Below are 113,311 nucleotides of genomic sequence, written 5' to 3'. Positions count from 1 at the left end.
CTGCGTGCGCAGAACATCTCGTTTATCGCCTTGGACACGTCGGTGGAAACCATCGAACTGACCCGCAGCTTCGGCGGCATGCCGGTGTTCTACGGCGACCCGCAACGCCCCGAGATACTGCACGCGGCCAAAGTCGACCAGGCGGAGTTCTTCGTGATCGCCATGGACGACCCGGAGATCAACATCAAGACCGCCGAGCTGGTGCGCAACCTCTACCCGCACATGAAAATCATCGCCCGCGCACGTAACCGCCAGCACGTGCACCGCCTGGTGGACCTGGACGCCTCGCCGATTCGCGAGACGTTCTATTCCAGCCTGGAAATGAGCCGCCGCACCCTGGTGGGCCTGGGTTTGAGCCAGGCCCAGGCCGATGCACGCATCACTCGTTTCAAGAACCACGACCTGCAAGTGCTGGCTGCGCAGCACGCGGTATACGACGACGCGGCGAAGGTGATGCAAACCGCCCAGGAAGCGCGGGCAGAACTGGCGCGGCTGTTTGAGATGGATCGACTTGAGGAAGAGTCCGACAAGGTGTGAGGCTGCAGGTGAACGATTTTGCGAAATTTCTGACAGAATACGCCGCAATTTCGTTCATCCCTGGAGCGCTTCATGGCCACTTTCACCAAGACCGCCGTCCTGCTGGCCCTCGCGCTGACCGCCGGCAGTGTATTCGCCGCATCCAAGCCGTCCACGCAAACCATCTCCACCTTGGGCGGCAAGTTCACCTTCAACCTGCCCAAGGCCTATACCGCCGACACCCTGCCAGCCGGCAAGGCCGAAGATGGCACTGCCGATACCCAAGGCACGATGTACGCCAACCAGACCACGAAAAGTGTGGTGATCGTCGCCGAAACCGTGCGCAACGATGGGTTAACCATCGGCGATAACGACGCGACATTCCTCGATGGCGCCGTGGCCGGCTTCGTCAAGGACCAGAGCGCAGCGCTGCCTGACTTCAAGAAACAGGGCGAGAAGAAACTGACCTTCAAGGGCTTGGGCCTGCGCCAGGTGGACAGCACCGCCACCCAAGGCGGCGGCAAGACGCTGAACTCCACGTTCCTGGGCGGTTCGGGCAACCACCTGCTGGTGATCCAGGCGATCTCGCGGGCGGATGATGCGAAGGGGCACGCGGCGTTGGTGAAGCAGATTACCGGCGGGAAATAACCTGATCTCCCAAGCAACTCAACTCTAATGTGGGAGCTGGCTTGCCTGCGATAGCGGTGCATCAGTCAATAGGGTTGTCGACTGATCAATCGCTATCGCAGGCTAGCCAGCTCCCACCTATTTTGACCGCGTTCAGTTCAGGCTTTTTTCCAGCCAGGCTTTCAGGTCCTGCACTTCTGTTTCGCTGATGGTGTGGTTCATCCCCGGATACCCGTGAAACTCCGGCTTCAACCCCAACCCCGTCAACACCTCATTCGCCCGCGTCCCCGACACATAGGGCAGTGCCTGGTCCAAGGTGCCATGGCCAATAAAAATCGCCAATTTGCCCAATGACGCATCCGGCTTCAGTTCAGCCTTGAGCACCGGCAACACGCTGCCACTCAACGCCGCAATCCCACGCAGCAACTCGGGCCGGCGCAAGCCCACCTCATAGGACATGATCGCGCCCTGGCTGAACCCCACCAGGAACACTCGGTCAGGTTGAGTGTGGTACTTGGCGGTGGCTTTGCCGATGAAGTCTTCGATCAGCTTGGCACTGCGTTGCAGGTCGGCGGTCTCGCCATCGTAGTCGCCGTCACCGGGGGTCTTGGTAAACCAACGATAGCCGTGCGGGTCCACCGGCATCGGCGCACGGGCCGACAGGTACGTCCACGTCGACGGCAGCGCATCCTTGATGCCGAACAGGTCTTCTTCATTGCTGCCAAACCCGTGCAGGAAAATCACCAGCGGCTGGTTGCGCGCGTCGCCCTGGGTTTGTTCCAGGTACGACAGCGGTAAATCGGTGTGCAGCGTATCGTCGGCATGGGCGACGCCGGCCACCAGGGTCAGCGCCAGGGCAAACATTTTGAGCATGGGACGTTACCTCAGGGTTTGCGAAGCAGATAAGTGTCCATGATCCAGCCATTCTCCAGGCGCGCCGCCTTGCGCACCTGCTCGATTTGTTCAGCCACCTCACTCACTTTGCCGCTGATAAGGATCTCGTCCGGGGTGCCCAAGTAGGCGCCCCAGTAGATATCCAGGCCCTGATCCGCCACGGTGCGGTAGGAGTCTTCGGCGTCCAGCATCACCACCAGGGTGTCGGCATCGCTGGCCTGCCCTGCCGCCAGGCGGCGCCCGGTGGTGATCTCGACCGACTTGCCGATGCGGTTCAGCGGCACTTTGTGCTGGGCAGCCAGGGCCTGCACGCTGGTGATTCCGGGGATCACCTCAAACTCAAAGGAGCAGCGGCCACTGGCCAGGATCGCCTGCAAGATACGAATGGTGCTGTCGTACAGCGCAGGGTCGCCCCATGCCAGGAAAGCGCCCACTTCACCGTCAGCCATTTCCTCGTTGATCATGCGCTCGAAGGTCAGTTGCTTGTCGCGGTTCAGGTCCTGTACGGCAGTGGTGTAATCGATGTCGCCACGCACCCGCTCGGGGCACTCGGCCTCGACGAAGCGGTAGCCAGGCTCGGTGATGTAGGTCTCGCAGATCTCGCGGCGCAGGTCGATCAACTTGTCTTTGCTCTGGCCCTTGTCCATCAGGAAAAACACGTCGGTGCGGTTGAGCGCCTTCACGGCCTGCATCGTGATGTAGTCAGGGTTGCCGGCGCCAATGCCGATGATCAGGATGCGTTTCATGGATTGCTCTCATTGCGGGGCGTGGATTTTGCCATGTTCATGGGGCTAGGCGTGAGTTTCCAGGCGCAAGCGCCAGAGGTTGTTGAAACGCAACTCAGTGGCGGACAGCGGTTCGACATCGATCCGGTAGAACATCGACAGCGGGAAGTGCATGGCGTGCCACATCGCGGCGCGGATCACAAACGGATGGGTAATAGCCACGACATGGCCGGGCTGTGATTCGAGGGTTTTCATCCACTCCCCCACCCGCAGGCAGATCTGCTCCACCGACTCGCCACCATGGGGCGCGCAAGTAAAGTCAGTGAGCCAAGTGTTCAACTCGTCACTCTCCAACTGGCCGATGTCCTGGCCCTTCCACTGCCCGAAATCACCATCGCGCAACGCGATCTCGATCACCCCGTCATCGCCGAACAGGCCTGCCGTCTGCCGTGCCCTGGCCTCAGGCCCACACACGAGTCGCCGGGTTTTCTTGTACCGATCAGCCAGCGACAACGCCTTGCCTTGCCAGTCCATCACCACGGCCTCGTCATCGGGAAAACGCCCCTGTTTTTGCAGGGGCGTGACGGCGTGGCAGATGAGCGTCAAACGAGTGGTGTGCATCGCAGAGTGCTTGAGACCAAAAAGAAAGAGCTTCAAGACTGGCGCAGTTAGCGCAGGGACGCAACGCCCTGTGCCAGATAGAGCACGTGATAGCCGTTACCTTGGCGCTCTGTATCCAGTGCCTTGGCCGACACAGTAATACGCACCAGCCGCCACGCTTGCACATCCAGCGCCAGCAACACTGCAAAAGTGTCGCCGCGGTCGGCCAGTTGTTGATTGCGCTGTTTCTCCTCGGCCAACACCGCCGCCCTGTCTGCCTCCGGCGCCAGCGGCCACTCCTCGCGATACAAACTCAACGCGCCTTGCGCCGGGCCACGTTGCACATCCAGCGGCAACCAGCTCTCGATATGCGGCCGTCCAAAGCTGTCGAGCACCTTCTGAAAACGTTCGCCAAGTAAAAAGTCAGCGGCCTGCAACGGATCGGCCCACAGGTACACCGACGCATACACATTGCCCCCGCTCTCCCGGGCGATAAACGCCTTGAACAGCAACCCTTCGGTGTCGTCCCAGAGCGGCCCCAATTGCGCGGCGCGCCGGCGGATCACGCCCATGTCGTAGTCAGCAGGCAAGCGGTGAGAATATTGTTTGGCAAACATACGAGAACTCCTGTGCAAGATGAGGGTTCAGCTTGCGTAGCGGCGATGATTTCAACAAGATATCAGCGGATATAGGTGCGATAAGGATTCAATATGGCTGACGTGCTCAAACCGCTGGATATCGACACTGTCCAGGCTTTCGTACTGGTGGCCGATTTCGCCAGTTTCACCCGCGCTGCCGAAGCCCTCGACACCTCGCAGGCGGCGATCAGCCTCAAGCTCAAACGCCTGGAAGAACGCGTCGGCTATCGCCTGCTTGAACGCACGCCCCGGCATGTGCGGCTCTCGCCCCAGGGCGAACAATTCATTGTCGCCGCCCGCGCCCTGCTCAATGCCCATGAACGCGCCTTGGCCGATATGGGCAGCCACGCATTGCGACGCTTGGTGATCGGCATCAGTGACCACGTGGCCGGCCCCGACCTGCCGACCTGGCTCAGCCGCCTGGCCGCCTATGACCCTTTAGTGATCCTCGAAGTGCGCATCGCTTCCTCCCGCGACCTGGTCGCCGCCTTTGATCGCAATGAGCTGGACGCGATCATCGTGCGCAACGAAGGCGACCGCCGAGACGGTGAAGTCCTGGCGGTGGAACGCTTCGGCTGGTTCGCCGCCCCCACCTGGCAACACACCCCCGGCACGCCGCTGCGCATGGCCACCATGGCCGCGCCCTGCGGCGTTCGCCACTTGGCCACACGCGCACTGGATGAGGCACGCATCGACTGGACCGAAATGTTCGTTGGCGGCGGTGTCATGGCCGTGGGCGCCGCCGTCAGCGCCGGATTGGGCGTCGCCGCCCTCGCCCATCGCGTTGCGCCGGCAGGTGCGGTGGAAGTGAGTGAGCAATACGGGTTGCCCGCCTTGCCCGTGAGCGAAGTCGTCCTCCACAGCCGCATCACCGATGGTCGCTCCAAGGAAACACTACGCGCACTGAGCGCCACCTTCCGCGGCGCGCTACGCAACCCCGTGTAGCCACCGGCCTGTCGGCGATGGGCGCCCGACAGTTTTTTCGCCGGCAAGCCGGCTCCACGGAGAACAAAAAGCGTATCTACGATGCGAAGCGAGTCGCTCTTGATCTTGATCTGAGGCGGCCCCCCAAATACCTGTCGGATTACGGGCACACCGAGCCTAAGCGAGGTGCCGAGTGTTGGGGCAAGAGCCTTTTGGTTACTTTTGGGCTCTTTTCAAAATTGACCCGCTGTAAGAGCGGAACCATTGGCGGCCAGCCCCCAAACAACGGATATGTACCCAATCAACCATCACTCAAACCACTCCCGCCTCCCCTCAAACGCCCCCACAATCAACTCCACAACCCCCCGCACCGCCTCACCCTCCCCCACCCGCGCATTCACCGCCAACCACACCTGCCGCTGCATACACTCATCCAACAACCCCGGCAACGCCACCAGCCCCCGGTCAAAACTGCTCATGTAATGCGGCAGCAACCCAATGCACGCTCCACAACGAATCATCTCCAGCATCAGCGAATAAGCATGCACCTGCACCACCGCCGCCAAGCGTTGCTGCACCACCTGGTTCCACGCCTGCAAAGCCGCCACCTGCGCATCAGGCTGCCACTGCACCAACATGTAGTCGTCAAGGTCCTCCACACTGTCCGGCCGTGTCGTCAACCGCGAATACCGCTTGGCGATATGCGGCAAATACTGCAAACGCGCCAAGGCCCTCGGCGGCTCAGTGGCAAAGCTCGGACCAGGCACAGGCCCTTCCGCGTCCGACAGCCACAGCACCACGTCCACATCCACCGCCTGCAATGACAGCTGGCTGTCGATCGAGATGATCTCCAGACGCACACTGGCATTGCGGCGCAGCAAGGCGATCAGGTCGCGCCCAAGAATGTCATGCAAGATCGGCTCAGCCACCGCCAGCCGAATCAACGGCTGCTCCGTCACCGGCAAGCGTCGCTCCTGGGCCAGGGCAATCAGCTGCGCCTGCAACTGCTGGCCATCGCGACTGAGCACCAGCCCATTGCCTTGATAGCTGAACAGCGAATGACGCACGTGTTCTTCAAGCTGCGCCAAACGCTTGCGCAACAGCGTCGCCTTGATATTCAAACTGCGCGCCGCCTGCATGAAACAACCGCAGCGCGCACTCACCAGAAAGTAGCGCGCCACCTCCGGGTCGATCTCATGGGCCAGGGCCAGCCAACTGCTACGGCCCTCGGCGGGTGCGCGATAAGCGGAGGGGCCCTGGGGGGCAGACGGTTCTAGAAATGCCATGGGAGACTCCCTGTCTTGTCAGTCTGTGCATCCAATGCGGTTGACCTGTGTTACTCCAGCACCTTGTTCAGCTCGGCGCCGTCGATGCTCAGGGTGGCAGTGTTGAGCATGCCTTCGAGGTAGGCTTTGGCGATCTGCTCCTGACGCTGGGCACGCAGGGCCTGGGTCAGGCGCTCACGCAGTTCGTCGAGGGTCGCAGTACGCGCCGGTTGCTGGCCGGTGAGCTTGAGCACATGGAACCCCGCCGCGCTTTGCACCACGTCCGACACGGCGCCGACCTTGAGACGTGACACCGCGCCGCGCACTTCCGGCACCAGTTGCTGCAACGGCTGCATGCCCGAGTCGCCGCCGCGCGTGGCGGAGTCGGCGTCCTGGGAATACTGGGTGGCCAGGGCGGCGAAATCACCCGGTGCGGCCTGGGCACGGCGGCTCAGTTCCTGGGCCTGGCGGCGCACGTTATCGACGGTTTGCGGGTCATTGGTCGCCAGGAAAATCTGGCTCACGCGATACAACGGCGGCGTTACCCACTGGGCCTTGCCGCTGTCGTAGGCCTGCTGCAACTCCGCCGCGCTGGGGTAATCGGCCGGCACCTGGCTGACCGAGAGCATGTAGTCGCGAAACACGATCTGCTCAGTGGCCGCACGGGTCTGCTGCTCCACGTCGGGGCGCTGGCGCCAGCCCTGGGCATCGGCTTGTTCAAGCACAGCCTTTTGCGCCAGGCGTGAGCGAATCCAGGTTTCCAGCGCGCCACGGTTGCCGCGCAATTGCTCACGGGATTCGGCAGGCAGGCTGGCCAGCACGGTTTTCAGCTCCGTCAGGTCGATCTGCTGATTGCCCAGGCGGGCCACCGCCGGCCCAGCCGATACAGGGCTGATCACCGGTGCCGGTTGCTGCGCCGCCACCGGGTCGCTGCCCGGTTGCAGGCTCAAGCCCACCGCCACCACCAGTAAAGCCAGCGCACCCGCGCCGACCATCAGGGTTGGTTTCTTCACAATACCGGTGCCTCGGTTTCAGCCTGCAACTGCGCGGCCTGCTGGCTGTACTCACGCAGGTAGACGATAAATTCCTGCAACAGGCGGTCCCACAACTCCAGCTGGCTACGCAGGTGCGTAGCGCCCACGCCCGCTACCACCACGTCCATTTCCATCAACAGGAATTCGCCCTGCACCGACAACCGCGCAAAACGTCGCGATGCGTTCCACACCTGGGCCAGACCTTCGGGCAATTCACCCTGGACCCGCAGCGCGCAACTGTAAGTGAAATCCACATAGTTGCCCTGCTCCGCTGCCGGGTTGCCGAAGCGCACGGCAAAGCCGATGCCCTGGCTGGCGCTGAGCAATTGCACGATGCCATTTTGTTCAGTCTGGTTGACCCGGTAGCCGGCTTCCTGCAGCAGCTCGGTAAGGCTCTGGGTGGTGACGCTGGTGATCAATTCGCTCATGGTGATTTCTTCCCTGTCTATCAATGATTGGCGGTTGCCTGGGGCGCATCGAAACGGCTCTTGTACAAATCGTCGCCAAAACCCTGGGCGAGTTCCTCGAACTTCACCCGTGCGCTGCTGGCGAACGGCTGGCGAATGCTCATCACCTCGGCCACGTCGATTTTTTCGTAGGCCGCGAGCAACTGCTGGGCCACGCCGTACATCTGTTGATTCTTGACTGAACATTGCTGCACTTGTGTGTCACGTTCGCTCAAGGACGCCTGCAAGCGGGCGCGCTCGGCCTCTTTGCCCTTGGCCAGCACCAGCAATTCGTCATAGGCCTTCTTGAACTTGCCGATCTGCTCGTTGCTGGCCGCCACCTGGGCTTGTGCCTGGCTGTGCAGGCTCTGTTGCTGGCCAGCCATTTGTTCGGCCACGCCACGCGCCTGGGCGAGTTCGGCCGTCAACTGCTTGATTTGCGCCTGGGCCTGCTTGGCCTGGTTTTCGGCGGCAATGCGCGCCGCGCTGGCCTGGGCCTGCTCGCTTTGCAGCGCCTGCAATTGCAGGGTGGTGCTGCGCAATTGCGTACGCAGGCGCTCTTCCATGCCCTCGGCCGACGCGCCGGTGGTGATCAGCAGCAGTAACAGCCCGCAGATTCGCGTGTTCATGTGGCATCTCCCTGCGCATCAAAAGCGCGTGTTGAGTTCCAGTTGCATCACATCGACTTCGAACGGCGCGCCATACACTTCGGAGGCGCTCAACCAGCGCGCACTGGCGTAGATGTTCTTTTCGATGCCGTAGTTGGCGCCAATGAAGTAACCCTTGGCGTTGGTCCCGCCCAAGTGGAACGAAGAATCGTTGAAGCCGTCGGGCAAGGCGTCGGGCTGGATGTACTTGTAGCCAGCCAGCACGTTCCAGTCGCCGCGCTTGCGCATCTCCAGCGCAGTGCCGAGGGTGAACGAGACCATCAGCGCATTGCCGCCACTTTCAAACTGGCCCTTGCTGTTGATGTTGTTGACGATCTCGCCCTCGCTGCGCTTGAGCATCTCGCCCTTGTCGTAGGCCAGGTTGTGGATGAAGTTGCCTTGGGTGCGCAGCTTGAAGTCGCTGGGCAACTCGGCATCCCAGGCCAGGTTCAGGTCGAGCACATCGAACTTGGACGCCAGGCCCACGAACTGGGGCTGTGGGGTCAGGCCAGGCGTGGCCGGGTTGGGGGTGATGTCACGCAGCAGGAACACGCTGTTGCCCTTTTGCATGAAGGCCAGGCGCGAACCGTCGCTGTCGCAGGCGGGCTGCCCGGCCCAGGGTTCACAGGCACCGGAGCGCTTACCTTCGATGTCGTCAAAGTGGTAGTACGCCACCGCGCCCTTGAGGCTGTTTTCGCGGTTGATCTTCCAGTTGGCGCCGATCTGCCCGCCAAACAGCCACTTGGTTTCGCTGTCTTCCTTGTCGAAGCCGTTGCTGCTGGCCGAGTCGGAGGTGTACTCCACCGGGAACGCGCCGAGGGTGCCGAACAGGCCCCACTCGCTGTTCAGGGCATGGTTGAAATTGGCGGCGATACCGTCGAAGTTCAGGTCGCCCGAATACATCATGTCGGTGGAATAAAACGGGTTGGCGAAGCGCCCGGCGGTGAGGGTCACGTCCGGGGTGGCCTTCCAGCTCAGGTAGCCCTGGTCGAGCCAGATGTCCTTCTTGCCAAACCCGCCGCCCAGGGTCTGGGTGGTGGACACCGGGTTGTTGTCGGAGCCGGTGCCGACGCGAATACCGGCGGTCCATTCCGGCGACAGCACCGCTTTCATGCCCAGGCGCGCACGCAGGCGGAACAGGTTTTCGCGGTCCTTGGTGGTATTGAGCAGCGGCGGCAGCTTGGTGTTGGTGTCTTTGTTGGTGTCGTACGGGCCGCTTTCATTGAGCTTGGCGTAGTCGACGATCTCGTTGCTGTTGTTGCCCGAAAAGTAGCGTGATTCATCCCGCAGGCGGATATCACCATCAAAGGTGATGCGCGAGACCCAGTCTGGGAAAGTATTGGGCTGGGCCCAGTTTTCCTGCTTGGCGGTGGCCATGACCTCGGCCTTAACCTGGTCGCGAATCTGATCCTTTACCGCCTGCGGCACGTACTGCACGCGCACATCGCCGGGCGCGGCGGTCGGGCCGGCGGCAACCACTGGCGCCGCATTCGCCTGGCGTGCCTGCTGGGCTTCCTTTTCCGCCTGGGCGATCAGCCCATTGGCGGTGTCCTGGGTCAGCACGCCTTGCTGCACCAACAGGCGGATCAGGTTGATCGTGACGTTTTCCGAGGGCGCGACCGGCGCTGCAGCCGCCTGGCCGACCAGGGTCGCGATGACCATGCCAACCGCCAGGGTCAGTCGATTCACGGGGGAAATCATGTGTACGCAACTCCTGTAAAAAACCGTAGATAAGAGGTTTCGATCAATCCGGGCGCCGGCCCTTGAGGGACAGGCGCATGGGCAGCGTCAACGACGCCGGCGGCTTCTGGGTGGCACGCGGTGCCTGTATCAAGGCGAGCATCTGCGCATCGGTCTCGGCATCGCCGCTGGACTTGGCCACCAGCGCTTTGGTGACTTGGCCATCGGCGCCCAGCCACAGGTCTATCTGTATCGAGAACGCCTTCTTGCGCAGCTCAGGGTCTTCGCGCATCAGCCGTTGATAAGTGCCGGCCAGGTACTGCTTGTAAGTGCCCGTTCCCAGCCCGCCGCCACCACTGCCGGCCATGCCGCCGCCTTTACCGGCGCCGATGTTGAAACCGTCAGTGCCAGACTGGGCGTCGCCGTCGATCTGCATCGGGTTGGCCAGGTCCTCGTTAGGCGACGGTGGCGCTTCCTCGGCCGGCTTGACCTCTTCGGGTTCCGGGCTGGGCACCGGCTCCGGGATTTTTTCTTCGATTTGGGGCTCGGGCTCCTTGGGCTTTTCCGGCGGCGGCGGTGGCGGTGGTGGCAGCGGGATAATCGTCGGCACCTTCGGCGCTTCGCGGCGCACGCCACTCATGTCATTGGCCCATTGCCACAAGAACCAGGCCGCCACGGCGCCCAGCAACAGGCCGGCGCCCCACTTCAAAGGGCGCAAGGCCGGGGTCTTTTTCACTGGCAAGGGTGCGATCGGGATCTGTGCGGTCATGGCTCAGCCCTGGCTCGGTTTGCCGGTGACCAGCCCGACCTGGGACAGCTCCAGCCGGCGCAGCAGGTCAAGCACTTCGATCACCTTCTGGTACTGCACCATCGCGTCGCCGCGCACGATCACCGGGAAGTCCGGGTTCAGCGCTTTCTCGATGCGCAGGCGCTCTTCCAGGTCGCCGAGGGTCACCGGGTAGGCATCGAGGAACACCTGGCCGCCGTCATTCACCGAGATGGCCTTGGTCTTGGCCTCCGACAACGACACCGAAGCACTGGCCTTGGGCAGGTGAATCTGGATGCCCGACACCTGGGCGGTGGCGGTGAGGATAAACATCACCAGCACCACCATGAGCACGTCCACCAGGGGCGTGATGTTGATGCTGTCGACGGCCGCGTCATCGTCATCGTCGTGGGAGGCATTTACGGAAGCCATGGCGATTCTCCTCAGGCCGGAACAGCCGCGTGATGGTCACGACGGTGCGCCGCTTCACTGGATTGGCTCTCGCCGTGCATCTCCGCCAGGCGGGTGATGAACTCGTCGACAAACACGCGCATGTCCGCGCTGACTTCCTTGTTGCGCGTGATCAACCGGTTGTAGCCAAACAGCGCCGGGATTGCGACAAACAGGCCCATGGCGGTCGCCAGCAACGCCGCCGCCATACCGGGGGCGATGGCGTTGATGTTTACGTCACCGGCCATCGCCGTGCCGAGGAACACCACCATGATCCCCAGCACCGTACCGAGCAGGCCGATGTACGGGCCGCCGGCAATGGCGTTGGACAAGGTCGAGAGCTTGGCGCTGAGCGCCTGGTTTTCGCGGGTGCGCACACCGTCCATGGAACAGCGGATGGCTTCGATGGTGGCGGCCGAGACCGACGAGGTGTCGGCACCCTGGGCACGCCGGGTACGGATCTCCTTGACCGCCACCAGGTACAGGCGCCACAGCGAAGAATGGGCCAGGCGTTCGCCGAGCTGGGCGTCGTCGGCGTACATCTCCAGGCGCGTGCCGATCTGCGCGAAGTGCTCGCGGAAGATCTCGTTGGCACCGCTCACCCGGCTGACCTGGCGGTTCTTGCGCAGCATGATGACCCACGACTGGAACATCATCGCCACCAGCACCAGGATGATCACCCAGGCGTCCACCGGCACGGCGTTGAGCAGGAAGCCCAGGCTGCCGAAACCAAAGCCGGACTGTTCTTCGTCCACCCCGTAGGCCACCAGTTTCGACTCGGCGCCCTGGGCGCTGGCATCGGCCAGTAACAGAGCAGCCGGGCGCGCCACCTTGGACAGGCGCAGCTCATCAATGGCCCCTGCGAATGGCTGGCGCGTGCTGCCGGCTTCCGGCAAGTCGGCGCCGAGGGCCAGCTGGGAATTGAACGCCGGCAAGGCGACCGCCAGGGTCGCGGTTTCACGGCCATTCACATACAGCGTGACCTTGTCACCCTCGGCAGTGAACGCCAGGTGCTGCCATTGGCCGGGGTTCAGCGGTTGGGTCGACACCGCGCGCTGACCGTCGATCTCTACAAACGGCATGCCCTGGTTCAAGCCCAGCAGCAGGCTATGGGGGCCATCCCGGCGCGCCAGGACGACTTGCTCGCCACTGGCCTGGTCCAGGCGCAACCAGGCGCTGAAGGTGAACGCAGCGCCTGCCGCGTGTTGCAGCGAGGGGCTGGCCGGCAACATCAGCGGTTGGCCACTGAACTGCAAGGCACGGCCGATCACGCCATCGATGGCTGCGCCGGTGGCGTTCAACGCCGTGTTGGCATAGGCCGTGGTGTCCCGGGCCGGCGTGCCATTGGCGCCGTCAAAATGGTAGAGCGCGGTGTAGTTCGGGTCGAACGTCAGCTGGCCGTTGGCGGTGGCCGGGGCCTTCTGGTTGCCGTAGTACATCCACAGGTCCTGGCGCTGGCCGCCTTCAACCTTGGGCACATCGACCCAGATCAGCGCCATGCCCATCAGCGGGTCGAAGCTTTCGATCTGGTGGTTGAACACGGTCTTGTCGTCGGCACTCACAAAGCGCAGGTCGGCGCCGTCCTCCTTGACCCCGTCAAAAGTGAAGTTGCCGGTGTGCAGGCGCACCAGCAGCGCGGTGCGGCCCAGGGCCTGGTTGATCGCGGCGCCTTGGGCGGTGGTGTCCACCGAAATCTGTTTGCGGTAGTGCCAGTCGTCCTGCCACCAGGCATGGGCAGTGGCCGGGAGCGCGAAGCCCAGGCAGATCAACAGGCTCAGGAATAGGCGTTGCATGGGTGAAGTCTCCGGAAGAAAAAGTCAGAAAGTCGCCTGCACACTGAAGTGCAGCCGCGAGTCCTGTTTCTGGGTGTTCGGTCCATCGAGCAGCGGGTAGCCCCAATCCAGGCTGCCGGACAACCATTTGCTCAAACTGGCGCGGGTGCCCAGGCCAACACTGGCCAGGCTGTATTCGTCTTCTTGCTCGGGCAGCGGATCGTGCAGGCGCATGCGCGCACCTTCGGCGAACGCATAGAAACGCCACTCCTGCACATAGCTGCCAAGGAACTTGGCCAGGGACGGTGTGCGCAATTCCTGGGAGAGCAAATACCCCTCGTCCCCGGTGCGCTCGGCTGCCAGGTAACCGCGCACCGACGTGGCGCCACCGGCGGAATACTGCTCGTTGGAAACCAGGGGGCCAGAGGCGAGCTGGAAACCGCCCTTGGTCGCCGACTGCCAATCGTTGGCGAAGGTATAGGTGTAATTCAGGTCGCCCTTGAGCACGGCAAAACTGGCGCTGGCCTTGTAGCGCTTGTACTCGAATTCCTCGGCGTCACTGCCGTAGCCGAAGAACGCGCGGGTGCCCACCACCAGGTTCAGGCCCAGGCCCAATTGCGACTGTTCGGTGTAGCGAAAGCCGTTGTAGCCCAAGGTGAACGGCGCGTATTTGAGCGGCACCTGGTCGCTGCTGGCGCCGAATTTCATCTGCTCGTCGAAGTCCTTGAAGTCGACGCCGAACGAGAATGAGTTGGCCCAGTTGCCCGCCGCCGGCAGGTTGTAGATGGCCGACACCCCGTAGGAATGGCCCTTGCCCAACACATTGCTGCCGCCGATGGTGGCGATGTTGCTGTCGGACTGGTAACCCGAGAACTGCAAGGTCCAACGCTCGTTCAGCGGCGCCGTGTAGGAACCGGACCAGACCTTGGCATTCTCGGTGTCCTGGGGCGCAGTGAAAAAGGTCAGGGAAATGCTGTGGCCCAGTTGCCAGAGGTTGTCATAGCCCAGGGTCGCCACCGAGCGCAGTTTTTCGGTGTCGGCGCTGTAGTCGTTGTTCAGGCCAAGGCTGGCGTGCCAGGGGTTCTGGTCTTCCACCTGCAGGTCCACATCCATGGTGCCCGGGCGCTGGCCCTCGCGAACCAGCGGCGTGACCTGGCGCCCTGCCCCCCGGTTGAGACCGGCCAATTGGGTCTGCACCGTGGCAAAGTCCGGCACCGCGCCCTCCTCCAGGGCCGGCACCTGCTCGCGGATTTCCACTGGCGAATAGTGCTTGGCACCGACCACGCGCACGCGGCCGACCTTGGTTTCGCTGACCTGCAGGTAGACGATACCGTCATCGACCTTCTGCTCCGGCAGCTCGACAAACACCGACTGGTAGCCACGCGACTGGTAGATCTTCTGCAGCGCATCGCGGGCGCCTTCGATATCGCCCAGGGTCTTTTGCGGCCCCAGGAACGGATACACCGCTTCCTCGATCGTCGCCGCATCGAGCACGGTGTTGCCGCGCACGAAGTACTCATTGACATCGACCTTGCGCGCCGCCGCGTCTTCCTCGGCCAACACCGGTTGCGCCAGGCTCCCCAGCGTCACGCAACACAGCGCCAGCGTTAATTTGAACAGATGCTCCACACCGCCCCCTGACTGTCTGATTTTTTGCGCCGCCGCCGATTGCCCGGCGTGCGGCTGGCTCAATTGCTGGTGATCGACGTGCTGCCGTGGCGTGCCAGCCAGGTGTGCAACAGGGCGAAGTTCAGCGAGAACTCCGGCATGTGCAGCAAGGCGCCACAAAACACGTCACCGATGATTTTCTGGATGAGTTGCACCGCACGCGGGTTGTTGAGCAGCGTGGCGATGTCGCGGGTCAATGCATGGATGCTCCAGACCTTCTGGTTGAGGTCCAGGCCGACGAACCAGCGGAACAGCAGGTTGTAGTTGAGCTGTTCATGCAGTTGCTGCTCGCTGGGTACCGAATACAGGAGTTGCAGCAGCAGGATCTGCAGCACGGTCTGTGGGGCGATCGACATCGCGGGTTCGGCGGTGAGCCAGTCACGGTGCTGGTCGAGGACTTCGTCGATCTGCGGGCGCAGCAATACCAGGGAATGGCTGGCCGGGATGTAGCTGGAGACTTCCTTGCGGGTGCCCTGCCAGTCGTCCTGGGAGACGATCCAGACCCAGGGTGCGCCGTAGCGATAGACCGACACCGGCTTCTTGCGCGCGGCTTCGACGATCTTCGACAGGCGCTGGTCGAGCTCCTGCATGCCGACTTTCGAGTAACGTTCCATAGTTCCCATCGCCCCACTCCTGGCATCCTGCTTGCGGCTGAAAAGCCCACCTTTCTGGTGGGCTCAAGCGCGTTACACAGGAGAGACGGGAATGGCCAAGGGCTACCGAACTTTTGTCATGAAAGCTTCATTTTGGATTGGGTGGGGGGCAATTTCTGGTGGGGTGTGTAGCCGTTATTCGGGTGATGGCTGCTATGGCTTCCGCCCTTACCAGCCGTTACCGCAGCAACGGATAGAGCGCCAATCGTCACGAATAAACCGGCCAAACCTCAACAACCTTACCCCCCCGTACCCCCAGCAAATCCCCAAACTGCAACAACACAAACTCACTCTGCGTCGGCCGTAAAAACACCTGGTCATCCACGTTCAACCCCACAGCCGGCGACCCATTGACCATCTCCTGATTAGAACTACGCCCATACAACTCATTGCTCTTTAACCCACCCGGCGACTCGAACTCCGCCAACCAATTCCCTCCATAAATAAAGTAAGTCCCCCGCTGGTTCGGATCCCACCACGAAAACACCCGCGACTTGCCATCCAACGCCGGAATATCCACCGCCCCCGTGCTTTTCAACACCGGCGTGGCGATAAACACCGCTGGCACATGCTCGCTCAAGGAAGGCAAATCATAATGGGTGGGCTTGAGCAACGCGGTCCCCACCGACACCTCCGTGCTCAGCCGCTCCTGCTCGTGAATCCGATAACTCGGGCTCCCCGCCGTATTCAACGTAAGCCCCTCCCCCCACCCCCCTGCAACGTGCTGCCGAGTAAAATCCACATAGCCGGTGTAGCGCCGCATCACCTGCTCGAACAATGTTTGGGGCGAACCCAGAATGCCCGGCACGCCCATCCCCACGAACGGGTCATAGCCCATGAACCCCGCAAACACCAAATGCCGAGGGTTGGCGCTGATCAGCGTGAGCATCTGCCCAAGCACCGCGTTATCACTGACACCGCCTCGATGCAGCCCCACATCCAGCTCGATGTTGACGCGCAACCGCACGCCCAAGCCTTGGGCCAACGCCAGGTAGTGCTGCAAGCGCTCGGGCGTGTCCAACAACCACTGCAATTGCCGCGACGGGTCGAACGGCCCCTTGTGGGTCTGATAAAACAGCTCGGCCGAACGCACCGGCAGCGGCTTGCCCATCAAAATATCCGCCTCGGGGAACACCTGGGCATCATGGTTCAGGAACGGCTGGTGAAACGACATCAGCCGCTGCGTGCCCGCACGCTTGGCGATGTAGGCCAGCAGCCCTGGCGATGGCAGGGATTTCTCCACCAGGCGCAGGTGTTTGCCGCCACGCTTGACCGACTGCATGACCACATCAATGTTGTGATCCAGCCGATCCAGGTCGATCAGCATCACCGGGCGCATCGGCCCATGGGCCTTGAGTTCGGCGTTGAGGGTGCGGAAGTAATCGTTGTAGGGGCTGCCCCGGTCACTCGGGCGCAGCCACCAGGCGCCGGCGGCCAGCAAGGCGCCTGTGCCGAGTACAAAATGTCGACGGTTCATCGGGCCACTCCCAGGATGGATGACAGGTGCGCGTTGAGGAATTTGCCACTCGGGTCCAACTCACGGCGCACGCGGGTGAACTCGTCCCAACGCGGGTACAGCGGCTGCAGGGTGCGCGCGTTGAGGGTGTGCAATTTGCCCCAGTGCGGGCGGCCGGCGTATTTCCAGAAGATCGGCTCCACGGCGGCGAAAAAGTTGTGATGGTCCATGGCGTAGTGCTGGTGCACGGAGATCGAGCAACTGTCGCGGCCTTCGAACATGCTCAGGGGAATGTCATCGGCCTTGACGTAGCGGTACTCGATGGGAAACCAGGTGCGCAGGTCCTTGTCGTTGATCAGCTTGAGGATCTCGCGCAGGCACGCCGGCCCATGCTCGGCAGGCACCGAATATTCCATCTCGTTGAAACGCACATTGCGCACGTTGGCGTACACCTCGAAGGACTCGGCCACGCGGTCCTCGAAGCTGGCAAAAAAGCGCAGGCTGTTGAGCAAGGTGCGACGTGTGCCGGGGAAGTCGCTGGCGTATTTGTCGAGCTTCTCGATGATCGTCACGAACGCATTGCCGCCCGCCTCCGCCGGGTCGATGGGGGGTGTTGCTGGATCGTTGGTTTCATTGAGGGCAATCGACATCGCGTAGTCGGAATGGGTGACCACCAGCATTTCCCAGTGCTGGTTGTCCCGCGTGTTTTTATCCACGTCTTCCAGCAGCTCTTCGGTCTTGGCGATCCACTGGCGTTCGCGCAGGCGATAGGGCGTGCGGTTCTGCGAGCGAATGCGGGTGGCTACGCCCAGCGCGCCGAGGGACACGCGGGCGGCGCTGAACACCTCCGGATGGCGCTGGGCGTCGCAGTCCAGCACGTCACCCTGGGCGGTCACCAATTGCAGCCCGGTGACGCAACCGGAATACGAGGTGAAGCCTACGCCGGTGCCGTGGGTCGAGGTGGAAATCGCCCCGGCCAGGGTCTGGTAATCGATATCCGCCATGTTCGGCAGCGCTTGGCCCACCGCCTTGAGCGCCGGGCCCATGCGCGACATCGGCGTGCCGGCGGCGAAGGTGGCCTGCAAGGTTGCCGGGTCGTGATCGAGCAGCCCATTGAAGTAGCTCAGTGAGAGCAAGGTGCCATCAGTCGGCACCAGGGCGCTGAAGGAATGCGCCGAACCGACCGGCCGCACCTGCCCCGGCGCCTGGCGAATCACCTGCACCAGTTCGTCCAGGTCTTTCGGCGCCAGGCGTGCCAATGGCAAACAGGTCTGCGCCCCCGACCAGTTGCGCCACGGAATCAGGCGAGGTGCCCGCGCCAATTGGGCCAGCACCGGGTTGCTGGCCAGCGCCATGAAAGCCCCGGCCATGCCGGCGCGCTGCAAGAGTTGCCGCCGTGAAAGCGCCATTCACCACCCCGTCTTATTGTTGGATTTGAACACCGGCCATAAAGCCGATCAGCGCCACAAACTGTGCCTCGGAACACTGCATGCACAGGCCCATCGGCGGCATGCCGTTGTAGCCGTTGATGCTGTGGTCCAGCAGCGTGTCGACGCCTTGGGCGATACGCGGGCTCCACGCCGCGCGGTCACCGGTCAGCGGCGCACCGGACGCCGGGTTGGCGTGGCACAGCTTGCAACTGCTGTCATAGACCTGGGCCAGCGCCGGGTCGGCGGGCATGGCAGTCGCCGCAGTGGCGCGTTCGGGGGGGTGTCGGGGTTTGTCATCACAGGCCGTGAGCAGGCCGAATACAACCAACAGCGAGGCGATGCGGGGCATGGCCACCCTCTCTTCTTATGATGTGGAAAGCGGTTTCCACACTAAGGCAGCGGCACGGCGGCGTTGAGGGTTTTGGCGGACACAAAGGGGGGCTGTTGCGGACAGTTGAACGTGGGCGTTGGCCGCCCACGTCCTGGCGAGGGGCTTAGAAGGCGATACCGACCTTGAACCCGTACTCGTCACGCTTGAGCTTGGTGTTGTCGGCCACGTCGGAGTCACCGTCAAGCTTGTACTCGGTGCGGGTGTAGTACAGGCCCGCGACGACCGGCAGGTCACCCTTCTGGTTCATCAGCAGGCTGACTTCAGCGTAGGGGTTGGTGCGGTCCTTGAGGTCCACGGTGTCGCTGCCAAAGTCATCGACCTTGAGCTTGGTGCGGCCATCGATGGTACGACGGGCGCCGGCTTCGACACGCAGGGTCATATCATCGAACTGGTGGTTGTAGCCCAGGGCCGCCTTGGCGAACGGCGACTTGTTGGTGAGCTTCACGTCGAGGTCATTGATCTCCGGCTCGTAGCGCGTCCAGCTGTAGCCACCGCCCACGATCACGTCGACAAAATTGCGCGCATCCAGCGCGGCACGCCAGCCGAGGTCCAGATCGGCCTGGCCTTCCTTGAGTTTGTTGTCGCTCTTTTCGCCGTACTTGGCTTCGATACCGGCCTGGTAGATAAAGCCGGATTCGGCAGTGAGCTTGTTGCCGAAGTTGTAGAACAGGCCGGCTTCGGGCATGTGGCTCTTGTCGCTCTCGCTGCCGCCTTCAAATTTGAAATCGTTGTAGCTGCCCAGGATCCCGAAGGTAGAAATCGGGTCAGTGGACGGTGCGGCGAACACCGCGGCAGGCGCAGCGACCAGCGCCAGCAGCGAGGAACCCTTGAGGAATTTTCCGAATAGCTTGGACATCGTTTTACATCTCCTTGTCTGGTGAGCAAATTATTCAGGAACCGCTTCGAACCCCTGCTCGCGCGAAAGGTTCGAATTAATTTGCACCGATTTGAAGGTAAAACGGTTCAGCGAAGGCTCTAGATCAATATTCTCACGAATTAGCCATTACAAGGCCATCAAGCATTTGGCGCAGCGTCGTGTCGACAGGTACCCGAATGCCAAAGGTCTCGGTCAGCAACTCCAACAGTTCATCGGCACTGCCGAGGGTGTGTTTTTCACTCGGCCGATCCAGGAAATGCACGGCGTAGTTGGCGTTGTTCAAGGTATGGCGCTTGCCCGGCGCCAAGCGTGCGACTTTCAGCTGGCCCACGAAGGGCGAATCCGGGTGCGTGGAGACGTACCAGTTGCCGATCTCATAGTCGATGGCCGCCTGCGCTTGCAGGTCGAACACATACAACCCACGCCACTCCTCCCCCACCTGTGCCCACAGCGTGTAATTGCCCTGCCCGTCGAAGGTCAGGCGATAAGGCTCATGCGCCGTGGCCTGCACTGCTTCGGTGTCCAGCTGCAATGGGCTGCTGGGTACCATGCCGCCAAAACCGACATCACTGATATAGCGCACCCCGTCCAGGGTCACCAGGCTCAAGCGATGGGTACGCGCCGTGTGCGCATCCGGCGGCCCACCCATCACCACCCGCCCGGTAATGCCGCGCGCATCGAAGCCGAGCGCCTGCAACAGCGCCAAAAACATCTGGTTCAACTCATAGCAATAACCGCCCCGGCCGTCCAACAGCACCTTTTGCTCGACGCTGGGCAAGTCGATAGGCACCGGCACGCGCATCAAGGTCGACAGGCTTTCGAAGGCAAAGGTGCACACATGGCGCAACTGCAGCGCTTGCAGGGTTTGCAGGGTCGGCGCGGGCGGCGTGTCATAGCCCAGGCGTTGCAAATAGAGGCGGCTATGGGTCAGCAAAGACATGGCGCAATCCTTGGACGCGAGGGGATGGCGACACTATGCCGCGCCAGCACGCAGATTGTCATTTTGAATGAACCTTTTTGAACACTCCCGTATCCATCTATAACAACACAGGGAGGCAACATGAGTACCGCAAAAATCTACACCATCCACTACCAGCTGCATGGCAAACCGAAGTCCTTTGTGGTGCGTGCCGAAGTGATGAACAACGCCGAAGCCTGGCACTGGGCGGCGGTCGATGCCGACATCGCGCACGTGAGTCGCGTGGGGCGCGTGGGCCATGAACAGGTGAAGAAAACGACGCGGCCTTGGGCGGAGAGGTATGGGATTACGGACGTGACTTGGGTTGCGCCGAAGTGAAGGGAAAAGCCCCGCCGTGTCAGGCGGGGCTTTTGCGAGTGACTTGCCTTTTTTGGGCTTACGTAGGTCGAGGGCTGGGGGTTTGGGGCATTGGCTGGAAGCGGCCATCCACGAAGGACTGCTTCCGGCCAATAGCGGCCGTTCTGGAATGGCAGGAAACGACCGATAACTGTCTTCGATACGCGACTTTCGCCCGTCAGCGGCTCGATTGTAAGAATATGGCGGAGAGCTGCAAAACCGCCTACGCTTATAGAATGATTCCTCGAACGCCTTGCCCATCTGGTGGTATAGAGCCGAGAGATCTGACTTCCTTTGACCGTCCGCTTAACACCTACCCGGACCAACCCGCGCCTATCGCCAGCAACTGCCCCCTGAGTCCGGTCCACACAACCAGCAGTACGGCGCAACGGGTAAAAGCCAGACCCAGTACCCCCACCTGCCGTTCAAAAGCGACCGATGCCGCAGCACCTCTGGAAACGGGGGCGCTGTTCACGTTCTGTCATGAGGTCAATCCGTATGTATCGGCCGAGCACGATTCCTTACCAGCAGCATCGAGGGTTCAGCCGAACCTTCACTCAGGGGCATTTGAGCCTTGGATTATTCTTTCCCATGGAGGCGTTCGACGGGGACACTCCGAGCATGCTCAACCAGGTCACACTGGCTAAAAAAGCCGAGGCGCTGGGCTTCTGCGCGCTCTGGTTTCGCGACGTGCCGCTTCGCGACCCTGGCTTCGGCGATGTCGGCCAAGTCTTCGACCCCTGGGTTTACCTGGGTTATATGGCCGCCCATACCTCGGAGATTGCACTTGGCACCGCCTCCATCGCCATCCCGCTGCACCATCCCCTGCACACGGCCAAGGCGTCAGCCAGCGTCGATCAGTTGAGCACTGGTCGCTTGATTCTGGGGGTTGCTTCGGGAGATCGGCCAGTGGAGTTTTCGGCGTTTGGCGTCGATCCCGAAAGGCGTGGAGAGATCTTTCGAGAACACTACGAAGTGATTCGCCGTGCCCACAGCACCAGTTTTGAGCCCATCCACTGGAGCACTGGTGAAATGCAAGGCGCAGACCTGATTCCGAAACCTACCACCCAATTCATTCCAATGCTCGTGACCGGCAACAGTCGCCAGTCACTGGATTGGATCGCGCGTGAGAGCAACGGATGGATCAACTATCCACGCATTCCGAACATGCAGCGGCTGGTCGTGGAAGATTGGCGACTGGAGGTCACGAAACAATGTGGTTCTGTGTATAAGCCCTTTACTCAGTCGCTGTACATCGATCTCGATGAGAATCCGTCAACGCCACCCACACGTATCCATTTGGGGTTCAGACTTGGACGTTACCATCTACGATTTTTGCTGGAGTCGCTTGAGGAAATCGGCGTGGACCACGTCATTCTCAATCTCAAATACGGCAAGCGCCCTGCGGTGGAAGTTATTGAGGAATTGGGTACGCACATCGTTGCGCAGTTCGGAGTGCAGCCGCGTCAGGCAGCTCATTGAACATCGGTCACTGCTACGCCGACGAATGCTCACTTGACGAAACCATTAGGTGTCACGGCGCGGATGACCTACGGTTCTATATCAATGATGGAGATCTTCGCGCCATGAGCGACCGGTGCCCGGCAAACAATCTACCCTACTCATCCTGAACACGTGATGAGCACATTGCCTTGCAGATTCTGTGCGGCTTCCACGCCGTCCATGGACACGATTTGCGCGCATATCCTTTCACTTATACCGAACGCGCAAGCATGGCATGAATCCTGGACACAGCACTTTAGCCATGACATTTATCTTCAATACAAGTGTTTTAATTGATCACCGCCCGGGACAGCGGCAGGCCCAGGCGATCCTGATTTTCATACAAGACATCGTGAGCCTCCCCGAACTGAATGAAACTTCCTGTTGGATTTGCTTAACCGGGCAGCTTGGCTGCAAGGACGTCAACCTTCTCGATTGATGGCGGTTCGGCAAACAGCTCGGCAGCGTTTGCCATAAGCGCCGCCGCGACCTTGCCCGAAAGATGAGCCTGCCGGCCCGCATCATCCGGGAATGCGTCAAAGATGCCAAAGGTGGACGGCCCCAAGCGGATTCCAAACCAGGCTGTAGTGGCTGGCTCCTCCTCCACTAACGGAAGGCCACCCAAAAGAAAGCTTTCTACATCCTTTTCTTTCCCGGGTTTTGCTTCCAGGCGAACGAACAACGCTACTTTGACCATGATGTGGCTCCTGTTGTTACGATGCGGCTGGCGCTATCAGATCGCGATAGCTAAGAGGGGTATCCGAGACTCTTAACTATGGTCGACGATACCAGGATTACAAACCCAAATAGACCAAGGGTAGCGGCGAGTAGCGAACGGGCAGTGAGAACGACGTAGTGGGCAGCATATAACCGCAAGTCAGCCGCTTGCTCACTTGGTCCCACCCTCTGGTCTGATAATAATGATTCAACGATATCTGAAATTTAGAAAAACATAAGAGATCATGGTTGCTGTCAGGCCGACCAATATGTACTCGACGCGGGGTAAAAACACGACTAACCCGCCCAAAGAAAACACTATCAACGTGTTTTGTAGTATGTATTTCCTTATTCTACTCACGGCTATGAAATAGCCATATTGCTTACCTAGGAAAAACAAGGCCATGCCGGTGATCGACATAATCTGGAAATCGCGTATCGCAATGTCGTTCAGGATCGCATGCCTAATCAAATTCGCCAGAAGTGCCAGCCCCATAAAAAGAAAAAGGTGCGAGTAGATTAAGGCGTGCCCACTCATACTGCTTTGATGTTTGTTCAATAAGTAAAAACTATCAAAATAGATCCACCAGATACTGCAAATCATGATAAATCCGGTGATGGCCGCCATCACATTATAATAACCCCATTGAATGTTAGACAAGCCTCCGGAAAGGCTAATAATTGACTCCCCCAATAAGATTAGGGTGAGTAGACCTATGCGCTCAACCAAATGTTCCGTGTGTGCTGGCAACGGCTTTAGTTTAGTCCAGAAAAACACAGGAAACAGAATATCAAGAACAATCCCAATATAAGCAACAAGATAACGCAAGGGCGGGTCAAAAATAACGGATGAAAGACTAATAACTGCGCTAACTAATAGGGCGAAACCAAGCCTTGAGGAAAGTTCGCCGCGAGAATCGAGTTTACTAATGGATGAAATGTACATAACACTGATGATCGCTCGTATACCAAAATAGCAGGCAATAATAAGCGGGTAGTTCACTTCCAGGTCTTCCCCAATCCGTGCCGATAGCACAATGAGCAGGAGCATTATGAATAATGTTGCCAAACGGTGAAGATTACTGTCTGTATCGAACCTGTTGGAGTAAATCGTGTGACTGGACCAGATCCACCACAACGGTACAAAAAGCAGTAAGAATGTCCATAATTGCTTATGTTCAAAGTGGCCGTCATGAACATGTCCGAGAGTGTGCGTAACCTGGCCTATCGTAACAACGAAAGTCAGGTCAAAAAACAACTCCAACCATGTGGCGTGTCGATTTTCTTCATAATACTTCAAAGATTTCATTAGTTGCCGGCTCCGTGTCCACCTCTTTAATGTAAAAGGAAGCTAACGTTGGTTTTTCCTCGGCTCCGATGTGGGTGATGTTAAGCCGATTTGGCTCTCTAGCGATTTCGTCCACGCACTAACAAAAGTTCAATCATCTGACTCATCCCGATGAACTCTGGAACTCCGTCATAGCGAAGCCCGTCAATGTAAAACGCTGGGGTGCCATTCACGCCGCTGCGTACACCGCCATTGAAATCGGCTTGTATTTTGGGAATGTAAGTATCCTCTTGCATTGCAAGATCGAATTCCTCCTTGGGAAGGCCGTGTTTGAGAACGATGGCGCGATACAGCGGCAGACCCAATCGATCCTGATTTTCGTACAATTCGTCGTGGGCCTCCCAGAAGAATCCTCGACTCCCGGCATACTCAGCGGTGACCGCTGCACCCAATGCATGGGGGTGAGCGGTGGTCAGAGGGAAGTTACGGAACACAAACAGCAAGTCATCGCGAAAATGCTGTTGCAGATTCTTGACCATCCAATAAGCTTCACCGCAATAGGGACATTCATAGTCGCCAAATTCCACCAAGGTGACCTTGGCATGCGCACTTCCCTGGCGATGGTCGTTGGCACTTACCGGGATTTTGAGAGTGGCCATGTAATCACCTGTTAATTTTTGGTTGGCGTGCTTTGTGGCGAATTCACCAGAGCATCCAGCGCATCCAGAATGCCGTCCGCCCCAGGGTTGATTGCCATTGGTGAGACGTAGCTCCAGGCGACCACCCCCTCCTTGTCAATTACGAACAGTGCCCTCTTACAAACTCCGAGCTGGGACTCGTACGCTCCATACTGTCGTGCCACCGCCCCTTTGGGCTCGAAATCGGCCAGCAGGCTGAAGTGGAAATTTCGATCTTTGGCAAAGGCCTGATGACACCAGGCGCTGTCAACCGAGATACCCAATAGCACCGCACCATATTCTCTGAAGGTGGGTAACAACTGGTTGTACAAGGTCAGTTGGTCACCACACACCGAAGTCCAGTCAGCGGGATAAAACGCCAGTATCACGGGATTTCCCTTTAGCTCACGCAGCGACAACTGTTGATCAGGGGTTGCGTGAAGAGTGAAGTCGGGCGCGACAGTGCCGGCCGGCAGCGGACCCTGAACCAGGTCGCCATTGGTTTTTTGTGCATCATCTAACTCTGAAGTATTCATTGCTTGAACCTTGATAGATGGGTGGTTGGGACGTGCTCAGTGGGATACGACGTGCCCGGCGGGATAACTCCATCCACCATCAAGGGGAAAAAAAAGACAACGCTGCCTCGATCTCAGCCTGAGCCTGAGTAATTTCGGCAGCGAAACGTTTACGTTCCGCATCAAGGAACACAAGAAGATCCGCCGTGTAATCGCGGAATTGGATTAGGCCAGGTTGGCAGGGGAATGGTCGGATTCGCTCTGGCTCACCAATGACTATAGTCGTTGATGACGCTTACCGTAGTAACTGAACGAATTTTCTGTACCCTCCAGTGCCAACAACAGTCACGCGCTTAATGCGTCCACGGCCAGGCGTGTTGAGCAGAGCTTGGGTCTAAAGCGCTCAGTTCCCCAAACGCTTCTGCACCCAGCAAGAGATCCGAAGCGCTCACCAGGAACGCTCCAGGACAGAAGTGGCAACTGAAGTGTAGTTCAGGACAACCGGACGCGTTTGAATCTGCGAATTCCCCTGTTCAAACCTGCGGACAAACAAGACCGGGCTTCAGGGACCGGGATGCGCGTAGGCTAAGGAAGGCTTCGAGGTCTACACAGGGCATCGGTTTGGCAAAGTAGTACCCCTGAAAAATATCGCAGCGACTGCCCTTCAGGAAATCGATTTGAGACTTGGTTTCCACACCTTCGGCGACCACCGACAGGCTGAGATGATGGGCCATGGAAATAATGCCTTGGGTGATCGCTGCATCGTGATGGTCGGTAGCGATATCCCGGATGAAAGAACGGTCAACCTTGATCTTGTCGATGGGTAAACGCTTGAGGTAGCTGAGGCTGGAGTAGCCCGTGCCGAAATCATCCAGCGCAATGCGTACACCTAAAGCCTTGAGCTGGTGCAAAGTGTCGATGGCTTGTTCAACGTTATGCAACAAGAGCGACTCGGTAATCTCCAGTTCCAACTGCCCGGCGCTAAGTTCGTACCTGTTCAGCACTGCCTGGATACACTCGACGAATTGTCCACGCTGGAAATGAATCGGCGAAATATTAACGGCCATCGAGAGACCTGTGATGCCCTGTTCGCTTAGCTGTCGCAGCTGTGCGCAGGCGGTATCGAGCACCCAAAGGCTCAGCGGGATGATCTGGCCACTGTCCTCTGCCACCGGCACAAACACCGCTGGCGAGATAAATCCTTTTTCCGGATGCTCCCAGCGCAGCAAGGCTTCGATCCCGACCACCTGCCCCGTGCGTGCGTCTATCTGCGGTTGATAATGCAGCTGGAAGGATTGAGTTTCGATAGCCTTTTGCAAGTCATTGCGCAGGCTCGCGTGCTCGCAAACACGTTGATTGAGCTCGCTGGTGTACCACTGAAAGTTGTTGCGCCCTTCCTGCTTGGCTTTGTACATGGCCATGTCCGCCTGCTGAATCAGTTGCATCGGCTGCTCGATGTAACCATCGCTCAGGGTGATGCCGACGCTTGCACTCACATGCAGGTCAATACCCTGGATGCAGTAGGGTCTGGCAATGCTCGCCATCAGGCGCTCGGCTACGGGTACAACGTCCTCGTCACGCAGCAGGTCAGGCAGGAGCACAATGAATTCGTCACCGCCCATGCGCACGATGGTGTCACCGGGACGAACTTGCTGGGTCATACGTTGCGCCACTTCGATCAGCACCTGATCGCCAAAGAAATGCCCGATCGAATCGTTGATGGATTTGAATCCATCCAGATCAATGCACATCACCGCGAGCCGCCGATTACGCCGACGACTGATGTGGCAATCCAGAACCAGTCGCTCTTCAAGCGAAACACGGTTAAGCAAACCGGTAAGCCGGTCATGGCTGGCGTTGAAGCTCAATTCGCGTTCGAAATGTTTCTGCGCGCTGATATCCCGGGCAATGCCGAATACTCCGACGATTTCTCCGTTGACCATGATGGGCAGGTTGGAGATATCCATGGTCAACAGTTGCTCACTTTCGTCGCGAAGCTGTGCCTCGAAGCGCTGAGGCGCTCCGGCACGGGCTGCGCAAAAATGCTGACTAACCCGTTGCAGATCCTCATCGAGAACCAGATGGGAAAAGTGATGACCAATGAAATTGACGGCCGTGTGCGGTTTCAGCTTCAGGCCTGCAGGATTGACGCTCTGGATGTTGCCGGCCAGATCGAGGGCGAACACCGGGTTGGGGTTATAGGTGAACAATGAACGAAAACGTTGTTCGCTCTCCTCCAATCGCCGACCGTCACGCTCATGACGGATCGCAATGACGGCCAGTTGCGCGGCAAAAACCAGTTGTTGAATCTGCGCCTCGTCCGGCGCATGGATACTCTTTTGGTACAGGGCAAATGTCCCCAACACCGTTCCTTCATGGGAGAGCAAAGGGACTGACCAGCAGGAACGCAGGTCATGCCCCAGCGCCAGGCTGCGGAAACGTTCCCAGTTCGGGTCCCGTGCGATGTCTTCGGTGACTACAAGCTCGCGCCGGAACGCTGCTGTGCCGCAGGTCCCTTCCTGCGGACCAATAGCCATTCCATCTATCGCCTCGCTGTACTCGGCCGGCAGACCTGGTGCCGCGCCGTTGAGTAAGTGCTTGCCCTCTGCATCCGCCAGCAGGATAGAGCAGTAGGTTTCGGGAGTCTGTGTGTCGAGCATCTGGCAGATGGCGCAGAGTACATCGCCCAGATGCTGATCGGTCGCGATCATGCCGAGAATGTCACGTTGCGATTGGGGGAAGGTCTTGCTCTGAAAGCTTGGACGAGTATTCATGGTGATTCCTGAAGACTCTCGATTCGTCCGGTCTTCAGAGAGCCAGAAACAGTAGCGGGCCGATCACTGTCCACTTGTGCGTCGGATATACAGTCTATAGAGCGTCGCCCCGTTAAAAACAGACTCAGATCTAACAAAAAAAGCAGGATCACATTGTTGCCGTCTGGCTGACTTCGCTGTCTCGAGTTTTGGAAATCCGCCCTTTTACGGACGTTCACGACACCGCAGGTGGCCACATCGAACGCTGCGATTTTCAAGCCTGATTGTTCACCCGTGGCTACGGCGTGGGCGATGCCAAGACGACGCCGCACCCTAGCGATTTCGTCCGCGCCCTACGGACCGCTCTACTGGAGTCCCGTCATACTCCCTATGGCCGAAAGCAGTCATTTGTGGACGGCAGCTATCGGCCAATAGCGGCCCTTCCGCCCAGAACCAGTTTCACTCTTAGCAGCCACTCAAGCCGACCACTTTTTCTAATTCGCCTTATCTCTACCTATTAAATTAGCTCCTGTTCGAGCCGCACCTTAGATGACATGGTCATCTACTGATTCGGACCGAGTTCCGAGCTCTTTAACCTCCCGAACCACCGTACCAAGAATGCCGATCCCTTCATGAATCTGCTGCGTTGTCAGGCCGGCATAGCCCAAAATGAGCCCTGCCGATCGCTCGTATTCTACCGACGCGGGTTCGGCAAACAGCGGCGAAAGCGGATATACGCCAACCCCGCGTTCGAGCGCTATCGCCTGCAACGTCGGCTCATCCTGAGCGCGAAGCGCGGGTAGCGTTAATACGCCGTGCAAGCCCGCCGCCATGCCGGCCAGTTGCCCATATTCCGCCAGATGTTGTTCAAAAGCCTCCAGTAATGCCCTTCGCCGCAGTTCATTCTCCCGCCGCAGGCGGCGAACGTGACGCTCATAGGTTCCACTTTCGATCAACGAGGCGAGCACGTTTTGCTCCCAGCGCGGTGAGTGTCGATCGGTCAGCCGTTTTGCTTCACGGAAAACGTGAACCAACTCGCGTGGAAGAACCAGATAACCCAACCTGAGTTGCGGTGAGAGTGCCTTGGAGAACGTTCCGACATAAATGACGCGAGCATCTGCGTCCATGGATTGCAGTGCGTCGATGGGCCGCTGGCCATAGCGAAACTCGCCGCCGTAATCGTCCTCAATGATCCACGCGCGATGTCGCCTCGCCCAACTCAGCAGTTCGAGGCGACGTGCGACAGGAAGCACCGCCCCCATGGGAAACTGGTGCGACGGAGTGACAAAGGCCAGACGCACGCGATCACCTTCCGGCAGAGCATTGGTATCCAGTCCAGAGGCATCGACGGGGATGGGCAACGCCGTCGCGCCCGTGGCCTCAAAGCAATATCTGGCCATTCGGTAGCCAGGCTCTTCGAAGACAAATGCATCTTGCGGGTTCAGCAAAAGCCGGGCGCACAGGTCAAGTCCTTGCTGCGAGCCATGCACTACGAGTATTTGATCCGCATCACACGCCAGACCGCGTGCGCGTCGCAGATAACCTTGCAGCGCATTGCGCAAGCGCTCTTCCCCTTCGGGGTGGCCGTAAGCGAGGCTCGGTTGACGCTTGACTAGTTCGGAACGGTAGGCGCGCTGCCAACCCAGCGCTGGAAAATCCCTGGAAGCGACCGAGCCGTACCTGAAATCGATGCGGGCTTGTGGTGACGCCATGTTGTACGGCGTCATGATGGCCACTCGTTGCCCGTAAAGGGAAAGCACTGGCGGCAGTTCCTTTTGCTGCGCCGAGTCCCCTTGGGCATACCCGGATTGGGTGCTGATTATGCTCGCTACCGTGGCGGCTTTGCCCACTGATGTCAGTACAAAGCCTTCGGCCGCCAGTTGCTCGTAAGCCGCCGTTACCGTGGTTCGCGACACGCCGAGTTCGGCCGCGACTGCCCGTGTCGACATGAGCCTCGTACCGGCGGCAAGCGTGCCGTCTTCTATCTGCGCGCGCAGCCTGGCATAGATCCGACGTTGCGCGCCGCGGGAAGATGCACCCGGATTGGCTGAAAACTGGCCCATGGAAAAACCTCGAAACTGGCACTTTCGATGATGCAGGTCGTGGTCGACATTATGGACTCCCAACAATCCGTAGTGAAATCCCCATGTACATTCCCGAACACTTCGCAGAGCACCGCCCGGAACAGTTGCACCGAATTATCCGCGACAATCCGCTGGGCATCCTCGTGACTGAGGGTGAATCCGGCATGGATGCGGACCACATTCCCTTCGAACTCGATACCGGCCACGGAAAATACGGGCTGCTGACCGCTCATGTGGCCCGCGCCAATCCTGTGTGGCAACGTTGCGCCGGCGGAACGCCTGTCATGGTGATCTTCAGGGGGGCAGAAGGCTACATTTCGCCCAACTGGTATGCGTCCAAGCACGAGACGCATCGCCAGGTTCCCACATGGAACTATGAGGTGGTGCATGTGCATGGCGTCATGCGCGTGATGTCGGAAGAAAAGCTCCTGCGTCGCACCCTGGCCCTGCTGACTCGCCACCGGGAGTCAAAGGAGATCAAGCCCTGGAAGATGGGCGATGCGCCGCGTGAATACCTGGACGAGATGGTGTCGAGAGTCGTCGGTATCGAGATCGAAATGCAGTGCGTTGAATGCAAGCGCAAGCTCAATCAAAACAAGTCGCACGCCGATCGCTTGTCTGTGATCGCGCACTTGCGCGAGCGCGGGCACGTTGAGCTTTCTTCGATAATGCTGGCCAACCTTGAGCAGCCGGATCAGGGGGCAGCATCGTGGACCTTGAGTTGACCACCACCACGATTCTGGTGACCTTCGCCGGAGTTTTTTTGATCTGCTTTATGAAAGGTGCCTTCGGTGGAGGCTTCTCCATTGTCGGCATTCCGCTGCTGTCGCTGGTGATGGATCCGCTCACAGCCGGAGGTCTGCTAGCGCCGTTGTTTATCGCGATGGACCTGTTCGGCCTGCGTTACTGGAAGCCATCCACTTGGTCTAAACCCGACTTGATGCTGTTGTTACCAGGTCTGATTGTCGGCATCGGTGTCGGCTATCTACTCTTTCGCGTCATGGATCACCGCGCAGTCGCCTTAGTGATGGCAGCGATTACCCTAATTTTTGTCGGCCTCTGGTTCAAGACCGGCGGGGAAATCAGGGTCAGCCAGCGCTCATCGCTCAAGGCGGTGTCCGCAGGCGTCACCTCTGGGATCACGACTATGGTCGCACATTCTGGTGGGCCACCATTAGCGATGTACCTGTTGCCACTCGGTCTAAGCAAGAAAACCTATGCCGGCCCCACCAGCATGTTCTTTACCGTAGGCAATCTGCTCAAGGCCGTGCCTTGGCTGCTGTTAGCCAGGCCCACCGGTAACGTGCTAAGCCTGATGGTCATCTGCCTGTTAGCAGTTCCAAGTGGTGTCTGGCTGGGCTGGCGATTGCACACCAAGCTGGATCAACGCCAGATGTACCTTGCCTGCTACTGCCTGCTCGTAGTCACCGCGGTGAAACTTCTGTGGGATGGCATAAGTGGCTATATCGTCTGAAAATGCCTCACCACTATGAGGCCTAACGTTACGGCCATTACCCAACTGATTGAATCGCCCCTGATTTCATAGGCGCGTTCAATTGTCTGACTTTTGCCAATTAGCCAGTTCTGAAGGACGGAAGCGGGTTTGAAGCCACCTGACCCGACCGGCGGCTTCTGGCCGATTGACGCCTGTCGTGAGGAGCATGGCGTCACTGCTTGGTAGTAGTGTTGGTACGAAAGTGGTACGCAGCTTTCAGGCTGGCTCTGTAGAGCAAGGAAACCGTGGCCTACAGGATTAGTAATTCCAATCCATCACCGAAAAGGCTGATTTTTTTCGATCATGGCCGGCAGCAGTCGGCCGATTGTGTTGAAAAAGTCAGCTTCGAATTCCACACCAGATAAGTACGCGCCTGAGATTGAAATCTGAATTTTTGGCAGAAGTTTCAGTACTCGGATTTCACGTAGCAGCGGGCAACAGAGGTGTCTTCATCCATCAATATTCGAGTATTTTGGGAACACCGACTTTTTCAACACGATCGGCCGATTGCAACCATTCGCCTAATTCCGCTCCCGACCCAGAACAGCTCATCACCAATGACCGCATCCAAAACATCGCCTTGTCATCAGGCAACAAGCCCGTCCCCCCGATGATCAGCAATTACCTAATCACGAACCCGATGCTCCGTATAAACCTGAAGCCCCCAATCATGAAGTGGTTGTGCGTTGCCACTTTCAGTATTCAGTTAGTACTTGAATGCGGTCCAGTACATCGTCCATCGCACCCTCGGGCATGCACTCTACGCGCTTGATGCTTCGGGGCTCAAGGTTGACTGCGTGGGCCTGAGCGCACAGCTACCACACGCACTTGAAACCAAGCTTTTTGACCACGCAAAAAAAAACGCCAACCGATGTCAGCGTTTAATAACAACATGCTCAAGTCGAGCGCTCACGCTCGCAGAACCGAAAAGCTTAACGCGTCCCCTACCCCGCCTACGGCTTCAAATCACCCAACGGATCATAGGCCGGCTTCTTTTCATCCTTGTCTTTCTTTTCCTTATCCAGCGGCGCAATCGCCGGGCCGATGGGATCGACCTGCGGGTCCGCCACGTCGGGCGAATCCGGGTCGAAACCCAATTCGTCCTTGCCACTTGCATGCTCGCCTGAAGACGGGCCTTTCGGCGTACTACTCACGGCGTTCTCCTTTTTCAAAGTGGGCGGGCTTTGTCGTGCAGGTTTTCCAGGTCTTCCTCGACGCGTTCTACATCCTCATTGTCGTCGCGCTCTTTCGGGTCGTTGGGGCGCAACGCATCGTTGTCGCGCTCCTCTTCGCCGGGTGTGCGGTCAGGGTTCGGGGTGCCGGGGGGTGGTTGGTTGTAGTCAGACATGATGGTTCACCTCATAGGGTCTACACAGGTTTAGAGAAACCGCCCTGCGCCATCGTTCAACTTGTTTGCCCAGGCGTGAGATGATGCGGGCCCCTTCTGGAGACATGAACCGGATGTTCGAGCTCAAACCCTGCGACCCTGTGACCTTCCGCCAACAGACCCGTCGCAGCACGCTGATGGTCGCGGTGCTGTTCCTGGCCCTGGCCATGTTGCTGTCGACCCTGGCGGTGATGCTGTTCGGCGAGCCTGGCGGTGACAATTTCCGCTTCAATGTCGGTGGCGTGTTCGCCGGGGTGCTGATCACGCTGGCCTTGGTGCGTGGCCCGTTCTGGACCCAGCCGTGGCTGGCGCCGGCGGTGTATGGCTGGCAACTCAAGCGCAGCCTGATGAGCGTGACCAACGTGATGCACAAGGTCACCGAGCGGGTCCAGGCCAATGACCCGACGGCAATCAAGGTGCTGCGCTTCTATCACTTGGGCCTGACGCAGATGCATGAACTGGATGCCAATTCCAGCGCCCAGGTGCAGTTGGTTGCGGAGGTCGAGGCGCATAAGGCCAAGATGCAGGCGCTGGGGATCCATACCGAGCAAACCCGGTTCGACCCCACCTGGCTGGATGCCTTTAAGACCGCTTAAGCCAACACGCCGATGCGCTGTGCGTCGGGCCAGAACAAGGCCGCCTGGCCGCACGCTTGGCCGGCGTCATCGAGCAGGGTCCACACCACGCCGGCGTGGATCATGAACGGCTGATCGTGCGCATCCACGCGCCAGCCGCTGTAGCCTTGGGCGATGCCATTGGCGGTGACTTGCTCCAGCAGCACCTGACGCGCGGCGCGGTCGAGTGCCGAAGCGCTGTAGCGTGAGGGCATGCCGATGAAGGTGTCGCGCGGGTATTTGAAGCACTGCAGGGCGCAGTCATTCACGTAGGTAAAGCGCGGGTCGGCGCCGCCGTCATGGGCCAGCAGGCTGTAGGGCGCGTCGCTGTGCAGCCAGGCCAGGCGCTGTTGCGGGTCCAGATGCTCGGGGGCAGGCAGTCCCTGGCCGGTCCAGTGTCGATACGCCGCATCCAGCAGGCTTACGAAGTTTTCTTGAAGGGACACACACAACCTCACCGTGTCAGTTGGAAGTTTTTGCCCGCCAGCAGAACACCGCGCTTACCGCGATCGCCGCGCCCGCCAGGCCAAACACCCAGGGGGCCGAGGCAATCGGCAGCAGCAGGCCGGCCAGCAATGGCCCGAGGCCGGCGCCGATATCCCGCCAGACGGCATTCGAAGCCAGGGCCGAGACGCGCATCGAGCCGGGGTTGCGCTCGGCCACCAGGGTGGTTACCAGCGGCAGTTGCAGCGCGCGCAGCACCAGCACCGCCGCCGCGCCGACGATCACCCAGTAACTGCCAAACGCGGTCAGGGCCAGGGCACTCAGGAACGAAAACAGCAGCAGCATCGACGTGGCGCCAAAGCGCTGGGCCGCGCGCCCGCCCAAGGGGCTCAGGAGCATTTCCGAGGCGTAACGCAGCGCCATCAGGCCTCCGGCGATCAGTACTGCATCGCCGCCCAGCAGCTTTTGCGCCTGGATCGACAGGCCGAAGATAAACAGCCCATCCAGCGCCACCCCCTCGATAAACGACCACACCGCCACGCTGTCCGGCCACTTGAAGCGCCGCCCCGGCGTGGTGTGCAAGTCATGCCCCACCGTAGGCAAGCCGCGCGCCATCCACAAGCCCACCAGGCAGCACCCGGCCAGAATCAGAAAGATCGGACGCGGCCCGGCCCACAGGGTCAACCAGCCGCCCAGCGGCAGCGCCAGCATCGGCCCGAGGGCGATCAGCGCGCGGGAACGCCCGGCCCGGCGTGCGGCACCGGCCGGCTCCGAAGTGGCCAGCACTTGGGTGGACAGGTTCAACGCGGCAAAACACAGGCCCCACACCAGGCGCAGGCAGAGCAAGGCGGCGAAGCCGGACAACACCGAATTGCCCAAGGCGCACAGGGTCGCGGCGCCAGCGGCGATCATGCAGGTCAGGCGGTCGCCGTTGCGTGCGTAGAAATTGAGGACATGCCGGTAGCCGAAAATCCGCACCAGGCGGTTGGCCGCCAGTAACACACCGGCCTGGGCCAGGGTGATGCCGAAGGCCTGGGATTCCATTGGCAGCAGCAGGTAGAGCAACACGTCACTGGGCAAGCATAAAGCCAGGGTCAGCGCGGCGCGGCGGGAGTGTGTATCAGCGGTGCGGAGGGCCAGGCTGGACATAAATCTGAAACATCCCGAAATACTCAGGTCGCCACGGTAGCCTTCCACACCGATGTTTTACAACGCCCAATCACGGCTTTTTACCGTAGGGCAACAAACGCAAGCCACTGGCTACCGCGCCAACCAGGGCAAAGCCGCAGCCCAGCCACAGCGCATAGTGCGGCCCATTGCCCAAGGACAGGTGGAAACACAAGGCCACCAGCGACGCCCCCAGCGTTTGCCCCAGCAACCGCGAAATCGCCACGATGCCACTCGCCCCGCCACTGCGGGCCAACGGCGCGCTGGTCATCAAAGCCTTGAGGTTGGGCGACTGGAAGAACCCGAAACCGGCACCACACAGCGCCATGCGCCAGCCGATATCAAACGCCGAGGCGCCGTTGCCCAGGGTGGCCAACGCGGCCATGCCCACGCTGAGCATCAACAAGCCGATGCCACACAGCAGCCCCAGCGACACCCGGTCGGCCAAGCGCCCGGCCAACAATGCCATCACCGCCACCACGGCCGGCCACGGCGTCATCAGGAAACCGGTTTCCACCTGGCTATGCCCCAGCACCGCCTGCAGTAAAAACGGCAGCGACACAAAGGCCAGGCCCTGGGCGCTGAACGCACAAATAGCGGTCAAGGACGACAAGGCAAACACCGGGCGCGTGAACAGGTCCAGCGCCAGCATCGGCGCCGGGTGCCCGGCCTGGCGCCGCAACAGCAAGGCGCCGCACACCAGCGCCACGGCGATCAGGCCCAACGTCAGCGCACCTTGGGCACCGTGCACCGCCGTGCCCAGGCCCAGCACCAGCAAGGCAAACAACCCGGCACACAACAACGCTGCGAATCGGTCAAAGGCATGCCCGGTCATGGGCAACGTTGGCAATGAACGCAGGCCCAGCACCAAGGCCAGCAAGCCCAGCGGCACGTTGATCAGGTACAGCCAATGCCAGGTCGCCACCGACAGAATCGCCGAGGCCGCCGTGGGCCCCAAGGTAAACGCCAGCCCCACCACCAGTGAGTTGTAGCCCAGGCCCCGCCCGAGCATTTTCGACGGGTAGATATGCCGCAACAACGCCGTGTTCACGCTCATGATCGCCGCCGCCCCGAGCCCCTGCGCCACGCGCGCGGCCGTCAGGGTGACCAGCGAACCCGCCAGCCCGCAAAACAGTGACGACACAATAAACAGCAGCAACCCGCCGAGATACACCCGTCGATGCCCCAGCACATCACTGAGCGACGCAAACGGCAGCACCGTGGCGATAATCGCCAACTGGTAGGCATTGACCACCCAGATCACCGAGGCGGAATCGGTGCCAATCCCCTCCGCCAGGGTCGGCAAGGCCGTGTTGACGATGGCCGTGTCCAGGGTCGCCATGCCAATCCCCAGGGAGATCGCGAGCACGGCCGGCAGGCGTTTATTGAGGGGCAACCCATCGGCAACAGAAGACATGAACAATCCGCGCAGGTGACAAAGGCCCCTAGATTACGGCCAGACCGTTTTTTTTTCAGTGACCGATGGCCTGGCTGTCAGAATTTTCATGTTGATGGCCACGCGATTCCCGCCAAAAAACGGACAGTGCCTACATTTCCCCCCCGACCATTCTTTGCACCCTTGGCGTTTCTTCTCTTAACAAACCGGAGAACGCCGCCCATGCACAAGCAGCCACCCCTGACCCACGACCGTCGACAATTCCTACGCCTGGCTACGGTCGGCGCTGGCGCCCTGATGCTCACGAGCGCGTTACCCGCAGCGCTCACACACGCCTCGCCGACACCGAAAGCGGCCAATAACCTCAACCCACAACAAGCCCTGGCCAGGTTGATGGAAGGCAACGGTCGCTATGCCGAAGGCGTCACCAAGCGCCATGAATTCATGAGCGAGCGCGAGGCGTTGGAGGGCGGGCAGAATCCGTTCGTGGCGGTCCTGAGCTGCGCTGACTCACGCATTACGCCGGAATACGCGTTCGATACCGGACTCGGCGACCTGTTTGCCGTACGGGTGGCGGGTAACTTCGTGACCGACGACGGGCTCGCCAGCCTCGAATATGCGGTGGCGGTGCTCGGCACGCCGTTGATCATGGTGCTCGGGCACGACAGCTGCGGCGCCCTTGCCGCCGGGGTGAAAGCCACCACGGACAACGCCACGTTCCCCGGCAAGATCCAGGGCCTGGCCGACGCGTTCAAGCCGTCGGTGCGCAAGGTCTTGAAAGCGCCTGGCGATCTGCTTGCGAACGCCATTGCGCAAAATGTCAGCGACACGGTGGCGCGGCTCAAGGCCGAGTCGACGCTGCTGGCGGACGCCCTGGCCGCTGGCAAACTGCACATTGTCGGCGGTATCTACAGGTTGCACAGTGGCCGGGTCGAGTTGATCGGCTGACCCTCAACGCCAGTGCCCGGTGCTGGCCATTAACCCCACGGCTTGCGCAAAACCCGCCTGGGGTGCGGTGTTCAGCGTGACCAGCCCGACACAACGGCTCGGCTTCAACGTCGCGGCCCGCGCAGCGATCCGTGCGCCCTGCTCCGCGCCGGCGAATACCGCTTCGGGGATGTGCAGCGCATTCATCAGGTCGAGCACATCCTGGCCAAGTACAGCGTCGTCTGCCGTGCGCAGGTACGGGACGATCACCCGAAACCCCTGGGCCGCCAGCGGCGCCGTCACCTCGGAGAACGCACTGACATCCGACCCCAGCAACATGATCACCCGGCCCTCCTCTGGCCCAAACTGTTCATAACGGATCTCCTGGTCATCGGTGCTCACCTGTTGCACTGCCAACGCCGGCGCGGCCATGACCACCGCCGCCAGCAGCAAAAAACCACGACGATCAAACATGACTCACCCCCACAATCAATTCACTGCCCAGCCAACCGGCCAGGTATTCACCGGCCTGCATCACGCCGGCCTCTTCGCCAAGACGTTGCACCAACCACTCACACAGCCCGGCGAAACGGCCGTCGGCCTGCACGTGCTGCAACGCTTGAAGTTCTTGCACATCCACCTGACGCAGTCGCGAGGTGAATTGACGCCGCCATACCAGCAAGCCGCCCGCCTGCTCCAGCATTACCGCCTCGGGCGCGGGCGCGTCCTGCCACAATGCCGACCAGATGGCTTCGGCATTGGTGCTCAGGCCATGGCAGCGCAGCGACGGGGTCAGGTGCAGCACCGCCGTGTCCCAGTCCAGCTCGGCCAACGTCTCCAGCGCCAGAGGCTGCGCATCGGCGGCGACAAAGGCGTCGTTAAGGGCGGCCTCGATCCAGGCCAGCTCATGCACATCCGGATTGCGCGGGAACACGGCTTTCAAGGTGGCGTAGAACCCCTCGGGGTACGCGTCCAGGGTCCAGGCATGGGGTGGATGGTTGTCAATATGGGTGATGCTCGCGGCCAGGAAGGCGTCCTCGCCCAGCCAGCGGCGCAGATTGGGAAACGCTTGTTCCAGGCAGCCCACCAACTGCGCGCGGTAGTTGTTCTGGTACACCGCCAGGCCGGCATGATGATTGCCCAGCGACTGCGCGGATTCATCCGACGCGCTCACCAACCAGTCGCGAAAGGTCTGCTGCAGTTGCGCCAGGTTCATCGCTGCGCCCCCAACGTGCGGGCCATGGCCAACTCCTGGAGCAACTCGGCGAGCGGCGGGATTTCATCGTCGCGCTCGATCATGGTCGCCACCGGGCCCAGCCGGGTCATGGCCTGGGCATACAGTTCCCAGACGCCGGTGCACACCGGGCTGTCATGGCTGTCGATCAAGATGTCGCGGCCTTGGCTGTGACCGGCCAGGTGCACCTGGCGCACGCGTTCGGCGGGAATACCCTTGAGAAACGCCAGGGCGTCGAAGCCGTGGTTGCTGGCGCTGACGAACACGTTGTTGACGTCCAGCAGCAATTCGCAGCCGGTGCGCTGGGCCATGGCCGCGATAAATTCCCACTCGGTCATGGAAGCGCCTTCAAACGCCAGGTAGCTGGAGGGGTTTTCAAACAGCATCGTGCGGCCGAGCACCTCCTGGGCCTGATGGATATTGGCGCAGACCCGGTCCAGTGCTTCGTCGGTGTAGGGCACTGGCAACAAGTCATGGGAATTGAAGTCACCGCTGCGCGACCAACTCAGGTGGTCGGACACAAACAGCGGTTCAATCTCGTCTACCAGCGCCTTGAGGCGCTTCAAGTAATCCCCGTCCAGCCCTTCGGCGGTGCCGATGGACATGGACACGCCGTGCAGCGCCACCGGATACCGTTCGCGCACCTGACGTAAAATGTGCCGGGGCTGGCCGCCCGCGACCATAAAGTTTTCGGAGATCACTTCGACAAAATCCACGGGCACCGAGGTCTCCAGGAAGTCGCAGTAGTGCTCCTTGCGCAGCCCCAGGCCGTAGCCTGAGAAGTGTGGGTTGGATGTCGACATGGCGGATCTCCGCTAAGAATAAGTGGCGAGCCCGCATGGGGGCTCGCCGGGTGGATTACTTCGGTTCAGTCAGGGTGCCACCGGCCTTCAGGCACTCGGACGGGGTCTTGACGATCACGCCTTCGCCCTTGCAGCTGTTGAGGCCCTTGCAGTCGTTCTTGGCGGTGGCGCACAGGCTGGTGCCTTTGCAGGTGTTGACGCCGTAGCAGCGGCCGGGTTTTTCCTGCTGGTCGGCGGCGCTGGCAGCGGTGGCAAACGAGGCGGATGCCATGGCGATCAGGGCAGCAGCGGCAGCGAGGCTCAAGCGGGATTTGAGTGCAGTGTTCATGGGTGTTTCTCCGGGGTTGGGGTGAATTACTTGATAACGGAAGCAGCGTCTTCGATGACCTTCGCCACAGCCTCAGGCTGGGAGATGTACACCGAGTGGCTGGCCTTGATTTCGGTGACCTTGGAACCGGCGCGCTTGTACATCCAGCGCTGCAGGTCCGGGCTCAGGGCGCGGTCTTCGGTGGAGACCACCGCGTAGGTCGGTTTTTTGTGCCAGGCCGCGGCCCACACGGTGCCGCCGAACAAAGCGGTGGTCGCGGGCACTTGGGAGGCGGCCATGAAGTCGGTGCGGTTGGTGGTCAGGTCGGCGGCAAAGTCGGCGTTGAATTTAGTGCGGTCGAAGAACAGGTGACCGTCGCGGCTGGCCTTGATGTCATCGCTGGGGGCTGGCATGGAGCCGATGAGTTGGGCCATGTTCTCGCCCACTTCCGGCTGCAGAGCCGAGACGTAGACCAGCGACTTGACCTTGTCGCGGTCGCCGGCAATCGAGATCACCCCGCCACCGGAACTGTGGCCCACCAGCACCACTGGGCCGACTTGCTGCTCCAGCACTTCGCGCGCCTCGGCCACATCGGCGGCCAGGCTCTCGTGGCCCTGGTGCACCACCGTGACCTTGTAGCCCTTGTGAATCAGGATGTCGTGCACCACGCGCCAGCCGGAACCGTCGACAAACGAACCGGGCACGATCACCACGCTTTTACCGGTGCCGGGCTGCGGGGCATCCGCCGCCTGGGCCAGCATCGGAACCGCCAGGGCCATGGCAATGGCCAGGGAAGAAAGCATACGCATTGGAAATCTCCATCAAAGTTATGAACGTTTGCCTGAGATCAGGCGGTCCAGCGACCAGGCCCCACCGCCATACGCCAGCAGCGGCAACAACAGGCCCGCCCAGGTCAGGTGCACCGGCCAGGCATCGGGGTACACAAACACCTCGATCACCAGGGTCATGCCCAGCAGCGCAGCGGCCGCCGGACGGGTCAGCAGGCCCAGCACCAGCAACAGCGGGAACAGGTGCTCGGCGTAGGTCGCCAGGTGTGCCGCCCAGTCCGGCGGGATCAGCGGCAAGGCGTACTCCGAACGGAACAGCGTGTAGGTCGACGGCTTGAGTTCAAGCAACCCGGTGACCTTGGTGCGCCCCGACAGAAAGAACACCGCCGCGACCGCTACCCGGGCCACCAGCAACAGCAGGGCTTCGGGGAGCAGGCGCTGGATCAGCGCCGGGGCCGCTCGGCTCATGGCTGCTCCGTCAGGCTGCCAAAGCCTTTGGGCGTCTTGATTTGGGTGCAGGTGCCTTTGTCCACCAACACCCAGGCATTGCCCTGGTAGTCGGTGGTGGCGGTGCCGGCGCACGAAGTGCCTTTGCCCGCGGCGCAATCGTTGGCACCGGCGAGGGACACGCCGAAGCATTTTTCCTGGGGCTTGGGCTCATCGGCGTGGGCCACGGCCGCAAAGGCGCTGATAGACAGGGCGAGGGTTGCCGCGAGGGCTGCGTAAGGACGCTTCATGGGGTGAGTCTCCTGGCTTGACTGAGTGTGGCCAGGGCGCCTTGGGGTCGGTGACCGCCTGCGCCAGCTGGTGGACAGAGTTAAAGCCAGGCGTGTATCCGCTCTGTGTCGCGAACGCGATAGAACGTCATGCCGGTGTATCAGGAGGGTGCGGGGATACAGTTCGATACACAGTCAATAAAACAGTGCCAAAACCCTGGCGCTTTATTCGGCATCCCGAACGACACAATTAGAAATATTCGCCTTTCCGAACGAAGGCCATTGCGTGTCGCCGACGACCGCAAAAATCACCATAAATTTCATGCGGTTGTTGTCATGTTTGTTACATGCCAACTGGCATACATTCTGCTTTATCCCTATTTCAAGTAATAAAATGTTTCAGCCCTGAGACAGTCTCATCCTCTGAAACATGCTGCGCGACCCACCCATAAAAACGACAACGCCCCAAAGGAGGGCGACCTTCCGACCTTTTGATCGACATCAACTTTCCAAAACTGCTGCTGCACATCTGTACCCCAAAAAGGGCGAATGGCCTGATCGCCAATAACAAGCCCGACTATAAAAAGGATGATTTGATGAGCTCGAGCAAGCACCACGCAGTGTCCTTCATGGATGCAGACCACCCCGCGCCGGCCACCCCCGACAGCACCATTGGCTTTGGTCCCTTTTTATTACTGGCCAGGCAGCATGTGTTGCTGCGCAATGGCGAGCCAGTGACCCTGGGCAGCCGCGCGCTCTACCTGTTGATTGCCCTGGTGACCCGTGCCGGCGAACTGCTGGAAAAGTCCGAACTGATCTCCTTCGCCTGGCCCAAGGTGGTGGTGGAGGAATGCAACCTGCGCGCGCAGATCGTCGCGCTGCGCCGTGCCTTGGGCGACGATGGCAACTTCAGCTATATCGTCACCGTGCCGGGCCGCGGCTATCGTTTTGTCGCACCGGTCACGGTGCAGGCGGCGGGTGAAGAGCAGTTGCCGGTGCCGTCCGTGCGGGCTGATGAGCCCTGCCTGGCGGCGCCCACGGTGGAGGTGATCGGCCGTGACGCGTTGACCGCCAGCCTGGCCGACCAGGTCATGAGCCAGCGCTTCGTGACCCTCACCGGCCCCGGTGGCATCGGCAAGACCACCGTGGCCCTGGCCGTGGCACAACGCCTGGCCGCTGAACTCAACCTGGGCAGTTGTTTTGTCGACCTCGCCCCGGCCACCAGTGGGCAATGGGTAGCCGGCATGCTCGCCAGCGCCCTGGGCATTCAGACTGTCAGCGCAGACCCACTGCACTGCGTGGCCGCCAACCTGGCCAACCGCCGCGTGCTGCTCGTGCTTGACAACTGCGAGCACGTACTGCCCGCCACCGCCGACGCCGTGGAAACCCTGCTGCGCAGCGCGCCCCACTGCTGTGTGCTGACCACCAGCCGCGAGCCGCTGCGCGCCGAGGGCGAACGGGTGCACGACCTGGCGCCGCTGGAGGTCCCCGACGCCCACGCCCACCTCAGCGCCAGCCAAGCCCTGGCCTGGTCCGGCGTGCGCCTGTTTGTGGAACGCGTACGCGCACTCGACCCCGGCTTTGTGTTCAACGATGAAGACGTTGCAGCCGTCAGCGCAATTTGCCGCAAACTCGACAGCAACGCGCTGGCCATCGAGATCGCCGCCGCACGGGTGCGCACCTTTGGTATCCAGGACCTGGTGGGCCTGCTCGACGGCAGCTTCCGCCTGCAGATGACCGGCCGGCGCACCGCCCTCGCCCGCCATCGCTCCCTCAGCGCGACCCTGGATTGGACCTACGCCATGCTCAGTGGCGACGAGCAGACGCTGCTGCGCCAACTGGCGGTGTTCACCGGTTCTTTCACCCTGGACGCGGTCAAGGCGATGACCGCCAGCAGCCGCCTCGACCCGCGCAACGCCCTGCCCCTGCTCGAAAGCCTGATGGACAAGTCGCTGCTGATCGCCAGCGAAGCCTGCGTGCCCAAGCGCTATCGCCTGCTGGAAACCACCCGCGCCTACGCCCTGGAAAAACTCAACGAACAGGGTGAAACCACCGCCACCTGCCAACGTCACGCACGCTATGCGCTGGGGGTGTTGCAAGAAGCCGGGAAGACCCTGGACGGATTGTCCCCGGCCACGTGGCTGGCGCTCTACGGGCCGGAGATCAACACCATTCGTGCCGCGCTCGACTGGGCTTATTCGGCCACCGGCGACCTCTCCCTGGGCATCGACCTGACCTTGGGCGGCGTGCCGTTGTGGCTGCGGTTGTCGCTGGTCAGCGAGTGCCGTACCTGGGTCGACAAGGGCCTGGCCAGTGGTGCCCTTATCCCGCTGCCCTTGCGCCAACGCATGTTGCTGCAGACCGCGCTGGCCAGTGTCTTGATGCTCACCTACGGCACCGGCACAGCAATGCGCGAAGCCTGGCGCCAGGTGTGTGAAGACGCCCGCGACCTGGGCGATGCGGACCACAAATTGCGCGCACTCTGGGGCCTGTGGACCGACCGCTGTGGCTGCAACCAATACACCGAAGCCCTGGAGTTGGCCGAGCGCTACATCGCCCTGAACAGCAGCGGCAGCCACCAACTGCTCGGCAAGCGCATGCGCGCCGTGGCGCTGTTCCACATGGGCGACCTGCTGGGCGCACGGTTGAATATCGACGAAGCGCTCGGCTCACCGTCGGCGCCGCGCTCGCACATCATCGATGTGCACTTCGACCAACGCATTGCCGCCCGCTGCCTCAAGGCCAAGGTGCAGTTGCTCGAAGGGGATGTCGACCCGGCGCTGCGCCTGATCGGCAGCTGCGTGGATGAAGCCATCTCCCTCGATCACCCCGCGACCCTCTGGTACACCCTGTGCCTGGGCGCAATCCCGTTGGCGCTGCTGGCGTCCAACCTGCCGAAAGCGCGCTACTACCTGGGCCTGTTGCAAGACAGCACCACCGGCCAGGACCTGCATATCTGGCGGCAATTTCGCCTGTGTTTCGAGAGCATCCTGCTGATCCGCGAGGGTTCGCCGGAAGCCGGCGTGCCGCAACTGGGCGAAGCGCTGCATCACCTGCAAGGCCAGGGCGACAGCCAGCTCTACAGCCTGCTGCGCTGCGAATACGCCCTGGGCCTGGCGCGCCTGGGCCTGGAAAAACTCGCCCTGGAAGTGCTGGAAGACACCCTGCAACTGGCCCTCGGCCGCCATGAACGCTGGTTCGCGCCACAGATGCTGCGAATCAAGGCGCAACTGACCCTGCGCCAGGCTCACTACGGCTCGGTGGACAAGGCCAAAGTACTGCTGCGCCAAGCGTGGGTGGACGCGCAATTGTCGGGCGCGCACTTCTGGCGGGCCCAGATCGCAACCGACCTGGCCCGCCTCCAGGAACCCAAACTGCGCATCGCCTCCCTGCCCCGCTTCCAGCACCGGTAGGGACGTCCATTGGGAATGCCTGGCTGTGGTGAGCGGGCTTGCCCCGCGCTGGGCTGCGAAGCGGCCCCAACACAGGCACCGCGTTCTTTCAGCCAGAACCCGATTGGCTGTTTTAGGGCCGCTTCGCAGCCCAGCGCGGGGCAAGCCCGCTCACCACAATTACAAGCCAAAGCCACCGGCCGCTCACCACAATTACAAGCCACAATTTGAATTCAATCAAAGCCAAACCGCATCCCACAGCGAATAATCTCCTACCCGCTCAACCAACCCGGCTCGCAATGGATTGGCGATGATGTACCTGGCCATTTTCCGAACATCGTCCTCCACGCGCACCGCCCTATCGTGATAACCGGGCTGCCAGACACGTTCTTTGCTTTGACGACGACGGTTGATGGTCAGCGTGCTACGTGACTTGATACGCCGCATTACATCGGCCAAGGTCTTTTGCTTCAGTTCGAATAGCCAGTGGATATGGTCAGGCATGATGACCCAAGCCAGGGAGTCGATCAGGCCCAATTCATGGGCGTGCCGCAATTCGGCAACCAGCAAGCGCCCCAGGAACACGTCAGTGAATAGACGTTGGCGGGTGTGAACGACGATGGTGATGAGGTAACTGCGCCCGTGCTCCGAATATCGTCCGTGGCGCAGGCGGTGGGATTGAGGGGCTAGGCGCAAATCCGTTGTCGATGGCTATGGCGGTGAATACCATCACGTAGGAGCTGATTGAGCCCAGCCGTGGGAAATGGAACTGAGGAAGGAGCTCTGGACACTCATGATCGACTCCCATCCGATCACTGAAGGACCCTGCTTATGTTTCCATTTCTTGCTGCAATCATCCCCGCCTTGGTGGGTGCTGCCAAAGCAGTCGCTGTCGGTGCCGTCACCGGTGTGGCAACTGCCGGCGCTGCCTACGGCACAAGTAAAGCGATTGAGGCCATCGCTGGCGACAAGGCGGCTACGCCCACATCTGATGGGCAACCAGACCCCGCGCCCATCAAAAACCCGGCGACATCCCTTGAGCCGTCCTGGAAAGCCTTGAAAAACGATGTGCCCGAACATCTGCGCCCCCTGGAAAAACCTGCCGTAAAAGAGGCAACACCTGTCGATTTACCTCTGCCGTCAGTCGATGAACACCCCCAAAAGGCGTCAGCTGTCATAGGCGCAGCCAACCCGGTTGCGCCTGCCTTACTTGCTCTCACCGCGGTCCCGACGTCTGGCGCGATGCGCGTTTAGCCTGCTTGATGGCTATGACAACACCCTTGCCTCAGATAAGGCGGGCCGCCACCAGCCAGTCCGCCACGGCCTGGAATGAGGCATCCGGCACCGGGTCGCCGGGCACGGTCTTGCGCGCAATGTCAGCAGCCAGGGCCTTGTCCGGCGCGTGGGGAATGCCCAGGTCGTACGCCTCCTGCAACATCAACAACGCCTCCTCCGGCGATGCCCGGCACACGATCACCGGCACCGGGGTTTCCCCGCGCACGTAACGCACGCCAATAACCCAGCCGTCGGTGGTGCCGATCATCATCGAGGCGCGGTTCAGACCCAGCTTGGTGGCCAGCGCCTGCATTTCATTGCGCTGGCGCCGGCGTTCGCTCTTGATCAGCGGGTCGCCGTCGATGTCCTTGCGTTCGCGCTTGGTTTCGCTGCGGGTCATCTTCATGTCACGACCGAACAGCCAGCGCTGCATCATCACGTCCACCGCGCCCACCACAATGAAGGCGCAGAGCACGGTGAACACCAGCGGCTTGAGCACCAGGAAAAACGTCGACTCCATGCACTCCGCCCCACAGCGCGACGATTCCATCAGCGCCTGCAACGCGTGCTTGCCGACCACGTAGAACGCAATCGCCAACACATGCACCTTGATCAGGCCCTTGATGAACTCCACCAGGTTGCGCAGGGCAAAGATCTTCTTCAGGCCCTCTGCCGGGTTGATGCGCTTGAACTCAGGTTTGATCGGGTCCACCGAGAACACAAACCCGCGCATGGTGATGATATTGGTCAGGATCACCACGCCGGTGGTCACCGCCATCACCGGCAGGGTGATGCCGATCACCAGTTGCTCGGCGTGGTCGAGCACCCGGGGCCACACGGTGGCGAACGGTTCGATGTAGATCTGCGCGGTCAGGTCGATCAGTGCGGTGACCTGGGCCTTGGCGCGCGGCGCGAGGATCGAGATGCACAGGGTGCAGAACAGGATAACCATGCCCGACACCAGGTCCTGGCTCTTGGCGACCTGGCCTTTCTTGCGCGCGTCCTGGAGCTTCTTGTCCGTCGCCGGCTGGGATTTCTCTTCACTGGTATCGGCCATGGGCTACTCCATGCCGGCCAGGGTCTTGAGCAGTTCGACGGTGCCGCGAAACTCCGCCAGTTGGTCGAGCATCATCGGGATCAGGAAGCCGATGTAGATCACCATCAGGATCGTGAAAAACAGGTTCTTCACCGGCAGCGACAGGTCGAAGATGTGCAGGTTCGGCGCCATGCGCGACAGGTAGGCGAGCATCAGGTCGGTAACCAGCAGCGCAATCAGCAACGGCGAGACCATCAGCACGCCAACACGCATGATCTGGTCGAGGATCGACAACACCGCCAGCAACGCCGAGCTGGCGAAGACCGGCGTAAACGAGGTGACCGGCCAGAGCTGGTAGCTGTGGTAATAACCGTCGACCATCAGGATGAATCCGCCGGACATGAAGAACAGCGTGATCAGCATCACCGTGAGCAGCGTCGCCATAACGCTCGATTCCCCGGACGACAACGGGTCCACCAGTTGCGCCATGGTCGAGCCGCGTTGCAGGTCGATCAACTCCCCCGCCACCTCGGCCGCCCAGAACGGAATGCCAAACAGCAGGCCGATAAGAATGCCGATCAGGAATTCCTTGATCAGCAACCCGGCGATAAACACGCTGCCGTGCTCCGGCATTGACGTCAGCGCTTCGAACACCGGGAAAAACATCGGGATGGAAATCGCCACCGCCACGCAGCCGCGGATCATCCCGGTGAGGCCCAAGCGGTTGAACGCCGGGGTGATCACCACCACGCCCATGGCACGGCAGGCAGCGAGCGAGGCGGCGCTGATCACCGGGTAGGCGACTTCCAGGAACTGCGCGGTCAGGCTGGCATCCATGGGCGGTCAGCGCGTCCACATCGGAAAATTGTCCAGCACCTGGCCGCCCAGCTCCGCCACTTGCCCGGCGAGTACCGGGCCCAGGAAGACGATGGTCAGCAGCACCGCCACCAGCTTCACCACCTGGGGCAGGGTCTGGTCCTGGATCTGCGTCAGCGCCTGGAACAAGCCCACGCTCAAGCCCACGATAATCGCCACCCCCAACGCCGGCGCGGAGAGCATCAGCACGGTCATCAGTGCTTGTTTCATCAATGACAGGAATACGTCCTGGCCCATGGGTCGTGCCTCAGCCGTAACTCAGAATCAAACCGTGCATCAGGCGCGACCAGCCGCTCAGGGACACGAATAAAAAGATCTTCAGCGGAATGGAGATCAGGTTCGGCGAGACCATCGACATGCCCATCGCCATCAGCACGTTGGACACCAGCAGGTCCACCACCAGGAACGGGATATAGAGCAAAAAGCCGATCTCGAACGCACGGGTCAGCTCCGAGCTGACAAACGCCGGAATCAGCACCACCAGGTCATCGTCACGCAGGTCGGCCCGCGCTTGCGGCGACCAGATGGTCTCGGTGGCCTGCACGAAAAAACCACGCTCGGACTCGTTGGCGAACCGCGCCAAATGCGCCTGCAACGGCGGGCGCAGGGCGTCCCCCAGGTCCTTGAGTTGCTCCACATGCTCGATGTTGAGGTCGCGGCCCTCCACCTGCCGGTACATGTCGCCAATCAACGGCGTGGTCACGTACACCGACAGAATCAGCGCAATGCCGTACAGCACCAGGTTCGGCGGGGTCTGTTGCACGCCGAGAGCGTTGCGGATCAGGAACAGCACCACCGAGATCTTCATGAACCCGGTGAGCGTCACCACCGCCAACGGGATCAACCCGATCGTCGCAACGACCAGGATGATCTCGATCAGGTTCGGCTGATAACCGGTCATGGGGTGGCGAAACTCAGCAGGCGCACGCCCAAGCCGTCACCGATTTTCACCAGTTGGCCCTGGCCGACGCGGCGGCCGTTGACCATCAGATCGACGCTGTCCACGCCCGGCGTGTTGAGCTGCAACAGGCTGCCCGCGCCCAGTTCACGCAACTGCGCCAGGGTCAGTTCCAGGCTGCCCACCTGGCACACCAGTTTCAACGGCAAGTCATCCAGCGCCGTGGCGGCATCAACATCGGTCATGGTGTTCTCCGGTTCCAGAAAGGGGGCTTTCAAGGCTTCCTGCAGGCGCAGGACTTCACCCTGGTATTGGCAGCGGGCCTGCAAGCGGCCGTCGAGGTCCAGCAGCAGGCCGGGGCCTTGCTCCAGCATCAGCACATCGCCGGGGCGCAGGCTGCGCAGCTCGCCGAGGCTCAACCATTGCCGCCCCGCCACCACCGCCAAGGTCTGGCGCAGGGCCGGCAACGGGTCGGGCGCGATCGGTGCGTACTGCGCCAGCAACTGCGCCACCATCACGGCGGCGCCTTCGCTCAGGTCCAGTTGGGCGCTCATCGCCGGCTGGCTGCCGAAGCTCAGCTCCAGCGCGACTTGCATGGCAAACACCGTCTGGCCGTCAGCGGCGTCGAGCAACTGCACCGGATGGCCGAGCAACGGTTCCAAGGCCTCGATCAGGTCGAGCACCGCCAACTCCAGCAACAACGAACGCGGCAACGCCGGCAGTTGCTGCACATCGAACGGCAACGCCAGCGGCAGCAACAATTGCTCCAGCGCAGCGGCGGGCAAACGCAGCCGCGCCGGAGCGCGACCGAGCGCCAGCAACACTTCATGCGGTGCCACAAGTACCTGGGGCTCGGCGGCCCAGGACACACGCAAGTCCTGCCCGGCACAACGGCCCTGCCAGGGACGACGGCGGCGGTGCACCTGGTTATGCAGGGCCAGCAACGCCGGGTCGTAGTGGGTCAACCACGGCGACAGCGGGTCGGCAAGGGCTGTGATCATGTGCCGGTGCCTTCATCACGCAACTCACCCACCCGACGCTCATCGCTCTCACGGCCTTCCAGCAGGCTTTGCCAGGCATCCGACTGACGCTGGCGGCTCAAGCGTTCCTGACGGAACAAGTCACGCTCACGCTCCTGGCTTTCCAGGGTAATGGACACATGGGTCACATCGTTTTCCAATTGCTGCTGGTCATCCGACAAACCGCGCAAACGGTCCTGAGCAGCCTGCCAACTCGCCACCGACAACCCCTCGGTGAGCGACGCATACACCTGGCGCGCCTCCTCGGCAATGGCTTCCCGGTGCAAACGCAACTGCTCCTTGGCGTCGGTCAACACACCGTGCGTCTGCTCACAGCGCTGCTGCTGCGCAGCCAGTTGGCTCGCGGCCCTTTGCTCACGCAAGACCCGCAAGGATTGCAGGGTGCGCAGTTGTTCGGTTTTCATTCGGTTGTCTCCATTTTCATGCCAAACCACATCAAGTAACCCATGAAGCTCCAATGTGGGAGCTGGCTTGCCTGCGATGACGGTCTACCCATCACAGACGTCGCTGGCTGCCCCACCGCCATCGCCGGCAAGCCAGCTCCTACACGTACCCACGATGCGAAGCGAGCCGCTCTTGATCTTGCTCTTGCCTTTGATCTTGCTGTTGATCTGAGGCGCCCCGTAAAACCACGCTGGCCGAACGCAGGCTTGAATCCGTGGGTAACCCGGCAGGACGCCGGGTTAGCCGCCCCGCGCCATGGATGGCGCGTGGCGGCGGCCCACGGATTCAAGCCGGAGTGAGGGCATGCCGAGCCTAAGCGAGGCACCGAGTGGTGGGGCGAGGACCTTTTGGTTACTTTTGGCTGGGCCGGCATCCCGGTCCTTCCAAAAGTGACCCGCTGTAAGAGCGGAACCATAAGTCGCCGTTACCGCAGCAATGGATATGTACACCCATAGACCGCCATCGCCGGCAAGCCAGCTCCTACAAACACCAGCATATGCATCCAACTTCATGCCAACACCTGCCGCATGCGGATCAGGGTCTGCTCCAGGCTGCTCGGTTCATCAGCGTTCTGACGCAAGAAGGCTTCGATGGCCGCGTGACGGTTGATCGCTTCGTCCGCCAGCGGGTCGCTGCCAGCGGAGTATTCGCCCACCCGAATCAGCATCTCGATCTCGCCATACCGCGCCATCAACTCACGAATCCGCATGGCCAAACGCTTATGCTCCTCACCCGCCACCTGCTCCATCAACCGGCTACGACTGCGCAACACATCCACCGCCGGAAAGTAATTACGCTGAGCCAGCTCGGCACTCAACGCGATATGCCCATCAAGAATCGAACGAGCCTCCTCCGCCACCGGATCACTGGCCGCATCGCCCTCGGTGAGCACCGTGTACAACGCGGTAATACTCCCGGTCGGCCCCGGCCCCGCACGCTCCAGCAGACGCGGCAAAGCCGAGAAAAACGACGGCGGATAACCCCGCCGAGTCGGCGGCTCACCCACAGCCAGGCCGATCTCACGCTGCGCACGGGCAAAGCGAGTCAGGCTGTCCATCAACAGCAACACAGTACGACCCTGGTCACGGTGGTATTCAGCCAGAGTGGTAGCGACAAACGCCGCACGTACCCGCTCGGCCGCCGGACGATCCGACGTCGCGACCACCGCCACCGTGCGCGCACGGGCCTGGGCATCCAGTTGCACATCGAGCAGTTCGCGCACCTCCCTGCCCCGCTCGCCAATCAGCCCGATCACGATCACATCCGCTTCGCTGTTGCGAATGATGCTGGCCAACAACGACGACTTGCCCACGCCGGGCTCACCAAAAATCCCCATGCGCTGGCCCTGGGCCAAGGTCAACAAGCCATCGATGGAGCGAATGCCCAGGGCCATCGAGCGCACGATCAGTTGCCGGGAAAACGGTGCCGGCGGTTCGGCATGCAGCGGGTAATGCTGCAAGGCCACGGTCGGTGGAAGGCCGTCGCTATCGAGGAAATCTCCCATGGGGCTGATCACCCGCCCCAACTGCGCATCACCGACCGCCACGCCCAGGGTCTCGCCGGTGGCGGTGATCTGGGTGCGCGTGGACAGCCCCTCCATGGAGCCAATGGGCGACAGGATCGCCTCGTCACCATCAAAACCGATCACCTCGGCACTCAGGCTGCGTGCGCTGCCGGGGTCGCGCAGTTGGCACAATTCGCCAATGCTCGCGCCCGCCACACTGGCCCGCAGCAGCACACCACGAATGCTCAGCACCGTGCCGTGCATGGGCCGCAGACGCGCCTGGGCCAGGCGTGCGCTGAGTCGAGGCAGCAACTGCTCAAGGTTCATGCCACGCCCTCTTCGGCGAAAGGCAACAAGCTGCGACGCAGGTTGTGCAATTGGGCTTCAAGGCCCAACTCCACGGAACCGGCCGGGCTGTTCAGGCGTGCTTGGCCGGCGTGCAACTGTTCATCGGCGTCCACCGCAATCGCCAGCCCTTCCAGCGTGAGGCGCTGGCGCAATGCATCGACTTCCGCCGGCGGCACCCACAGGGTCAGGGCCTGGTCCTGGCGAAACGCACTCAAGGCCTGGCGGGTACTGCGCACCACGCGATCGGCGTTATCCAGTTCGCCCAGCACTTCGCGCACGATGCCCAGGGCCAGGTCGGCCAGGGACCCTTCCAGGCTGCTCAAGTAGTGCTGCACCTGGGACTGGGTCTGCAGCAGCAACTGCGCCACCTGCTCGGCGCCTTCCTGCCGAGCACTTTCAAAGCCCTCGGCGCGGGCGCTGCTCAGCCATTGCTCGCTGTCGGTCTTAATCTGTTCGGCCTGTGCCTTGGCCGCTTGCAGGAAGGCAAAACCGTCGCTCCACAACGCGGCTTCTTCGGCGCGCAGGATGCGGGCAGTGGGACGACTCGGCAATTCACTCATGGCGTAATCTCCTCGGCCAGCAGGCACGCGGCAGCGGCCTGGACGATCTCCAGGTCGCGGGGCACCCTGGCGCCGTCACCCTGGGGAAAGGCAAACCGCAAACGCAACCAGCCCTGCCAGTCGGCATGTTGGGCGTGCAACCACGCGGCGACACAGCCCTGGCCGTCGCGGTCAATGGCCTCGACCAATTCAGCGGGATCACGCAGCAGATCCGCCGCGCCGCCCAGTTGGCGCAAGGCCAGGGCGGCCACGAAGACTTCGGCGCCGAGGCCTTCGCGCAGCTCATTGACCACCTCGCGACGGATCTCCCGGCTCAGGGTCGAGGCATGCCAGATCGCCCCGCACTGCCTCGGCAAGCGGGCGAACTGCGCCGGCGACAGCAGCAACACCGGCAAGTCCGCCGCCACAGGTGGGATCAATTGATCCATGGGCGCCAATTGGTAATGGCTGACCAGCAGCTGTTCCAGGCGCTGGCGAAAGCGCGGCTGGCCCTGCATCGCCTGCAGCACCGCTTCCGGCAACTCATCGGCAAAACACCCGCCCAGGCTGGCCCCACGCACGAACTGCAAGGGCTCGGCCACCAGCCCCTGCCAACGCTCGAACAAACTCATTCACCCTCCTTGAGCACATACAGCGCCTGGGACTGGCGGCGCACCCATTGCTGGCGGGCCAGCACGCCCAGCGCACCGAGTGCGATCAGGAGCAGCGCACCGAACATCAAGCGTGCCTGTGGCAGGTTATCTTCCAGCAGCCACAGGCCCAGGAAGCGCGCCAGCCGTGGTTGCGCCGGGTTTTGGCTGATGGCGACAGCGGCCTTGATCGCGGTCACGGAGACACCGTCGTAGCTGAGCCCGGAAATGCCGTTGGCCACCAGGGTCTTGATCTGTGGGATCAGCGTGTTGATGTCGGTGCCCGGGTCGTAACGCACCAGCACCGAGGCCGACGACGGCGAGATCACGCGCTTGAGCAAGTCGTTGTCCGGCAGCACCACGTGCACACGGGCGGCAACGATGCCGTCGATCTGCGACACCGAGTGGGACAGTTCTTCGCTCAACGCATAGATCATCTGCGCCCGCTCCTGCACGGGGGACGACACCAGGCCATTGCCCTTGAACACCTCGCCCATGTTGGAAAAACTCTGCTGCGGCAGGCCGGCGTTATCAAGCAGGGTCATGGCTTCGGCAAAGCGCGATTCGTCGACCACCACCTTGAGCTGGCCATTGTCCTGGGCCTTGCGTTCCGCCGGGATGCCACCGCGCAGCAGCACCGCGACCATCGCGTTGGCGTCACGCTCGCTGAGGTTGGTGTAGAGGTCGGTGTTGCACGCTTGCAGCAGGCTGGCGAGCAGGCCGATCAGCAACAGGCGCAGGGCGCGGTTTGGGCTTGGCATACGGTTATTGACCCTTGAGCAAGGTGTTGGCGGACCCGGAAATCTGCGTCGCGCCGCGCACCACCATCTGGGTTTCGATGGAGTAGTCGAACATCTTGCCCAGGGAGTGGACGATCTGGTCGACCTGTTGCTCGCCGACTTTTTTCCCCGGCTCTGCCGATGGCGAGGCACTGGCTGTGCGGATCTCTGCCTGGGCTGGCGGCGGTGCCGACGGGTTGTTGGTGAGCAGGTCGGCGCGCTCGGAAAAAGCCCGTGTGCGATCGATGAAACTGTTCATCCGCTCCATCAGGCCCGAGCCGATCTGGTGCGGGCTGGCGCCTTCGGGCATGCCCTTGGCGGTGTTGGCCATGTGCTCGAACAGGTTCTGCGAGGCCTCAGCGGGCCCCGCGCCGGCAGACGGCGGCAACGCCGAAGCGCCGGCGGCGAGACTGATAGTCATAGGGGCTTCCTATTCTTCGTCGTCATCGGACATGGCGTCGTTCAGCAGTTCCTGCATCTTGGGCATGATGATGAACTGGCCGCCGTAGGTGACCGCCTGGGTGATGAACGAATCGGTGAGCTCGGCGTCGGTCGGCTCGGCAGGTTTGTCGGCGGCCTTGGCGTTATCCACCGCAGCATTGAACTTGGCTTCAGGGCTGGCGCCACCAGGGGCGAGATTGCTGTCTACGGCCGTTACGGACATGGTGCTGCTCCTTTACTGGGTTGGGGTTTCGGTACTGACTTGGGCGCCACGGAACACCCGCACGCCCCGCTCGCGCGCCACCGGGGCGGCCACGGCCTTGGGGTGCAGGTGGTCGACATGCTGTTGCACCAGCGCCAGGTACGGCGGTGGTCCGGACACGAACACTTCGTCGCCCTCGGGGCCGTTGCGCATGGACAACTGCTGGCCGAACACATCGAGGGTGTTGAGGTAGGCCTGCAACTGGTCCAGGTCCAGGGCGCTGGCCTTGAACAGCTTGGTGCTGATTTCATCGCTGGCGTTGAGGTACAGCAGGTTGCCGTCGAAGTACCAGGTGAGGCCGTTGGTGCTGCACAGGGCCTGCAGGAACTCCCCGGCGGTGGCCGCGCGAAGGGTGCTGCGGGCCTTGCCGCGGACCTTGTCGGAGAGCACCAGCGGCACCTCGAGGTTGTGGCCGAATTCTTCCAGGGCGCTGCGTACATCCTGGTCGACCAGCACGTAGGCGTACGGCTGGGAGAACCACGCGGGCTCTTCGGCGGCGCGGGCGAAACTGCTGCTGAACAGGCATAGGACAGCCAGCAAAAATATGCTTACATGGCGTCCGCCTTCGCCAGACGAGTTGTGACGATGCCCAAGAATTTCCTGCTCGCCAGTACCCTGTTGCTGGCTGCCTGCTCCAGCAAGCCCGCGACCGATTCCGACAAGTCCTTGCAACTGGCCGATGACCTGAGCAAACGCGGCGACTATGCCAGTGCGGCGGCGCTGTTTGAGCGTGCGGCGCAGCAACCTGGCGCCGGTATCGAGCTGTGGCTCAAGCTCGGCCAGGCCAGGCTCGACGCCAAGGACGCGGCGGGCGCCGAGCGTGCCTACCAGCAGGCCCTGGGTTTCGACGCGCGCAATGCCGACGCCCTGCTCGGCCTGGGTACCGCGCAATTGCAGTTGGGCAAGACCCAGCGTGCGGTCACCGCCCTTGGCCAGGCCGCCGAGATCAGCCACTTGCCGGTTGCCTACACCCGCCTGGGTGTCGCGCAGATCCTCAATGGCCAGGCCGGTGCAGCGCAAAGCGCGTTCGCCAAGAGCCTGAGCCTCAAGCCCGACGACCTCGACAACCGTTGCAACCTGGCCCTGGCGTATGCGCTGGGTAGGCAGTCGCAACAGGCGTTGGACACCATCGCCCCGGTCACCCAATCGCCCCGCGCCTTGCCTCGGCATCAACGCAATGTGCTGTTGGTGATGGTGCTGGCCGGTCATGAGCAGCGGGTTGCCACACTGCCGCTGGATGACATTCCGGCTGCCGAGCGTGAGCGGTTGGTGGCGGAAGCGAAACGCATCAAAGCCATCAGCGACCCGGTGGCGCAAGCAAAAGAGCTGGGGTTGGTAGCCCCCAACTGACACAACACAAGACTGCTTTTGATCTGGTTTTTGATCTGCTTTTGATTTCAAGCGCCCCATAAAACCACGCTGGCCGAAGTGAGGGCATGCCGAGCCTAGGCGAGGTGCAGAGTGGTGGGGCGAGGACCTTTTGGTTACTTTTGGCTGGGCCGGCTTCCGGTCCTTCCAAAAGTGACCCACTGTAAGAGCGGGACCATAAGCGGCCGTTACCGCGGCAATGGATACGTACTCCAACCCAAAATCTCTAGCGCCAGACACAAAGCTTTCGCGAGCAAGCCCGCTCCCACATTTTGAACGTGGGGTGTCAGGTAGATTTGGGTTGGATGGGGGGCCGCCATCGCAGGCAAGCCAGCTCCCACAGTTGGGATGTGGGGTGTCAGGTAGATTTGGGTTGGCTGGGAGGCCGCCATCGCAGGCAAGCCAGCTCCCACAGTTGGGATGTGGGGTGTCAGGTAGATTTGGGTTGGCTGGGAGGCCGCTATCGCGGGCAAGCCAGTTCCTGCATGGGATCAGCGTACAAGCGGTCATTGTTGGCCCCCCGCTGCGCCAGCCTTGGCTTCTTGTTGGTCTTTGCGGCGCTGTAGCTGTTCGCGGTCGAAGCCTTCGATGTAGACCTGGGCGGCGCGGCCTACGGGGGCGGCCATGGCCGGGCCGGTCGGGCGGCCTTGGGTCAGGTCCTGCTTGCGCTCGACCATCTGCATCAGGTTCAAGTTATTCGCGCACCCCAACGCCAGGGTCGGCTTGAAGTCTTCGCCCAGGCCGATGGTGTCGGTGGCCGGCGGTTGCTGACACTGGGTCGGCAGGCCATCCGCGCGGTATTCGGACGAGTAATAAGTCGGCGCCAAATGGGTCTGGCAACCCATCAGTGCCAGGGGCAACAGTATCAACACTCGCAAAGCAGTCATGGCAGGCCCCCTGATCAATTCATGTAGAAACCGAACGCCCCGCCGCTGCGCGGTCCGGTGGCCGCTGCGGTAGCCGGTTGTGCGTCCAGGGGCGTGGCGAGGGTGCGACCGCGTACCGGCTCAACCAGATAGGGCGTGATAAGGATCACCAACTCGGTTTCATTGCGCTGGAAGCGCTTGGAGCGGAACAGGTTGCCGAGGATCGGCAGGTCCCCCAGCAGCGGCAGTTTCTCGATGTCCTGGCTGCTTTCGCGCTGGAACAGGCCGGCGATGGCGAAGGTCTGCCCACTGCCGACTTCCACCCGCGTGTCGGCGCGGCGCACGCTGAAGGACGGCACATGGAAGTTGCCGAAATCCACGGTGCCACCGCTGACCACACTGCTGACTTCCGGGCGTACTTGCAGGGCGATGCGACCGTTGGGCAGCAGGGTCGGATTGAACAGCAGCGACACGCCGAACGACTTGTATTCGATGCCCACCAGGTCACGGTTGACCGGCACCGGGATCGCCACTTCGCCACCCGCGAGGAAGCTGGCGGTCTGGCCGGTCATGGCGGTGATATTCGGCTCGGCGAGAATCTGCAGCACGCCATTGGCCTGCAAGGCGTCGAGCATGCCGTCGATATTCACATTGCCCGAGCCGGCGCCCGCCGCCGCCAAGCCCCCCGCCGACGCCGCTGCCAATGGGCCACCGGTGATCAGGCCGAACGAGAAGGTGCCGTTATTGAACATCGCGTTCCAGTTCACGCCGTAGTGCAGCAACTCCGAGCGGGACACTTCGGCAAACCGCACCCGCAGATTTACCTGGGCAGCCCCCGCGTACTCGGCGGTGTTGATCGCGCTCTGGAAGCCTTGGCCCTGTGGGTTGAGCAACGCGTTAAGGTCCGTCGCTTCCGCCACCGAACCCAGCGTGCCCTTGGCGATCAAGCGGTTGCCGGCACCGCTGACCTGCGCGCCATTGCCGGGGTGCAGGGCCTGCATGGGGGCGGTCACCGCCTGGCTGCCACTGCTGACGGCCAGGGTCAGGCTCGCCAGTTGCTTGCCGTCGCTGCCGAGGGCGATCAGGCTGGTATTGCCCGGTGCCTTGCCGAAGATATAGATCGTGCCGGGTGACACCACTTGCAGGTCGGCCACATTCGGCTCGGCCACCAGCACCGAATCCACGGGCGCGACAAAGTGCAGAATGCGCCCCTCCCCCGAGGACAGGGCGATCGAGCCACCGGCGCCGGCAGCGATTTCCTGAGCCTGGCTCACACACGCAACAACACTCAGCAACAGCACGCAAAAACGCATCATGAGGCAGACGCCAGGGCAGTGACGGAAGCCGCGGCAGGCGCGCGGCGGTTGGAAATCTCGGTGAGGCTGATGGTCACCAGCGCTTGCAGGTTGTACTCAGTGGCCAGCTCGCGGAACGACAGCACCGCCAGCTCCAACTCACCGCGCAAGACCAGGCGACGCAGGCTGCGGCGCAGTTCCGGGTGCACCAGCAACACCGCGCTGTTGACCTCGCGGGTGTTTTCGCAGGCCTGGCGCAGCTGGGCGAGCAAGGCGCGGCTGACTTCTTCGGGGATCAGGTCGCGCTGCGGTTCCTGGCGACGCAGGGAACCGCGCAACTGGTCTTCCAGACCCGGCGCCAGCACCAGTGCGCCGATCACCCGATTGCGGTCGGCGTACTGATGGCTGATCTGCCGCGCCAACGCCGCGCGCAAGTGTTCGGCCAGGCGCCCGGCGTCGGTTTCGCGGGCGCCCCACTCCACCATGGCTTCGAGCAAGGCGCGCTGGTTGCGGATCGACACCCCTTCGCTGACCAGCAAGCGCAGGGTTTCAGCCACCCGCTGCAGCGGCACCAGCCGCAGGGCTTCCTTGACCAGTTCGCTGTACGTGGCCTCGGTGCGCTCCAGTAACAGGCGGGTTTCCTGGATGCCGAGGAAGTCGGCGGCGTAGCGGCGCAGGCTGCGTTCCAACACACCGCGCAGGACTTCGTCGGGCAGCAGGAAACCGATGCCGGCGTTGCGCAACGTGTCTTCATGCTGACGCTCGATCCAGTGGGCGCTGCGGCCATTGAGCGGTGAATCGGCCTGTACCGTGGTGATGTCGAGCAACTGCACGTGCACGGGGTCGTCCTGCAACAGCAGGCAGTTGATCGGCAATTCGCCTTCGCTCACCGGCACGCCTTCCAGGGACACGCGAAAACTGCCTGGGCTGGCCTTGGCTTCCATGTAGATGCCCGGCACCGGCATGTCCACGCCGAGGTCGGTGCGCAGGTCGTGGCACAACGCTTCGACGCGCTGGCGCAGCAACTGGCGCGGCGCGCTCTGGGACACGCCGCTGCCGAGGGTCAGCACTACGCGGGTATCAGGCGGCAGGTTGTCGTCCAGCTCGGCGTGCACCTCGACCGCTGGCTCCGGTGCCTCGACCAGCACCTCACCTTCATCAGTCCCACGGTTATGCCGGCGATACATCATGAATGCCGCGCCGCCAAACACCAGGGACAAGCCGAGGAACACCCAGGTCGGAAAACCCGGCAACAGGCTCACGCCAATCATGATCAACGCGGTCAAGCCCAGCGCGCGGTAGCTGGCGCCCAGTTGCTTGATGATTTCGCTGCCCAGGTCCCCGGCTTCGCCGTCGCTGTTGACGCGGGTGACCACGGTGCCCGCCGCCACGGAAATCAGCAGCGCCGGAATCTGGGCGATCAGGCCGTCACCCACGGTCAGCAACGAGTAGGTGTGCACCGCCACGCCGAATGGCATGTCGCGCTCGATCATGCCGATCAGCATGCCGCCGAGCAGGTTGACGGCCAGGATCACCAAACCGGCGATGGCGTCGCCTTTGACAAACTTCATCGCGCCGTCCATCGCGCCGAACATCTGGCTTTCACGCTCCAGGCGCGAGCGGCGGCGGCGTGCTTCGGGCTGGTCGATATCGCCGTTGCGCAGGTCGTTGTCGATGCTCATCTGCTTGCCGGGCATTGCGTCCAGGGTGAAGCGCGCGGCCACTTCCGCCACACGTTCGGCGCCCTTGGTGATGACCACGAACTGCGCCACGGTGATGATCAGGAACACCACCATGCCCACCACCACTTGGCCGGCGATCACGAAGTCGCCGAAGGCCTTGACGATATGGCCGGCGTCGCCATGCAGCAGGATCAAGCGCGTGGTGGTGATCGACAGGGACAGGCGAAATAGCGTGCTGAGCAGGATCAGCGGCGGCAACGCGGAAAACTCCACGGAATGGCCGATGTAGAACGCGACGATCAGGATCAGGATGCTCAGGGCAATGTTGAGGCCGATCAGCGCATCCACCAGGTAGGTAGGCAGTGGGATGATCATCATCACAATCGCCATCAGCATAAAGGCGACGATGATCACGTCAGTGCGCTGTGCAGCCAGGCGCGCCAGGTTGTTCAGGCGGTTGAGTGCACTCATGCGCCGGCCCTGCGTGCGGCCAGGTAGCGCTTGAAGCATTGGCGCGCTTCGTCCTTGCGTTCGCCGTACCACAGGGCACGGGCGCGTAGCAGCATCAGGCTGGCGGACTCGCCTTCGAGCGCCACCAAGCGGTCCAGGGCGCCAAGGGCGCGGACCGGGTCGCCGCTGTCGGTGAAGGCCAGCACCAGCGAGCGCAGCAGCACGCCGTCGTTAGGCGCGACGTTGACGGCGATCAGCAACATCACCAGGGCGCGCTGGGACTGGCCGTTGCGCCGGTACAGTTCGCCAATGCCCTTGAGCAGTTGCACGGCGTCGTCGTTATCGCGGGCCATCAGGCGTGTACCTCCGAGCGTTGCTGTGCGAGGGTGCGGCGCATCTCGATTTCTTCGCTGATCAGTTCGACGGCCAACGCCTTGATAGGGGGCTCGGCGTCCAGGCTTGGCAGGATGTGTTCCATCACGTGCTCCAGCAGTTCCAGGGAACGGGCACTGCCGAACAGCAGCGAGTCGACGCCGGCGGCGCTGGTGAGTGCTTCCAGATCGCTGCGCAGGGAGCGGCGGGTTTGGGTCTTGCGGGTCTTGAGCACCGCTTCGAACGCGGTGGCCTGACGCGAGTTGACCGGGCGCACGGCTTCGACTGGCGCGCTGCGTACGTCACTGGGGATGAGCGGGCGGGGTTCGACTTTCATGCGTGAGCTCATAGGGTGAAGGTGAAGCGCTCCGCGCCACGGGCGAGGATGACTTGGTTGTTTTCGATGCGCTCCAGCACCCAGTTGTCTGCCAGCGCCGCGCCGGGGTACAGGCGCTTGCCGCTGTCGTTGATCACGTAGGGGTGGGGGCCGAACCATACGGCTTGGAAGCGCACCCGCGGGGCGGCTGCATCGGCGCGCACGGCGACGCGCGGGTTGAGCACGATCTGCTGGCCGTAACGCTGGTCGAAGGCTTGCTGCAAGGCCAGCCACTGCGGTTTTTGCGACTGTTCGAAGGTGCCGGTGGCGCTGAGTTGGCCGTTGCTGTTGCTGACCTTCACGGTGTCCAGGTGGGCGGCTTGCAGTTGCTGTTCCAACCAGGCCTTGGCTTGCTCGCGGGAGGCTTTTTTCACTGGCGCAACCTCGACGGCGGCGGTTGCGGGCAGCAGTGGCGCTTCGCTACGCACTGCCAGCGCACCGGCACAGATAAACAGCAGGACGAACGCGACAACCCAGGGGGTCAATTTGCGTGGCGCGTCCGACGGTTTTTCAGCACCGCCAGGCAAGGCCAGGCTCACACCCGCCGTGCCGATACGCAGCTGCAGTGGCAACCGCGCGCGATGGCCGCTGCCGTGGGGGATTCGCACATTGCCGGCGATCAGTACGTCGCCGCCCAACGCTTCGACGGCCACCTGGCCGCCCTCAAAACGCAGGCGCAAATGCAGGCCGGCAATGCCGGGATCGCTGAGCACCAAATCAGCCGCCAGGTCGGCGCCGATGGTGTAGACAGGCTGGTCGAGCACCAGGGAACTGCCCTGATGCAAACCGCCGGTCACCGTCAGGGTCGGTGCGCCAGTAGCGGCGACCGGGCCCAGGGAAATCAGGGCTGTCATAGTCGGGTTTGCCCCCTTGAGCCTGTGCAACGGGGTCAAGAATCAGGATAAAAACGGGACTTGGGAGGTAAACGGGCAGCGCCGGCGCCGCCCGTTTGGCGAATCAGTTCTGCGGACGCTGTTTGGTGGCGTCGAGCTCCGCTTTTTTCGCGGTGCTGATTTCGGTGATCTTGGCCGACTTCTCGATAGCCATGTTGAAGGTCGCTTCCATCTTCGCGATAGCGTCGTCGGCGCCGCCTGCTTTTACTGGTGGGACATCAGCCATGTTCATCTCCTTGCATCGATAGGGAAGTTATTTCAGTTGCGCAACAGCACGCTGAAAGTATGCAAACCGGTGAATGCCCAAAACGTCAGACAGTGAGCCTTCGAACCGCCGTTGGTTTGCATGGGATCCATACTACTCACGATCAAAACGCCTTCGCTGTGAAAGCTTGTGAAACGTCTCACGCAGGCGCTGTGAAAGGTTTGGCTCAACCTGGCGTTGAGAAAAACTCATCGCCGGCGAGGCATGGAACTTTCATTAAAAAATAAAAACACGCTACAGGCCGCTGTTTACGGGCACTTACACGCCCTCACCCGAACAGAAGTGAACAACAAGAGGCAATAAATACGACCGGCAAAGCAAGGCGTGGCGTTTATTTTCGCGACGACTTCACATTTTTCGCTAATAGCCTTTTGCCAAACTTTATAGATATTTCGATTTGTAACAGAAGCGACTTAATCATCGCGTTTGATAACTCGTCCCAAGCAGCCTACTTGCTTGGCGAATAACTTTCCCCCGCGCCTGTTAGTGCAACTGCACTAATAACCAAAGGACTCGTGTGCAGGCGGGCTTACTCTGAAAAAACTTCCAGGTGATCTATGACCGACATGAATTATTCATCCAGAACTCTCCTCGAAGACGACGGTTGCACAGAGATTCACTTCGGCCCTTATCGACTGCTGCCCAAGCGCCATCAACTGCTCAAGCATGGTCAGCCGGTGAACCTGGGCAACCGCGCCCTGACCCTGCTGATCGCCCTCGCCTCACGGCCCGGCGAACTGCTGCAGAAAACCGAACTGCTCGACATCGCCTGGCCTAAGCTGGTGGTGGAGGAATGCAACCTGCGCACGCAGATAAAAACACTGCGCCGCACCCTGGGCGACGATGAGTCGTTCTATATCGCCACGGCGCCGGGGTTGGGTTATCGCTTTGTCGCGCCGACCTGGTTCGAACGCACGCCAAAGGCGCTGGTGAAAGAACCGGTGGTGTTGGGCGTGTATGCCTGCCGCCATTGCCGCGGCGCCGGGAGGGTGCCGCTGTTTGCACAGATCGGTATACAGAACAGATGATGGCCTGATCTTCGGCCCCGATCTCAAACCCTGTCGATGGGCGGTGGCGGCGAGCGCGTAGCCTGCGGCGTGATCTAGCCCACCACTACACCAACGCCTGTAGGAGCCGCTGGCAAGCCGGCTCCTACAGTTTGAATTGACAGCGCGGCGAGAGTTTGGACTTACACCGAGGCAAAAATCGCACTCAGATCCAAATGCCCATCCTTGATCGGCGGACACCAGTAATACCCCCCCGTCAACGGCGTACTCACGCGATACAACCCATCGACAATCCCATCCTCCAACCCACTCATCCGCCGCAACTGGGCTTCAAACGCATCGAACGAATGCCCGAATGCAAGAAACATCAACCCGGCCTGGCCGTTCTCGGCCCACGGCATCGAGCGACGGACCACGAAGGCCTCGGGCGTGAAACTCTCCTGCGCGGTGCGCTTGGTGTGAGCCGACTCGGGAGCGTCCTCCAACTCTTCATTATCACCATGCCGGCGGCCAATAATGTGATCGCGCTCTTGCGCAGGCAACGCCGCAAACCCATCCAGGTCGTGCTGCCACTGCTGGATCGCGGCAAAGCTGGCGCCGCTGTCGGTCAACGCGGCTTCAACCGCGGCGTCGTCGTGGGGGTTTTCGGTGCCGTCTTCGTAATCGGTCAAGTCAAAACCGGTCTTGTAGCGAAAGCCTTCGGTCGATTGCACCAGGCGAAAGCCCGGGGCCAGGGCCTTTTCCACGGCGCGGCTGCGCAACAGCAATTCACCGCGATCCTCGCCATGCAGCCACACCCACAAGGCCTGCTGGGTCGATGGGTTATGCGCGCCCGGCCCGCAGACCGTGGGGAATGTGCGCAGGCCATCAATCCGGGCGCCCAGTGCGCTGACCAGCGGCTCGCCAAAACCGACCACTGCCGCCGAATCGGCCAACGGCACCAGCGCATCCAGCGCGGCGGGCACGGCTGCCAGGGCCTCCACGGCAAAAAACAGATGGCGTGCCTGCAACGGCACCGGTGCGGCAAGAATGCCCGGCTGGTAGTGACTCATGTGAACTCCTTCAAGAAAGCCGCGCAGTTTAACCTTCAGGCGCAGCGCAGCGAACAAGAAAGCGCGCAAGCCTTGCCATAGAGCCTGTTGTTGGGTGACTCTCTAGTCATGTTTTGCAACTATTCCAGGGGTAGCGACATGACCACCAGCAACCTGCTCGCCCAGCTGTTTCCCGCCTCCGCCGCAGCGATTCCCGAACAGTTCCAGCTCGGCACGCCCATTGAACAGCGTGATTACCTGGTCGACGGCCAGTTGCGGGTATGGAATGGCCCTTTGGCCAAAGTGCAAAGCCCGGTGCAACTGGGCGACGAGCGCGTGCACATCGGCAGCACACCGCTGCTGGATGCCGACACCGCTCTTACCGCCCTCGACGCCGCCGTGCGCGCCTATGACCGTGGCCAGGGTGAATGGCCAACCCTGCGCGTGGCCGATCGCATCCAACATGTCGAAGCGTTCCTGCGGCGCATGCGTGAGCAACGCGATGCGGTGGTCAAGTTGCTGATGTGGGAGATCGGCAAGAACCTCAAGGATTCGCAGAAAGAGTTCGACCGCACCTGCGACTACATCACCGACACCATCAATGCCCTCAAAGAGCTGGACCGCCGCTCCAGCCGCTTCGAGCTGGAGCAGGACACCCTCGGCCAGATCCGCCGCGTACCGCTGGGCGTGGCATTGTGCATGGGCCCCTACAACTACCCGCTGAACGAAACCTTCACCACGCTGATCCCGGCGCTGATCATGGGCAACACCGTGGTGTTCAAGCCGGCCAAGCTCGGCGTGCTGCTGATCCGACCCTTGCTGGAAGCCTTCCGCGACAGCTTTCCGGCCGGGGTGATCAACGTGATCTACGGCAGCGGCCGCGAAACCGTCAGCGCGCTGATGGCCAGCGGCAAGATCGATATCTTTGCGTTTATCGGCACCAACAAGGCCGCCAGCGATTTGAAAAAGCTGCACCCGAAACCACACCGCCTACGTGCGGCGCTGGGCCTGGATGCGAAAAACCCCGGCATCGTGCTGCCGGAGGTGGACCTCGACAATGCGGTCAGTGAAGCAGTCACCGGCGCCTTGTCGTTCAACGGCCAGCGTTGCACCGCATTGAAAATCCTGTTCGTGCATGAAGACGTCGTCGACAGCTTTATCGACAAATTCAATAAGAAGGTGGCCACGCTCAAACCCGGCATGCCGTGGGAAGACGGTGTGGCGCTGACGCCATTGCCTGAAGTGGGCAAGGTCGATTACCTCAACAGCCTGGTTGCCGATGCCGCGCAACACGGTGCCAAGGTGGTGAATGAGCACGGTGGTGAAAGCCGCGGGTCGTTCTTCTACCCGGCGGTGCTGTACCCGGTGAACCCGCAAATGCGCGTGTACCACGAGGAGCAATTCGGCCCGGTGGTGCCAATCGTGCCTTACCGTGACCTGGAGACGGTCATCGAGTACGTGCTGGACTCGGATTTTGGCCAGCAACTGAGCCTCTTCGGCACCAACGCCGTGGAAGTCGGGCGCCTGGTGGACGCCTTCGCCAACCAGGTCGGGCGTATCAACATCAATGCCCAGTGCCAGCGCGGCCCGGACACCTTCCCGTTCAACGGGCGCAAGAACTCGGCCGAGGGCACGCTGTCGGTACATGACGCGTTGCGCGTGTTCTCGATCCGCACGCTGGTGGCGACCAAGTTCCAGGAAAGCAACAAGGCGCTGGTCAGCGACATCCTGCGCAACCGTGACTCGAGCTTCCTGACCACCGACTACATTTTCTAAGAACGGCGCCAAACACATTGTGGGAGCGGGCTTGCTCGCGAATGCGGTGTACCAGCAGCGGATGTATTGGCTGACCCACCGTATTCGCGAGCAAGCCCGCTCCCACATTTGATCGCGCACATTCATACAATCGAGGCCACTTTAATACCGATGAATCTGCACCTACCTCTGTTTGCCCGGCGCCTGCTACGCCCCTTGCTCGACCCCTACCGCCGCTATCGCCATGCCAAGTTGATTCACGCCGTGCGCGTGTCCATCGGTTTGCTGGCGACGATCCTGCTGACCACCGGCATCAACCTGCCCCACGGTGAGTGGGCGTCGGTGACCATGTTGATCGTGATAGGCGGGTTGCAGCACCACGGCAATATCGGCAAGAAAGCCGTGGAGCGCGCCTACGGTACCTTGATCGGCGCCAGCGTCGGTTTGCTGCTGGTGGTGCAACAGGCCTACTTCGGCCAGCCGTTCCTGACCTACCTGTTGATGTCGGCGGTGTGCGGGTTCTTTTCCTACCACGCCATCGGCAAAGGCGGCTACATCGCGCTGCTGTCAGCGATCACGGTGTTTATCGTTGCCGGGCACGGCGACAACCCGATCTCGGACGGCCTGTGGCGCACCGTCGACATCCTAATCGGCATCGTCCTGGCCCTGGCCTTCTCCTTCGCCCTGCCGCTGTACGCGGTGTACTCGTGGCGCTACAACCTGGCCAGCGCCTTGCGCGACTGCGCGGCGATCTACAGCCGGATCATCAATGGCCAGTCGGTCACCGATGACGAACACCTGAAACTGCTCAACCGCTTGAATGCGGCGATACTGCAACTGCGTTCATTGATGCCGTCGGTATCCAAGGAGGTGCGGATTTCCATGACCGAGCTAGACGCGATTCAACGCCACCTGCGCATGTGCATCAGCACCCTGGAGATTCTTGGCAATACTCGGCCAGACCCTCGCGATGAACAGGCGATGGCACGGATGCAGATGATGTTGAAGGCCGAGCATCGGCAGATTCGAGTGCAACTGGTGGGGATGGCGCGTGCGTTGAAGTCGGGTGCAATCGAACGTCTGGAGCGACCTGGTAACAGGCTCGCAGTCGACCCCGTATTGGATGTTCAGGTGCACAGTGCATTAGAGGGTTACCGACTATTGACGCTGCAACTGGGGGCCAATGTAGATGCGATGCGCAGCAGACTGGCCAACAGTGCGCAGCACTGGAAGATTTGAAGGCAACACTCAGACACACCACCCCCTCTAAACAACCGCGCTACCTGTTAATTCTGACAGTAGACGAGTACTTATTTTAACCGTTAACTGTTCAGGCATATTCCAACAAGGAGCTCACCATGTGCCTGCTTCGCAGTGAAGAAAAAAAACGCCAAACCGTGAAAGTAATGTGCTTACTCGGCTTGGCATTTTTCATCAGTGGTTGCACTTCCGAGAAACAAACGCGGGACGTCCCAGAGCCCCTCGTCACCACCAATCCGGGTGCGCCCAACCCGCCGTGCACTCAAGCTGGGTACTTCCCAGGTAACATACCCCACACATACTATCGATGTGTCTGGAACCCAGTCGCAGGAAGATTTCTTCAATATATTTACAGATGTCCAGGCACGCAAAACTTTAACCCGACCACGCAAAAGTGCGAATAACAATAACCCATTAATATCACTGCTTTAATAAAAACGCTCGCCACCTCCGTGGTGAGCGTTTTTTTGAGAGCCTCAAACAGTCTGCGTTGACTCAGAACATGACCATCGTGAGGCGGTTACCCAGCTCGAACAAACTGCCTTCGCTACCATTGAACATGTGTTTACCCGACCGGTGCAAGAATCCAGAGCTGGTGACCGACCAGAATAGGTCGTGGGCCTGCCCTTGCCAGCGCCCGCCGCCGTGCTGGGCATAAATTCCCCTCAGCTCATCCAGGCTAGGTAACCGTCCCCTGCGGTTGTGCGCCTGGAACAGACATTCCTTATAGCCGCCGCCAAAACCGTAATCGCGAAAAAACACCACGTTACTCACCTCTACGTTATATCCCAATACCGTACCCCGCGCGTCACGGCAGGTAATGCGCGTGCTGCCGTTATTAAGAATGACCACCACACCCGTGGCGTCTACCACCGCACAATCCGGATTGCTCGACTCATACTTATAGGGTTCATGGCCACCACTGGCCCGATGCTGGAACGTATCCAGATTGTGCTGAGGGCGGAAGGCGGGATTGGTCGTCAGGTCGCGCCACAAGTACAAGCGCTGATTACGCACAACCGTTGTGGTGTTGAAGCTAAATGGTACGGTGCGGTCCACGGTAAATACACGCGTGTTGGACTCAGAGTTGGCATAGAGTGCCCGCACTTTGAAGGAGTAGGTGCGCTGCGCCAGGTTACTCCTGATAACTGACCATTTCCCTGTCGAACTTACATCCAGCGTCTGCTTCGGTGCGCCATCTTCATACAACTGCACCTGCAACCGAGGCGTTGCGGTGCCTTCGAGTCTCACTTGAGTATCAAAGGTAGTCCCGTTCTGACGAACCTCGCCGCGTGAGTCGAACACTGCAATAGTGGGAAGCGTGCTGTTGAGCACAGTCACCACATACCGAGGCGAGACCGGTAGATCACCGTAGGTTGCACGGGCGGTAAAAATGCGAGCCCCTTGAGACAGCCCCGTCACCCGGCGTGACCAGACCCCGTTGCCGTCAGCCGTAGCGCTGTCCTTGCGCACACTTCCGTCATAAATATCCACGGTCCTGAGAGGCGCGGCGGTACCTCTGAGCGTCACCGCGATGGCCACGGTGTGACCGTTGTCGGCGATAAAATTGCCTCTGTCATCATGAGCACTCAGGATGACCGGGCGCTCTGTGGCATCTGCCACGGTATAGACCTGCCGCTGAAAGTCGATGACCTCGCGATCAAATGCCGGGCTGGTCGCCAGGAAGACTCTGAAAACAGTGGTCAAGGTACTACCGTGTCGCAGGTCCTTGAAGTAACTCGCAGGAACCGCCGCTTCAAAGAAGCCATTCGTCGCCCACTGCTGCGTCACCGCATTATTCTCAAGGTTCCACACCTCATAGTTGTGGTGCCGCCCGTCCGCGTGGGTGCCTTCCAGCCTCAGATAAACCGGCTGAAATTCAGCAATGAACGGCCAGGTAGTGGCGCGCACCGTCGCACCATTTATCACACGGCTCAGCTCCAGAACATTGGTATTTGGATCTGCCTGGTTAATGATCACCGGTGGTCTGTGGACGGCCGGCAGCGGTGTCAACATCACTGTCACCACGCCGGATGGAACAGGGCTTCCGATTCCGTTTGCCACAGAGTATTGGACAGTAAATCGGGAGGTGCCATTAGCGATATTGGCTGCGATCACACTGGGAGGCACGTCGAACGTCACGCTTCCATCAAGCTCCCCGGGCAGGGTAAGCGTAAAGGTGCCGGCACCCTGGGTGCCGCTCAAAACCAACGTGATTTGATGCTGTGTGGACATGGAGGTATAGGCAACGATGACGCGTCCGCCATTTTGTGCAAACAACGGGTCCAGGGTGACCAACGAATCAGAACCCACTGCGTTGACTACAGTGGGGTACGGCAGCTCCTGCGGCACCTCCTGTATCAGGTAAGTACGGACGCCAAACAAAACGGCAGAGTCCCGGTCCGGATTGCGGCCAAAGTTGGCATAAAAGGAAATACTCAACTGCGAGCCATTATGCAGTTCAAGGAATTTGTCCACCGGCGCTGCGACAGACACGCCTTTGCTGGCCACCTCGGAACCTACCAGGTTGCCGTCATAGCGTGCCTCGAAGTAGTTCGACTCGTCCCGGAAAGTCCCCATGTACTCCAGCCACATGTATTGCGCGACATGGACGAAAGGCCAGGTACTCATGCGTGTGCGTTCAAGGCCATTAAGCTTGAACAGCTCCAGCACCTCATTTTCACCGGCGGTATCCAAAACGGAGGTCGGCAAACGCCGGATAGGTAGCAAACGCAATGACAGTATTGGCGACGGCGTTTCACGCCCTCCGCGCAGCACATCGTATTGCACTGAAATACTACGTCCGAGACGGTGGATATTGACCCCTACAACTTCAGGCGGCACCTTAAATTCAACACGCCCCTGGTTGGTGCCGTCTTTTGTCTCGGTGTGGCTGCCCAGCCCCGGCAGCCCTTTCCAGTGGACACGAATCTGGTCCGTCGGCCGCATTGACAGGTAGTGGACAACAATGGTCGCCCCTGCAATGACCGTTTCAGGTGCCAGCTCATCCGGATCTTGTGTCGCTTCCCACACTTCAGGCCTGAGCAATACGCCCAGCCCCGGCCCTACCGTGACGCGCAGCTCTTCGGAACGTAATGGCCGGGAGTTTTCACGCGTGATGAAATAACGCAGGCGAATGTCACCATTGAGGTTGTTGTCGACAAACGCTCTGTCAACATCAAACACCAGCGGCCGCCCTACTGTCCCGCCATTGACTTCGATCTCGTCCTTCGTGCTGCCATTGGTTCCGGAACCTATCCAGGTCCAGTTGACGATATCGTCAATCTCGGTGAACACATAAGGCAAAGTGACCGTGGCTCGGCCCACAAGCACCGCGGGGTCAAGGTTGTCGTGCTCATCGGTCATGGAGATCAACGGCGCAGGAAGATCAGGAAAAATAGTGCCGAACTGCACCGGCAGGTACCGGGAATCGCGAATAGTCGCAGGGCTCGGAATGCCTGGAATGCCATCATCCACACGGTAATACACATTGACGTCAGAGAGACCGACAAAAGGTTCGAACTCCGCTTTAGTCACGGTCCGAGAGAGCGCTGGCAGCGGGCCAGCCAGAAGGGTTTGCTCAAAGGGTTCAACCTGGCCCGATTGATCCACGATGCGCAATGTCACGTTGTAGCCGGGCCCGTAAGGTTCGTACTCGGGAAACTCCACCGTAATGAACGGTTCTTTCGGGTCGATCACACCGCCCTGCGACTGCACGATATACACGGGCGGCATGTTGAATGAGCGACCGGTCACCCTGATCGTCAGCTGGCGGGAGCGCCCGATCTCGTTACCCGAAGGGAACTGGAGCGAGTAGGTGATACTGGTCGAACTGCCGAGCAGCTCTACGAGATAGGCCCTGTCAACAATAATGAACGTCGAACGGTCAATACGGGCCGTTTCAGGTGGCAGCTCACGTGTCGGTGATAACGTCACGACGATTTGGGTGCCCACGGGTGTAGGAGTTCCGTCCGGAAGAAACTCGGGTGTGAAAACCTCTACCTCGAAAGGCCCGTTGCCGTGGGCATCAAGGTCCACATCAGTGTATTCCTTTTTGCCAATGACGAAGGAAGGACGCTCAAGTAAATCGGGGTCCAGGCTGCTTTTGAGACGGGTCGTTTGCGACCACGGATAGAGAGGACCGCTACCGTTACCGACCTCATCGAACACGCGAAAGCGAATACCCAAAAGCCCGCTACCCGACTGGAGGATGATGTCCCGTGATACTTTGACCTCAATCGGTTTGGTTCCCGCCAAATGCTCCTTGTCCAAGGTCAATCTGACCACTGATGACTCTTTATTCCACTCCAAGACGATGGTGTCGTGGATACGTATACCCGGATACGGCTTGATGGTAATGATCACCCCTTTACTGGCTCTGTCAGGTGTCAGCTCAGCGTCACATCCCTGCAGGTCCGAGGGCAGGTCAAACTTGAGTTCGGGGTGATAGGGCACACCGGGATCCGTATCCAAGCCTCCCGGACGCTCCCTCCTGATAAACCAGGTTTGATCAACCGATTTATCGACCCGACCGCCACCGGCTCGTTTGACTACGCCATAGCAAGGATGGGTAACACCCAAGGGGACGTTTTCAAGGCGAATATGCAGGTAAAATCGGGGGTCATCCTTTTGGGTCGGCAACACCTCACCGCTTTGGATGGGAATCACGTCCCCCATGAAGAACTCGTAAATATCGCCTATGTTCAGGTTTTCCCAGGGTTCAAAAATCACATAAAGGCCATGTTTTGTCTGATCAATGCCCGCACCAATATCAGCGCCGACTACTGTTCGGACTGCGTTATTGATATAGGGGGGAGGGTCCAGTTGTGCCCGGACGTTATTCACTGTATTGATAGAAAGATCAGTTTCACCGGACATGAGAAAAGTTCCTGTGTTTTCGCGATGTCAGGAAAGACGCCGCACCTTTAAATCACACGCCAGAAACAAGGATGGGCATAACTGTCAGTCTTGACAGTTCCGACAAGTGGCATTACGCACACGACGAGTGCATACGATGAAACCAAATATCTGGCTGCATGTTAAGCAACGGTCAGCCAGGGAGCCTGTGAATGACTCCCCCCTCTTCGCCGACCGAGGTTAGACTCCGTGATGAGTGCTAGGATCTCGAGATCTGCTTCACCTGAATAGAGGAGATCTGAACCTGTGAGTTTTCAAATCTAATAGCAAACTGGGCCTTGTCTGTAGTTGAAATCAGAGGCCCCTGGGTTGTACTTGACCAATTGGCGCCCGCCTCAGCAGTGAAATATTTGATCGACACGGCATTCAGATAGACATAATTTCCGCTTGTTCGCGGACTGTGACGATACCTGACAGTCACCTCGTAAACGCCTGGTCCCGCATTGGCAAATGTCTTGTGGCATCCCATGTACGCGTTATGAGTAGTAAAGATGTAGTACTCAGAACCCGAGCGTCCAATATGAATCGGCACCATCGTGTGTAGCGGTGCCCAACCGTTCAAATTGCTGTTATTGAAGTCAGTCATGTCATTCAACAAACCTGGCCTCACCGTAAAATGTGCCAACGGAAAGGGAGTGGCACTGGACTCCACCGAACTGCCGTCATAAGTGACTTTACACGTCACTGTCAACGCGCTGCCGTACTTCAAACCCTGCAACCAGGCCCGAGGCACCGCAATGTTCTGCAGGCCATTGGCCTGTTGAGTAGCGTTAATCGGATGGTTGCGCAATATATAAAGCGGTTCGGCGGCATCCGGGCTTGTGCAAATCAGCCATACCCTTTGCGCGTAGGTGCCAGCGGCACTCAAGGGCCACTTGCCAACAGACGCGAGTGCGTTACCGGTGAACTGGGTAAGGTCGAGTATGCCTCCCGTTTGATTGTTGAGGACGGGCGCGGGCAAGCTTGAAGATGGGATAGTCCCAACGTTGACCGTCTGTATGTGGGACTCGACGGTGTGTCCGTCACGCACCAGCGAGTAACGCAACTGCACCTGACTGTTCACGCTACGGGCCAGTATTTCAAGCGCGATCGGGAATACCACTGTGCCCCCGTCCAGCCCATTTTGTGACTCGATAGGGGGTGTGACACCGTCCCGATGAATCCACTGCAGGGTAATAATGTCGCGCTGATACATGGGCAGGAAAGAGACATTGACGGCGCGATTATGCTCAATGCTCAATGGATCGACCGACACAGTCTGGCCCGTCCCATTGGCCCCCACAAGCGTCGGGTGCGGCAGGATGCCGGGTAGCGCCTGGATTTGATACTGCTTGATATCCATCGTCACGGCATTGCTGTCATCCAGGCTACGATCAAAGGACGCCATGACTTTGATCGTCAATGTAGAACCATCCGCCAATTGTTGGAGCTTATCGACCGGTGCCGGCGGCGAAAGCCCAGCCACCTCATCCACCTCGCCCAAGCGGTCTGCGTTATAGGTCTGATTGAAGAATGGGCCACCGCCGTTGCTGGCAGCAAAAGTTCCGCTGTACGTCATCCATACCCGCTGGTCACGATGGCTGAACAACCAAGGAGCGGTTCGGGTGCGCGCGGTATTGGACAGGTTGTAGAGCTCCAGCACGGGGACGTTGCCAATACCGTCTATCAAGGGCACAGGCTTGTTGGTAAGGGTCAGCAGGCGCAGGTGCAAGATCTTCGACGGTATATCCCGGCCACCGAGAATCAGAAAGAACTGCACCTCGATATCCCGTCCCAACGGATGAATATTCGCCCCAACAACCTCCTTCGGCACGGCAAAGTCTAGGACCTTGCTGATATCGCCGTCCTTAGTCTCTTTGTGAGTGCCGATATTCGCCAGCCCTCGCCACTCCGCCCTGATCCGGTAGCTCGGCGTCATCTCCTCGAAGGCCACACGAATGGTTGCGCCCTGGGGCACGACTTCCGGATCCAGTTGATCGGGATTTTTTGTGGCCAAAAGAACCTCAGGCGCTCCCAGTTCCCCCAACGCCTTGCCGACACTGACCACTAGATCGAAAGAGTAAAGCGTATCGGTGTCTTCACGTTCCAGGTAATAACGCAGGCGAATCTCGCCATCGCGGTTATTCTCGACAAACGTCTTGTCGACATTGAACTTCAAGGGCGCGCCGGCAGTACCGCTATTGACTCTGATTGAATCTCTCGTACTGCCGCCGCTGCCCCCCGTACCTGTCCAGATCCAGGTCACTTTGTCTTCTTCCAAAGTCCCGGTATAGGGCAGGGTCACTTTCACACTGCCGAAGATAAGGTCCGGATCAAGATTGCCAAATTCATCCGTGCCCTCTATTTCAGGCGCTGGCAAGTGGGCCACAGCCTCGCCGAACCTGACGTAAAGCGGTTCGGAGTCGCGCTTCCTCAATGTCCCGACATCCGTGCCTTTTATTCCGCCATCATCCACCCGGTAGAACACTTTCACATTCCCCAGGCCGATGAAGCGTTCAAAAAACTCCCTATCGAATGTGCGCGGTTCTGGCGGCGGGCCTCCTGCCAATTTGGTTTCCTCATTAAACACCGCATCACCGCCATGTCCGGTTGCCTCCATCCGAACGGTAACATTGTAGTTTCGGCTATAGGGCTCGTAATCGGGAAAGCCTACGGTGATAGAGGTCGCCTCCGGGTTAATCAGGCCGCCCTCGTTCTCTATGATGGTGGGGGCAGGCATGTTCGAGTAGGTGCCGAAAATCGTCACCGCCACGCGGCGAGAGTGCGCCAGCGTGGTTCCCAGGGGAAACTGCAACTCATAAGAGATCCTCATCGTTCCGTTGATCAGCTCCTCGAGGATGGCATTGTCGACATCGACAGACGCGGAACGGCCTATGCGAGCGGGGAACGGTGGGAATGCCACAATCAACGGCGTGGCATCCGAACGTAGGCCGCTCAGTGTCACCAAAATTTGAGTGCCCGCAGGCGTAGTGCTGCCGTCGGGCAACAGACTGGGCGCAACGACCTCGACTTCAAAGTGGCCGCTGCTTTGCGTATCGAAGTTGACATCAAAAATCTCGTGACCGTTGAGCACGAAGAACGGCCGTTTAAGCAGCCCTGGCTCTAAGTCGCTATCGAGGTGAACCGCTTGCGACCAGCGCCGGTCCGGACCGGAACGGTTTTCCACCTCATCTTCCAGGCAGAACCGAATAATGATCGAGCCGCTGGTACTGGCTTCAACTATTTCCTTAGGGACCTTCACCTCAATGGCCGTGGTGCCATCGACATGGTCTTCATCCAGTTCCAAAGTGACCAACTTCCCATCCCAATACAGCTCTACTGTGTCACGCTCACGGGCGTTGGGGTACAACTCAATACCGCATATCACACCCTTGCTGGCCCGCTCAGGATCGAGTACCGCACCCGGCCTCGATAGGTCCTCCGGCAGCGAGAGCTTCAGGGCGGGGTGAAACATAGGATGCCCCATGTCCGAACCACCCGGGCGTGTACTCTTGATGAACCAGGTGGCGTCAGGTGATCGGATTTCCGTACCGGAACCGGCTCGCTGAACAACGCTGAAACAAGGGAATGAGAAGCCCTCGGGTATCAGCTCTTGAGGTATCGCCAACACGTAGGAAGACTGATCTGTTTGTCCCGGAAGCACATCGGCAGATGCCAGGGGGAGCATTGAATCACGCATGTAAAAGCGAAAGTTGTCGAACTCCTCCACCGGATCCCATTTTGGGATAAACACGTGCATGTAGTTTTCAATATGCCGTATCCCGCCACCCATTTCAGCGCCCAGAACATTCAACACCCCGTTGAACAGTTCAGGCGGCTTAAGTTGGTTTGTGTCCGCAAGAATGGAGCCGGGGGCAGGAATAATGGGTTTTGAGGGCATGGCAAGCGCTCCTGATGCGATGACTCGGGCATGAGTGCCGAACGAGGAAATCACACACCCGCGCAGGAGAGACGTCTAGCTGTCAATGTTGACAGTAGCGACGAATGGTCGCGTGAACGAAGAACACCCTGACGAAATCTTTTAGCACCTACATACTTTCTCTTACATATTTTTCACGTTTTATTCACATCCCGAGACGTAGGGTGAAGCCTCATCCGTTACAAATGTTGCACATCAAGCCCGCCGCCCCAGCGGGCTTTTTTTTGCCTGATTTTCGCTCAGCTACTCCCACCGTCGCTGTAGGCGTCGGCAAGCCGGCGCCTACAGGTATCAGCGTGCGGCTTTGCTGGCAGGTGCCGCCTGCTCGCGAATGGCCCGCTGGGTATCCAGCACCCTCGCCAGCGCGTTTTCGGCTTCCGGGCTTTGCTGCGGCACGCGAATCGCCGCTGACACCAGGGTGATCAACTTGGCCATCACCTCCGCATCCGTGGCCGGGCGGCCCAGGCTCATGGAGTTCATCAGCAGGCGCAGTTCAGTGCCGGCCATCACCCCGGAAATCGCCTTGAGGGCAAATTGCAGGCGCACCCCCAGTTCATTGCGCGGCAGGTCCGGCAGGGCCAGGGCGAAGGCTTCGAAGAAGCGCTGGAACACCGGCTGGTAATGCACCTTGAGGTATTCCTGGATAAACGGCGAGGTGTCGCTGTACACCCGCCCCAGGAAACGGATGAACGAGCGCCCTTCCCCACTGGCGCTGGCCGGGTCGCTGCGCTCCAGGCCCATGGCCGGGGCGAACAGCACGCCAAGCAAGGTGTCGCAGTCCAACGGGCCATCGGACTCGGCCTCGCAGCGGGCCAACAGTTCCAGGCGCTGCTCGTTGAGCGGCTCCAGGCGCTGCTTGAGCAGGGTTTGCATCAGGGAATCCTTGTCCCCGAAGTGGTAGTTCACCGCCGCCAGGTTGACCTGGGCACGCTCGGTAATCTGCCGCAACAAAACCGCGTCGTATCCGTACTTTATGAAGAGAGCCTCTGTCGCATCCAGCAGTCGAGTCTTGGTAATGTTTGGAGCGCTGACTTTCTTCGCGACCATAGAAGTTCCACGTGGGAAATATTGTTTTAAAAAATAATTTGATTTTTTATACCGGGGCCTTCGTCCGAAAGCAAGTAGTGACACACCGCCATATGATCGAAAGCCTTTGCAGCCGGGCGCGTTGAGGCTAGTCGAAAGGTTTGTGAGTGGCCTGCTGGCGCGTTGAAGAAATCGTTTCAAAGGATGAAACCGCTCTATATCCATGGCTGGCGAAGGCGCTGGAACACGGTTAGTATTCAAACAATATTTTAAAAACAAGAAATAAAACCAGTCCGTGACGCGTACCAGGTGGCTCCCGAAATTGTAAAAAGGCTTTTCCGGGGCGGCACGGCACCGTCGAGACTGAAGGCGTAGTCATGATGACAGATACCCCCGCGCACCCAGGCTTGATTTCACTGCAAGGCATCGGCAAAAGCTATCAGCTGGCCGGGCAACACCTGTCCATTCTTAATGATGTCTGCCTGTCCATCGCCAGCGGCGACAGCTGCGGCATCCTCGGCGCGTCCGGGTCCGGCAAAAGTACCCTGCTCAATATCCTTGGCCTGCTCGACCTGCCCAACTGCGGCCAGTACCACTTTGCCGGCCACGATATTTTCAATGCCACGCCCGACCAACTGGCGGCGATCCGCAACCAGCAAATCGGCTTCGTGTTCCAGAGTTTCAACCTGCTGCCACGCCTCAGCGCCTTGGATAACGTCGCCCTGCCCTTGAGCTATCGCGGCGTATCGCGGCATGAATCCGTGGAACAGGCCTTGCGCATGCTTGAGCAAGTCGGCTTGGCCGACCGCGCCCACCATCGCCCCGCCGATCTCTCTGGTGGCCAACGCCAACGCGTGGCCATCGCGCGGGCATTGGTGGGCAAGCCCTCGGTGATCCTGGCGGATGAGCCCACCGGCAACCTCGACAGCACCACGGCCCAGGAGATCATGGACCTGTTGCTGGGGCTGAACCGCGAGCAACAGGTCACGCTGATCATCGTCACCCACGACCCGCACATTGCCGAGCGCCTGGAACGCAAGATCCTGGTGCGCAACGGTGTGGTGCAAGAGGCCGGTTGCCTATGACCCAGCAGGTAAACAACCGCCTGCGGGTCGAACAGAGCCTCAGCCAACTGCTGCATGAAGCATTCATCAGCCTGCGCACCCTGGGCAAGCGCTCGATCCTGGCATTGCTGGGGATCGTGATCGGCAGTTCGTCGGTGGTGGCGCTGATCAATATCGGCCACAACGCGGCGGTGGATGCCGCGATGATCTTCAAGGACATGGGCACCGACACCCTGATCGCCCAGTTCCCGCCCAAAGGCGGCAGCAGTGCCCCGATGCCCGCTCGCCTCGATCTGGACGCGGTACGCCAGACCGTGCCGGGCATTGCCCATATCGGCGCCCTCACGTTATTCAGCGGGCCTATCGTGTTTCATGGCCGGACCGTCAACGCCAACTTTGTCGGCAGCACGCCAGACATCAAGGACGCCATGCGCCTGGCGGTACACCAGGGGCGTTTCCTATCGAGCTTCGATGCCAACGAGACCTACGGCGTGATCGGCGATCAGTTGGCCCAGGCCTTGGGAGCGCCAGGCGACCCGCTGCAACTGGGCGACCGCGTGCGCATCAACGACTACCTGTTCCTGATCGTCGGCATCCTACGCAACCAGCCCCGAGCGATGCTGATGCCGGTGCAGGCCAACGAGTCGCTGTTCATCCCCGCCGAAGGCATGCGCCGTATCTATGCCACGCCGCAAATCGGCAACGTGATCATCCGCGCCACACCCGGCCAGGACATGGAACGAATTGCCAAGGACGCAGCCGCCGCCTTGAGTCCTCAGCTTCCCGAACACGATGCGGACATCCAGGTGCCCCAGCAAATGATCGACGGCATGACCCGGCAAAGTCGCACCTTCGCCTATCTGCTGCTGGCCCTCGGCGCGATCTCCCTGGTGGGTGGCGGCGTGGGGGTGATGAACGTGATGCTGATGAACGTGTCGGAGCGGCGTCGCGAGATCGGTATCCGCATGGCACTGGGCGCGCGCCAGCGGGATATCCGCAACCTGTTCCTGCTCGAAGCCGTGACCCTCACCGCCGTTGGCGCACTGTGCGGCGCGGTCCTGGGCATGACCGCCGCCTGGCTGTATGCCTGGCTGTCGGGCTGGGAGTTTGCCCTGGCCGTCGCCGCCTTGCCGCTGGGGGTGGGCAGTACGTTGCTGGTCGGGCTGTTCTTCGGCATTTACCCGGCGGTCTCGGCCTCACGGCTGCAGCCGGTGGAGGCCCTGCGCGATGAATAGGTGGCTGCTGTGGCTTGCGCTGGTCAGCCTACCGGGCATGGCCGCCGACGTGGTGATCAAACCGTCGGCGCCGAGCACCACGCGCAGCGGCTACGACCGCAGTGTCTCGCTGAATGCCCAGGTCACCACCCTGACGCTCGGCGATGCGGTGTACCTGGGCCTGCGCAACAACCCGGCGATCCGCAGCGCGTACCTGCAACGGGTGGCGCAGAAATTTGACCTGCGCGTGGCCGAAGATGTGTTCAACCCCAAGCTCACGCTCAACAGTTACTACCGCAGCACCCGTGGCTCCGCCGACAACGCGCGCAATGCCAACGTGGCGCCGGCCACCAGCCTGCTTGGCGAGTACGGCACGCGCCTGAGCATGGCCTGGACCCAGCAACTGAACACCGCCGACCGCGCCGGCCGCTACCGCAGCGACGGCCTGGACCTGGCTATCATCCAACCGCTGCTGCGCGGTGCCGGCTGGGATGCCACCACCGCGCCGCTGCGCCTGTCGCGGCTGTCGGAGCAGGCCAACCGCCTGAACCTCAAGGCCACCGTGGCACAGACCATCAGCCAGATCATCGCCACCTACCGCGAACTGCTGCGCGCCCAGGAGCAACTGAGCATCGTGCAGGATGCCCTCAAGCGTTCCGGCACCTTGTTGGAAGTGAACAAGGCGCTGATCAGTGCCGGGCGCATGGCCGAATTCGAAATCGTCCAGACCGAAGCCGATATCGCCACCCAGCAACTGGGTGTCGAAGAAGCGCAGAACCAACTGGACACCAGCCGCCTGGCCCTGCTGCGCCTGCTGGCCCTGGACCTGTCCACGCCGATCCGCGCCACCGAAGCCCTGGAGGCCAGGCCCATGCAGATCGACAAGCGCCAGGCCTTCAACCTCGCGCAGACCCAGCAACCGGAGTATCTCGCCGCCCTGCTCGGCAGCCAGCAGGCTGACCTTAACCTGGTGATCGCCAAGGACTCCGGCCGCTGGCAGGTGGACCTGGTGGCCGGCGCCAACCAGGTACGTGACGCCTACGACAACGATGCCGGCCGCTCCAACAATCGCACCTGGGACAGCTACGCTGGGGTGCAGGTGCAAATTCCCATCGGCGATATCAGCACGCGCCAGGCCGAAGTGCGCGCGCGGGTGAATGTGGAGGACCAGGAGATCCGCATCACCGACGCGCGCCAGGAACTGGAACGCAGCGTCAACGACGTGGTGCGCGACCTCGGCACCCGCTGGCGCCAATATGAAATCTCCCAGCGGGCGGTGGAACTGTCGCGGCGCAAGATCGAGATCGAGCGGGAAAAACTCAGTGCCGGGCGCTCCACCAACTTCCAGGTGCTGAGCTACGAGACCGACCTGCGCAACGCCGAAAACGCGCAGCTCAATGCGCTGATTGCTTATTTGAACGCCCAGACCCAGCTCGACTTGACCCTGGGCATGACGCTGGAAAGTTGGGAAATCGCCCTCAATGACTACTAATCAGAAACGCCTGCTGGGTGCTGTGTTGATCGTGCTACTGGGCGGTGCAGGCCTGGCCCTGCGCAGCCCGGCTTCAGACCCGGCCAGCGCCACCGATCAGTGGCTGGCCGTCAAGCCCGACGCGCTGGTGCACCAGATCGGCCTGGTGGGCAAGATCGAGCCCGACACCACCATCACCCTCACTGCCCCCTTCGACGGCAATGTGCAAGCCAACCTGGTGGAGCAAGGCCAGCGCGTCGAAGCCGGCCAGGTGCTGTTGCGCATGGACCCGGCGACCCTGGAGGTGCAACTGCGTGACGCCCTCTCCACCCAGCTCAAGGCCCGGCGCACCGTGCAAGAGATGCAGGACTGGGACAGCAGCCCCGCTGTCAGCCGCGCCCGCCGCAGCCTGCGCACGGCTGAAATGACCGCTGGCAACACCCAGCGCAAACTCACCGAAAGCGAAAACCTGTTCAAGCGCGGCATCATCCCGCGCAATGAACTGGACGACCTCAAGCAACAGACCCAGCAGCAACAGCTCGACCTTGCCTCCGCCCGCAGCGAACTGCAGCAGGCCATCGACCAGGGCAAGGGCGAATACCGCCAGATCGCCGATATGGAGTTGACCAACGCCACGGTGAAATACGACGCCCTGCACAGGTTGCTCGAAGGCCAGGAAGTGAAGGCGCCATTCTCCGGGATCGTGGTGCCGCCGCCCGGCAATACGTCACCCCAGGGCGGCGGCAACAACAATGCCCCGGTGCAGGCCGGCAGCAAGGTCAGCCAGGGTCAGGTACTGTTCGGCCTGGCCAATATCGAACGGCTGAAAATCGTCGCCAAGGTGTCTGAGCTGGATATTAACCAGCTGCACCAGGGCCAGGCTGTGGAAGTGCTGGGGGATGGTTTTGATGGCGAGCGGCTGACCGGTTCGGTGAGCGTGGTGAGTGGCTTGGCGATTGCCAATGACAGCCAGGGCAGCGCGCAGTTTCCAGTGACCTTGTCGATCCCCAGGCTCACGCCGCAGCAGTTGCAGCGGGTGCGGCTGGGGATGAGCGCGCGGTTGACCATTGTGACGTACAACAATGCGCAGGCGATTGTGATTCCGAGCCAGGCGATTCGGGCGGATAAGACGGTCGAATATCGCGAGGCGATGGATAAGCCGGTGGAGCGGGTGAAGGTGACCACGGGGCAAGCGACGGCCCAAGGCGTGGAGGTGTTCGGCCTTAAACCGGGTTTCGTGAAGACAAATCCCTTGTAGGAGCCGGCTTGCTGGAAATGACGGCCTGACAGCCGACCACTCTCCAACTGTTGCCCCGCGATCCAAATGTGGGAGCTGGCTTGCCTGCAAAGACGGCCTGGCAGCCACCACTCTCCAACTGTTGCCCCGCGATCCAAATGTGGGAGCTGGCTTGCCTGCGAAAGCGGCCTGGCAGCCACCACTCTCCAACTGTCGCCCCGCGATCCAAATGTGGGAGCTGGCTTGCCTGCGAAAGCGGCCTGGCAGCCACCACTCTCCAACTGTCGCCCCGCGATCCAAATGTGGGAGCTGGCTTGCCTGCGAAAGCGGCCTAACAGCCGACCACTCTCTAACTGTCACCCCGCGATCCAAATGTGGGAGCTGGCCTGCCTGCGAAAGCGGCCAGACAGCCGACCACACTCTAACTGTTGCCGTGCGATCAAAATGTGGGAGCTGGCTTGCCTGCGAAGGCGGCCTGACAGCCGACCTGGATGTTGGATCTGACCGGGTACATATCCGTTATTTGGGTAACGGCTGCTATGGGTTCCGCCCTTACGGCGGCTCACTTTTGAAAAGCGCAAAAGTAAGCAAAACGCTCTTGCCCCAACACTCGGCACCTCGCCTAGGCTCGGTGTGCCCGTAATCCGACAGGTATTTGGGGGGCCGCCGCCACGCGCCATCCATGGCGCGGGGCGGCTAAACCGGCATCCCTGCCGGTTTACCCCCCAAATCCCTGTCGAATTCCGGCCAGCGTGTTTGACGGGGCGCCTAAGATCAAAAGCCAGATCAAAAGCCAGATCAAAGGCCAGATCAAAATCACGATCACGCATCGCCAGGCATTGCCGGTGGGTATTGGAATGCTGACACTCGCAGGTTAGCTGCCAGTGAAAAGCAGCGTCCCTGCTGCACGCATTGTTAAGCCAACGGCACTCGGCGCGTGGTCAGGGCCATGCGCCCCACCAGGAAACTCAAGGCCGCGCCCAACAACAGCATGGCCAAGGTGCTCCAGGCCGCACGGGAGAGCTGTTTGGCCGCGACTTCGCCGGCTTCACGGGCTTTCTGCTCGGCCTGTTGCTTCAGTTCGTCAACCTTTTGCATGGCCTGCTGATAGGCCTGGGCGTAGTTGTCGACGATCTGGGTCGCTTCTTCCTTGCTCTTGCCGGTGCGGGCCGCAACGATATTGACCAATGCGTCTTTGTCCGCTGCATTCAGCGCGGGCTCACCGGAAGCCTTGACGCGTTCGAACCATTGCTTCAACGCATCGCCAGCCTGGGCAGGGTTGCTGGCTGCGGCGGTCGCCGACTGCTTGCCATCGGCAGCGGCCTGGTCGGTTTTCTGTTCGACGTTGGCCGGGTCCAGTTCAGGCTTGCCACTTTGCTTGAGCAAGGTGTCCAACTCGCCTTGCAGGCTGTTCCAGTCCAATTGGATGCCCTGCTCGTTCAACTGCTGCTTGACGCTGTCGCCAATGCCCGGTGCTACCGCAGCAATGCCGCTGCCGGCAGCCGACAGACCTTTACCTACCACATTGCCGGCGGTGCCGACGACACTGGCGGCCAAGCCCGCCAGCAGCCAGGTGGTGAGCAGCGTGGTGAGGGTCCAGGTCAGGACGCCGTGCAGGCCGCCGCGATCAGGGGCTGTGCGGCCGGCCACAAAGGCGCCGAGGCCAACAGCGACCAGGGTCGAGACAAACAGCCAGATCCCGGCGCCCGTGCCAAACCCACTCAAAGGGTTGCCGGCTTGCATAGGGTCGACGGCGCTGGCGCCGATGGCGGTGCCCAACACACTCAGCACCAGGTAACTCACCAGGGCAATTGCACTCCCGGCCAGTACCGCACTCCAGGACACGCGAAACGGCGAACGGTTGGTTTCATAGACAGGGGTCATGATTGATCCTTTTTGCGTTATTGACCGCCTCAGTCTGGCGAGCCAAGTACCGCTCGTCCCCGCGCAAATGCACCGGGCTGCATAGTGCATTTGCACCCCATCCCAGGCAATTGGTCTGCACTATCCTGAAGCCCCGGTGTCGTAATTCCACGCGTCCAAAACCCGGAGAAACCATGACCCAGGATGTCCTCGCCAAAGAAACCAACCGCCGCCAACTGCAGCAGATTGTCTCCGGGGTATCCGACGGCATCATCCTCGCGGAAGTCGACCAAACCATCCTCTGGGCCAACGAAGCTGCGCTGAACATGCACGGCATCGATGACGTCGCTGCACTGGGTGCCAATACCCAGGCCTACGCCAAACGATTTGCCCTGCGCTATCGCAACAACCACCCGGTGCTGTTGGAGAACTACCCCCTCGCCCGCGTCGCCGCTGGCGAAGAGTTCAGTGACGTGGTGGTGGAGGTTTCCCCCACCGACGACGCCGACAGAACCTGGGTGCATCGCCTGCGCAGCCTGGTGATCAGTGACTCCCACGGTGAGCCGGAATTGCTGGTGCTGATCCTCAGCGACGCCACCGAGTGGGCCAGCGCCGAACAGCGCTTCGAAAAAACCTTCAACGCCAACCCGGCCCCGGCAGTGATTTGCCGCCTGAGCGACTTGCGTTATATCAAGGTGAACCAGGGCTTTCTGGAGATGACCGGCTACAACCGCGACCAGGTCATCGGCAAGTCGGTGTACGAGTTGGATGTGCTGGAACAGGCCGAGCGCAAGGACCTGGCCATCCAGCGGTTGGGCGAAGGCGCGACCATCCCGCAAATGCAGGCCGAACTGAAACTGCCCGAGGGCGGCAGCAAACTGGTGATCGTCGCTGGGCAACCGCTGGATATGAACGAAGAGGACTGCATGCTGTTCTCCTTCATGGACCTGGAGCCGCGCCGAAAGGCGGAAATCGCCCTGCGCCAGAGCGAGGAGCGCTTCGCCAAATCGTTCCGCCTGACGCCGGTGCCCACCCTGGTGTGCAGCGCCGCCAACCGCCAGGTGGTGGACATCAACGAAGCCTTCATGAGCATCACCGGCTATACCAGCGAGGAGCTGATCGGTAAATCCATCGAAGACATCGACTTTATCGACAGCCCGCAGGCGTCCGCGCAGTTGTTCGCCAACCTGGAAAAGGCCGGCAACCTCGACGGCCAGGACCTCAAGGTGCGCAAGAAAGGCAACGAGGTGATCGACTGCGTGGTCTCCGCCGACACAGTGATCATCCAAGACGTGCCCTGCTATCTGCTGGTGATGATGAACATCACCGAACGCAAACGCTCGGAGCTGGAACTGGTGGCGGCCATCGAAGAAGTGATGCAGGACGCCTCCTGGTTCAGCCAGACCCTCATCGAAAAACTGGCCAACGCCAAGAGCGTCAACAGCCCCAGCCAACCCAATATCGCCTTCACCGACCTCACCGCCCGAGAGCGCGATGTGCTGGGTCTGATCTGCGAAGGCCTGGCTGACAAGGAGATCGCTTCGCGCTTGAAACTGGCGCCCAACACGGTGCGTAACCATGTGGCCACGGTGTATTCCAAACTGGGTGTGCACAGCCGCAGCGCAGCAATCGTCTGGGCCCGTGAACGCGGGCTGTTTGCCGGTGAACTGCGGGTTAAAAAGTAGCCCTCGCCAGTGCAAATGCACTAGTGCGGCTAGTGCGAATTCGCCTTATTGCCGCGAAGGCCAAGCAATACCCTTCAGGGGTCGAACTTTACGCCCTGAAGGAACCCGCATGTTTACCCTCTCCCAACTGCGAAACTGCATTGAAGAAGGCTTGTCGCCACTGACTTGTGAGTTCACGTTGTGCCGGGACGCGTCCCTGACCCTCAAGGTCTACGACGCCGAAACCGGCCGCGTCGACCTGGTGGTGACCGGGATCAGCACCAACCGACTGCAGACCCCGCAAGAAGTGGAAAAGATGGTGGAAGAGTTGCGCTACGAATTGCAAAGCAACAACGTGGGCAAGCTCACGCTGGATGACTTGCCTTCAACGACGCACCAATGAAATAGAACACCCCGCCGGCCACAATAAACGCCCCCAGCATCAGGAACATATAGGGGGCCGGCAGGCTCGCCAGCACCAGCCCACACAACACCGGCCCCAAGGCGGCACCCAGGTTGGACAGGTTCTGCGCCCCGTAGTACATGCCGCGCAAGTGGTCCGGGGCGATCCGGTCAATGAACATGTACTCGGCCGGGAACACGATGATCTCCCCTACGGTGAATACCGCCATCGCCAGCACCCACCACAGCACGCTGGTGGACAAGGCAAAGCCGATCACCCCGAGCATGAACATGCCCAGGCCCGCGATCAGCCACTGGCCCAGGTAACGATGCGAGATGCGCCGCCCGATCACGTATTGCAAGGCAATCACCAACACCGCGTTGGTGGTCAGCACCGCGCTGACAACGGTGTAGGTGTAGTCGGCGGTGGTAGTCGTCACCAGGTACTGCGACAGCCACGCAGTGAATTGGCCAAACACCACGGCACTGAGTACACCTCCCAGGGTGAAGCAGACCAGGCGGCGATCGCGCAGCAATACGCGGCCGACGGCCAGGAATGGCGCAGGATTTTGCAAGGCCTCGACGGTGGTCAGCCGACGGTCGCCCCAACGCCAGTACAGCAGGAAAAACCCCACGCCCAGCAGCGCCGACAACACAAACGGCAAACTGATATCCAACTTGGCCACCATCGCCCCGAACGCCGGCCCAACCGCATAGCCGATATTGGTAAGGGTGTACTTGATGGAGAAGACTTCGCTGCGCGCACCTTCGGGCAACAGGCTGGCAAAGCCGGCTTTGACGGCGATATCGATCACCGCGTACGCGAGGTTGATCAGGATCAGGCAGGCATAGAACACCCAGAAATGCTGCACCAGCACCGTGCCGATAAAGCCCAGTACAAACAGCGCACTCAGCCCCAGCAACAACCGGTAGCTGTTGATGCGGTCGACAAGGAAACCGCCATACACGCTGAGCAACGAGCCGACGATCAGCGAGCTACCGATGACCAGGCCAACCTGGGTAATGTCGAGGGCAAAGCGGTGGGTAAGGTAAATCACCAGGTAGGGAAAGGTGATGGCCTTGGCCAGCGTCAGCATAAGCGTGGCCGAGAGCAGCAGGTTTACGGTGCGGGGGTAGTTTCTTATTGTGGCAAGCATCCTGCTCTCGATCGTTGAAGGTAACGCGGCCTGTATGGCCGGTTACCTTAACCCAGGGCAGGCACTACCGACACGGTCATTTCTTGACGGGGGTGATCTCGAGAATGGTGCCGTTGGTGGTCTTGAGCAGCACGAATTTATCGCCTACCCGCGTCCATTGGCTGTCTTCCTCAGGCTGCTTGAGGCCGCGCTTTTTCCAGTCGCTGACGGCCGATTCCTTGCGCATCAGCATGTCCGGCGCACGGTCACCCTCTTTCAGGTCACGGGTGTTGATGTTCGAAGGTTGCACGGTTTCCTGGGGGGTGTCACCGGCCTGCACGATAAAGCTGGCGGTGGACAAGCTTGTGGCGACCAGCAGGCTGGCAATCAGGGATTTGGCTTTCATGGGTGCTCCTTCAATGAATGATGCGTACCCAGGTTCGGACCGCTGCGATGCGTGATCATTCCATCGGGCCTCTCACTGCCCCAATGGGTTGGGGCCGCTTCGCGGCCCGGCGGGAACAAGCCCCCTCGCCACCGCAATGGCTAATCAACTGCCAAGGGTGTGCCTTGATGGAACACCATCTGCCACTGCCCTTCTTCTGCCCGCCATACCGAACTGCGCAACGAGGTCTCGACTCCGCTCCGGTGACAGCGATAGGTGACCAACGCTACATGCTCGCTCAGCATTTTCACCACGAACTCGGTCATGCTCCGCGCAGAAAACACCTCGTCCTGCAGCCCGTCGATCACCTCGGCCTTGCTGCCCCACACATGGCCGCTGGCGCCGAACTCAACAAAATCATCGGCCAGCAATCGTGCCAACTGCCTCGTATCCGAACGGGTCGCGCTTTGCTGTAGTGCCTGTTCCAGCCCGAACAAGTGCGCGTGTAAATCCATGCTCATTGCCTCCATGAAATAAATCCTGTAATTTTTCATGAAATTATTCGAAATAAATTTCATGACCCCACAAGAAGAACTCGCCACCCTCGCCGCACTCATCCACGACCTGCGCAAGCACAAGAAGCTCACCCTCGCGCAGTTGGCGCAAAAAATCGAGCGTTCGGTGGGCTTCCTGTCCCAGGTCGAGCGCGGTTTGTCCCGCCCAACCGTGGCGGATTTGACCGCCATCAGCCACGCCCTCGACGTGCCCACCACCTATTTCTATAGCCAGCCCAAGCCCAAGGCCGTGGACTGGATCACCCGCCCCAACGAGCGGCGCACGGTGTATTACGCCAATGGCATCACCGACATTCTCGTCTCACCGAGCATGAACGGCGCCTTTTCGATGCTCGACAGCCTGTTGGCCCCCGGTGCCAACAGTGGCGAACAAACCATGAGTGATCGCGCCGAGCAGGCCGGTTTTGTGCTGGAGGGCGAGTTGACCCTGTGGGTCGAGGGTGAGGCCGACTCGGTCACCCTCGGCCCCGGCGACAGCTTTCACCTGGCCAGCTTCGCCCATTGCCGCTACGCCAACCTGACCGACCTGCCCGCACGCGTGCTGTGGGTTTACAACTAGGAGCAACACCCGTGAAAAGCCATGCCTCCACGTTACTGGCCGAAGTACGGACCTTTCGCCAGAACCATCCCGACGTGCGTTACGTCGACCTGATCGCCCTGGACATTCCCGGGCACTTCTACGGCAAGCGCTACCCCATCGAGATGCTGGAAAAAGTCGCCGCCGGCAGCCCCTTGAAGCTGCCGCAGAATGCCGTGCTGCTGGGGGCTCAGGGCGGGTTATTCAAGATTGGCGACTACTGCTTCAACGACGGCGACCCGGACGCCAACCGGCGCCTGGTACCGGGCACGCTCAAGCCGGTGAATTGGGAATCGCAGCCTTTGGGCCAGATGCTGATCACTTCGGACGGCACCGAAGCACCCATCGAGTTCGAACCCCGCGAAGTCCTGGCCAAAGTGCTGGAGCGCCTGCAGCACAAGGGCATTCACCCGGTGGTGGCGTTTGAGCTGGAGTTCTACCTGTTCGACAAAAAACTCGACAACGGCCTGCCGCAATTCGCCCGCGACCCGTTGAGCGATGACGCCGATGACCAGCCCAACCTGCATATCGAACGGCTGTCGCGCTTCGGCGATGTGCTGGACGACATGGCGCAAACCGCCAAGGATCAAGGCATCGATATCACGGTGATCACCGCCGAAATCGGCCCAGGCCAGTTCGAGATCAACTTCGGCCACCTCGACGACGGCATGCGCGCCGCCGACTGGGCCGCCCTGTTCTGCCGCAGCACCCGTGGCGTGGCGCTCAAGCACGGTTACCGCGCCAGCTTCATGGCCAAGCCTTACCTGCAATTCCCTGGCAGCGGCATGCATGTGCATGTGAGCCTGTATGACGGCGCGGGCAATAACCTGCTGGCGGCGCACCAGCAGCACCCACTGCGGCACGCTGTGGCCGGCTGCCTGGAATTGTTGCCCCATTGCATGCCGATCTTCTCGCCCAACCACAACGCCTTCCGCCGCCTGGGCGGTACGGTGAATGCCGCCACCCGCGCCAGCTGGGGCTTCGAAGACCGCGACGCGTGCGTGCGTATTCCCGAGTCCGACCCGCGCAACCTGCGCATCGAGCATCGCCTGGCCAGTGCCGATGCCAACCCCTATCTGGTGCTGGCCGCGATCCTGGTCGGCCTGGAGCATGGCCTGGAAGCCAAGCGCGAACCCATCGCCCCGCTGAACGAGGACCGCAGCAGCGGCACCGACTTCCCCCTGGAAATGCTCGACGCCGTACGTGCCATGCAGCATCACGCGGTATTGCGCGATAAGCTGGGGGCTGAATTTGTCGACGTGTATTGCGAGAACAAGCGCCAGGATCACCTGGCCTTTCAACAAGAGATCAACGCGCGGGAATACCGCTGGTTTCTTTAACCGCCCAGGAATCATCGATGACCGAACAAGCTGCCCCGGCGCTGAAGGAAATCTTCAATGTCGAACGCCTGCACCATATCGCCACCGAGATGACGGCGGTGTACCCGGCGTTCGACGCCAAGGGCTTCCTCAAGCACGCCAAGGCCGGGTTGGCCGAGTTGTCGGTGATGCAGCGCATGGCGCGGGTCAGCGAGAGCCTGCATGCGGTGATCCCGCTGGATTACCCGCAAACCCTAAAGGTGCTTTACGCGTTGGCCCCACGCTTGAACAGCGCGTTCGTCAGCCTGTTCCTGCCGCATTTCGTGGCAAGTTACGGGTTGCACGACTTCAAGCGCTCCATGGCGGCTCTTAAATACTTCACCACCTTTGGTTCCGCCGAATTCGCCATCCGCCACTTTCTGCTGCACGACTTCCCGCGCACGCTGGCGGTGATGCAAGCCTGGTCGCTGGATGACAACGAACACGTGCGTCGCCTCGCCAGCGAAGGCTCGCGGCCGCGCTTGCCCTGGTCTTTCCGCCTGGCCGACGTGCAGGCCAACCCCGAACTGTGTGCGTCGATCCTCGACAACCTCAAGGCCGACAACAGCCTCTACGTACGCAAGTCCGTGGCCAACCACCTCAACGACATCACCAAGGACCACCCGGACTGGGTGCTCAGCCTGATCGAAGGCTGGAACCTGGAGAACCCGCACACGGCGTGGATCGCCCGCCACGCCCTGCGCAGCCTGATCAAGCAAGGCAACACCCGCGCGCTGACGATCATGGGTGCGGGCGCCAAGGCCGAGGTGAAGATCCACCACCTACAGGTCACGCCGGCGGTGATCAACCTGGGCGACCGCATCAACCTGTCGTTCAGCCTGGAGTCCACCGCCACTACCCCACAGAAACTGGTGGTGGACTACGCCATCGACTACGTGAAAAGCGCCGGCCACAGTGCCGCAAAGGTGTTCAAACTCAAGGCATTTACCCTCGGCGCTGGCGAACTTCACAGCATCCGACGTGAGCAACATATCCGCGAGTTGACCACGCGTAAGCATTACCCCGGCAAGCATGTCGTCCATGTGTTGATCAACGGCGAGAGGCTTGCCAGCGCAGACTTCGAACTGCGAAACGACTGACACAAATCAAAGAAAAGGCTCTAGGACGGGCCTTTCAGCCACATAAATTGTCGAACAATCCTGGTCTTATCAGTTGCGATCCATTATCATCCAGCGCCTTCTCGCTACCCACCGGGTAGCTGTTTCAATGTGTCACCCGAGGCGCCCATGTACCGTTTTTCGTTTCACCGCCCCCTGATTGCCATCAGCTTGGGGCTTGTTGCTCCTGGCGTATTTGCCGCGCTGCAACCCCTGGCCGAAGCACCACTGGCCAGCGACACCGAGCTGCACTGCCACTTCAACCGCGACGCCAGTACCGACTGCACCACCACCTACCGCTATACGATCCTCAAACCGAGCGGCCGCGAAATGCTCTCGCGCATCGACTTCGATTATTCCGAAGGCGACACCTTTGAAGTGATCAGCGCGCAGTCCACCCAGCCCGGCGCCAAGCCAGTGGCGCTGGATGCGACGCAGATCGACACCCGCACCGCGCCCAATCCGGACCAGGGCTTCAGTCGCGACAAACAGACCTCGCTGGCCTTCCCCAACCTGCGCGTCGGCACGCAGATTCGCTACACCGTACGCGAGCACCACGCCGCCAAACCCTTGATGACCCAGTTTCACTACGTGCTCAAATTCGGCGCCAGCCCGGCGCGGCGCGACCGGTTCAAGGCGCGTTTTACTGCCGAGCGCCCCATCCAGTGGCGCAGCGAACTGTTCGAGGGTTTCAGCGTAACGCCGTCGCAGAATGGCAAGACCCTGGACGTGGTGCAAAAGGCCCCGACCTACCTCAACTACATCAACGAAGCCTCCAACGCCGCGTTGCTGCGCATCCCGCGTATCGAGGTAGGCAGTGCTCTGGAGCGCCAGGCGTACTTCGGGGCGTTCGCGCAGCGCTACAACCAGATCCTCGGTGCCAACCTGCCCCCACAAGGTGCTGCTGCCGTGGTTGCCGTGCGCGGTTTGCCGCCGGCCGAACAGGTCGCGGCATTGATGCAGCACATCAACGATCACTATCGCTACCTGGGTGATTGGCGGGCGACAGAGCGCGGCTACGTGCCCTTCAACCTCGCTGAAATCGAACAACACGGTTATGGCGACTGCAAGGACCTGGCAATCCTGCTGACCGCCTTGCTCAAGGCCACTGGCATCAAGGCCGAGACCGCCTGGGTCAGCCGGGGCGATGTGGTCGAGTCGCTACTGATCCCCGGCACCCAGGCGCCGAACCACGCCATCGTGCGCGCCGAAGTGGACGGCCAGGTGTGGTGGCTCGACCCGACCAACCCGGTGTTCGCCCCCGGCCAGGTCATGCCCGATATCCAGGACCGCTGGGTGCTGGTCAACGACGCCCAGGGTCAGGTGCGCGAGGAACATATCCCGCTGGAACGCCCCGAAACCACCCTGCGTCTGGACAAACAGGTGCACTACGACAAACAAGGCGAAGGCGCGACCCAGGCCACGATCACCTTCAGTCGCCTGCCGCTGATGCAACTGAGCGTCGCCGACCGCCAGCAAGGCAGCACCGCCACCGACCAGGACATCTGCGCCAACTTCGGCAACGAGATCAGCGACTGCCAGATCACTCGCCCGGCCACCGGCTTTGTGGTGCATGACGGCTATACCGTCACGGCCAAAATGAATGATCAGCGTGCGCTGGAAAAGCTGGCGAATGACTACGTATATAGCGATGAATCGCTCAAGGGTCGTTGGGATGGTTTTATCAACTACCGCCGCCAAGGGCAGCAGGCCGAGCTAGATCTGGGCAACCCGCAAACACATGACTACAGCATCACCCTGAGCGGCGGGCGGACGGAAAAAACCATCCCGGGTTGCCAGGTGCGTTCGCCGTGGTATGACTTGGACCTGCAGGGTTCGCAGGAGAATGGCGGGCTGCGTTATCACTATCGCCTGAGCCAGAAGGTGCGTTGGTTGAGCCGTGATGAGATTGTCAGTAAGGCGTTCGGGAAAATGATTGAGGATGCACGGGCTTGCGCGGAGCAGGTGCATCAGGTGGTGAAACTCTAACCCCTCTGTTGGGCAGGCCTGGCATCAGGCCTCGCCCAACAACAACCCCTGCTCCCGCGCACACAACTCCACCACATAGTCCCACAACACTCGCAGCCGCACCGATTTGTGCAACTCCCTGCGCGAGCTGATCCAGTAACTGCGCTGGATCCCCTCCCCCGGCAGCAACGGCACCAGTTCCGGGTCGCCGGCCGCCATGAAGCACGGCAACACCGCGATCCCCAACCCGGAGCGCGCGGCTTGGTGCTGGGCAATCACGCTAGTGCTGTGGAACACCACCTTGGGGTTGCGGCAGAAGCTGCTGAGGAATTTGAGTTCCTGGCTGAACAGCAAGTCGTCCACGTAATCGATCCACGCGTGCGCGGCGAGGTCTTCGCGCTTTTCGATCGGTGGGTTGCGGTCCAGATAGGCACGGCTGGCGTAGAGGGCCAGGCGGTAGTCGGTGAGTTTGCGGGTGACCAGTTGATCGACGCTGGGGCGTTCGAGGTGGATGCTGATCTCCGCTTCGCGGTTGAGAATGCTGACAAAGCGTGGCACCGCCACCAATTCCACTTCCAACCCGGGGTAGCGATCAAATAGCCCACCCATGCGACTGGCCAGGAACATCACGCCCAAGCCTTCGGCCACGCCGAGGCGGATCTTGCCCAAGGGCGCGGCGGAGTGGGTCAGTTCGTCTTCGGCCAACAGCGCGACGTTTTCCATGGCTTCGGCGTGCTTGAGCAGCGCTTCGCCGGCCGGCGTCAGTTCGTAGCCCTGGGCATGCTGCACGAACAGCGCGGTGCCGAGGCTTTTCTCGATCGCCTCGATATGCCGGGCCACGGTGGCATGCGTGGTTTTCAGACGTTGCGCGGCGGTGAGCAAGCGGCCGCTGCGCTGCAGCTCCAGAAAATACCGCAGGTCGTTCCAGTCGAACATGACGCCTCCATTGCATGAAACTCAACCACGCTGTTTAAAAACGCACAGCAGCTGGGTAAAAACTAACATTTTTAAGACGAAAACTAACAACTAGGATGGAGCCAATAAGAAAAACAAGCGAGGCCTCAGATGCCCATTGCAACTGCTGAATACGATTACATCGTCGTAGGCGCCGGCCCCGCGGGCTGCCTGCTGGCCAATCGACTGTCCGCCAACCCTGCCCACCGCGTGCTGCTGCTTGAAGCCGGCGGCCGCGACAACTACCCCTGGATCCACATTCCCGTCGGCTACCTGTTCTGCATCGGCAACCCACGCACCGACTGGTGTTTCAAGACCGAAGCCCAGGAAGGCCTGCAAGGCCGTGCGCTGAGTTACCCACGGGGCAAGGTGCTGGGCGGCTGCTCCTCCATCAACGGCATGATCTACATGCGCGGCCAGGCCCAGGATTACGACGGCTGGGCCGCAGAAGGCAACGCGGGTTGGGCCTGGAAAGACGTGCTGCCGCTGTTCAAGCAGAGCGAAAACCATTTTGCCGGCGGCTCGGAATTCCACAGCGATGGCGGTGAATGGCGCGTCGAACAGCAGCGCCTGCACTGGCCGATCCTCGATGCTTTCCGTGATGCGGCGGCGCAAAGTGGTATTGCCAACATCCATGACTTCAACCAGGGCGACAACGAAGGCTGCGGCTACTTCCAGGTCAACCAGAAGGCCGGGGTGCGCTGGAATGCGGCCAAGGCGTTCCTCAAGCCGGTCCGTCAACGCCCCAACCTGACAGTATTGACCGAAGTGGAGGTCGACCGCGTACTGCTGGAAAACGGCCGCGCCTCCCAGGTAATCGGACGCCAGCAGGGCCAGCAACTGAGTTGGAAGGCACGCAAGGAGATCGTCCTGTGCGCCGGCTCCGTGGGGTCGCCAGGCATCTTGCAGCGTTCGGGAATCGGTCCGTCCAGTGTGCTCAAACCCTTGGGCATCGACGTACTGCATGAACTGCCGGGGGTTGGTGGCAACTTGCAGGACCACCTGCAACTGCGGCTGATCTACAAACTGGAAAACGCCCGCACCCTCAACCAGATCGCCGGCACGCTATGGGGCAAGATGGGCATGGGCCTGCGCTACCTGTATGACCGCAGCGGCCCATTGTCGATGGCGCCCAGCCAGCTCGGCGCATTTGCCCGCTCGGGTCCGGAACAGACCTCGGCCAACCTCGAATACCACGTGCAGCCGCTGTCACTTGAGCGTTTCGGCGAACCGCTGCACGCATTCCCGGCGTTTACCGCATCGGTCTGCGACTTACGCCCGCAAAGTCGCGGACGCATCGACATTCGCTCGGCCAACCCGGCGGATGCACCGCTGATCCGCCCCAATTACCTCAGCCATCCGGAAGATTTGCGGGTGGCCGCTGATGCGATCCGCCTGACACGCCGTATCGTCGCCGCCCCGGCGCTGAGCCAGTTCAAGCCGGTGGAATACCTGCCAGGCGATGCGCTGCAAACCGAAGACGAATTGCATGAAGCCGCCGCGCGTATCGGTACTACTATCTTTCATCCGGTTGGCACATGCCGCATGGGCAGCGATAAAGACGCGGTGGTGGATGCGCAACTGCGGGTGCATGGCGTGCCTGGCTTGCGCATTGCCGATGCCTCTGTCATGCCGCGCATCACGTCCGGCAACACCTGTTCACCTACGCTGATGATCGCGGAGAAGGCCGCGCAGCTGATCCTTTCGCCGAATACAAGGAGTCTCGCCCCGGAGAAAGAACTGGTTCATGCAATCTGAATAGCGGCGCCAGACCTGGCGCCGACAGTGGAACAACAATAAATAATCACTGTGAGGGCTACCCGATGTCAGAACATGCTCAACCCCTGGGTTCGGCGGTCAACACCGTCATCACCCGCAACGACTCAAAGAAGGTCATCTTCGCCTCGTCCCTGGGGACGGTGTTCGAGTGGTATGACTTTTTCCTCTACGGCGCCCTGGCGGCGGTGATCAGCAAGCAGTTCTTTGCCGGGGTCAACGACACCACGGCGTTCATCTTTGCCTTGATGGCCTTTGCGGCCGGCTTTGTGGTGCGACCGTTCGGCGCGCTGGTGTTTGGCCGCTTGGGCGACATGATCGGGCGCAAATACACCTTCCTCGTCACTATCATCTTGATGGGCGTGGCGACTTTCTGTGTCGGGCTGTTGCCGACCTACGCCAGCATCGGCATTGCCGCGCCGATCATCCTGATCGTACTGCGCATGCTGCAAGGCCTGGCGCTGGGCGGTGAATACGGCGGCGCGGCCACCTATGTGGCGGAGCATGCGCCAGCGGGCAAGCGTGGGTTCCACACCAGTTGGATTCAATCCACCGCGACCCTCGGCCTGCTGCTGTCACTGCTGGTGGTGCTGGCCTGCCGTTACTTCACCGGTGACCAGTTCGAAGTCTGGGGCTGGCGCATTCCGTTCCTGTTCTCCATCGTGCTGCTGGGTATTTCCACCTGGATTCGCATGAGCCTGCATGAGTCGCCGGCGTTCCTGAAAATGAAAGAGGAAGGCAAGTCCAGCAAGTCGCCGATCCGCGATTCGTTTGGTAAATGGGAAAACCTCAAGATCGTGCTGATCGCCCTGTTCAGTATCAATGGCGGCCAGGCGGTGACCTTCTATGCGGCGCAGTTCTATGTGCTGTTCTTCCTCACCCAGTTCCTGAAAATGGACCCGGCCCTGGCCAACATGCTGTTGATCATCAGCGTGGTGATCGGCGCGCCGTTCTTTATCTTCTTCGGCTGGCTGTCGGACAAGGTGGGTCGCAAGCCGGTGCTGATGCTCGGCCTGCTGCTGGCGACCGCGCTGTACTTCCCGATCTTCAAGAGCCTGGCGCACTACACCAACCCGGCGATGGACCAAGCCAGTCACCAGGCCCCGATCACCGTATTGGCCGACCCGGCGACCTGCACCTTCCAGTTCGACCCGGTGGGCAAGGCGAAATTTGACAGCCCGTGCGACAAGGTCAAGACCTTCCTGGTCAAGCAAGGCCTGCCTTACAGCAGCGCCGCCGCACCTGCCGGCAGCCCGGTGCAAGTGAGTGTGGGCGACGTGCGTATCGACGGGTTCGACGAAAAAGCCCTGCGTGGCGCTGTGACCCTGGCCGGCTACCCGTCTTCGGCGGATGTGGCGCAGGTCAACAAGACCATGGTGGTGGTGCTGATCGTGGCGCTGATCCTGATTGCCGCCATGTGCTACGGCCCGCTGGCGGCGCTGATGGTCGAACTGTTCCCGACGCGCATCCGCTACACCTCGATGTCCCTGCCCTACCATATCGGTAACGGCTGGTTTGGCGGGTTCCTGCCGACCGTGTCGTTTGCCCTGGTGGTGTACACCGGCGATATCTTCTACGGCCTGTGGTACCCGGTGGTAGTGACCGGGGTAAGCCTGATCGTGGGGATGTTCTGCCTGAAAGAAACACGGCACGTGGATATCGATAACAACTGACCCGGTCTCCTGAACACTGGAGATCCCCTGTGGGAGCGGGCTTGCCCGCGAAGGCGGTGGATCAGTCACAGATGAGTTGACTGACCCACCGCCTTAGCGAGCGAGCCCGCTCCCACAGTCATTTTGCGGCGCCACACAAATTGCTGTACATCCATACAGATAATGGTTGATCAAAGCCGTCCAACTGAGCATCCTGCAAGGCATCAACCCGATCTGATGTGATGACCATGCGGCTGTACCTCTGTGAAAAACCCTCCCAGGCCAAAGATATCGCGGCCGTGCTCGGTGCCAGCCGCCGTGGCGACGGGTGCTGGCTGGGCAACGGGGTCACGGTCACCTGGTGCATCGGCCACCTGCTCGAAACCGCCCCACCCGACGCCTACGACGCCAAGTACAAACGCTGGGTGCTGGCCGACCTGCCCATCGTCCCGGAAAAGTGGAAGATGCGCGTCAAACCCAAGACCGCCAGCCAGTTCAAGGCGGTCAAGCGTTTGCTGGGAGAAGCCCAAGAATTGGTGATCGCCACCGACGCCGATCGCGAAGGCGAGATGATCGCCCGCGAGCTGGTGGAACATTGCCGCTATCGCGGGCCGATCCAGCGTCTGTGGCTGTCGGCCCTCGACGATGCCTCCATTCGCAAGGCCCTGGCGGCCCTCAAGCCCGGCGCCGAGACCTTCAGCCTGTATCACTCGGCCCTGGGCCGTTCCCGCGCCGACTGGCTTATCGGCATGAACATGAGTCGTTTGTTTACCTTGTTGGGGCGCCAATCCGGTTACCAAGGCGTCTTGCCCGTGGGACGGGTGCAAACGCCGACCTTGCGCCTGGTGGTGGACCGCGACCGCAGCATTGCCGATTTTGTGCCGGTGGCGTACTGGGCGATCGATGTCGATCTGCGCCACGAACGCATGACGTTCACCGCCCAGTGGCGTGCGGCCGAGGATGCCTGTGATGACCAGGGCCGGTGCCTCAACCCGCAATTGGCACGAGACGCAGCCGATGCCATGGCCAATGCCGCCACCGCACGGCTGGTGAAACTGCGTACCGAGCGCATGCGCGAAGTCGCTCCCCTGCCCTTTGACCTGGGCACCCTGCAGGAAATCTGCTCGAAGAAACTGGGGCTCGGCGCGCAGGAAACCCTGGATATCGCCCAATCGCTGTATGAAACCCACAAAGCCATCACCTACCCGCGCAGCGATTGCGGCTACCTGCCACTGAGCCAGCACAGTGACGCGCCGACGATTCTTGCTGCGCTGGGGCGCGCTGATGCAGCCGTAAACGAGCTGATGCCACATATCGACCCGCAACGCCGCTCACGGGCGTGGAACGATGCCAAGGTCAGCGCGCACCACGGCATCATCCCTACCGGCGCCGGCAAGGATGTCGGGCAACTCACCGGTAAGCATCGTGCGGTCTACACCCTGATTCGTGCGCGCTACCTGGCGCAATTCCTGCCCAACCATGAATACGATCGCACCCAGGCAGATTTTGAGTGTGCAGGCCAAGCGTTACGCGCGGTGGGCAAGGTAGTGATCGAGCCAGGCTGGAAACGCGCCTTGCCCGAAGCCCTGGCACCGGCCAAGGGGCGCGAAGCCCCCGCCCCCCAGGCGCTGCCGACATTAGCGCAGGGCCAGGACTACGCGGTGGCCAAGGTCAACCTCAAGGACCTGTGGACCCAACCGCCCAAGCCCTTTACCGAAGGCGACCTGATCAAGGCCATGAAGAACGTCGCCAAGCTGGTGGAAGACCCGCTGCTCAAGCAAAAGCTCAAGGACACCACCGGCATCGGCACCGAAGCCACTCGCGCCGGCATTATCCAGGGCCTGCTGGACCGTGGTTACCTGGTGAAGAACGGCAAGGCACTGTCGGCCACACCGGCGGCATTCAGCCTGATCGACGCGGTGCCCCGTGCCATCGCCGACCCCGGTACCACCGCAATCTGGGAGCAGGCTCTGGACATGGTGCAAAGTGGCGAAATGAGCCTGGAAGAATTCGTCGCCAAACAGGCGGCCTGGATGAGCAAGCAAGTGGCGCGCTGCAATGGCATGCGCATGACCATCACCGGCCCGGCCAGCCCGGCAGGTCGAGGTGCCACGCCGTGGAAAAACAAACGTAAAAGCGCGCCACGCAAAACGGCAGCCAGCCCCAAGCGCGCTAAAAAGCCGACAAATGCTGGGTAAGCGGCGAAAAAATCCGGCGAATGACGTTTTTCGACGGGTTTAACGCCGCTTTGGACCTTGCCCCAGCGTGGGCCGTCTAGGATTCTGTAAGGGGACCCTGACTCACCAACAACAATACCGGAGTGGCCGCCATGAAAACCGTTGCACAAGTGCTCAAAGCCAAGGACCAGAAAAACCAGGACGTCCATACCATCAAGCACGACCATACCGTGTTTGAAGCACTGGTCCGGATGTCGGAGAAAAACGTCGGGGCCTTGCCGGTCGTCCAGGATGGCGTGGTGGTGGGCATCATCAGCGAACGAGATTACGCACGCAAAATCATGCTCAAGGGGCTGTCATCGGTCACCACCAAGGTCCATGAGGTAATGAGCTCTCCAGTCATCACCGTCGACACCCATAAAAAAGTCGATGAGTGCATGAACATCATGACCGACAGTCACCTGCGCCACCTGCCCGTGGTCGAAGACGGCAAACTGCTGGGCCTGCTGTCCATCGGCGACCTGGTGAAAGAAGCCATTGCCGACCAGGCAGACCTGATCAAACAACTGGAGCAGTACATCCGCGGCGAATAGGGGAACCCATGCTCGATACGCTGGAACATCAAGAAGACCACCTCGACACCCTGCAACGGGCCATGGCCGGACGGCGCTTCGTGGTGCTGACCGGTGCGGGGATCAGCACATCCTCGGGCATTCCCGATTACCGCGACAGTGAAGGCGTGCGTCGTGGCAAGGCGCCAATGATGTACCAGGAATTCCTCGCCACCCCGCAGGCACGGCGCCGTTACTGGGCCCGGGCAATGCTGGGGTGGCCGAGGGTACGCATCGCGCAACCGAACCAGGCGCACCTGGCGCTGGCGACGTTGCAACAACGTGGGCGTATCAGCGGGCTGATCACGCAAAACGTCGACACCCTGCATGACCAGGCCGGCAGCCATGATGTGATCGAACTGCACGGCAGCCTGCATCGGGTGCTGTGCCTGGACTGCCAACTGCGCAGCGAGCGCGGTGTGATCCAGCGGCAGATGGAAATCGACAACCCCTACCTGGCGCAGGTGCATGCGGTGCAGGCACCGGATGGCGATACCTTGCTCGATCCTGCGTTTGAAGAACATTTTCAGGTTCCCCGCTGCCCCCATTGCAATGGCGAGCGCTTGAAGCCCGACGTAGTGTTTTTTGGCGAGAACGTAGCGCCGGCGACAGCCGCCAGGGCAATGAACGCGGTTGAACATGCAGAGGGGTTGCTGGTGGTGGGCTCATCGCTGATGGCTTATTCGGCGTTTCGCCTGTGCAAAGCCATGGTCGAACGGGGCAAGCCCGTGATTGCCATCAACCTGGGCAAGACCCGCGGGGATGAGCTGTTGCAAGTGAAGATCGAGGCGTCGTGCGAGCGACTGTTGCCGCTGTTGACCGATCGTTTGCAATAACCCATTCACCACGGGTCAAAAACCGTTATCGCCGGCAAGCCGGCTCCTACAGTGTTTTGTGTTGAATTCATCCTCTCGGTTCTACGACTCACCCCTCCAGAAAATGACGCCCAAGTCACGTTTTCCCGCATTCTCCCGTCCCCACGGCAATTTATGTAGTTAGCAAAAATAATCACTACATAACCGTTGACGTAACGTTTTTGTCCTTGCATTATCGAGACGTCTCCCGGATCGGGAGCGTTGGCAACAAGCGTTTTGAACAAGCTCGTCTGACCGCCGAGCTGTTTTTTCCGGATGTGCACTGCCCACAAGGCGGATTGATGAAGCTGACCGGCCCGAAGGGCTCGGTACAAGGCGCTCAAATGCGGCTTGTCTTCGTTATGAAAGCATTGCGTAGCAGTTCATCAGCAAGACTACATGCATCAGGTTCAAGACCCTGCCCGTACTCGGCAGACAGTCGCTGACGCCCGGTTTTCGCAACCGGAGACAACTAAAGATGTTTTAACGAACCAACTGATAGATCGCCAACTGGTCAAGGGGCTTACACATGAATCTGAACAACCAACCAACTATCGATGAATTGGCTGAGATGTTCGCAGCGCAGAAAGACACACTCGACGACCATATCCTGTGGATTGGCAAATCGGGCGAAGTCCAAATTGACTGCCTGGCGCCCCACACCGAAGAAGCCGAGTTCGACCGCAATAACCGCGAACTGGCGGCGCGCCTGAAGATGTACCGCCGCGGCCAGGGTTATGTCGGCAAGAAAGCGGCGGCCGATCGCAACTTTATCGAGCAAGTCTTCCACACACTTAATACCGAATGGCAGAACCTCAAGGGCCAATCGCACGTTAAGGTGATTGATAGATACTGCTGATAACACAGCATTAAATACTTAAGCCCGCTTGTTCATTCAAGCGGGCTTTTTAATGCCTGAGTTATAACAATGCCGGAAACCGCCCTTTTGCCGCTTCATCCCGGAAAATATCAAACAATACTTGCGCCGCTGCCGAGAGTTCATGCCCTGGCTTGGTCAGCACACCAATCGGCCGTTCGATCACCGGATCGCTCAAGGTAATGCAATGGGCGCCCGCCTCCTCCATTTGGCGTGCGCACAACGCCGGCACCGCGCTGACGCCCAAACCACTCGCGACCATCTTACCCACTGTCGCCAGTTGATGGCTTTCCAGGGCGACCGGCAACTTCATCTGTAAAGCGCCCAAGTGTTCTTCCAGCATCACCCGTACTGTCGACGGTCGTTGCAACGTGATAAATGGCTGCTCCAGCAAGGTTATCCAATCGATTTCGGCGCAGGCAGCCAAGGGCGAATCACCCGGCACCACTGCAATGAAGCGATCGAGGTACAACGGCGTAAACGCCAGTGATGAGCCTTCAGCAGGCTCGAACGCCACGCCCAGTTCCACCTGCCGGTCGCGCACCATCTCCAGCACTTGCTCGTTGATCAAGTCATGTACCGTGACATTCACCTGCGGGTACCGGGCGCGGAATATCTTCAGGATCGGTGGCAACAGGTTACCCGCAAACGAGGGCATCGCCGCCACCGTGACCCGCCCACGCTGAAGGGTGAAGCGCTGGCGCAGTTCGTCCTCGGCGTTGTCCCAATCGGCAATCAACCGGCGAGCCAGGGGCAGCAGGGATTCACCTTCAGGGGTCAGCGCGACATTGCGCGTATTGCGGCTGAACAGGCGCCCGCCCAGGCCTTCTTCCAGGCCCTTGATGGTCAGGCTCAGCGCCGACTGGGAAAGGTGCAGGCGCTCACAGGCGGCGGCGAAACTCAGGCTTTGGGCCACGGCGAGAAACGCCCGCATCTGTTTAACTGTCATGGCGCGTCTCCAAACGGCTGGGCAACTATGCTGTTTTTTAAATCAATCAACCTTAAAAAACAACTTAACAAATCAATCCGTCGGAGCAACACTCGGTTCATTGGCTGGCCCACAAACAATAAAAGAGGTGCATATGGCAGGTTTCGATAAACGCGTGGCGTCCTATGAAGAAGCGCTGGCAGGCCTGGAAGATGGCATGACCGTGCTTTCCGGTGGCTTTGGCCTGTGCGGTATTCCGGAAAACCTCATCGCCGAGATCAAGCGCAAAGGCACCCGCGACCTGACCGTGGTGTCCAACAACTGCGGCGTCGACGGCTTTGGCCTGGGCGTGCTGCTCGAAGAGAAGCAGATCAGCAAGGTGATCGCGTCCTACGTCGGCGAAAACGCGCTGTTCGAGAAGCAGTTGCTCAGCGGCGAAATCGAAGTGGTGCTGACCCCCCAAGGCACCCTGGCCGAAAAAATGCGCGCAGGCGGCGCCGGCATCCCGGCTTTCTTTACCGCCACCGGCGTCGGCACCCCAGTCGCCGAAGGCAAGGAGACCCGCGAATTCAACGGTCGCCCGTACCTGATGGAAGAATCCATTACCGGCGACTTCGCCATTGTCAAAGGCTGGAAAGCCGACCACTTCGGCAACGTCATCTACCGCCATACCGCCCAGAACTTCAACCCGCTGGCCGCCACCGCCGGCAAGATCACCGTGGTCGAAGTCGAGGAAATCGTCGAACCGGGCGAGCTGGACCCGGCGCAGATCCACACCCCTGGCATCTACGTCGACCGGATCATCTGCGGCACGTTCGAGAAGCGCATCGAACAGCGCACCGTGCGCAAATAATCCGCCCCCAGCCCGAACAATAAGGACTCATAAAATGGCTCTTACCCGCGAACAAATGGCTCAACGCGTCGCCCGCGAAATGCAGGACGGTTACTACGTCAACCTGGGCATCGGCATTCCGACCCTGGTGGCCAACTACATCCCCGAAGGCATGGAAGTGATGCTGCAATCGGAAAACGGCCTGCTTGGCATGGGACCATTCCCGACCGAAGAGACAATTGATGCCGACATGATCAACGCCGGCAAGCAGACCGTGACCGCACGTATCGGTGCGTCGATCTTCTCTTCCGCCGAGTCCTTCGCGATGATCCGTGGTGGCCACGTCGACCTCACCGTACTCGGCGCATTCGAAGTCGACGTGCAAGGCAACATTGCCTCTTGGATGATCCCCGGCAAGCTGGTCAAAGGCATGGGCGGCGCCATGGACCTGGTGGCCGGTGCAGAAAACATCATCGTGATCATGACCCACGCCTCCAAGGACGGTGAGTCCAAACTGCTCAGCCAGTGCAGCCTGCCACTGACCGGCGCCAACTGCATCAAGCGTGTATTGACCGACCTGGCGTACCTGGAAATCGAAAATGGCGCTTTTGTCCTCAAGGAACGCGCACCTGGCGTCAGCGTTGAAGAGATTGTGAGCAAGACCGCCGGTAAACTGATCGTCCCGGACCACGTTCCAGAAATGCACTTCCAGTGAGGACAGATTCCATGCAAGACGTCGTGATTGTTGCTGCCACCCGCACCGCCGTGGGCAGCTTCCAGGGTTCGCTGGCGAACATTCCGGCACCGGAACTGGGCGCCGCCGTGATCCGTCGCCTGTTGGAACAGACCGGCCTCGACCCCGCCGAAGTGGATGAAGTGATCCTCGGCCAAGTGCTCACCGCAGGCAGCGGCCAGAACCCGGCACGCCAGGCTTCGATCCTTGCCGGCCTGCCTCATGCTGTGCCGAGCCTGACCTTGAACAAAGTCTGCGGCTCGGGCCTCAAGGCCCTGCACCTGGGCGCCCAGGCCATCCGTTGCGGTGACGCCGAGGTGATCATCGCCGGCGGCATGGAGAACATGAGCCTGGCTCCGTATGTGCTGCCCGCCGCGCGCACCGGTTTGCGCATGGGCCACGCCAAAATGGTCGACAGCATGATCACCGACGGTCTGTGGGATGCGTTCAACGATTACCACATGGGCATCACCGCCGAGAACTTGGTGGACAAGTACGGCATCAGCCGTGAAGCCCAGGACGCGTTCGCCGCCGCTTCCCAGCAAAAAGCCGCCGCCGCCATCGAGGCCGGGCGTTTTGTCGATGAAATCACGCCCATCCTGATTCCCCAGCGCAAAGGCGATCCGGTGGCTTTCGCCGTGGATGAGCAGCCACGCGCCGGCACCACTGCCGAGTCATTGGCCAAGCTCAAACCGGCGTTCAAGAAAGACGGCAGCGTCACCGCCGGCAACGCTTCCAGCCTCAACGACGGTGCCGCTGCGGTGCTGCTGATGAGTGCCGACAAAGCCAAGGCCCTCGGTTTGCCAGTGCTGGCACGTATCGCCAGCTATGCCAACGCCGGCGTCGACCCCGCCATCATGGGCATTGGCCCGGTCTCGGCCACCCGCCGATGCCTGGACAAAGCCGGTTGGAGCCTGGGCGACCTGGACCTGATCGAAGCCAACGAAGCCTTCGCCGCGCAATCCCTGGCAGTGGGCAAAGAGCTGGAATGGGACGCCGATAAGGTCAACGTCAACGGCGGCGCCATCGCCATTGGCCACCCGATTGGTGCCTCAGGCTGCCGCGTGCTGGTGACGCTGCTGCATGAAATGATCAAACGCGACGCCAAGAAAGGCCTGGCGACCCTGTGCATCGGTGGCGGCCAGGGTGTAGCCCTCGCCCTCGAACGCAACTGATTCAAAGAGCAACACGGAAAAGGCCTGGTTCCACGAAAACCAGGCCTTTTCTTAATGCGTTCTATCTGCAAAACGCAGTTCAAATGTGGGAGCGGGCTTGCTCGCGAACGCAGTGTGTCAGTCACCAGATTCATGGTTGACTCACCGCTTTCGCGAGCAAGCCCGCTCCCACATTTGATCTTTATTGCCTGTCGGATTGGGGCACCGCAAACACCGCATTCGCCCGCGCCACCACCTTCTCCCCCACCTGCAAGCTCACCGTGGCAAACGCCATCTGCCGCCCCCGCTTGTGATGCTCCAACCGCACTACAATCCACTCCCCGACCTGCACCGCCCCCAGGTAATCCAAGGTCATGCTCGCAGTAATCAACGGCAGTGGCGGCTCGCTGGAAAAGGCCATCGCGTAACCCATGCCGATGTCCGCCAGGGTCGCCAACACGCCCCCATGCACGGTGCCGCGTCCATTGGCGTGGCGATTGTCGGCACGCAGGCCGATCTCCAGTTGCAGGCCCTCCCCTCGGCAATAGGCCGGGCCGAGCAGATCCAGCAATGGACTGCTGCGGGGCAATGAAACAAAACCTTCAGGTACGGCGTGAGTGATCATGGCGGATTCTTCCCTGGAGTGAAGGTTGAGATGTACGCCTGGCCGCAAGCAGCAGCCATTACCATCTACCGCGCAAATCCCCCGCGATGCTTTGCGTTAATCCACCAGACCCGCTTTAATCGCCGCATCAACTCCCTCAAGGAACTGCAATGCGCCACCCGGACGGCAAATCCCTCGCACTTCGTGCCCCTCTTTTGACACTGCTGGCCGGCTTGGCCCTGGTTGGCTGCTCGCCCAGTGACCACTCGCGCGCACGGGTGATCAACGGCGAACAAAGCCGTGCCGGCGCGCAATTGGCCTACGAACACGACCTGAGCCTGGCCCTTCCCGACGCCTTGCTTTCACCGCGCATGCAGGCCACTCGCGAAGCCTGCGAAACCGCGCGTTTTGGCGCCTGCAATATCCTCGGCATCACCGAAAACGACAGCGGCGGCCAGATCATCCTGCGCATCGCGCCGACCGGCGTGGAGCCGATGGTCACGATGGCCGCTGAAGGTGGCAAACTCGGCCAGCGCATCACCACCGCCGAAGACCTGGCCGATGCCGTTGCCGATGTGCGCCGTCGCCAGGACCGTCTGCAAGCCCAGCAGCAACGCCTCGACGAACTGGCCAAACGCAAGGACATCACCGTCAGTGACCTGATTGCCTTAAGCAAGGAACAGGCGGGCATTGAAAACGAGCTGCAGGAACTGGCACAGGTTGCCGCCGGCCAGCAACGCCGCCTCGATACCAACCGTGTGACCCTGAACTTCCGCTCCTCCGATGGTGCAAACCAGCAGTCGAGGTTCAGCCGCATGTTCAGCAGCTTGGGCGACAACCTGGTGGACGGCATTGCCGACGCCCTGGAGCGGTCGGCCTATGTACTGCCGTTCGTGATCCTGGCGTTTCCGGTGGTGTGGTTGTGGGTGTGGCTGTGGCGCCGCTTTGTTGTGAAGAGCCGCCCTGTGGTGAGCGGGCTTGCCCCGCGCTGGGGTGCGAAGCACCCCCAGAATGAGCCGCAGAGTGACACCTGAAAGTCCTCAGTGTCTTTGATTGGGGCTGCTACGCACCCCAACGCGGGACAAGCCCGCTCACCACAAAGCTGATCAGCGCTTCATGCACCGCTGATAACGCTCATCCACCCGCTTGGCGAACCACGCCGTGGTGAGGTTGCGGGTGATCTTGGGGCTCTTGAGCACGATGCCCGGCAGGATCGCCCGTGGCATCGGTTTGCCCGCGGCCTTGTCGGCCAGGGCAAACACGCGCTTGTAGAGGGTGGTGTCCTCGAAATCCAGTTGCTCGCCCTGCTCCAGTTGACTGCGGATGCTGGGGTTGCGCATGTCCAGCTTCGCGCCCAATGAACGCACCGCCAATTCGGTGGTGCCGGGGAGCAATGAACCGTAGCGAATCAAATCCCCATCCAGCGCCAACTCGGTGCCCGAGGCGCGGCTGACAGCCGCCTGGAACGCGGCATTGCGGCTGGCGTACCAACCGGCATTGAAGTCGGCAAAGCGGTACAGCGGCTGGTCATAGTTCACCGGGTAACCGAGCAAATGCGCAATGCCGAAGTACATGCCGCCACGCCGGGTGAAAACCTCGCGGCGAATACTGCCGTCCACCGTGTAGGGATAACCCCGTGCCTGTTTCTGCGCAAAGTCGATACTCACCTGCATCGGGCCTGCGGTGTGCACCGGGTTGAACCCGCCAAACAGTGTGTTGCCCAGGGGCACCATGCTGATGAAGTCGTCGAAGATGCCGCTCAGGTCCTTCTCCGTGCGCGCCGCGCTCAGGCGGTCGGCGTAGGTCTTGCCGGTGGGCGAGCGCAGTTGCAGCGCGCTGCGCACGACAAAGGCCGGTACGTGGATTTTCCCGGCGCGCCGCAGGATCTCGTCCTGGGCGATCTTGCCCATGTTCGGTACAGGCGGGTCGACCTGGTAGGTGGACTCCTGCTCGGTGACCGCCAGCACGGCACAGATATTTTCCGTGCTGGGGTAGATTTTCTGGGTGTCGAAGGCGGTGTAGATGTCCTGGGCCCAGCCATTGCGGTCCGGCACCTTGGCCGGCAGCAGCCGCACAATCTGCGCCTTCACCTCGGCCTCGCTGCGTTCCGGCTGTTGCGGGTTGCGTGTGGTAGAGCAACCGGCCAGTACCAGTAAAGTGGCAAGGCACAGGATCAGTCGGCTTGGGTACATGGAGCTTCCTTGGGTGGCGACGGGCCGGGGCATTGCAGATATCGACCGGTAAGTCTAACCAGGGTTCGCCCACCTTGCGTGCTCGCCAGTAACCCGCAAAACGCAGAATTGGTTGCGCCGCAGCTTAGCGACAACCTTTGCGGGGTTGGAATTGAACCTGACGTTCACACAGCGCTGACACCCCACAAAACCGTAGGAGCTGGCTTGCCGGCGATAGCATCACCTCGGTCTTTCAGTAACACCGAGGTGATGCTATCGCCGGCAAGCCAGCTCCTACAGTGGAGGCACCTTTAGATGCCGGCCAATGCCAAATCCATCGCGAAGTAGGTGAAGATCAAATCCGCACCCGCGCGCTTGATCGAGCCCAAGGTCTCGCGTACCACGCGGTCTTCATCAATCGCGCCGGCCTGGGCGCCGAATTTGATCATCGCGTACTCGCCGCTCACCTGATACGCCGCCACCGGCAGGCGCGAGGCTTCGCGGATGTCGCGGATGATGTCGAGGTAGGCGCCGGCGGGCTTGACCATCAGTGCATCCGCGCCCTCCTGCTCGTCCAGCAGCGATTCACGCACGGCTTCGCGGCGGTTCATCGGGTTCATCTGGTAGCTTTTGCGGTCGCCCTTGAGCGCGCTGCCGCCGGCTTCGCGGAACGGGCCGTAGAGGGCCGAGGCGAACTTGGTGGAATACGCCATGATCGGGATATGGGTGAAACCGGCATCGTCCAGGGCACGGCGAATCGCCTGGACCTGGCCGTCCATCGCCGCCGACGGGGCGATGACGTCGGCACCGGCACGGGCCGCCGCCACGGCTTGCTTGCCGAGGTTGACCAGGGTCGCGTCGTTGTCGACATGGGCACCGTGCATCACGCCGCAGTGGCCGTGGTCGGTGTATTCGCAGAAGCAGGTGTCGGACATCACGATCATCTCAGGCACGGCGTCCTTGATGATCGAGGACATGCGCGAGACCAGGCCGCGTTCTTTCCAGGTGTCGCTGCCGCTGGCGTCCAGGTGGTGGGACACGCCAAAGGTCATCACCGACTTGATACCGGCACGGGCGTAGCGCTCGATCTCGCCGGCCAGTTTCTTCTCTGGGATGCGCAACACGCCCGGCATGCTGGTGATCGGCACGAAGTCGTCGATTTCTTCTTCGACGAAGATCGGCAACACCAAGTCGTTGAGGGTGAATTCGCTTTCCTGGAACAAGCCCCGTAGCTCCGGGGAGCGGCGCAGGCGGCGTGGGCGGGCTTGGGGGAACTGGCTGGTCATGGCAATCCTGAAAAAAATGGCAGAAAACGAAAATAGTGGGGCGAAAGCTTATGCCCCCAGGCCCTCGCAGCACAAACGCCGAGGGGCCAACAGTGTATTGCGCAGGCCGTAACAATTTATTGATCTAGAGCTGTACACGCCCGTCGATGCACACCGCCACGGCACCACCGACCCAGATTTCATCGCCCTGGCGCTCAACGTGAATCCGCCCCGCACGCCCAATGGCCGTGCCTTGGCTGACCACATAGCGCTCGGGCGCCAGGCCCTCGCCGAGCAACCATTGCGCAAGCCCGGCGTTCAAGCTGCCGGTGGCCGGGTCTTCCTGGGCGCCGTCGCCTGCAATAAAGGCGCGCACCTCAAATTGCGTGTCCACCTCGTCGCGAGTGGGGTCGCAAGGGGCGATCACGCCCACGGCCAGGCCGAGCAGTTGCGCGTAGTCCGGCTGCAGGTCCAGCACTTGGTTGCGCTCGGCCAGCATCACTGCCAGCCAGCCCGCGCCGTTATCCACCCACTGGCTGCGCACAATCGCGTCGGGCGCCAACCCCAGTGCCAAGCGCACGCGCTCTATCACAGCGGCTTCCACCGGGCCGGAGCGCATCAACGGTGGCGCGATAAACGCCAGCTCCTCACCTTGACGGCGGATACGCACCAGGCCGATTTCGCACTCCTGGATGATCTCCTCGCCTTTCGGAATACCGCCTGCCTGCAGCCACGCGTGGCAACTGCCCAGCGTAGGGTGCCCGGCGAACGGCAATTCCTTTAAGGTGGTGAAAATGCGCACCCGGTAGTCAGCCCTGGGATCGCGGGGTGTGAGCAAGAACGTGGTTTCGCTGAGGTTGGTCCAGTTGGCAAAATCCGCCATCTGCTGGTCGCTCAGGCTGTCGGCACCGAACACCACTGCCAGCGGGTTGCCCTTGAGCGGCACGCGGCTGAACACGTCGAGCTGCTTGAAATCGAAAGTCGGCATGTTCAACCCGGAATATTCAGGCCACGGATCACCGCCGGCCGTGCGACGAAACCGTCCAGCGCGCGCAGTACATTGGGGAAATCAGCGATACCCACGAGGTCACCGGATTCGTAGAAGCCGATCAGGTTGCGGATCCACGGGAATGTCGCAATGTCGGCGATGCTGTACTCATCGCCCATGATCCAGGTACGGCCCAGCAGGCGTTTTTCCAGCACGTCCAGCAGGCGGCGGGATTCGGCGGCGTAGCGGTCGCGGGGGCGCTTGTCTTCGTAGGCCTTGCCGGCGAATTTGTTGAAGAACCCCAGTTGGCCAAACATCGGGCCGATACCGCCCATCTGGAACATCAGCCACTGGATCGTTTCATAGCGCGTGGCCGGGTCTTCGGAGAGCAACTGGCTGGTTTTCTCCGCCAGGTAGATCAGGATCGCGCCAGACTCGAACAACGCCAGCGGCTGGCCGCTGGGGCCATTGGGGTCAATGATCGCGGGAATCTTGTTGTTCGGGTTCAGGGACAGGAACTCGGGCGATAGCTGGTCCTGGGTCTCGAAGCTGACCTTGTGCGCTTCATAGGGCAGGCCCAGTTCTTCAAGCATGATCGACACTTTTACCCCGTTGGGGGTAGGCAGCGAGTACAGTTGCAGGCGCTCAGGGTGCTGGGCGGGCCATTTGCTGTTGATCGGGAATGCAGCGAGTGGGTTCATCGGGAAATCCCTGTGCAGAAAGGCCCCATGATAGTCATCCCGGCGATGTCCTGCATGGGTCATCAATACGCAACAAGCGCTGTCTATTCTCCCGCGTGGGCGAACCAATAAGCCCTTGCGCACTCTTAAGTGCGCTCAATCGGTGAACGGAGGCACCTCGCCATATCGACAGGGAACACCGCAGGACGCTTTTAGCGTCACTGGGGCCGGGCTTGTCCGCCCTCACCCGATGCACTGAAGACTCGACACTCATGACAATCAAGCCTCTGTGCCTTGCGCTGCGCCTGAAACGATATTCATACATCATGTTGCCGCTGCTGCTGGTCGGCGGCGCCATCGGCCTCACCCTGGAGTCGCGCATCAGCCGTGCCGAACAGGTGGACGGCGTGCAAACCCTGGTGTTCCTGCGCCACGCGGAAAAACCCGCTGGCGGCCTGGGCCAACTCAATTGCCAGGGCCTCAACCGTGCAATGAACCTGGCCACGGTGCTGCCGGAAAAATTCGGCAAGGCCGATTTCGTCTTCGCCGCCAACCCGACCCGCAATGTGGAAGAAGGCGAGCTGGACAATTCCTACAGCTACATCCGCCCCTTGATGACCATCAGCCCCAGCGCCATTAAGTTGGGCCTGCCGGTGAACATCAAGTTTTCGGCCAACGACACGAGTGACCTCGCCGACGAGTTGGTGGAAGACAAGTACCATAACGCCACGATCTATACCGCTTGGTCACACGGTTACCTGCCTGAACTGATCAACAAGGTGGCGAGTGAAGCTTCGGGGGAAAAGCACACGATTACCGAAGATTGGTCCGGTAGCGACTACGACACGCTGTACGTGTTGACGCTGACCTGGCATAACGGCAAGGCTTCGCTGCTGAGCCGCAATTACAAGCAAGGCTTGAACAATGGCGATGAGAGCTGCCCGGATCCTACACAGGTGAGCGCAGATTCCTGACGGCGCAAGGCCGGTTGGGTTTCTGGGAGTTTAGGTAGTTGGGTACGCTGCTGGACCTGTGGTGAGGGAGCTTGCTCCCGCTGGGGGATTACAGCTATCTGACTGTAACCCTGCGATCCAAAAATGTGGGAGCTGGTTTGCCTGCGAAGACGGCCTGACAGCCGACCACGCTCTAACTGCCACCCCACGATCCAAAATGTGGGAGCTGGCTTGCCTGCGAAGACGGCCTGACAGCCGACCACTCTCTAACTGCCACCCCACGATCCAAATGTGGGAGCTGGCTTGCCTGCGAAGTCGGCCTGACAGCCGACCACGCTATAACTGCCACCCCACGATCCAAATGTGGGAGCTGGCTTGCCTGCGAAGTCGGCCTGACAGCCGACCACAATCTAACTGTCACCCCGCGATCTAACTGTAGGAGCTGGCTTGCCAGCGAAGGCGGCCTGACAGCCGACCACAATCTAACTGTCACCCCGCGATCTAACTGTAGGAGC

General features: G+C 60.8%; 109 protein-coding genes (1 of these 109 cut by a window edge). 36 read left to right on the top strand and 73 right to left on the bottom strand.

Annotation, left to right across the window (positions count from 1 at the left end; genetic code table 11):
* Together KHP07_RS16420 and KHP07_RS16415 are read left to right on the top strand one after the other, a co-directional pair.
* Window positions 1-537: the end of a monovalent cation:proton antiporter-2 (CPA2) family protein gene (locus KHP07_RS16420; protein WP_214497524.1), read on the top strand. The gene continues 1,272 nt to the left of window position 1, outside the view; the window shows 537 of its 1,809 coding nt (coding positions 1,273-1,809); its start codon lies off the left edge, out of view; it ends in the stop codon at window positions 535-537.
* 72 nt (window positions 538-609) lie between these two features.
* Entirely contained in the window at window positions 610-1,164 is a 555-nt protein-coding gene (locus KHP07_RS16415; protein ID WP_214497523.1) for a DcrB/PsbP domain-containing protein, read from the top strand.
* A 132-nt stretch (window positions 1,165-1,296) separates the two neighbouring features.
* Here the strand turns inward: KHP07_RS16415 and KHP07_RS16410 are convergent, their stop codons facing one another.
* From KHP07_RS16410 to KHP07_RS16395, 4 genes are read right to left on the bottom strand one after another with little or no spacing between them, the layout of a single operon-like run.
* Complete coding sequence (locus KHP07_RS16410) at window positions 1,297-2,016, bottom strand: alpha/beta hydrolase (protein ID WP_099492490.1); 720 nt, start codon at window positions 2,014-2,016, stop codon at window positions 1,297-1,299.
* 11 nt (window positions 2,017-2,027) lie between these two features.
* Window positions 2,028-2,783 carry a precorrin-6A synthase (deacetylating) gene (gene cobF / locus KHP07_RS16405; RefSeq protein WP_099492491.1) on the bottom strand — a complete coding sequence of 252 codons (756 nt, stop codon included), beginning with the start codon at window positions 2,781-2,783 and terminating at the stop codon, window positions 2,028-2,030.
* 45 nt (window positions 2,784-2,828) lie between these two features.
* Entirely contained in the window at window positions 2,829-3,383 is a 555-nt protein-coding gene (locus tag KHP07_RS16400; RefSeq protein WP_214497522.1) for a histidine phosphatase family protein, read from the bottom strand.
* 47 nt (window positions 3,384-3,430) lie between these two features.
* Window positions 3,431-3,979, bottom strand: coding sequence for a DUF4865 family protein (locus tag KHP07_RS16395; protein ID WP_078047905.1), 549 nt, complete (start codon window positions 3,977-3,979; stop codon window positions 3,431-3,433).
* Window positions 3,980-4,072: 93 nt separating this feature from the next.
* Between KHP07_RS16395 and KHP07_RS16390 the strand changes: the two genes are divergently transcribed.
* Window positions 4,073-4,945: a LysR family transcriptional regulator gene (locus KHP07_RS16390; protein WP_214497521.1), complete on the top strand. Its 873-nt coding sequence runs from the start codon at window positions 4,073-4,075 to the stop codon at window positions 4,943-4,945.
* Window positions 4,946-5,232: 287 nt separating this feature from the next.
* Here the strand turns inward: KHP07_RS16390 and KHP07_RS16385 are convergent, their stop codons facing one another.
* The 15 genes from KHP07_RS16385 to KHP07_RS16315 form a co-directional block, all read right to left on the bottom strand.
* Window positions 5,233-6,210, bottom strand: a complete 978-nt coding sequence (locus KHP07_RS16385; protein WP_099492495.1) for a LysR family transcriptional regulator — start codon at window positions 6,208-6,210, stop codon at window positions 5,233-5,235.
* A 50-nt stretch (window positions 6,211-6,260) separates the two neighbouring features.
* Window positions 6,261-7,202, bottom strand: coding sequence for a peptidylprolyl isomerase (locus tag KHP07_RS16380; protein WP_078047902.1), 942 nt, complete (start codon window positions 7,200-7,202; stop codon window positions 6,261-6,263).
* Window positions 7,199-7,651, bottom strand: coding sequence for a YbjN domain-containing protein (locus KHP07_RS16375; RefSeq protein ID WP_177409460.1), 453 nt, complete (start codon window positions 7,649-7,651; stop codon window positions 7,199-7,201). Before KHP07_RS16375 ends, KHP07_RS16380 begins: the two co-directional genes overlap by 4 nt.
* 20 nt (window positions 7,652-7,671) lie before the next feature.
* Window positions 7,672-8,298 (bottom strand): DNA repair protein, encoded by a 627-nt coding sequence (locus KHP07_RS16370; RefSeq protein ID WP_214497520.1) that lies wholly within the window; start codon window positions 8,296-8,298, stop codon window positions 7,672-7,674.
* A gap of 18 nt (window positions 8,299-8,316) precedes the next feature.
* On the bottom strand, window positions 8,317-10,017 hold the full coding sequence (locus KHP07_RS16365) for a putative porin (RefSeq protein WP_214497519.1): 1,701 nt from the start codon (window positions 10,015-10,017) through the stop codon (window positions 8,317-8,319).
* Between the two features lie 43 nt (window positions 10,018-10,060).
* On the bottom strand, window positions 10,061-10,765 hold the full coding sequence (locus tag KHP07_RS16360) for an energy transducer TonB family protein (RefSeq protein WP_214497518.1): 705 nt from the start codon (window positions 10,763-10,765) through the stop codon (window positions 10,061-10,063).
* Window positions 10,766-10,768: 3 nt separating this feature from the next.
* Window positions 10,769-11,194: an ExbD/TolR family protein gene (locus KHP07_RS16355; RefSeq protein ID WP_214497517.1), complete on the bottom strand. Its 426-nt coding sequence runs from the start codon at window positions 11,192-11,194 to the stop codon at window positions 10,769-10,771.
* An 11-nt stretch (window positions 11,195-11,205) separates the two neighbouring features.
* Window positions 11,206-13,005 (bottom strand): DUF2341 domain-containing protein, encoded by a 1,800-nt coding sequence (locus tag KHP07_RS16350; protein WP_214497516.1) that lies wholly within the window; start codon window positions 13,003-13,005, stop codon window positions 11,206-11,208.
* 24 nt (window positions 13,006-13,029) lie between these two features.
* Window positions 13,030-14,613, bottom strand: coding sequence for a ShlB/FhaC/HecB family hemolysin secretion/activation protein (locus tag KHP07_RS16345; protein WP_100491040.1), 1,584 nt, complete (start codon window positions 14,611-14,613; stop codon window positions 13,030-13,032).
* A 59-nt stretch (window positions 14,614-14,672) separates the two neighbouring features.
* Window positions 14,673-15,266 (bottom strand): transposase, encoded by a 594-nt coding sequence (locus KHP07_RS16340; RefSeq protein WP_100491041.1) that lies wholly within the window; start codon window positions 15,264-15,266, stop codon window positions 14,673-14,675.
* A 247-nt stretch (window positions 15,267-15,513) separates the two neighbouring features.
* Window positions 15,514-16,722 carry a DSD1 family PLP-dependent enzyme gene (locus KHP07_RS16335; RefSeq protein WP_214497698.1) on the bottom strand — a complete coding sequence of 403 codons (1,209 nt, stop codon included), beginning with the start codon at window positions 16,720-16,722 and terminating at the stop codon, window positions 15,514-15,516.
* Window positions 16,723-16,778: 56 nt separating this feature from the next.
* Window positions 16,779-18,110 carry a D-arabinono-1,4-lactone oxidase gene (locus KHP07_RS16330; protein ID WP_214497697.1) on the bottom strand — a complete coding sequence of 444 codons (1,332 nt, stop codon included), beginning with the start codon at window positions 18,108-18,110 and terminating at the stop codon, window positions 16,779-16,781.
* Window positions 18,111-18,183: 73 nt separating this feature from the next.
* Entirely contained in the window at window positions 18,184-18,540 is a 357-nt protein-coding gene (locus KHP07_RS16325) for a c-type cytochrome (protein WP_214497515.1), read from the bottom strand.
* A gap of 145 nt (window positions 18,541-18,685) precedes the next feature.
* The gene (locus tag KHP07_RS16320) at window positions 18,686-19,438 is read right to left on the bottom strand and encodes an outer membrane beta-barrel protein (RefSeq protein WP_214497514.1); all 753 of its coding nucleotides are present in this window, start codon (window positions 19,436-19,438) and stop codon (window positions 18,686-18,688) included.
* A 133-nt stretch (window positions 19,439-19,571) separates the two neighbouring features.
* Window positions 19,572-20,399 carry an arylamine N-acetyltransferase family protein gene (locus tag KHP07_RS16315; protein ID WP_214497513.1) on the bottom strand — a complete coding sequence of 276 codons (828 nt, stop codon included), beginning with the start codon at window positions 20,397-20,399 and terminating at the stop codon, window positions 19,572-19,574.
* A 120-nt stretch (window positions 20,400-20,519) separates the two neighbouring features.
* Between KHP07_RS16315 and KHP07_RS16310 the strand changes: the two genes are divergently transcribed.
* Complete coding sequence (locus KHP07_RS16310) at window positions 20,520-20,756, top strand: DUF6555 family protein (RefSeq protein ID WP_214497512.1); 237 nt, start codon at window positions 20,520-20,522, stop codon at window positions 20,754-20,756.
* A 516-nt stretch (window positions 20,757-21,272) separates the two neighbouring features.
* Window positions 21,273-22,256: an LLM class oxidoreductase gene (locus KHP07_RS16305; protein ID WP_078047889.1), complete on the top strand. Its 984-nt coding sequence runs from the start codon at window positions 21,273-21,275 to the stop codon at window positions 22,254-22,256.
* Window positions 22,257-22,671: 415 nt separating this feature from the next.
* Here the strand turns inward: KHP07_RS16305 and KHP07_RS16300 are convergent, their stop codons facing one another.
* The 6 genes from KHP07_RS16300 to pdxR form a co-directional block, all read right to left on the bottom strand.
* On the bottom strand, window positions 22,672-22,974 hold the full coding sequence (locus KHP07_RS16300; protein ID WP_078047888.1) for a putative quinol monooxygenase: 303 nt from the start codon (window positions 22,972-22,974) through the stop codon (window positions 22,672-22,674).
* Window positions 22,975-23,202: 228 nt separating this feature from the next.
* Window positions 23,203-24,303: a low temperature requirement protein A gene (locus KHP07_RS16295; RefSeq protein ID WP_064493025.1), complete on the bottom strand. Its 1,101-nt coding sequence runs from the start codon at window positions 24,301-24,303 to the stop codon at window positions 23,203-23,205.
* Between the two features lie 98 nt (window positions 24,304-24,401).
* The gene (locus KHP07_RS16290) at window positions 24,402-24,941 is read right to left on the bottom strand and encodes a DsbA family protein (RefSeq protein WP_214497511.1); all 540 of its coding nucleotides are present in this window, start codon (window positions 24,939-24,941) and stop codon (window positions 24,402-24,404) included.
* 11 nt (window positions 24,942-24,952) lie between these two features.
* A complete protein-coding gene (locus KHP07_RS16285; protein ID WP_078047885.1) occupies window positions 24,953-25,495 on the bottom strand; it encodes a redoxin domain-containing protein in 543 nt (180 codons plus the stop codon).
* A 512-nt stretch (window positions 25,496-26,007) separates the two neighbouring features.
* Window positions 26,008-28,248, bottom strand: a complete 2,241-nt coding sequence (locus tag KHP07_RS16280; RefSeq protein ID WP_214497510.1) for a putative bifunctional diguanylate cyclase/phosphodiesterase — start codon at window positions 28,246-28,248, stop codon at window positions 26,008-26,010.
* Between the two features lie 524 nt (window positions 28,249-28,772).
* Window positions 28,773-30,290, bottom strand: a complete 1,518-nt coding sequence (gene pdxR, locus KHP07_RS16275) for a MocR-like pyridoxine biosynthesis transcription factor PdxR (protein ID WP_214497509.1) — start codon at window positions 30,288-30,290, stop codon at window positions 28,773-28,775.
* An 83-nt stretch (window positions 30,291-30,373) separates the two neighbouring features.
* Here pdxR and KHP07_RS16270 point away from each other — a divergent pair, with 83 nt between their 5' ends.
* Both KHP07_RS16270 and KHP07_RS16265 read left to right on the top strand, forming a co-directional pair.
* Window positions 30,374-31,036 (top strand): FMN-binding negative transcriptional regulator, encoded by a 663-nt coding sequence (locus tag KHP07_RS16270; RefSeq protein ID WP_214497508.1) that lies wholly within the window; start codon window positions 30,374-30,376, stop codon window positions 31,034-31,036.
* On the top strand, window positions 31,021-31,785 hold the full coding sequence (locus tag KHP07_RS16265; RefSeq protein ID WP_214497507.1) for a sulfite exporter TauE/SafE family protein: 765 nt from the start codon (window positions 31,021-31,023) through the stop codon (window positions 31,783-31,785). Before KHP07_RS16270 ends, KHP07_RS16265 begins: the two co-directional genes overlap by 16 nt.
* Before the next feature lie 974 nt (window positions 31,786-32,759).
* On the opposite strand, the gene KHP07_RS16260 is transcribed toward KHP07_RS16265, so the two are convergent.
* Together KHP07_RS16260 and KHP07_RS16255 are read right to left on the bottom strand one after the other, a co-directional pair.
* The gene (locus KHP07_RS16260; protein WP_100491054.1) at window positions 32,760-32,960 is read right to left on the bottom strand and encodes a DUF6021 family protein; all 201 of its coding nucleotides are present in this window, start codon (window positions 32,958-32,960) and stop codon (window positions 32,760-32,762) included.
* A 14-nt stretch (window positions 32,961-32,974) separates the two neighbouring features.
* A complete protein-coding gene (locus tag KHP07_RS16255; protein ID WP_099493890.1) occupies window positions 32,975-33,154 on the bottom strand; it encodes a hypothetical protein in 180 nt (59 codons plus the stop codon).
* 113 nt (window positions 33,155-33,267) lie between these two features.
* Here KHP07_RS16255 and KHP07_RS16250 point away from each other — a divergent pair, with 113 nt between their 5' ends.
* Complete coding sequence (locus tag KHP07_RS16250) at window positions 33,268-33,789, top strand: DUF3087 domain-containing protein (RefSeq protein ID WP_214497506.1); 522 nt, start codon at window positions 33,268-33,270, stop codon at window positions 33,787-33,789.
* Here the strand turns inward: KHP07_RS16250 and KHP07_RS16245 are convergent.
* The 3 genes from KHP07_RS16245 to KHP07_RS16235 all read right to left on the bottom strand — a co-directional run bounded on the left by KHP07_RS16245 (window position 33,786) and on the right by KHP07_RS16235 (window position 36,835).
* Window positions 33,786-34,253 carry an MEKHLA domain-containing protein gene (locus KHP07_RS16245; RefSeq protein ID WP_223204506.1) on the bottom strand — a complete coding sequence of 156 codons (468 nt, stop codon included), beginning with the start codon at window positions 34,251-34,253 and terminating at the stop codon, window positions 33,786-33,788. The two genes, KHP07_RS16250 and KHP07_RS16245, sit on opposite strands and share 4 nt — an antisense overlap.
* Before the next feature lie 16 nt (window positions 34,254-34,269).
* A complete protein-coding gene (locus KHP07_RS16240) occupies window positions 34,270-35,400 on the bottom strand; it encodes an MFS transporter (protein ID WP_078047868.1) in 1,131 nt (376 codons plus the stop codon).
* Window positions 35,401-35,470: 70 nt separating this feature from the next.
* Window positions 35,471-36,835 carry an MFS transporter gene (locus KHP07_RS16235; RefSeq protein WP_214497505.1) on the bottom strand — a complete coding sequence of 455 codons (1,365 nt, stop codon included), beginning with the start codon at window positions 36,833-36,835 and terminating at the stop codon, window positions 35,471-35,473.
* A gap of 201 nt (window positions 36,836-37,036) precedes the next feature.
* Between KHP07_RS16235 and KHP07_RS16230 the strand changes: the two genes are divergently transcribed.
* Complete coding sequence (locus KHP07_RS16230) at window positions 37,037-37,762, top strand: carbonic anhydrase (protein ID WP_099493887.1); 726 nt, start codon at window positions 37,037-37,039, stop codon at window positions 37,760-37,762.
* A 3-nt stretch (window positions 37,763-37,765) separates the two neighbouring features.
* On the opposite strand, the gene KHP07_RS16225 is transcribed toward KHP07_RS16230, so the two are convergent.
* Genes KHP07_RS16225 through KHP07_RS16195 form a run of 7 tightly spaced genes read right to left on the bottom strand, consistent with a single transcriptional unit; the run spans window position 37,766 to window position 41,610 of the window.
* Window positions 37,766-38,215 carry an alpha/beta fold hydrolase gene (locus tag KHP07_RS16225; protein WP_214497504.1) on the bottom strand — a complete coding sequence of 150 codons (450 nt, stop codon included), beginning with the start codon at window positions 38,213-38,215 and terminating at the stop codon, window positions 37,766-37,768.
* A complete protein-coding gene (locus tag KHP07_RS16220) occupies window positions 38,208-38,957 on the bottom strand; it encodes an HvfC/BufC N-terminal domain-containing protein (RefSeq protein ID WP_100491057.1) in 750 nt (249 codons plus the stop codon). Before KHP07_RS16220 ends, KHP07_RS16225 begins: the two co-directional genes overlap by 8 nt.
* The gene (gene bufB, locus KHP07_RS16215; RefSeq protein ID WP_078047863.1) at window positions 38,954-39,778 is read right to left on the bottom strand and encodes an MNIO family bufferin maturase; all 825 of its coding nucleotides are present in this window, start codon (window positions 39,776-39,778) and stop codon (window positions 38,954-38,956) included. The genes KHP07_RS16220 and bufB overlap by 4 nt, the downstream gene beginning before the upstream one ends.
* Before the next feature lie 55 nt (window positions 39,779-39,833).
* Entirely contained in the window at window positions 39,834-40,106 is a 273-nt protein-coding gene (gene bufA2, locus KHP07_RS16210) for a BufA2 family periplasmic bufferin-type metallophore (RefSeq protein WP_016979675.1), read from the bottom strand.
* A 26-nt stretch (window positions 40,107-40,132) separates the two neighbouring features.
* Window positions 40,133-40,894: an alpha/beta fold hydrolase gene (locus tag KHP07_RS16205; protein WP_099493884.1), complete on the bottom strand. Its 762-nt coding sequence runs from the start codon at window positions 40,892-40,894 to the stop codon at window positions 40,133-40,135.
* 18 nt (window positions 40,895-40,912) lie between these two features.
* Window positions 40,913-41,341: a DoxX family protein gene (locus KHP07_RS16200; RefSeq protein WP_078047861.1), complete on the bottom strand. Its 429-nt coding sequence runs from the start codon at window positions 41,339-41,341 to the stop codon at window positions 40,913-40,915.
* Window positions 41,338-41,610: a BufA1 family periplasmic bufferin-type metallophore gene (locus KHP07_RS16195; RefSeq protein WP_078047860.1), complete on the bottom strand. Its 273-nt coding sequence runs from the start codon at window positions 41,608-41,610 to the stop codon at window positions 41,338-41,340. The genes KHP07_RS16200 and KHP07_RS16195 overlap by 4 nt, the downstream gene beginning before the upstream one ends.
* Before the next feature lie 608 nt (window positions 41,611-42,218).
* Between KHP07_RS16195 and KHP07_RS16190 the strand changes: the two genes are divergently transcribed.
* Window positions 42,219-45,002, top strand: coding sequence for an ATP-binding protein (locus KHP07_RS16190; RefSeq protein WP_502937533.1), 2,784 nt, complete (start codon window positions 42,219-42,221; stop codon window positions 45,000-45,002).
* Window positions 45,003-45,218: 216 nt separating this feature from the next.
* Here KHP07_RS16190 and KHP07_RS16185 read toward each other — a convergent pair whose 3' ends face one another.
* Window positions 45,219-45,677 carry an REP-associated tyrosine transposase gene (locus KHP07_RS16185; protein WP_214497502.1) on the bottom strand — a complete coding sequence of 153 codons (459 nt, stop codon included), beginning with the start codon at window positions 45,675-45,677 and terminating at the stop codon, window positions 45,219-45,221.
* A gap of 135 nt (window positions 45,678-45,812) precedes the next feature.
* Between KHP07_RS16185 and KHP07_RS16180 the strand changes: the two genes are divergently transcribed.
* Window positions 45,813-46,235 carry a hypothetical protein gene (locus KHP07_RS16180; RefSeq protein ID WP_214497501.1) on the top strand — a complete coding sequence of 141 codons (423 nt, stop codon included), beginning with the start codon at window positions 45,813-45,815 and terminating at the stop codon, window positions 46,233-46,235.
* 31 nt (window positions 46,236-46,266) lie between these two features.
* On the opposite strand, the gene KHP07_RS16175 is transcribed toward KHP07_RS16180, so the two are convergent.
* From KHP07_RS16175 to KHP07_RS16115, 13 genes are all read right to left on the bottom strand, one after another.
* Window positions 46,267-47,313: an EscU/YscU/HrcU family type III secretion system export apparatus switch protein gene (locus KHP07_RS16175; RefSeq protein WP_078047856.1), complete on the bottom strand. Its 1,047-nt coding sequence runs from the start codon at window positions 47,311-47,313 to the stop codon at window positions 46,267-46,269.
* A 3-nt stretch (window positions 47,314-47,316) separates the two neighbouring features.
* On the bottom strand, window positions 47,317-48,129 hold the full coding sequence (gene sctT / locus KHP07_RS16170; protein WP_078047855.1) for a type III secretion system export apparatus subunit SctT: 813 nt from the start codon (window positions 48,127-48,129) through the stop codon (window positions 47,317-47,319).
* Window positions 48,130-48,135: 6 nt separating this feature from the next.
* A complete protein-coding gene (locus KHP07_RS16165) occupies window positions 48,136-48,405 on the bottom strand; it encodes an EscS/YscS/HrcS family type III secretion system export apparatus protein (protein ID WP_016969171.1) in 270 nt (89 codons plus the stop codon).
* Window positions 48,406-48,415: 10 nt separating this feature from the next.
* A complete protein-coding gene (gene sctR / locus KHP07_RS16160) occupies window positions 48,416-49,069 on the bottom strand; it encodes a type III secretion system export apparatus subunit SctR (RefSeq protein WP_078047854.1) in 654 nt (217 codons plus the stop codon).
* Window positions 49,066-50,067 carry a type III secretion system cytoplasmic ring protein SctQ gene (gene sctQ / locus KHP07_RS16155; protein WP_214497500.1) on the bottom strand — a complete coding sequence of 334 codons (1,002 nt, stop codon included), beginning with the start codon at window positions 50,065-50,067 and terminating at the stop codon, window positions 49,066-49,068. Before sctQ ends, sctR begins: the two co-directional genes overlap by 4 nt.
* Complete coding sequence (locus tag KHP07_RS16150) at window positions 50,064-50,510, bottom strand: hypothetical protein (protein ID WP_100491066.1); 447 nt, start codon at window positions 50,508-50,510, stop codon at window positions 50,064-50,066. The genes sctQ and KHP07_RS16150 overlap by 4 nt, the downstream gene beginning before the upstream one ends.
* Window positions 50,511-51,058: 548 nt before the next feature.
* Window positions 51,059-52,381: a FliI/YscN family ATPase gene (locus KHP07_RS16145; protein ID WP_214497499.1), complete on the bottom strand. Its 1,323-nt coding sequence runs from the start codon at window positions 52,379-52,381 to the stop codon at window positions 51,059-51,061.
* Complete coding sequence (locus tag KHP07_RS16140) at window positions 52,378-52,962, bottom strand: FliH/SctL family protein (RefSeq protein ID WP_078047850.1); 585 nt, start codon at window positions 52,960-52,962, stop codon at window positions 52,378-52,380. Before KHP07_RS16140 ends, KHP07_RS16145 begins: the two co-directional genes overlap by 4 nt.
* Window positions 52,959-53,573 (bottom strand): type III secretion protein, encoded by a 615-nt coding sequence (locus KHP07_RS16135; RefSeq protein ID WP_100491068.1) that lies wholly within the window; start codon window positions 53,571-53,573, stop codon window positions 52,959-52,961. The genes KHP07_RS16140 and KHP07_RS16135 overlap by 4 nt, the downstream gene beginning before the upstream one ends.
* Complete coding sequence (gene sctJ / locus KHP07_RS16130) at window positions 53,570-54,352, bottom strand: type III secretion system inner membrane ring lipoprotein SctJ (RefSeq protein ID WP_078047848.1); 783 nt, start codon at window positions 54,350-54,352, stop codon at window positions 53,570-53,572. The genes KHP07_RS16135 and sctJ overlap by 4 nt, the downstream gene beginning before the upstream one ends.
* Before the next feature lie 4 nt (window positions 54,353-54,356).
* Window positions 54,357-54,791 carry a hypothetical protein gene (locus tag KHP07_RS16125; protein WP_214497498.1) on the bottom strand — a complete coding sequence of 145 codons (435 nt, stop codon included), beginning with the start codon at window positions 54,789-54,791 and terminating at the stop codon, window positions 54,357-54,359.
* A gap of 9 nt (window positions 54,792-54,800) precedes the next feature.
* Window positions 54,801-55,034 carry a hypothetical protein gene (locus tag KHP07_RS16120; RefSeq protein WP_078047846.1) on the bottom strand — a complete coding sequence of 78 codons (234 nt, stop codon included), beginning with the start codon at window positions 55,032-55,034 and terminating at the stop codon, window positions 54,801-54,803.
* 12 nt (window positions 55,035-55,046) lie between these two features.
* Entirely contained in the window at window positions 55,047-55,610 is a 564-nt protein-coding gene (locus tag KHP07_RS16115; protein ID WP_214497696.1) for a type III secretion protein, read from the bottom strand.
* A 48-nt stretch (window positions 55,611-55,658) separates the two neighbouring features.
* On the opposite strand from KHP07_RS16115, the gene KHP07_RS16110 reads away from it, so the two are divergent.
* Window positions 55,659-56,423 carry a tetratricopeptide repeat protein gene (locus KHP07_RS16110; RefSeq protein ID WP_214497497.1) on the top strand — a complete coding sequence of 255 codons (765 nt, stop codon included), beginning with the start codon at window positions 55,659-55,661 and terminating at the stop codon, window positions 56,421-56,423.
* A 524-nt stretch (window positions 56,424-56,947) separates the two neighbouring features.
* Here KHP07_RS16110 and KHP07_RS16105 read toward each other — a convergent pair.
* The 7 genes from KHP07_RS16105 to KHP07_RS16075 form a co-directional block, all read right to left on the bottom strand.
* Window positions 56,948-57,328 (bottom strand): hypothetical protein, encoded by a 381-nt coding sequence (locus KHP07_RS16105; RefSeq protein WP_078047844.1) that lies wholly within the window; start codon window positions 57,326-57,328, stop codon window positions 56,948-56,950.
* Window positions 57,329-57,342: 14 nt separating this feature from the next.
* On the bottom strand, window positions 57,343-58,623 hold the full coding sequence (locus KHP07_RS16100) for a type II and III secretion system protein family protein (RefSeq protein WP_214497496.1): 1,281 nt from the start codon (window positions 58,621-58,623) through the stop codon (window positions 57,343-57,345).
* Complete coding sequence (sctV, locus tag KHP07_RS16095; protein WP_214497495.1) at window positions 58,620-60,755, bottom strand: type III secretion system export apparatus subunit SctV; 2,136 nt, start codon at window positions 60,753-60,755, stop codon at window positions 58,620-58,622. Before sctV ends, KHP07_RS16100 begins: the two co-directional genes overlap by 4 nt.
* The gene (locus KHP07_RS16090; RefSeq protein WP_099493872.1) at window positions 60,752-61,087 is read right to left on the bottom strand and encodes a tetratricopeptide repeat protein; all 336 of its coding nucleotides are present in this window, start codon (window positions 61,085-61,087) and stop codon (window positions 60,752-60,754) included. The genes sctV and KHP07_RS16090 overlap by 4 nt, the downstream gene beginning before the upstream one ends.
* Window positions 61,087-61,443, bottom strand: coding sequence for a hypothetical protein (locus KHP07_RS16085; protein WP_214497494.1), 357 nt, complete (start codon window positions 61,441-61,443; stop codon window positions 61,087-61,089). Before KHP07_RS16085 ends, KHP07_RS16090 begins: the two co-directional genes overlap by 1 nt.
* Window positions 61,444-61,451: 8 nt before the next feature.
* Window positions 61,452-62,336 (bottom strand): SctD/MshK family protein, encoded by an 885-nt coding sequence (locus KHP07_RS16080; protein ID WP_214497493.1) that lies wholly within the window; start codon window positions 62,334-62,336, stop codon window positions 61,452-61,454.
* Between the two features lie 103 nt (window positions 62,337-62,439).
* A complete protein-coding gene (locus KHP07_RS16075; RefSeq protein WP_016969018.1) occupies window positions 62,440-62,601 on the bottom strand; it encodes a hypothetical protein in 162 nt (53 codons plus the stop codon).
* Between the two features lie 605 nt (window positions 62,602-63,206).
* Here KHP07_RS16075 and KHP07_RS16070 point away from each other — a divergent pair.
* Window positions 63,207-63,668, top strand: a complete 462-nt coding sequence (locus tag KHP07_RS16070) for a winged helix-turn-helix domain-containing protein (RefSeq protein ID WP_214497695.1) — start codon at window positions 63,207-63,209, stop codon at window positions 63,666-63,668.
* 161 nt (window positions 63,669-63,829) lie between these two features.
* On the opposite strand, the gene KHP07_RS16065 is transcribed toward KHP07_RS16070, so the two are convergent.
* Entirely contained in the window at window positions 63,830-64,699 is an 870-nt protein-coding gene (locus tag KHP07_RS16065) for a Dyp-type peroxidase (protein WP_214497492.1), read from the bottom strand.
* Window positions 64,700-64,837: 138 nt separating this feature from the next.
* On the opposite strand from KHP07_RS16065, the gene KHP07_RS16060 reads away from it, so the two are divergent.
* Window positions 64,838-66,454 carry an NADP-dependent glyceraldehyde-3-phosphate dehydrogenase gene (locus tag KHP07_RS16060; protein WP_214497491.1) on the top strand — a complete coding sequence of 539 codons (1,617 nt, stop codon included), beginning with the start codon at window positions 64,838-64,840 and terminating at the stop codon, window positions 66,452-66,454.
* A 156-nt stretch (window positions 66,455-66,610) separates the two neighbouring features.
* Window positions 66,611-67,672, top strand: coding sequence for an FUSC family protein (locus tag KHP07_RS16055; RefSeq protein ID WP_099493907.1), 1,062 nt, complete (start codon window positions 66,611-66,613; stop codon window positions 67,670-67,672).
* 516 nt (window positions 67,673-68,188) lie between these two features.
* Here the strand turns inward: KHP07_RS16055 and KHP07_RS16050 are convergent.
* The 3 genes from KHP07_RS16050 to KHP07_RS16040 all read right to left on the bottom strand — a co-directional run bounded on the left by KHP07_RS16050 (window position 68,189) and on the right by KHP07_RS16040 (window position 77,576).
* A complete protein-coding gene (locus KHP07_RS16050; protein WP_214497490.1) occupies window positions 68,189-72,571 on the bottom strand; it encodes an immunoglobulin-like domain-containing protein in 4,383 nt (1,460 codons plus the stop codon).
* Between the two features lie 238 nt (window positions 72,572-72,809).
* Complete coding sequence (locus tag KHP07_RS16045; protein WP_214497489.1) at window positions 72,810-76,490, bottom strand: hypothetical protein; 3,681 nt, start codon at window positions 76,488-76,490, stop codon at window positions 72,810-72,812.
* Window positions 76,491-76,820: 330 nt separating this feature from the next.
* The gene (locus KHP07_RS16040; RefSeq protein ID WP_078047836.1) at window positions 76,821-77,576 is read right to left on the bottom strand and encodes a TetR/AcrR family transcriptional regulator; all 756 of its coding nucleotides are present in this window, start codon (window positions 77,574-77,576) and stop codon (window positions 76,821-76,823) included.
* Between the two features lie 356 nt (window positions 77,577-77,932).
* Here KHP07_RS16040 and KHP07_RS16035 point away from each other — a divergent pair, with 356 nt between their 5' ends.
* From KHP07_RS16035 to KHP07_RS16020, 4 genes are read left to right on the top strand one after another with little or no spacing between them, the layout of a single operon-like run.
* The gene (locus tag KHP07_RS16035) at window positions 77,933-78,640 is read left to right on the top strand and encodes an ABC transporter ATP-binding protein (protein ID WP_078047835.1); all 708 of its coding nucleotides are present in this window, start codon (window positions 77,933-77,935) and stop codon (window positions 78,638-78,640) included.
* Entirely contained in the window at window positions 78,637-79,854 is a 1,218-nt protein-coding gene (locus KHP07_RS16030) for an ABC transporter permease (RefSeq protein ID WP_078047834.1), read from the top strand. Before KHP07_RS16035 ends, KHP07_RS16030 begins: the two co-directional genes overlap by 4 nt.
* On the top strand, window positions 79,847-81,325 hold the full coding sequence (locus KHP07_RS16025) for a TolC family protein (RefSeq protein WP_214497488.1): 1,479 nt from the start codon (window positions 79,847-79,849) through the stop codon (window positions 81,323-81,325). The genes KHP07_RS16030 and KHP07_RS16025 overlap by 8 nt, the downstream gene beginning before the upstream one ends.
* Window positions 81,315-82,562, top strand: coding sequence for an efflux RND transporter periplasmic adaptor subunit (locus tag KHP07_RS16020; protein ID WP_214497487.1), 1,248 nt, complete (start codon window positions 81,315-81,317; stop codon window positions 82,560-82,562). Before KHP07_RS16025 ends, KHP07_RS16020 begins: the two co-directional genes overlap by 11 nt.
* 894 nt (window positions 82,563-83,456) lie before the next feature.
* Here the strand turns inward: KHP07_RS16020 and KHP07_RS16015 are convergent.
* A complete protein-coding gene (locus KHP07_RS16015; protein WP_068931780.1) occupies window positions 83,457-84,425 on the bottom strand; it encodes a hypothetical protein in 969 nt (322 codons plus the stop codon).
* Between the two features lie 173 nt (window positions 84,426-84,598).
* Here KHP07_RS16015 and KHP07_RS16010 point away from each other — a divergent pair, with 173 nt between their 5' ends.
* On the top strand, window positions 84,599-86,089 hold the full coding sequence (locus KHP07_RS16010) for a PAS domain S-box protein (protein ID WP_078047831.1): 1,491 nt from the start codon (window positions 84,599-84,601) through the stop codon (window positions 86,087-86,089).
* 109 nt (window positions 86,090-86,198) lie between these two features.
* Window positions 86,199-86,471, top strand: a complete 273-nt coding sequence (locus tag KHP07_RS16005) for a DUF1652 domain-containing protein (RefSeq protein ID WP_078047830.1) — start codon at window positions 86,199-86,201, stop codon at window positions 86,469-86,471.
* On the opposite strand, the gene KHP07_RS16000 is transcribed toward KHP07_RS16005, so the two are convergent.
* The 3 genes from KHP07_RS16000 to KHP07_RS15990 form a co-directional block, all read right to left on the bottom strand.
* Window positions 86,434-87,627, bottom strand: a complete 1,194-nt coding sequence (locus tag KHP07_RS16000; protein ID WP_214497486.1) for an MFS transporter — start codon at window positions 87,625-87,627, stop codon at window positions 86,434-86,436. The two genes, KHP07_RS16005 and KHP07_RS16000, sit on opposite strands and share 38 nt — an antisense overlap.
* Before the next feature lie 76 nt (window positions 87,628-87,703).
* A complete protein-coding gene (locus KHP07_RS15995; protein ID WP_028619610.1) occupies window positions 87,704-88,012 on the bottom strand; it encodes an RcnB family protein in 309 nt (102 codons plus the stop codon).
* Between the two features lie 140 nt (window positions 88,013-88,152).
* Complete coding sequence (locus KHP07_RS15990; RefSeq protein ID WP_250883598.1) at window positions 88,153-88,569, bottom strand: nuclear transport factor 2 family protein; 417 nt, start codon at window positions 88,567-88,569, stop codon at window positions 88,153-88,155.
* On the opposite strand from KHP07_RS15990, the gene KHP07_RS15985 reads away from it, so the two are divergent.
* The 4 genes from KHP07_RS15985 (at window position 88,568) to KHP07_RS15970 (ending at window position 93,608) form a co-directional block, all read left to right on the top strand.
* Window positions 88,568-89,125 (top strand): helix-turn-helix domain-containing protein, encoded by a 558-nt coding sequence (locus KHP07_RS15985; RefSeq protein ID WP_010211306.1) that lies wholly within the window; start codon window positions 88,568-88,570, stop codon window positions 89,123-89,125. The two genes, KHP07_RS15990 and KHP07_RS15985, sit on opposite strands and share 2 nt — an antisense overlap.
* A gap of 11 nt (window positions 89,126-89,136) precedes the next feature.
* Entirely contained in the window at window positions 89,137-90,483 is a 1,347-nt protein-coding gene (locus tag KHP07_RS15980; protein ID WP_078047827.1) for a glutamine synthetase family protein, read from the top strand.
* Between the two features lie 17 nt (window positions 90,484-90,500).
* Window positions 90,501-91,601, top strand: coding sequence for a DNA alkylation repair protein (locus KHP07_RS15975; RefSeq protein ID WP_100491084.1), 1,101 nt, complete (start codon window positions 90,501-90,503; stop codon window positions 91,599-91,601).
* A gap of 147 nt (window positions 91,602-91,748) precedes the next feature.
* Window positions 91,749-93,608 (top strand): DUF3857 domain-containing transglutaminase family protein, encoded by a 1,860-nt coding sequence (locus KHP07_RS15970; RefSeq protein WP_214497485.1) that lies wholly within the window; start codon window positions 91,749-91,751, stop codon window positions 93,606-93,608.
* A 24-nt stretch (window positions 93,609-93,632) separates the two neighbouring features.
* Here the strand turns inward: KHP07_RS15970 and KHP07_RS15965 are convergent, their stop codons facing one another.
* Window positions 93,633-94,523, bottom strand: coding sequence for a LysR family transcriptional regulator (locus KHP07_RS15965; RefSeq protein WP_028619605.1), 891 nt, complete (start codon window positions 94,521-94,523; stop codon window positions 93,633-93,635).
* A 129-nt stretch (window positions 94,524-94,652) separates the two neighbouring features.
* Between KHP07_RS15965 and KHP07_RS15960 the strand changes: the two genes are divergently transcribed.
* From KHP07_RS15960 to KHP07_RS15935, 6 genes are all read left to right on the top strand, one after another.
* The gene (locus KHP07_RS15960; protein ID WP_214497484.1) at window positions 94,653-96,299 is read left to right on the top strand and encodes a GMC family oxidoreductase; all 1,647 of its coding nucleotides are present in this window, start codon (window positions 94,653-94,655) and stop codon (window positions 96,297-96,299) included.
* 65 nt (window positions 96,300-96,364) lie between these two features.
* Window positions 96,365-97,990 (top strand): MFS transporter, encoded by a 1,626-nt coding sequence (locus tag KHP07_RS15955; RefSeq protein WP_078047823.1) that lies wholly within the window; start codon window positions 96,365-96,367, stop codon window positions 97,988-97,990.
* Window positions 97,991-98,217: 227 nt separating this feature from the next.
* Complete coding sequence (locus KHP07_RS15950; RefSeq protein ID WP_099492770.1) at window positions 98,218-100,167, top strand: DNA topoisomerase III; 1,950 nt, start codon at window positions 98,218-98,220, stop codon at window positions 100,165-100,167.
* Between the two features lie 131 nt (window positions 100,168-100,298).
* Entirely contained in the window at window positions 100,299-100,739 is a 441-nt protein-coding gene (locus KHP07_RS15945) for a CBS domain-containing protein (protein ID WP_078047822.1), read from the top strand.
* 8 nt (window positions 100,740-100,747) lie between these two features.
* Complete coding sequence (locus KHP07_RS15940) at window positions 100,748-101,593, top strand: NAD-dependent protein deacetylase (protein ID WP_214497483.1); 846 nt, start codon at window positions 100,748-100,750, stop codon at window positions 101,591-101,593.
* A gap of 547 nt (window positions 101,594-102,140) precedes the next feature.
* Window positions 102,141-102,470, top strand: coding sequence for a hypothetical protein (locus KHP07_RS15935; protein ID WP_016977362.1), 330 nt, complete (start codon window positions 102,141-102,143; stop codon window positions 102,468-102,470).
* A gap of 61 nt (window positions 102,471-102,531) precedes the next feature.
* On the opposite strand, the gene KHP07_RS15930 is transcribed toward KHP07_RS15935, so the two are convergent.
* Window positions 102,532-103,437: a LysR family transcriptional regulator gene (locus tag KHP07_RS15930; RefSeq protein ID WP_078047820.1), complete on the bottom strand. Its 906-nt coding sequence runs from the start codon at window positions 103,435-103,437 to the stop codon at window positions 102,532-102,534.
* A 133-nt stretch (window positions 103,438-103,570) separates the two neighbouring features.
* Here KHP07_RS15930 and KHP07_RS15925 point away from each other — a divergent pair, with 133 nt between their 5' ends.
* From KHP07_RS15925 to KHP07_RS15915, 3 genes are read left to right on the top strand one after another with little or no spacing between them, the layout of a single operon-like run.
* Entirely contained in the window at window positions 103,571-104,269 is a 699-nt protein-coding gene (locus KHP07_RS15925; protein ID WP_010211319.1) for a CoA transferase subunit A, read from the top strand.
* Between the two features lie 34 nt (window positions 104,270-104,303).
* Window positions 104,304-104,963, top strand: coding sequence for a CoA transferase subunit B (locus KHP07_RS15920; RefSeq protein WP_078047819.1), 660 nt, complete (start codon window positions 104,304-104,306; stop codon window positions 104,961-104,963).
* Window positions 104,964-104,974: 11 nt separating this feature from the next.
* Entirely contained in the window at window positions 104,975-106,156 is a 1,182-nt protein-coding gene (locus KHP07_RS15915; protein WP_214497482.1) for an acetyl-CoA C-acetyltransferase, read from the top strand.
* 181 nt (window positions 106,157-106,337) lie between these two features.
* On the opposite strand, the gene KHP07_RS15910 is transcribed toward KHP07_RS15915, so the two are convergent.
* Window positions 106,338-106,760: a PaaI family thioesterase gene (locus KHP07_RS15910; protein ID WP_028619598.1), complete on the bottom strand. Its 423-nt coding sequence runs from the start codon at window positions 106,758-106,760 to the stop codon at window positions 106,338-106,340.
* A gap of 149 nt (window positions 106,761-106,909) precedes the next feature.
* Between KHP07_RS15910 and KHP07_RS15905 the strand changes: the two genes are divergently transcribed.
* Window positions 106,910-107,773, top strand: coding sequence for a DUF4349 domain-containing protein (locus KHP07_RS15905; RefSeq protein ID WP_214497481.1), 864 nt, complete (start codon window positions 106,910-106,912; stop codon window positions 107,771-107,773).
* A gap of 72 nt (window positions 107,774-107,845) precedes the next feature.
* On the opposite strand, the gene KHP07_RS15900 is transcribed toward KHP07_RS15905, so the two are convergent.
* From KHP07_RS15900 to KHP07_RS15885, 4 genes are all read right to left on the bottom strand, one after another.
* Window positions 107,846-108,931, bottom strand: coding sequence for a DUF1615 domain-containing protein (locus KHP07_RS15900; protein ID WP_078047816.1), 1,086 nt, complete (start codon window positions 108,929-108,931; stop codon window positions 107,846-107,848).
* Window positions 108,932-109,221: 290 nt separating this feature from the next.
* Window positions 109,222-110,196, bottom strand: a complete 975-nt coding sequence (gene hemB / locus KHP07_RS15895; RefSeq protein ID WP_016977356.1) for a porphobilinogen synthase — start codon at window positions 110,194-110,196, stop codon at window positions 109,222-109,224.
* Between the two features lie 124 nt (window positions 110,197-110,320).
* Window positions 110,321-111,163 carry a PhzF family phenazine biosynthesis protein gene (locus KHP07_RS15890; RefSeq protein WP_078047815.1) on the bottom strand — a complete coding sequence of 281 codons (843 nt, stop codon included), beginning with the start codon at window positions 111,161-111,163 and terminating at the stop codon, window positions 110,321-110,323.
* A 2-nt stretch (window positions 111,164-111,165) separates the two neighbouring features.
* Window positions 111,166-111,864 (bottom strand): glutathione S-transferase N-terminal domain-containing protein, encoded by a 699-nt coding sequence (locus KHP07_RS15885; RefSeq protein WP_078047814.1) that lies wholly within the window; start codon window positions 111,862-111,864, stop codon window positions 111,166-111,168.
* A 251-nt stretch (window positions 111,865-112,115) separates the two neighbouring features.
* Between KHP07_RS15885 and KHP07_RS15880 the strand changes: the two genes are divergently transcribed.
* Complete coding sequence (locus tag KHP07_RS15880; protein WP_078047813.1) at window positions 112,116-112,817, top strand: histidine phosphatase family protein; 702 nt, start codon at window positions 112,116-112,118, stop codon at window positions 112,815-112,817.
* Window positions 112,818-113,311 lie beyond the last annotated feature (494 nt).

Source organism: Pseudomonas sp. VS40, assembly GCF_018587885.1.
Taxonomy (GTDB): domain Bacteria; phylum Pseudomonadota; class Gammaproteobacteria; order Pseudomonadales; family Pseudomonadaceae; genus Aquipseudomonas; species Aquipseudomonas pergaminensis.
Note: the sequence above shows the minus strand (reverse complement) of the source record. Positions and strands in the feature narration are given on the sequence as shown.

Excerpts from the sequence above, each read along its gene's own strand:
- KHP07_RS16415 (WP_214497523.1), top strand. The coding sequence starts at position 610 with ATGGCCACTTTCACCAAGACCGCCGTCCTGCTGGCCCTCGCGCTGACC.
- KHP07_RS16410 (WP_099492490.1), bottom strand. The coding sequence starts at position 2,016 with ATGCTCAAAATGTTTGCCCTGGCGCTGACCCTGGTGGCCGGCGTCGCC.
- cobF (WP_099492491.1), bottom strand. The coding sequence starts at position 2,783 with ATGAAACGCATCCTGATCATCGGCATTGGCGCCGGCAACCCTGACTAC.
- KHP07_RS16400 (WP_214497522.1), bottom strand. The coding sequence starts at position 3,383 with ATGCACACCACTCGTTTGACGCTCATCTGCCACGCCGTCACGCCCCTG.
- KHP07_RS16395 (WP_078047905.1), bottom strand. The coding sequence starts at position 3,979 with ATGTTTGCCAAACAATATTCTCACCGCTTGCCTGCTGACTACGACATG.
- KHP07_RS16390 (WP_214497521.1), top strand. The coding sequence starts at position 4,073 with ATGGCTGACGTGCTCAAACCGCTGGATATCGACACTGTCCAGGCTTTC.
- KHP07_RS16385 (WP_099492495.1), bottom strand. The coding sequence starts at position 6,210 with ATGGCATTTCTAGAACCGTCTGCCCCCCAGGGCCCCTCCGCTTATCGC.
- KHP07_RS16375 (WP_177409460.1), bottom strand. The coding sequence starts at position 7,651 with ATGAGCGAATTGATCACCAGCGTCACCACCCAGAGCCTTACCGAGCTG.
- KHP07_RS16370 (WP_214497520.1), bottom strand. The coding sequence starts at position 8,298 with ATGAACACGCGAATCTGCGGGCTGTTACTGCTGCTGATCACCACCGGC.
- KHP07_RS16365 (WP_214497519.1), bottom strand. The coding sequence starts at position 10,017 with ATGATTTCCCCCGTGAATCGACTGACCCTGGCGGTTGGCATGGTCATC.
- KHP07_RS16360 (WP_214497518.1), bottom strand. The coding sequence starts at position 10,765 with ATGACCGCACAGATCCCGATCGCACCCTTGCCAGTGAAAAAGACCCCG.
- KHP07_RS16355 (WP_214497517.1), bottom strand. The coding sequence starts at position 11,194 with ATGGCTTCCGTAAATGCCTCCCACGACGATGACGATGACGCGGCCGTC.
- KHP07_RS16350 (WP_214497516.1), bottom strand. The coding sequence starts at position 13,005 with ATGCAACGCCTATTCCTGAGCCTGTTGATCTGCCTGGGCTTCGCGCTC.
- KHP07_RS16340 (WP_100491041.1), bottom strand. The coding sequence starts at position 15,266 with ATGGAACGTTACTCGAAAGTCGGCATGCAGGAGCTCGACCAGCGCCTG.
- KHP07_RS16325 (WP_214497515.1), bottom strand. The coding sequence starts at position 18,540 with ATGCCCCGCATCGCCTCGCTGTTGGTTGTATTCGGCCTGCTCACGGCC.
- KHP07_RS16320 (WP_214497514.1), bottom strand. The coding sequence starts at position 19,438 with ATGTCCAAGCTATTCGGAAAATTCCTCAAGGGTTCCTCGCTGCTGGCG.
- KHP07_RS16315 (WP_214497513.1), bottom strand. The coding sequence starts at position 20,399 with ATGTCTTTGCTGACCCATAGCCGCCTCTATTTGCAACGCCTGGGCTAT.
- KHP07_RS16310 (WP_214497512.1), top strand. The coding sequence starts at position 20,520 with ATGAGTACCGCAAAAATCTACACCATCCACTACCAGCTGCATGGCAAA.
- KHP07_RS16305 (WP_078047889.1), top strand. The coding sequence starts at position 21,273 with ATGTATCGGCCGAGCACGATTCCTTACCAGCAGCATCGAGGGTTCAGC.
- KHP07_RS16300 (WP_078047888.1), bottom strand. The coding sequence starts at position 22,974 with ATGGTCAAAGTAGCGTTGTTCGTTCGCCTGGAAGCAAAACCCGGGAAA.
- KHP07_RS16295 (WP_064493025.1), bottom strand. The coding sequence starts at position 24,303 with ATGAAATCTTTGAAGTATTATGAAGAAAATCGACACGCCACATGGTTG.
- KHP07_RS16290 (WP_214497511.1), bottom strand. The coding sequence starts at position 24,941 with ATGGCCACTCTCAAAATCCCGGTAAGTGCCAACGACCATCGCCAGGGA.
- KHP07_RS16285 (WP_078047885.1), bottom strand. The coding sequence starts at position 25,495 with ATGAATACTTCAGAGTTAGATGATGCACAAAAAACCAATGGCGACCTG.
- KHP07_RS16280 (WP_214497510.1), bottom strand. The coding sequence starts at position 28,248 with ATGAATACTCGTCCAAGCTTTCAGAGCAAGACCTTCCCCCAATCGCAA.
- pdxR (WP_214497509.1), bottom strand. The coding sequence starts at position 30,290 with ATGGGCCAGTTTTCAGCCAATCCGGGTGCATCTTCCCGCGGCGCGCAA.
- KHP07_RS16270 (WP_214497508.1), top strand. The coding sequence starts at position 30,374 with ATGTACATTCCCGAACACTTCGCAGAGCACCGCCCGGAACAGTTGCAC.
- KHP07_RS16255 (WP_099493890.1), bottom strand. The coding sequence starts at position 33,154 with ATGTCTGACTACAACCAACCACCCCCCGGCACCCCGAACCCTGACCGC.
- KHP07_RS16250 (WP_214497506.1), top strand. The coding sequence starts at position 33,268 with ATGTTCGAGCTCAAACCCTGCGACCCTGTGACCTTCCGCCAACAGACC.
- KHP07_RS16240 (WP_078047868.1), bottom strand. The coding sequence starts at position 35,400 with ATGTCCAGCCTGGCCCTCCGCACCGCTGATACACACTCCCGCCGCGCC.
- KHP07_RS16235 (WP_214497505.1), bottom strand. The coding sequence starts at position 36,835 with ATGTCTTCTGTTGCCGATGGGTTGCCCCTCAATAAACGCCTGCCGGCC.
- KHP07_RS16230 (WP_099493887.1), top strand. The coding sequence starts at position 37,037 with ATGCACAAGCAGCCACCCCTGACCCACGACCGTCGACAATTCCTACGC.
- KHP07_RS16225 (WP_214497504.1), bottom strand. The coding sequence starts at position 38,215 with ATGTTTGATCGTCGTGGTTTTTTGCTGCTGGCGGCGGTGGTCATGGCC.
- KHP07_RS16220 (WP_100491057.1), bottom strand. The coding sequence starts at position 38,957 with ATGAACCTGGCGCAACTGCAGCAGACCTTTCGCGACTGGTTGGTGAGC.
- bufB (WP_078047863.1), bottom strand. The coding sequence starts at position 39,778 with ATGTCGACATCCAACCCACACTTCTCAGGCTACGGCCTGGGGCTGCGC.
- bufA2 (WP_016979675.1), bottom strand. The coding sequence starts at position 40,106 with ATGAACACTGCACTCAAATCCCGCTTGAGCCTCGCTGCCGCTGCTGCC.
- KHP07_RS16205 (WP_099493884.1), bottom strand. The coding sequence starts at position 40,894 with ATGCGTATGCTTTCTTCCCTGGCCATTGCCATGGCCCTGGCGGTTCCG.
- KHP07_RS16200 (WP_078047861.1), bottom strand. The coding sequence starts at position 41,341 with ATGAGCCGAGCGGCCCCGGCGCTGATCCAGCGCCTGCTCCCCGAAGCC.
- KHP07_RS16195 (WP_078047860.1), bottom strand. The coding sequence starts at position 41,610 with ATGAAGCGTCCTTACGCAGCCCTCGCGGCAACCCTCGCCCTGTCTATC.
- KHP07_RS16190 (WP_502937533.1), top strand. The coding sequence starts at position 42,219 with ATGGATGCAGACCACCCCGCGCCGGCCACCCCCGACAGCACCATTGGC.
- KHP07_RS16180 (WP_214497501.1), top strand. The coding sequence starts at position 45,813 with ATGTTTCCATTTCTTGCTGCAATCATCCCCGCCTTGGTGGGTGCTGCC.
- KHP07_RS16175 (WP_078047856.1), bottom strand. The coding sequence starts at position 47,313 with ATGGCCGATACCAGTGAAGAGAAATCCCAGCCGGCGACGGACAAGAAG.
- sctT (WP_078047855.1), bottom strand. The coding sequence starts at position 48,129 with ATGGATGCCAGCCTGACCGCGCAGTTCCTGGAAGTCGCCTACCCGGTG.
- KHP07_RS16165 (WP_016969171.1), bottom strand. The coding sequence starts at position 48,405 with ATGGGCCAGGACGTATTCCTGTCATTGATGAAACAAGCACTGATGACC.
- sctR (WP_078047854.1), bottom strand. The coding sequence starts at position 49,069 with ATGACCGGTTATCAGCCGAACCTGATCGAGATCATCCTGGTCGTTGCG.
- sctQ (WP_214497500.1), bottom strand. The coding sequence starts at position 50,067 with ATGATCACAGCCCTTGCCGACCCGCTGTCGCCGTGGTTGACCCACTAC.
- KHP07_RS16150 (WP_100491066.1), bottom strand. The coding sequence starts at position 50,510 with ATGAAAACCGAACAACTGCGCACCCTGCAATCCTTGCGGGTCTTGCGT.
- KHP07_RS16145 (WP_214497499.1), bottom strand. The coding sequence starts at position 52,381 with ATGAACCTTGAGCAGTTGCTGCCTCGACTCAGCGCACGCCTGGCCCAG.
- KHP07_RS16140 (WP_078047850.1), bottom strand. The coding sequence starts at position 52,962 with ATGAGTGAATTGCCGAGTCGTCCCACTGCCCGCATCCTGCGCGCCGAA.
- KHP07_RS16135 (WP_100491068.1), bottom strand. The coding sequence starts at position 53,573 with ATGAGTTTGTTCGAGCGTTGGCAGGGGCTGGTGGCCGAGCCCTTGCAG.
- sctJ (WP_078047848.1), bottom strand. The coding sequence starts at position 54,352 with ATGCCAAGCCCAAACCGCGCCCTGCGCCTGTTGCTGATCGGCCTGCTC.
- KHP07_RS16125 (WP_214497498.1), bottom strand. The coding sequence starts at position 54,791 with ATGACTATCAGTCTCGCCGCCGGCGCTTCGGCGTTGCCGCCGTCTGCC.
- KHP07_RS16120 (WP_078047846.1), bottom strand. The coding sequence starts at position 55,034 with ATGTCCGTAACGGCCGTAGACAGCAATCTCGCCCCTGGTGGCGCCAGC.
- KHP07_RS16110 (WP_214497497.1), top strand. The coding sequence starts at position 55,659 with ATGCCCAAGAATTTCCTGCTCGCCAGTACCCTGTTGCTGGCTGCCTGC.
- KHP07_RS16105 (WP_078047844.1), bottom strand. The coding sequence starts at position 57,328 with ATGACTGCTTTGCGAGTGTTGATACTGTTGCCCCTGGCACTGATGGGT.
- KHP07_RS16100 (WP_214497496.1), bottom strand. The coding sequence starts at position 58,623 with ATGATGCGTTTTTGCGTGCTGTTGCTGAGTGTTGTTGCGTGTGTGAGC.
- sctV (WP_214497495.1), bottom strand. The coding sequence starts at position 60,755 with ATGAGTGCACTCAACCGCCTGAACAACCTGGCGCGCCTGGCTGCACAG.
- KHP07_RS16090 (WP_099493872.1), bottom strand. The coding sequence starts at position 61,087 with ATGGCCCGCGATAACGACGACGCCGTGCAACTGCTCAAGGGCATTGGC.
- KHP07_RS16085 (WP_214497494.1), bottom strand. The coding sequence starts at position 61,443 with ATGAAAGTCGAACCCCGCCCGCTCATCCCCAGTGACGTACGCAGCGCG.
- KHP07_RS16080 (WP_214497493.1), bottom strand. The coding sequence starts at position 62,336 with ATGACAGCCCTGATTTCCCTGGGCCCGGTCGCCGCTACTGGCGCACCG.
- KHP07_RS16075 (WP_016969018.1), bottom strand. The coding sequence starts at position 62,601 with ATGGCTGATGTCCCACCAGTAAAAGCAGGCGGCGCCGACGACGCTATC.
- KHP07_RS16070 (WP_214497695.1), top strand. The coding sequence starts at position 63,207 with ATGAATTATTCATCCAGAACTCTCCTCGAAGACGACGGTTGCACAGAG.
- KHP07_RS16065 (WP_214497492.1), bottom strand. The coding sequence starts at position 64,699 with ATGAGTCACTACCAGCCGGGCATTCTTGCCGCACCGGTGCCGTTGCAG.
- KHP07_RS16060 (WP_214497491.1), top strand. The coding sequence starts at position 64,838 with ATGACCACCAGCAACCTGCTCGCCCAGCTGTTTCCCGCCTCCGCCGCA.
- KHP07_RS16050 (WP_214497490.1), bottom strand. The coding sequence starts at position 72,571 with ATGTCCGGTGAAACTGATCTTTCTATCAATACAGTGAATAACGTCCGG.
- KHP07_RS16045 (WP_214497489.1), bottom strand. The coding sequence starts at position 76,490 with ATGCCCTCAAAACCCATTATTCCTGCCCCCGGCTCCATTCTTGCGGAC.
- KHP07_RS16040 (WP_078047836.1), bottom strand. The coding sequence starts at position 77,576 with ATGGTCGCGAAGAAAGTCAGCGCTCCAAACATTACCAAGACTCGACTG.
- KHP07_RS16035 (WP_078047835.1), top strand. The coding sequence starts at position 77,933 with ATGATGACAGATACCCCCGCGCACCCAGGCTTGATTTCACTGCAAGGC.
- KHP07_RS16030 (WP_078047834.1), top strand. The coding sequence starts at position 78,637 with ATGACCCAGCAGGTAAACAACCGCCTGCGGGTCGAACAGAGCCTCAGC.
- KHP07_RS16025 (WP_214497488.1), top strand. The coding sequence starts at position 79,847 with ATGAATAGGTGGCTGCTGTGGCTTGCGCTGGTCAGCCTACCGGGCATG.
- KHP07_RS16020 (WP_214497487.1), top strand. The coding sequence starts at position 81,315 with ATGACTACTAATCAGAAACGCCTGCTGGGTGCTGTGTTGATCGTGCTA.
- KHP07_RS16015 (WP_068931780.1), bottom strand. The coding sequence starts at position 84,425 with ATGACCCCTGTCTATGAAACCAACCGTTCGCCGTTTCGCGTGTCCTGG.
- KHP07_RS16010 (WP_078047831.1), top strand. The coding sequence starts at position 84,599 with ATGACCCAGGATGTCCTCGCCAAAGAAACCAACCGCCGCCAACTGCAG.
- KHP07_RS16005 (WP_078047830.1), top strand. The coding sequence starts at position 86,199 with ATGTTTACCCTCTCCCAACTGCGAAACTGCATTGAAGAAGGCTTGTCG.
- KHP07_RS16000 (WP_214497486.1), bottom strand. The coding sequence starts at position 87,627 with ATGCTTGCCACAATAAGAAACTACCCCCGCACCGTAAACCTGCTGCTC.
- KHP07_RS15995 (WP_028619610.1), bottom strand. The coding sequence starts at position 88,012 with ATGAAAGCCAAATCCCTGATTGCCAGCCTGCTGGTCGCCACAAGCTTG.
- KHP07_RS15985 (WP_010211306.1), top strand. The coding sequence starts at position 88,568 with ATGACCCCACAAGAAGAACTCGCCACCCTCGCCGCACTCATCCACGAC.
- KHP07_RS15990 (WP_250883598.1), bottom strand. The coding sequence starts at position 88,569 with ATGAAATTTATTTCGAATAATTTCATGAAAAATTACAGGATTTATTTC.
- KHP07_RS15975 (WP_100491084.1), top strand. The coding sequence starts at position 90,501 with ATGACCGAACAAGCTGCCCCGGCGCTGAAGGAAATCTTCAATGTCGAA.
- KHP07_RS15970 (WP_214497485.1), top strand. The coding sequence starts at position 91,749 with ATGTACCGTTTTTCGTTTCACCGCCCCCTGATTGCCATCAGCTTGGGG.
- KHP07_RS15965 (WP_028619605.1), bottom strand. The coding sequence starts at position 94,523 with ATGTTCGACTGGAACGACCTGCGGTATTTTCTGGAGCTGCAGCGCAGC.
- KHP07_RS15960 (WP_214497484.1), top strand. The coding sequence starts at position 94,653 with ATGCCCATTGCAACTGCTGAATACGATTACATCGTCGTAGGCGCCGGC.
- KHP07_RS15955 (WP_078047823.1), top strand. The coding sequence starts at position 96,365 with ATGTCAGAACATGCTCAACCCCTGGGTTCGGCGGTCAACACCGTCATC.
- KHP07_RS15950 (WP_099492770.1), top strand. The coding sequence starts at position 98,218 with ATGCGGCTGTACCTCTGTGAAAAACCCTCCCAGGCCAAAGATATCGCG.
- KHP07_RS15945 (WP_078047822.1), top strand. The coding sequence starts at position 100,299 with ATGAAAACCGTTGCACAAGTGCTCAAAGCCAAGGACCAGAAAAACCAG.
- KHP07_RS15940 (WP_214497483.1), top strand. The coding sequence starts at position 100,748 with ATGCTCGATACGCTGGAACATCAAGAAGACCACCTCGACACCCTGCAA.
- KHP07_RS15935 (WP_016977362.1), top strand. The coding sequence starts at position 102,141 with ATGAATCTGAACAACCAACCAACTATCGATGAATTGGCTGAGATGTTC.
- KHP07_RS15930 (WP_078047820.1), bottom strand. The coding sequence starts at position 103,437 with ATGACAGTTAAACAGATGCGGGCGTTTCTCGCCGTGGCCCAAAGCCTG.
- KHP07_RS15925 (WP_010211319.1), top strand. The coding sequence starts at position 103,571 with ATGGCAGGTTTCGATAAACGCGTGGCGTCCTATGAAGAAGCGCTGGCA.
- KHP07_RS15920 (WP_078047819.1), top strand. The coding sequence starts at position 104,304 with ATGGCTCTTACCCGCGAACAAATGGCTCAACGCGTCGCCCGCGAAATG.
- KHP07_RS15915 (WP_214497482.1), top strand. The coding sequence starts at position 104,975 with ATGCAAGACGTCGTGATTGTTGCTGCCACCCGCACCGCCGTGGGCAGC.
- KHP07_RS15910 (WP_028619598.1), bottom strand. The coding sequence starts at position 106,760 with ATGATCACTCACGCCGTACCTGAAGGTTTTGTTTCATTGCCCCGCAGC.
- KHP07_RS15905 (WP_214497481.1), top strand. The coding sequence starts at position 106,910 with ATGCGCCACCCGGACGGCAAATCCCTCGCACTTCGTGCCCCTCTTTTG.
- KHP07_RS15900 (WP_078047816.1), bottom strand. The coding sequence starts at position 108,931 with ATGTACCCAAGCCGACTGATCCTGTGCCTTGCCACTTTACTGGTACTG.
- hemB (WP_016977356.1), bottom strand. The coding sequence starts at position 110,196 with ATGACCAGCCAGTTCCCCCAAGCCCGCCCACGCCGCCTGCGCCGCTCC.
- KHP07_RS15890 (WP_078047815.1), bottom strand. The coding sequence starts at position 111,163 with ATGCCGACTTTCGATTTCAAGCAGCTCGACGTGTTCAGCCGCGTGCCG.
- KHP07_RS15885 (WP_078047814.1), bottom strand. The coding sequence starts at position 111,864 with ATGAACCCACTCGCTGCATTCCCGATCAACAGCAAATGGCCCGCCCAG.
- KHP07_RS15880 (WP_078047813.1), top strand. The coding sequence starts at position 112,116 with ATGACAATCAAGCCTCTGTGCCTTGCGCTGCGCCTGAAACGATATTCA.